This window comes from Chitinophagaceae bacterium (genome assembly GCA_016710165.1).
In the GTDB taxonomy this organism is placed as follows: Bacteria; Bacteroidota; Bacteroidia; order Chitinophagales; family Chitinophagaceae; genus Ferruginibacter.
In genome coordinates, this window is record JADJLJ010000002.1 from 172,577 (window position 1) to 287,919 (window position 115,343).

Genomic DNA, 115,343 nt, shown 5'->3' on the forward strand with positions numbered 1-115,343 from the left:
CAGGGCATATTCATCGTAGGCCGTTGTAAAAATTACATGCGGGGCGCTGTCGAGTTCGGTCAGCATATCGAAACCCGTCTTGCCCGGCATCTGGATATCCAGGAAAATAAGATCGGGTGACATGCTTTCAATTTTTTCCAGTCCTTCAGCCGCATTGGCTGCTTCGCCGATCACTTCGATCTCCGGGAATTCCATGAGGAGTTTTTTCAGTTCATTTCTTGCCAGTCTTTCATCGTCAATGATCAATGCCTTTTGCATACTATCAAAGTTTTAGTTGAGTGAATCTATACCATCACAGGGAGGGAGACTTTTGATTCCACCATGCCGCCATCAATGTTCTTTATCTCAAAAACAGCCTTGCCCTGGTACATCAAATTTAACCGATCCTGCGTACTTTTTATACCAAAGCCCTGTCTGTCCGGCATCGCCGTTTATTTTTCCGTTCAGGTACCCGGTATTCTGCACCAACAGTTCCAGGTGATGATCGGTGAAGCCGGCCACGATACGAACCAACCCCCCGTTTATCAATTTGCTTATTCCGTGTTTGATGGAATTTTCCACCAGTGTCTGCAGCATCATGGGCGGCACGGCTGCTCCAGGGTGTCTTTATCAATATCCAGTTCCACTTTCAGCCTTTCTTCAAAACGCATCTGCTCAAGCGCCAGGTAATCTTTTACAATATCCAGTTCACTTTGCAGTGTCACGGTCTCGGCTTTCTCTGCCTGCATGCTGCTGCGGAGGATATTGCTCAGTTCGGTGATGGCACGGCGGGCCCGGGTAGGATTCTCATCCACCAGGGCACGGATGCTGTTGAGGGAATTGAATATGAAATGCGGATTGATATGCGACTTGATGGTCTTTAGTTCCAGTTCCTTGACCGTGGATTCCAGCTTCAGCCGGTCGAGCTGGTCTTTCCGGTTCTTTTCCACGTAGTGGTAAACAATGTAGATGAGCATCCAGATGGCAACCAGCAACAGGTTATAATAAATGCTTACGAGGTCAGACTTGTTCTGGAATGTCCATTCGCCCCTTTTGTTGCGGTACCACCCGGTGTTCTTTTTGATTTCCGAGATGCCTCTTTTTATTGAACTGTCTGTTATTAAAGCAGGGTCTTTGTAATAGGTGAGTGAAGTAAGTCCGTACTGCTCCTCCATTTTTTTGGCTTTTTCCAGCCGTTTGTTGATCACGTATTTGTCGTACGAATACCCCGAACGGGTCTCAATGAAATTATCAGCATAAAATAGTGCAACACCGGTAGCGCCAACCACCACGATGAACAACGGGACAATGCGGTTGATGGAAAGTTTAAGCCAATGGGTCCTTTTTAAAATAAGGCGGGCCACATGAGTAACAAAGATGCCCACGACCAGGAAAATGCCCAGGCTGATAAGGTTTTCTTTTTCGCCGCCCTGTTCTTTCAGGCGGTCGCCAAAAACCACAAAGTTGAAGTATAGAATGATGAGCCCCCACAAGCCCCAGCCGGTTACCTGGCATAGCCAATATCTTACATTTGTCTTACTCATGCCTCAAAATTACCCACCAATATAGTGAAAATACTATTGGATATGATTAATGGCGAAATGGGGGGCTGAGAGGTTGAAAATGTCAACTGTTTATGACAATTATTCTTTACCTGTCTGTTTTTTCAACAACCGGAAAGCATGGGTCCACTGGCCGCGGATAAACCCCGGGATGCACCAGAGGATGCAGAGTGACTCGATCGGCCTGGCGGCTTCCGCCTTGCCCATATCCTCCGTTTCCCAGCCAAAGGAATCTAAAATGGCTGTAACGGTCTTCTTGGCATCCTCGTCATTGCCGCAGATGAACATGGTTGGTTTTTCACCCCCAAAGTCGGGTTTATACATAAAGGCATTTCCCACGCTGTTGAACGCTTTTACCAGTTTGGCCCCTGGCAGCATCTTTTGCAGCCTTTCCATCAGTGATTCATCCGCACTGGTGAAATAAGGCAATACACCATTCACCGGCGGGCGGGTATGATCAATGGGATTGGTTGCATCGATCACGACCTTTCCGTTAAAATGCTCAGGACCGCTGCTACTGATCACCTGGGCGGTAATATCCCCGGCAGTGGCAAGCAGGATTATTTCACCAAATTTTGAAGTATCTGCAAATGAGCCGGCTCTTCCACCCGGGTTTTGCAAAAGCCATTTTACCACCTCTTCCTTGTTCAGGTCTCTTGTACCCAGCATTACCTGGTGACCTTCTTTTAAGAATGCGTTTCCTAAAACACGTCCAACGATGCCGCTGCCGAGTATTCCTATGTTCATAAAAAACTGATTTTACTGATTAATGATTAGTTTTACAAAGTTGATAAAAAATTGTTCATGGCCAACCCCAATTTAAATAGTGAATCCGCCTTTTTGAAGCCTGCCGACAGGGAGTTTGAGAACAGCATACGGCCCTCGGTCATAGACGATTTTTCGGGCCAGTCGCAGATCATCGGGAACATCAGCATCTTTATTAAAGCTGCCAAAATAAGGGGCGAAGCACTGGATCATATCCTGTTTCATGGACCGCCGGGATTGGGAAAGACGACCCTATCCAGAATTGTTGCAAATGAGTTAGGGGTAAACATCAGAGAAACAAGCGGACCGGTGATCGAGAAGCCTGGTGACCTGGCTGGGTTGCTTACTAATTTAGAAACCAATGATGTTTTATTCATTGACGAGATCCACCGCCTGAGTACGGTGGTGGAAGAATACCTGTATGCGGCGATGGAAGATTACCGCATCGACATCATGATCGACAGCGGGCCCAATGCAAGAAGTGTTCAGCTCAACCTGAATCCATTCACCCTGATCGGGGCCACCACACGAAGTGGTTTACTTACGGCTCCGTTGCTTTCCCGGTTCGGCATCAAATCAAGACTGGAATATTATGATACGGTTACGCTGAAGAATATCATCCAGCGTTCGGCAAGAATATTGAGCACAAAGATCACCAGCGATGCGGCAGATGAAATTTCACGCCGCAGCCGGGGCACACCCCGTATTGCAAACGGCCTGTTGCGCCGGGTGAGGGATTTTGCACAGGTGATCGGGAACGGGGTGATCGACCTGGGCATCACCGAACATTCTTTGAAAGCACTGAATGTTGATAAGCATGGGCTGGATGAAATGGACAACCGTATTCTTTCAACCATCATCGAAAAATTCAAAGGCGGCCCGGTAGGGATCACCACCATTGCCACCGCAGTTGGCGAAGAAGTGGGCACACTGGAAGAAGTGTATGAGCCCTTCCTGATCCAGGAAGGCTTTCTACAACGTACGTCAAGGGGAAGGGAAGCCACGGCAAAAGCCTATGAACACCTGGGAAGGAGATCATCCGGCGGTAGCGGCAATTTACTTTTCCACGATACTAAATAATGCAGGCAGCCGTTAAACTTCTGTGCCAGGTCCCTGTCTGAGATACTCAACCTTTTCTATGCGAACATTAATAGCTGCAGCCACCATTTGCATATTATTTTCATCCTGCAAGAAAGATGAAGCAGCACCTGCCCCGGTAACTCCACCCGCCAGCATGTATTTTCCGCCCATTGGAAGCGATGCCTGGGAGACGGTATCTACTCAATCCCTGGGCTGGGATGTGACAAAACTGAACGAAGCCATTGATTATGCCGGAACAAAGAACACCTATGGGCTGATCATTTTATACAAAGGACGTATCGTGGCAGAAAGATACTGGAACGGCTGGAACATGAACACGGTATATTATATTGCTTCTGCGGGGAAAAGTGTTACCGCATTTTTAGCAGGCATAGCACAGCAGGAAGGCCAGCTGAACATCAATAATAAAACCAGCACGTACCTGGGAACCGGATGGACATCGGCCCCATTGGCAAAAGAGGACCTGATCACAGTAAGGCACCAGCTGACGATGACAACGGGTTTGGAATATAACGTGCCCGATGATGATTGCATTACGCCTGCCTGTCTTACCTATAAAGCAGACGCCGGTACTTTCTGGTATTATTACAATGCACCGTACCGGCTGCTGCAGAATGTGATCGCCAATGCAACAGCTACCAATTATAATACCTACACCAAAACAAAACTGGCGGATAAGATCGGCATGAAGAATTATACCTGGTATAATTATGTGCTGTGGCTCAACAGCAGGGATATGGCCCGGTTTGGTTTACTGACCCTGAATAAAGGAATATGGAATGGCAATACGCTCATGACCGACCCCGCTTATTTCAATGCCATGACGAATACATCTCAGAATTATAACCAGTCGTACGGATACCTCTGGTGGTTGAATGGAAAGCCTTCCTTCATGGTACCAACGCTGACGGCCGTCTTCCCGGGAGCTTTGAATCCTGCTGCACCCGCCGATATGATATCCGCATTGGGAAAGGGAGATAAGAAGATCTATGTGATCCCATCCAAAGACCTGGTGGTGATACGGCATGGCGATGATACCGGCGATGCAGTGCTGGGGCCCTCTTCCTTCGACAATACTTTCTGGGCAAAACTGATGCTGGCTGTAAAATAAGATGGCGATTCACTTTTTTAATGAGTAATATGGAACCACGAAGGCACTAAGTCACAAAGAATAGACGAAGACGGCGTTGTATTTGTTCATGCCTGGTGGTTAAGATCCCAAAGCAGGTATGGGATAAAATAAAAGCCCCGCAATATTGCAGGGCTCCTTTATAAAAAAAACTTTTTCTATTCAGTTACCACCAGCCTGAATCCGTTGCCGTGAATGTTCACGATCTCGATGGCTGAATCTTCTTTTAAATATTTGCGAAGCTTGGCAATATATACATCCATGCTGCGGCCATTGAAATACGTGTCGCTTCCCCATATTTTTTTCAGGGCGATCTCACGGCTCAGCAGGTCGTTCTTATATTCACTCAGCATTTTCAGCAATTCATTTTCCTTCGGGGAGAGTGTCTGCACTTTTCCGCCAACGGATAATTCCCGCAGGCGTGGGTTGAAATGGTATTTGCCCAGGTCGTATTCGGCATTCACTTCCTCCCGGTGCATTTCTTCGTTGCGCTTGAGAATGGCCTTTATCTTATGCAGCAGTACTTCGCTGTCGAATGGCTTGGTGATGTAATCATCCGCTCCCAGTTTATAGCCCTGTATGATATCATCCTTCATGGTCTTTGCACTCAGGAAGAACAGGGGCACATCGGGGTTCACATCCCGGATCTCTTCTGCCAGGGTAAAGCCGTCCATATTGGGCATCATCACATCCAGCAGGCAGATGTCGAATTTTTCACGCTGAAAAGCAGCGAGGCCGAGTTTGCCATCCCTTTCCAGGGTCACATCATAATCATTCAGCTCCAGGTAGTTCTTGAGCACCATGCCAAGATTCGTATCGTCTTCGCAAAGTAATATTTTGGGTTTAGTGTTTTCCATTGTTGTTGGTTTATGAGCAAATAAAATTAAATCAATTTTGTTAAAGCGAATATAGTGCCTAATTTTTTGTTAAAGGTAAAATTAAGTCATTAGTCATTAGTCATTAAGTCATTAGGTCATTGAGTCATGGTCGTGCGCGTTCAATTTGCCCGGGCCCCTGTTTGGGGAAAAGGCATGCCACGGGGGGGGGAGGGGGGTGAAGTTTATTAGAAGGTCATTAAGTCATTGGGTCATTATTTGCCTCGGGGATTTCCAATGCTTTTGATGTAGAGATTGAGAAGCAGGTGGCATTCTTTCAGCCTGTTTTGTACCATATCGAACTTCTCCTGTGTCAGCAGTTTCCGGTTGTATGCTTTTTGGTTGGCTGTTTTTGTTTCAAACAACGAACCTCTTGCATACCAGCAGAAGTTTTTGTTTTCCTTGTAATGATACCTGCCGTAACCTTCAGCTATATTTAGTGCAATCGAATCAGCAGCCCTCGAAAATTGATTGCCAAGACTCTTTCTGCAAAATACGTCCCACCCAACAGTGATCCCATGAACTAATTCACCAATTTCCATGGTAAGAGTATAGACACGCAGATCTTCAAGCAGGATCATTGATTTCAATTTGAACAAAAATAGATATGCCTCTGCCAGATTCCGGAGAAAAACCTCAAATTCTTTGGTTTTTTTAATGACCCAATGACTTAATGACCATTGACTATTGTCTTTTCACATACTTCTTATCCGTCAGCGTTCTCAAAAACGCAATGATGTCTTTCTTTTCCTGTGCCGTTAAGCGGAGGGGTGTTTTAAGTGCATCATCCCTGTTGATGGAATTATCTACAAACCAGTCGGGGCTGTTGTAATAATTGAGTACTTCTTCCAGGGTCCTGAACATTCCATTGTGCATGTATGGGGCTGTCACGGCAACATTACGTAAGCCAGGCGTTTTGAATCTGCCTTTATCACTTTCTTTTTTTGTGATGTTGTACAAGCCGGCATCATTCAGTTTTCTTTCATCATACAACCCGATATTTTTAAATTCATCTGTGGTGAAGTCTTCCATGCGGTGGCAGTCGAAGCATTTTGCCTTATCGCCCACAAATAACTGTCTTCCCCTTTCTTCCGGGGCGGTCAGTTTCCCCATATTATTGCTCCAGTCATCAAATTTGCTGTCAACGGTTTCCAGCGTTTCTTCAAAAGCGGCAAAGGCAGCCGCCAGGTTCTTTGCATCCGGTTTTTGTTTAAATACCCGTTGAAAAAGCAATTTGTATTCTGCGGATTCATTCAGCCGCATTACCGCTTCTTCAACAGGCAATCCCATCTCATCCGGGTTCTGGATGGGCATCAGCGCCTGTTCTTCCAGTGAAGCGGCCCTGCCATCCCAGAAAAAATAAGGACGGTTCTTCATGTTCAATACAGAAGGGGTATTCCGTTTGGTGAGTTTTCCGCCAATCCCAATGCTGAATGCGGAGGTATCGGCAAAAGCAAATGTTGGTTTATGGCAGCTGGCACAGCTGATGGTGGAATCTTTGGAAAGTATTTTTTCGGAGAATAGTTTTTTACCGAGGGCGGCTTTGGTGGTTATTGCAATGCTCTCTTTTTCAAGAAAAGAACTGATAATGGCGATTGCAATAATTGCAGCAGGTATAGAAATAAATAGCCTTTTCATTGATGCAAATTTACAGGAAGTAGCGGTAAAAATCTTCATGTACAATTAAGCAACAGGTTGTACCTTTCCTTTAAAATAAAGTACAATGGCAAATAAGGAAGCATTCATACAGGCCATAAAAAACGGGTATACATTCAAGGGAGAATCCGTAAAGATCGGCGCAGCAGTACTGGACGGGGAACTGGTACCCGAAGCAGAGATCTTTTTGCCGTTGAAGACAATGAACCGGCACGGATTGATCGCAGGGGCCACCGGTACCGGCAAGACAAAGACCCTGCAGGTGATCAGTGAGTTTTTAAGTGATGCCAGTGTGCCGGTACTGGTAATGGATATTAAAGGCGACCTGAGTGGTATTGCTGCCATGGGCGCAGACAACGACAAGATCAAAGACCGGTACCAGAAACTGAAGATGGAATACAAACCTGCTTTGTTCCCGGCCGAGCTGATGAACCTTACCGGGCAGAAGGGAGTACACCTGCGTGCGACCGTAAGTGAGTTTGGCCCGGTATTGCTGAGCAAGATACTGGAGCTGAACGATACACAGGGTGGCGTAGTGGCGCTGATATTTAAGTATTGTGACGATAACCAGTTGCCCTTGCTTGACCTGAAAGATTTTATAAAACTGCTTCAATACATTGGTGACGAAGGCAAGGCAGAAATAGAGAAGACCTATGGTAAGATCTCCACATCATCCACCGGTACCATTTTGCGTAAAGTGATAGAACTGCAGCAGCAGGGCGCCGATATCTTCTTCGGTGAAAAGAGTTTTGAAGTGGATGACCTGATGCGCATTGCGGATGACGGAAGGGGAATGATCAGTGTGTTAAGAGTGACCGACCTGCAGGATAAGCCAAAACTGTTCTCCACCTTCATGCTGCAGATGCTGGCCGAATTGTATGCCACCTGCCCGGAAGAGGGAGATATGGATAAACCCAAACTGGTGATGTTCATCGATGAGGCTCACCTGATCTTCAATGAAGCCAGTTCAGCACTTTTACAGCAGATAGAGACCATCGTAAAACTCATCCGTTCAAAAGGGATCGGTGTTTTCTTCTGTACACAAAACCCGATGGATGTACCGGCCAGTGTATTGGCGCAATTGGGTTTAAAAATACAACATGCCTTACGTGCTTTTACCGCAGCCGACAGGAAGGTGATCAAACAAACGGCAGAGAACTATCCCGAAACGGAATACTACAAAACCGAGGACCTGATCACCCAGTTGGGGATTGGTGAAGCGCTGGTGACCATGTTGAATGAAAAAGGTATTCCCACACCGCTGGCACATACCATGCTTTGTGCCCCACGCAGCCGGATGGATGTATTGACCGAAGCAGAGATCGGCAGCATTGCTTCCCGGTCAAAACTGGTGGCCAAATACAATAAGGTCATAGACAGTGAAAGCGCTTATGAAATATTAACGGCCAAATTGCAGGAGGCGGCAGAGAAGTCAGCACAGGAGGGAACCACCACCACAAAGAGATCAGCAAAGGAAGAACCTTCGACCCTGGAAAAAGTTACCAATAACACTATTGTAAAAAGCATGGCCCGCACAGCAGGCAATACCATCGTGCGGTCATTGCTCGGCGCCCTGGGATTAGGAGGCCGCAGCAGGAGCAGGAAAAGCAGTAGTTGGTTTTAGTCGAAACATGCCCTGGCACCGAGTGTGACCTCGATTTATGATTATGTTAAAATGCCGGTTCACAGGAGTATACTTTGTATTTTTGCCGTATGAAAAAAATGCAGAACTGGTTTACCCACCGGTTTGGCCCATTACTTATCTTAGCCATCATTCTTTGTTCACTTAGTTTCATTACAAGGGTGATCCTTTTGATCAGGAGCTGGCCCAACCTTGATTTTAACCTGCTTCATTTGGTTAATCTGTTCCTCATTGGCCTGTTCTACGACCTGGTTGTATGGGGGTTCTTTGCCATTCCGGTGGCACTGTATTGCTGGCTGATGAAGGATTCCTGGTACCAGAAGAAATGGCAGCGTATTCCCCTTTTCATTCTGTTCTTTTTGATCACGCTTATCCTTGTACTTAATGCCGGCGCTGAAATCGTTTTCTGGGATGAGTTCAATGTACGTTTTAACTTTATTGCAGTTGATTACCTGATCTATACCACCGAAGTAATTGGTAATATCCGGGAGTCCTATAATGTACCTTTGATCATGGCCGCTGTTTTACTTGCTGTATTTTTTATCCTGTTCCTGGTAAGAAAAAGAATTGTTGTCACCCAGCTGAGCAGCATGCGTTTCCGGAACCGGACCGTCTTTTTCCTGGTCTTCCTGTTATTTCCTTTGGCAGGTTATTTCCTGGTCAATAACCGGTTAAAGAACATCAGTAATAACAATTACATAAATGAACTCGGCGGGAATGGTATCTATGAATTTGGAACGGCCTTCTGGAACAATGAGATTGACTACAACAAATTTTACCTTACCCGGAACGATACAGCGAATTTTGCCATCCTGAGAAACTTGCTGAAGGCGCCCGGTACAACATTCACCAATGACCCATTGAGTATCGAACGCCGGATAAAAAGCGATGGTCCTGAACATAAATGGAACATTGTGCTGATAAGTGTTGAAAGCCTGAGCAGTGATTACCTGAAACGGTTTGGCAATAAAGAGAATATCACGCCGTACCTGGATTCTCTCATTCCGTACAGTTTGTGGTTTGATAAATTCTACGCATCCGGTACGCGGACAGTGAGGGGCCTGGAAGCTTTATCCCTGGCCATTCCTCCCACACCCGGGCAATCCATCGTTCGCCGGCCCGGGAATGACGATATGTTTACCATGGGCAGCGTTCTGAAGAGTAAAGGGTATGAATGCAATTACATTTATGGCGGGAATTCCTTCTTTGATAACATGGGTAAATTTTTCAGCAACAGCAGTTATACTGTTTTGGATGAAAGGGACATCCCTGAGAACCTGGTTCATCACACTACCGCATGGGGGGTGGATGATGAAGCAGCATTTGATTTTACCCTGCAGCAGTGCGACCGGAGTTATGCAAAAGGCAAACCGTTCTTTAACCATATTATGACGGTGAGCAATCACAGACCTTATACGTACCCTGATGGAAGAATAGACATACCGTCCGCTTCCCAGTCCATTGCCGGTGCCGTAAAATATACGGACTGTGCCATCAATGGATTCATCAAAAATGCACAGCAAAAACCCTGGTTCAATAATACCCTGTTTGTGATCGTGGCAGATCATTGTTCTAAAAGTGCCGGTAAAACCGACCTGCCTGTGAACCGGTATCACATTCCCTGCCTGGTATATGCCCCGCAATTGATCAAACCTGCTGTGGAAGAAAGATTGGTAAGCCAGATCGACCTGGCACCTACGCTACTTGGACTGATGAACCTGGATTATACCAGCCGCTTTTTTGGATACGACATCTACCGGTTATCCCCGGGTAAGGAACGGGCATTCATCAGTACTTACCAGGATATGGGCTATATAAAGGGGGACAACCTTGTTATATTATCTCCCCGGCGCAGGGTTCATTCTTTTAACGCCGATTTTAAAACGGGGAAAAACACCCAAAGCACTGATTCGGATAGCCTTATCAATGAAGCAATAGCCTGGTACCAGGGGGCAAGTTACCTGTACGGGACCGGATGGTATAAAAGGGTGAAATAAACCGCCATATTCATATATATAATTGATATTCAATCATATATAATTAAACAGATGCCCTAAATACAGTAATTCTCCTGCCCGGTTTCAGGATGATTCTGAAAATACCTGCTAAAAATCTTGCATAATCCTAAAAACCCCTTTATCTTCGTCTCGGTTTTTCATAGGATATTGGATTTTAAAGCGGGACTAGATTTCTATCTTGGTCCCTTTTTTTATTTTAAGCCCTGCCGGTTTTTACCGGTTTACTGAAATGTTACCTTCCTTATCCACTTCTATTTTTTTTTCGGCCTGTAAATAGTCCATAACCTTCCAGACCTTTTGTTTATTGAAGCCTGTTAGCGCAGCAAGTACTTCTTTGAAAGGCAGGGGGGATGATCCAGCCTGTTGAAGAATATACCCGGAGATGTGGTTGAACTCTTCCGTGGATACATGAATGAGCTTTTCGTTTATGCAGTTATCGCAAATGCCACAGGGCTTTACCTTTTTGTCATTGAAATAGGCTGCGATCTGCCTGCTCCTGCAGCCATTGGTATCCCGGATGTAGCCGGTCATGGCAATTACCCGCTCTTCAAAACTTTTTCTCCGTTTCAGGTAATTGGCATTATTGATCCTGTAGTGTTCTGTATACATCCTGTTTTGAAGAAGGAATAGCTGCGGGGTATCTTTCTGCGGGGTATAATGGATGATGCCGGATTCATTTAATTTTCTCAGTTTCATTTTCACCTCTTCCAGGTCTGACTGTAGAAATTTTGCCAGTTTGCTTTCGTATACAACTGCCGGAAAATCAAAGATGCCTTCATATGAACGCAGCAAACCTTTTACCAATGGTTCCAGTTCGGGGTGATGGATCTCAAAATCAGCAAGTTCTTCTTTGCTGGCAGTAAACACAACCGTCGATGGGTTGAAAAAAACTTCGTTGTAACTGAAAATACCTTCCTGCTCCAGCGCTTTGATGGCATAGGTGACGGTGAGTATATTCAATTTAAAGGCAGATGCAAATATTGCCATGTCAAAATCATAAGCAACCCCTTCCCCGGCGCCTGCAGGAACCTGCAGGTGATTCATTATAGCGATGTAAACCTGCCTGATCTCTTCTTCCTTCGGGAAACGGGTATCAACCTGTTCATGAAGGCTCTCCAGTTCTTTGTGGTTGTATAACAATACAGCATAAGCCCTTTTCCCATCCCTGCCGGCCCTTCCTGCTTCCTGGTAATAATTCTCCAGGCAATCCGGTACATCATAATGTACCACCACCCGTACATCCGGTTTGTCAATGCCCATGCCGAAAGCGCTGGTACAAACGATCACCCTTGTTTTATTGTTTATCCAGTTTTCCTGCCGGGTATTCCGTTCTTCGTTATTCAGGCCTGCATGATAAAAACCGGCACCGATATTATTCATCCGGAGCAGCCCGGCGACCCCGGTAGTATGCTTCCTGCTTTTGCAGTAAACAATGGCGGTGCCTTTTACATTTCTTAATATCTCCAGTAATTTATTCTGCTTGGAAGGTACATTGAAAACGCTGTAAGAAAGATTGGGCCGTTCAAATGACTGCTGGAAACGCTGCTGTGTTTTTGTAAAAAGCAGCTTATCACAGATATCATCCTGGACAGGTTTGGTGGCAGAAGCCGTAAGTGCCAGCACCGGTACGCCGGGTAATTGTTCTCTCAGGGCTGCAATACGTGTATAGGGCGGCCTGAAATCATACCCCCATTGCGAAATGCAATGGGCTTCATCCACGGCAACCAGGTTAATGTTCAGTGCCGGCAGGTATTCTAAAAACAAATTCGTTTCCAGGCGTTCGGGAGAAACATACAGGAATTTATAATTACCATACGCCGCATTCTGCAGTGTCTTTTTGATTTCCAGGAAATTCATGCCGGAATAAATGGCAAGGGAAGGGATCCCTTTTCGTTTTAAATTCTCCACCTGGTCTTTCATCAATGCGATGAGCGGACTTACCACCAGGCACAACCCTTCTTTAGCCAGGGCCGGAACCTGGAAGCAGATCGATTTACCTCCACCCGTGGGCAAGAGGGCCAATGTGTCCTTCCCATCCAATACAGAATAGATGATGTCTTCCTGTAAAGGCCGGAAGCCATCAAAACCCCAATGCGCTTTTAAAATTTCATGAATGTTCAACCCGGTAAATTGTGGGTTGAAATTAAACCACTTTCCGGTAATTAAGCCGGATGGAGTTTATGGCCAGCACCACATCGCTGAAACCCATTGCCAGGGCAGCCAGTCCGGGTTGCAGCAAGCCCATGGCTGCGATGGGGATGGCAACAATATTATAGATGAATGCCCAGAAAAGGTTTCCCTTGATGGTACGGAACGTATGTTTACCCAGGCCCAATGCCAATGGCAGATGTTGTATGCCTTTATTCATCAAAACAACCTGGGCGGTTTGTACAGCCAATTGTGTTGCTTCGCTCATGGAAATGCCGATGCTGGCTTTTGCGAGGGCCGGTGCATCATTGATGCCGTCACCCACCATGGCAACCGGCGCTTCCTTGTTCAGCTGCTCAATGATCAGCAGTTTTTCTTCGGGCGTTTTTTCTGCATATACTTTATCAATACCCAGGGCCGTGGCCGTTTTCTGTGTTCTGTCCAGCGAGTCACCGCTTAATAAAATGGTCTGTATGTTTTTTGAATGCAGGTAACTGATCACCTCTTTTGCTTCCGCCCTTATCTCGTCTTCCATGTCAAACCAGCCCGCCAGCTTTTCATTCCGGAGTAAGTAAGCGGTATGTGATCCGTCACTTGTCTGACTTGCAGCAATTTTATGTGAACCTAATTGCCAGGTATTTCCAACAACGTCTTCGGCTTTGATGCCGAGGCCCTTCATTTCTTCGACCTTTTTCCACTGGATCGTATCGGTCACCTTCCATTCTGCAGTAATTGTTTTTGCAATGGGGTGATTGGAATATTTTTCCAGTGAAAAAACAACCCGTTTGAACTCGTCTTCAGCTAAAGCCAATGAACTCATGCCGGTAACCTGGAAATTCCCCTTAGTCAATGTTCCGGTCTTATCAAATACAACCGTCCTTATATCTTTAAACAACTCAAGGCTTTTTGCATTACGGAAAAGGATGCCGTTTTTAGCAGCACGGCCCAACCCAACCGCAATAGCAGCCGGAGTTGCCAGTCCCATGGCACAGGGACAACTGATCACCAGCACAGCAATACTCCTCATCAATGAACCGGTGGCGCTTACATCAAAGGCAAAATGATTGACCAGGAAAGTAACCGCCGAGATCCCGATCACCACCGGAACAAAAACAGCGCTGATCTTATCTGCCAGTTGCTGAACAGGCGGTTTTTCACCCTGGGCCTGTTTAACGAGACTAAGTATATTGCTGAGTACCGTATCTTTTCCGATGGCAGTCACCTGCGCCTTCACGGTCCCATCGGTTACCAGGCTTCCGCCGATCAACGCATCTTTTTTCGTTTTGTGAACAGGTTTGCTTTCACCGGTCAACAGAGATTCATTCACATGCACATCTCCCCATAATATCTTACAGTCCATCGGCACCTGTTCACCCTGCTTTATGAGGATGAGATCCCCCACGTGCAGCTTTGTATTTTCAACCGGGAAGATCAATTCTTTGTGTTGATCATCAAAAGCGATCATATTGGCCATTATTTTCTGCTGTTTGGCCAGTTTTTTTAATTCTCTCTGGGTAGTCTCCACCGATTTGTGTTCTATCCATTCGCCTAAAAAAACAAGGGTGATGATGGTAGCCGTTGTTTCATAAAAGATATAATCCATACCCAGGTTACCAATGGTTCCGATCAGGCTGTATGCAAAAGCAGCCAGGGCACCCATGGCGATCAGTACATTCATATTGGGAATGCCCCGGCGCAGGCTTTTTACGGCGCTGACACCGAAATAACCCATGCCTACCAGGAAGACAGGAACACATATCGCCAGCTGGATCCATGGGTTCATCAAAAAGTGGATATGCCAGGGCAGCATGTGGAGCATTAAGACCAGGGTAAACGGAAGGCAGAAAAGGAAACGCTGGAGATGGTTGGAGAAAAGAGTTTTGGGTTTGTGGTTTGTAGTTTGTTGTTCGTTCACAACTGTATACCCTAAATCTGCTATTCCTTTGGCAAGCTGGTCCCTGGATTTTTTTCCATTCATCTCAAAACTAACTTCCCCACCGATAAAGTTCACTTTCACATCCTTTAATCCCTCTTTTTCCAGGTACCTGTTAATGGTGAGCGCACAGTTGGTGCAGGTCATTCCTTCTACTTTCCAGTCAACTTTTTCCATAATGCAAAATTATTGCCTGAAATTGTAGCCCGATTACCAATGCCGGAAAATATCTTTGCAACATGGAGGTAAATTTTAAACTGGAGGAAATTCAACAGGCAGCTGAAAAGCTTATTGCTGCTGCAGCCGGGCATAAGGTATTTGCATTTCATGGAGAAATGGGTGCCGGTAAAACCACTTTTATCCATGCATTGTGTGAGCGGATGGGCGTAATGGATGTCGTCTCAAGTCCTACCTTCTCCATCATCAACCAATACAGGACCGCCGATGGGCAAACGATCTACCACATGGACCTGTACCGGATGAAAGATGAAAGCGAGGCCATTCATGCCGGGGTGGAAGATTGCCTCTATTCAGGCCATATATGCCTGGTGGAATGGCCTGAAAAAGCCCCGGGTATCTTCCCGGGCGATACGCTGCACATTTCCATAAGCTATGTGGATGATAACACAAGAAAGCTGCAAATAAATTTGTAATTTGTAAGCTTACAATTCTACTGTTATGGCTTCGTCAAGACCTTTTGTATCTTCTTCGTTCACGTATGAGACCCTGGAAGAGACCCTGGATGTAAAACCCAAGGGCTCAGAACTGCTGATAGGCATCCCCAAAGAGAATTCATTTAATGAGAACCGGATCGCCCTTACACCGGAAGCCGTGGGCGTAATGATCGCCAATGGTCACCAGGTGGTGGTGGAAACCAAGGCAGGTGACGGCGCCAGTTATACCGACAAGGATTACAGCGATGCAGGGGCCAGGATCGCGTATGACAAGAAACAGGTCTTTGATTGCAGTATCCTGGTAAAGAGCGCCCCTGTAAGCGAAGCAGAATGTGAGTTGCTTAAACCAAACCAGTATATCATTTCACCCATACACCTGGCGGTAATGAAGCGGGAGATATTGCAGAAGATGATGGATAAAAAGATCACGGCGCTTAGTTTTGAGAACCTCAAAGACGACAGCGGGCATAATCCCATCGTTCGCAGCATGAGTGAGATTGCCGGCAGTGCGGTTATGCTGATCGCCGGGCAGTATTTGAGCAAGACAAATAACGGCAAGGGGGTGTTGGTAGGAGGTATCAGCGGCATACCGCCCACAAAGGTCATCATCATTGGCGCGGGTATTGTGGGTGAATACGCAGCAAGGACCGCCCTGGCCATGGGAGCCAGTGTAAAGGTCTTTGACAACAGCATTTACCGCCTGAAACGTTTGCAGAATAATATCGGTGTACGGTTATGGACATCGGTGATCGAACCCAAGATCCTTGCCAAGCAGTTAAAAACATGTGATGTGGCAGTAGGCGCATTGAGTGGCGCCGGCGGAAGAACTCCTGTGGTGGTAACCGAAGAGACGGTGAGTACGATGCGGCCCGGCAGTGTGATCGTGGATGTTAGTATTGACCACGGCGGCTGTTTTGAGACCAGCAAAGTGACCACGCATGAAAAACCCGTATTCACCAAGTATGATGTGATCCATTACTGCGTGCCCAATATCCCCAGTGGTTTTGCCCGTACGGCTTCGCAGGCCATCAGCAATGTACTGATGCCGCTGATGCTGGAGACGGGCGAGGATGGCGGTATTGACAATATCATCTGGCATAAGATAAATATCCGAAGCGGCATTTACCTCTTTAAGGGAAGCCTTACCAATTTTTACCTGAGCGAACGGTTTGACCTGAAGTTTACGGATCTGAATCTGTTGATTGCGAGCAGGAGGTGAAAGCTATTTATATTTCCCGATCTCGATCACTTCCTCACAAAAATCATATTCCTGCTTTACATTGCTGCTTACAATGACCAGCCTGTCGTTGGTGTAATGGCTGATGAGCGACAGGTATAAGGCGATCCCATCCGCATCCAGGTTGGTAGTTGGTTCATCCAGTAAAAGCACCGGCGTATTGCTGAAAAAGGCCTGTGCCAGTTTCAGCCGTTGTTTCATGCCGCTGCTGAAATAGCGTATCTGTTTGTTGGCCGCTTTCTCCAGTCCAACGATTTTCAATATGTCTGCAATGGTTAAAGAAGGCACCAGTGCTTTGAATTGTAAATGGAATTCCAGCATTTCGGTTGCCGTCATCTCTTCTATAAGTTCCAGGTAAGGTGCGGCGATGGAAAGGTTGGTATAGTGTTGCCCATTGTCTATTGCTGATTGCCCCTTCCTGTATTCAATGGTCCCTTCATTGTGAAGAGTTGCGCCGGCGATCACCTGCAGCAGGGTTGATTTGCCGGAACCATTTGGCCCGGTGATGGCGTATTTTTTACCCTGGGTGAATTCGTAACTGCAGTGACGGAATATCCACTCCCGGTTGAAGCGTTTGCCTGTATTGGTTAAGGAGATGGTCATTGGGTTATTGGTCATTGGGTCATTCTGGAAATATTCAATAAACAATTTTCAATGCTCAATTTTCAAGTCGGGGGTCCTCTGGCCTGCAAACTTCAACATTGAATATTGATCATTTACTCATTCATGATCAGTTCACCTATCCTGAGCATAGTCGAAGGAAGGGGATAGGGACGGCGGGGCGCTATTTATTCATCCTCCACACTTCCCTTGGTAAAGCGTTTGATGATGCCCCGGCCGCTTTCGCGGATGAAGGTGACAATATCATCCCGTTCGTCGGTTGCCGGCAATTCTTCTTCAATATAATTAAGCGCCTGGGAGGTATTCATTCCCTTGTTGTAAATAATGCGGTAGATGTCGAGAATCTTGTTGATGCGGTCCAGGCTGAATCCTTTGCGTTTCAACCCAACCGAATTCACGCCGGCATAGCTAAGCGGTGTACGGCCTGCCTTGATATAGGGTGGCACATCTTTACTTACCAGCGAACCCCCGGAAACAAATGCATACTGCCCTATCTGTACAAACTGGTGAATGGCACACATGCCAGCAAGGATGGCATGATCGCCCATGACCACGTGGCCGGCCATCTGGGTATTGTTGCTCATGATGCAGTTATTGCCAATGATGCAGTCGTGGGCAATATGGCTGTAGGCCATGATGAGGCAGTTGTTGCCTACTTTAGTGGTCCATTTATCTTTGCTGCCCCGGTTCACGGTCACGAACTCACGGATGGTGGTATTGTCACCGATCTCCACGGTGGTCTGCTCTCCCTCGTATTTAAGGTCCTGGGGAATGGCCGCAATAACAGCCCCGGGAAATATGCGGCAGTTCTTGCCGATGCGGGCGCCTTCCATGATGGTCACATTGCTTCCGATCCAGGTACCTTCGCCAATTTCTACGTTTTGATGAATAACACTGAATGGGTCAACCTTAACATTGGTGGCCAGCTTTGCGTTCGGGTGTATGTACGTGTGTGGATGGATCATTTAGTATAATTGGCAATGAGCAAATGACAAGTAATCAACGAATATATCTATTTAATTTCTTTTTACGAGTTGTGCGGTAAGGTCGGCTTCGGTACAAAGCTTATTACCCACATAAACACTTCCCTTCATCACACATATTCCGCGGCGGATGGGTTCTGTCAATTCCATTTTCAGGATCAGGGTATCGCCGGGCACCACTTTCTGTTTGAATTTACAGTTATCAATTTTCAAAAAGTAGGTATCGTACTGTCCGTCGGGCATGGCATTGATACAAAGCAACCCGCCTGTTTGTGCCAGCGCTTCCACCTGCAATACCCCCGGCATCACCGGGTTACCGGGAAAATGCCCCTGGAAAAAATATTCATTGAACGTAACATTCTTAATGCCTACGATCTGCGTATCGGTCAGGTCAATGATCTTGTCAACCAATATGAAAGGAAAACGGTGCGGCAGTGTTTTTTCGATCTGCTGCTGTGTGTATACCGGCTCCCGGTTGGGATCGTAAATGGGAATATCCCGGGTGTGTTTATTCTTTTTTATGTACTGCTTTATCTTTTTTGCAAATTCCACGTTGCTGCTGTGGCCCGGCCTGTTGGCGATGATGTGTGCTTTAATGGGATAGCCGATCAGCGCCAGGTCGCCTACAACATCCAGCAACTTATGACGGGCGGGTTCATTGGCGAACCGTAACTCCAGGTTGTTCAGGTATCCTTCACTCTTTACTTCCACTTTTGTTCTTCCGAAGGCTTTTGCCAGGCGTCCCATCTCTTCATCGGTTACCGGTTTGTCAACCACCACAATGGCATTGTTAATGTCACCGCCTTTGATCAGGTTATTATCCAGCAGCATCTCCAGTTCATGTAAAAAACAAAAAGTGCGGCAGGGGGCGATCTCTGCCTGGAATTCTTTCATTGATTTAAGGCTGGCATGCTGGGTGCCCAGTACGGGGCTGTTAAAATCTATCAGGGTGGTCACCTGGTAATTTACCGATGGCAGCGCCGTCATCTCCACTTTCTTAACATCATCAAAGTAAGAGATATTGGTGTCGATGGTGTACCAGGCTTTTGCTGCATCCTGTTCCAATACACCGGCTTCACCGATGATCTCCACAAACGGTTCGCTGCTGCCATCTATGATCGGTATCTCCGGGCCGTTAACTTCGATCAGGCAGTTGTCGACGCCCATACCAACCAGGGCCGCAAGGATGTGTTCAACGGTACTTACTTTGGCATCGCCTTTAACCAGGGTGGTTCCTCTTGACGTATCGGTAACCAGGTCACAATCAGCCTTTATAACAGGCATTCCGGGCAGGTCAATGCGTTGAAACTGGTAACCAAAACCCGGGTTGGCAGGCCTCAGTGTCATATCCACATTAATACCCGAATGAAGGCCTGTACCGGATATACTTACAGCACCTGCCAATGTATGTTGTTTATCTGGATTAAAGTTTTTATCCATAAGTGCCGAAAATTTTGTTGGCAAAGATATTTAAAATAAAATGCCCGTACTATTTATGGCAGAATGGGTATAAATTGGCTAAAACTGGAACTGGAAGCTTCCAAAAACACCAAACTGGTTTTTCTTGCCGGCGTACATGGGCGTGGGGGATACCCGCCATACAAAATCTAGGCGAAGTATCTTAAAAATGTTATCAATGCCGGTACCTATTTCAATATAGGTTCTTCCGTTCAGATTTTTAAATCCAGGGATCTTATTGCCGGATGTGTCTGCCAGGTAATTGGCGGTAATGTTCTCATTGCTTAATGAACCCCAGAGCGTCTTCACATTCCAGAACTGCCTCCATTTCAATTTCCGGGTAAGGGGGATGAACCTGAAAAGCCCCGATCCCAGGTTGTGCTCCACGTTCACCCCGGCATATTTATCACTCAGGTATTCAAAACGGTTCATCAGGTTGAAGGAAGCAGGGCTGTAATAGTACAGGTCATTGCCGGGATGATTCTCGAGGTTTGTGAAAGGCAATGTGCTGTTCACGAACCCGCCATATACTTTATACCGCAGCGTCCCGTATGGCGATATCTTCATAAAGTCCTTAACAGCCAAGGAAATCTTGGTATAGCTATAAGCGCTGTTGAATACTCCCTTGATCCCTTTGGCGATCATCAGTTCTGCAATGGGATATTTGGTGCCAATGGAAGTACGGAAATAATCCGTTTCAATAAAACGTTCCAGGTAAGCAAAGCGTAATTTGACCGCTACTTCAAAATTGGTAAGTGGCGTGCCGCTGCTGACGGTATAGTATGACTTTAAAGGTAAATTCTGCAAAGGATCATATTGCCGGTGAACAATAAACCATTCGGTTGAAAATCCCTTGCCCCATTCATTGAATACCTCGAACCGTATGTCTTTGGTCTGTATGAATTTCCGCGTCACATTCGGTTTGCGTATGGCGAGGGAGAAAATATTATCCTGGCTTACTTCGCCAACCTGGTTGATCCCATTATCCACGTCATTCAAAAAGGAGGCATGCAGTCTTAACCGTTTGGGGTTTCTTTTTATGATCCAGTAAGCCTCTGCCAGGCCCTTTAACTTTTTATCCCTCGTGCCGTATGCCAGGTAGCCATGCACATAAATGTCCTTCATTAATTTCTTATTGTTACCCAGGTCAAACCGGAAACGGGTGCCTTCCCACTGGTTGCCACTTATCCAGTTAAACCAGGGGCCTATTTCAAATTTGCCAACATCCCTGTAACCACCTGCCAGGAATTTGATATTTTGCTCAAACCGCTGAAATTTGGGCATTTTTGTCAGTTTGTCGATCGTTTCATAGATCCCTTTTTCATTCTTTGACAGGGTATCGTGCCGTAGTTCGTTCCAGGCAGAATCAGACTTTTCGATAACCCCCTTTTCTGTTGTTACCACTTCTTCAATGTGTTGGCCTTTAAAAGCTTCCTTTAACGAATCGCTGTTGATCACAATGTCCTTATAGGATGTTGTTTTTCGCCCGATGAATGTCAATGATTTTTTCCCGAGCATCCGGAAGTCGGCAAAGAATTTATCCCGGTTCAAAAAGATCACGGAATCGTTGAGAGGAATATATTCCTGGAAAACACTGATGCGGTCAATGTAATTGATGTTGGCATCTTTTCCCAGGTATAAAGAGATCTTGCGGATCTGGTAGGTTTTTTCTGTTACCCAGGCATCTCCCTGGAATGTATTCTGGCCGGGGCGTTTTGGCCTGAAAACAAAATGATAAAGTTTATTCCCGTTAACGATCTGTGTATCGGGCACGGTAAATATGTAAAAAGCATCTGCATTATCATTAAAAGGACTGACAAAATCCTTGTCCATCACATTTACAAAATTACTGTAGATGCTGACATTCTGGTTCATGACACCCAGTACCTTGCTGACGCTTTCAATATTGATACCTAAATTATCGGCGCCTACGATCTTGCTGGCCTTCACATTTTCATTGAATTTTTTGGCTTTGCTCTGGTAGGCATAATCACTGAGGGTTTCTGTCAGGTATATCGGTAAAAGGGCACAGCTTCCGAGGTGCTGTCCATGTTATCAAAAATGAAAGAAAAATTCTTCAATAAAAAATTCTTCCTGGCCTTGTCGGCATTAAAATTCTTAATGTCAATTTCCAGTTTATTATAGGCTTCATAACTGAAGTTGGCAAGATCGTAGCGGTTATACTGTTTCTTCTTGCTCATTATTTTTTTCCATAAATAAAGGCCCCGGTTCCATTTCGATTTAATGACCACTTCATTTTTAGCGCCGCCTCTTTCCAGCTGAATGGTGACAGGCTTGCCGTTTTGCAATTGCGAAACGGGCATTTTGTATAATTCAAAACCAATGAAGCTTACCACCAGCGTGTCGGGGGTGAAGTTGTTGAAGAAAAAGGAAAAGTTACCGGCGCTGTCAGAGGTCTTTCCAACGCCCGATTTGGCAAAATAAACGGATGCATAACTTATGGGTTCCTTGGTATGGCCGTCAATGATCCTGCCCGAAACAGAGAGCGACTGGCTGAAGGCCTGTGCGGATAAAAAAACAATAAGTACAAAGGATGGTATAAAATTCCGGGCGGTCAAACAATTAATTTTATGCGTTGGGTAAGGCATTGGTCAGGCCAAAGATATTTTATTTTTCAGCCAATCGTCCTATTAAAATGTTAAGCTGTTGATCTGGTGCGGGGCAGCCGACAAATCTGTAAGAATTGAATAGGGGGTCAGGAATTATTACGGGCCATCATTTCCTTCAATTTCTTTTCCAGTTCAATCACCCTTTTTTCCAGTTCAGGTAAATTGCGGCTGGCAGCCTGGCTGCGCAGGGCTGCGGTATAATCAAACGCAGGGGAGCCGGTGACGGCAGAGTTCGGTTTTTTTATGGATTTACTCACACCGCTCTGTGCATTGATCCTGGTTCCGTCGGCAATTTTTATATGGCCCACAATTCCTACCTGGCCCCCGATCATTACATTATTCCCGATCTTGGTACTGCCGCTGATGCCGCTTTGTGCAGCGATCACGGAATTATTCCCTACTTCCACATTGTGGGCGATCTGGAGCAGGTTGTCTAATTTGGCCCCGGCCCTTATAAGGGTACTTCCAATGGTTGCCCGGTCAATGGTGGCATTGGCGCCGATCTCCACACCATCTTCAATGATCACGTTGCCGATCTGCGGAACTTTTTTCAATGTACCATCTGCCTGGGGAGCAAAACCAAATCCATCACTGCCAATTATGGTCCCGGCATGTATGGTCACATTTTTCCCGATCACACAGTCATGGTAAATTTTCACCCCGGGATGAATGATTGTATTTTCCCCGATCACAACATTATCGCCCAGGAAGGCATTGGGGTAAATTTTTACGCCATTGGCTACGATCACTTTTTCTCCCAGGTAGGCAAAGGCGCCGATGAAGACATTTTCACCGGTTTTGGCCGAAGCGGCAATATATACCGGCTGCTGAATGCCGGACAGCTGCTGTCTTTGTATCTGCTGGTATTTATCTAAAAGGGTGGCAAAGGCTGAATAGGCATCCGGAACTTTAATGAGGGTAGCCCCGATCTTTTGTTTCAGTTCCTGTGTTTCATTGATGATGATGATGCTTGCCGCGGTGCTGTACAAAAATTCCTCGTATTTGGGATTGGCAAGAAAAGAAAGCTGACCGGCACGGGCTTCTTCAATTTTGCCGAAAGAACCCACCGATGATTCCGGGTTTCCTTCCACCCGGCCGTTGATCATTATGGCTATTTGCGCTGCGGTGAATTGCATAGTTGATATTAAGTCATTTGTCATTAGGACATTTGTCATTGGGTCATTTGTTATTGGGCCATTTGTTATTTGCTCATCCTTCAATTATTGAGATCTACCGAATGACTTAATGACCAATGACTATATTCTTGGATAACAAATGTAATATTTTTTAACCGTGCCCATCAGGTTTTGATTGATGAGGGCATTGTCCACTTCCGAAATATCCTTTACCTCCCCGTTCTTGAACAGGATATGGATATGTTCTTTACCGGGGTTGTACGTGCTGCTGGTTACCTCACCTGTAAATACAAGCCAGCCGGCCTCTTCAGGGGAGAGGCTTAACCGGGTACATGTTTCCCTGGTCTTTTCTTCAAGTATCCTGCTGTCAAACGGTTCTGCCGAGTATTGCACTTTAAGTAACCGGCGGTGGATGATCCCCTGGCAAAGGCTTGACAAAACCTGGTCCGGATGCCGGCACCATCCTTTTATTGCTGCCAGCAGATCATAGTCATCCAAATCGCAAAACTCTTCCAGCGTAACTGCCTGGATGGGTTTGTTTATAAAATTATCCAGGGGCAACTGGGTGCTGGCTTTTACATGTTTTGCCCTTTTAATGATACGCTTCAGCATCTGCTCTGCACACAACACTGTTTTATGCAGGTAAACCTGCCAGTACATAAGACGGCGGGCTACCAGGAATTTCTCGATGGAGTAAATCCCTTTTTCTTCCACCATGAGCTCCCCATTATGTACGATCAGCATTTTTAATATCCGGTCGTAGCCGATCACACCTTCATTTACCCCGGTGAAAAAACTGTCCCGGGTCAGGTAATCCATCCGGTCCACATCCAACTGGCCACTGATGAGCTGGTAGAGGAATTTTTTAGGATACCGGTCGGTAAAGATCTCCAGGGCAAGCTGTAATTGCCCGTTGAACTGTTTGTTCAGTTCCTCCATGATCAGCAGGGAGATCTTTTCATGCTGCATGCCTTCAATCAGCACGTGTTCCAGCGCATGGCTGAAGGGCCCATGGCCGGTGTCATGAAGCAGGATGGCGATCTTTGCGGCCTGTTCTTCAGCAACGCTTATCCCGGTTCCTTTATTTTTTAATTCGCTGAGGGCATTGCACATTAAATGATAGGCTCCCAACGCATGGTGTAAGCGGCTGTGTACTGCCCCGGGATAAACCAGGCTGGCCATCGCCATCTGGTTAATGCGGCGCAGGCGCTGAAAGTATGGATGGGCGATCACTTGGTTCACCAGTTCATCATCAATGGTAATAAAACCATAAACCGGGTCGTTTATTATTTTTCTGAAAGGCATGGATGAATTGTATGTTTGACGTTTGATGTTTGTGGTCATGCCTTTGACAATACCGGCATTTGTTAAAAGATGCACAAAGCTAAATAAAGCTTATCAGCATTGATATAAAAAATTAAATTTGTAGCTATCCGGCAATTCAGCAGAACCAGCAATTCAATCAGGTCAGTAAACAGCAACGGGTGCTGAACCTCAAACAACAAACTCCTATTATGAATGTAGCAAAAATACTTTGGGTAGATGATGAGATCGACAGCCTTACTTCGCAGATCATGTTCCTGGAAAGCAAGGGCTATGAAGTACAGACCAAGACCAACGGATTTGATGCGGTGGAATATGTAAAAGATAATATCGTGGATGTGGTATTGCTGGATGAGACCATGCCCGGCATCACGGGCCTGCAAACGCTTCAGCAGATAAAAGAAATGAACAGCAACCTGCCGGTTGTGCTGATAACAAAAAATGAAGCAGAGAACCTGATGGATGAAGCCATTGGCTCGCAGATAAGCGATTATCTTATTAAGCCGGTTAACCCAAACCAGGTTTTACTGAGCCTGAAAAAGATCATCGATAACAAAAGGCTGGTGGCCGAAAAGACCACTTCGGCATACCAGCAGGAATTCCGCAGCCTGTTCATGGCGTTAAACAGTAACCCGGATTATAATGAGTGGATGGAACTATACCGCAAACTTGTTTACTGGGAACTGGAAATGAAAAAGAGTGACAGTCCCGAAATGCAGGAGGTTTTCCAGGCCCAGAAGGCAGAAGCAAATACAGAGTTCTTTAAATTCATTTCAAGGAATTATGCATCCTGGGTAAGTCCTAAAAGCAGTGAAGGGCCTATCATGAGCCATACCCTGATGAAGTTCAAAGTGTTTCCTCACCTGGAAAAAGGGGTACCGCTTTTCTTTGTGCTGATCGATAACCTGCGATTTGATCAATGGAAGACCATCCAGCCCATATTTGCCGAAAGTTTCCGCATACATGAGGAAGAAACCTTTTATGCCATACTGCCTACGGCCACCCAATATGCCCGTAACGCCATATTTGCGGGCATGATGCCGGTGGATATTGAAAAGAAGTTCCCGGTGCAATGGAAGAACGATGATGAGGAAGGAGGAAAGAATATGTTTGAAGAGGAATTCTTCAAGGCACAGCTGAAGAGCCTGGGCAAGAGTGATCTTAAATATTCTTACACCAAGATCACCAACAACAACGACGGACAGAAACTGGTGGATAATATTCACAATATGCTGGAGAACGACATCAACATCATTGTGTACAATTTTGTGGACATGCTCAGTCATGCCCGTACCGAAATGGAAGTGCTGAAGGAACTGGCCGGCGACGAAACCAGTTACCGCAGCATTACCGAAAGCTGGTTCACCCATTCGCCCCTGCACCAGGCACTTAAAAGGATTGCCGATAAAAAATTGACCATGGTGATGGCTACTGACCACGGAAGTGTACGGGTAAATACGCCGGTGAAAGTGATCGGCGATAAACAGACCACGGCTAACCTGCGCTACAAGCATGGCCGCAACCTGAACTATGACGCAAAGGACGTACTGGCATTCCGTGACCCGAGAGAAGCCGGGTTGCCGGTTCCGAACGTTAATTCGTCGTTCATCTTTGCTAAAGGCGACCTGTACCTGTGTTATCCCAATAACTATAATCATTTTGCCAATTATTACCGAAATACCTTCCAGCACGGCGGTATAAGCCTGGAGGAAATGATCGTTCCGGTAATACGGATGACGAATAAATGAGGCACTGCCCCAAATCCCTGAAGGGGATTATGAAGAGACTTTAAGTATAAAAATCTGTATTGTATCAAACAGCAGATTTATGGTGGTGTCCTTTGAAATTTGTGAGCTGTCATGCTGAGGACACTCTCAGGCACGCGGTCCTTCGTTCCTCAGGATGACAACCATTCAAAATAGGACACTACCAGATTTATTTATCAACGATTGTTGAAAAAGATTTTTTTTATTACTCTTGATTTGTGGGAGGTTGCATTTAAATAATAAACTTCAAAAGTCCCTTTAGGGATTTAGGGCATGAAATACACACAACATACATTGGATAAAATTGAACGGATCGCTGAAGAGAACGGCTATGTTATCCGTTATGAACGGGGAACATTTCAAAGCGGCTATTGCATATTGCAGGATAAAAAAGTGATCGTGATCAATAAATTCTTTCAAACCGAAGGAAGGATAAATACACTTATTGACCTGATGCCCCAGCTGGATATTAATTTTGATGCCCTCACAAAGGAAAGCCAGCATATGTATGAAGAGGTGATGAGTGTGGAAAATAAGCAATAAGCAACCGGCAACGAACAATATCCATTTGCCATTGACGCTTACACTTAATTTATTGACCTACTAATTGCCAGTTACTTATTGTCAATTGCCTATTTTTGTCAAGTGCAATGCCCTCCCTTAAAAATAACATTTCTTGGTACCGGCACCAGCAGCGGTGTGCCCATGATCGGTTGCGATTGCCCCGTATGCACATCCCCGGATACGAAGGATAAACGGTTACGTTCCAGCATCCTGGTGGAGAGTGAAACAACCTCCCTTGTAATAGATACCACGCCCGATTTCCGCTACCAGATGCTGCGGGCCAGGGTAAAAAAACTGGATGCGGTTCTATTCACCCATCCGCATAAAGACCATATTGCCGGGCTGGATGACGTGCGGGCCTATAACTTCTTCCAGCAAAAACCGATGGAAGTGTATGCCAACTCGTTAACAGAGGAATCCATCAAAAGGGAATTTGCCTATGTCTTCTCAGATAAAAAATACCCGGGTATTCCCAACATTAACCTGAATACCATTGATGAGAACCCGTTCCGGATCGGGGATATCCCGGTAGTACCCATTTTGGTATGGCACCTGAAAATGCCGGTGCTGGGTTTCCGGTTCGGGCGGTTCACCTATATAACCGATGCAAACCGTATTGATGAAGAAGAAAAGGAAAAAATAAGAGGGAGCGATGGCATGGTGCTGAATGCCCTTCGAACAGAACCACATATCTCCCACTACACATTGGATGAAGCCGTAGCCCTGGTGCAGGAACTGGGAGTGCCCAATGCCTGGTTTACCCACATGAGCCACCAGATCGGAAAGCACGAGGAGGTAAATATGGGCCTGCCCGACGGCATTCAATTGGCATGGGACGGATTGGAAATTGAGGAGACAGGGCTATAGCCGGCTTGTAAAGTGACCGGGTTGCAAATATTTTTCCGCCATGACAAAAATAAAGTAGGCCATAACCACAATGGCCAGTACAAAATATAAAAGCATCTCGGTCTTACCCGGCACTCTTATTTTATACACCGATGTCCGCTGCCTGAAAGAAGGGAAATACAACCAGATGATCCGCAGCAGTTGTATGAAGATGGCATAAACACATGACAGGCAAATAAGCAATTCGATTATCATTTTCATTGTATAAATTTTATCAGCATTGGGGCAACTGAAGAAATATCCGGTCATCCGCAAAGCAACTGAAGCTGTATTACTGTACAGCGGGTATTTTCTCATTTTTTTCTGATCTTTTACTCTCAAATTCCGGGAAGGCTGGCCTTACCTTGAACCAATGCCCGGCTCCCGGAAATATTTAGCTGAATATTTTTCCTTTACCCGAAAGGAACGGACAGGGATCATTGCTGTAATGGCACTGATCCTCCTGCTTATCTTTCTCCCGTTCTTCTTTCCGTATCTCATGACTGAAAAGAAATACGATCACAGCCAGTTTGAGAAGGAGATCGCTGCATTGAAAACAGAACAGCCTGATAGTACCACAGACCGCTCTAGTACTTCTGACGAAAATAATTACCAGGATCTCCGCCAGCCAGCGGACAAGAATTATTACAGAAGGGGATCAGCAGGAGAATTGTTTTATTTCGACCCCAATACATTACCTGTTGAAGGCTGGAAGAAACTCGGCATACGGGAGAAGACCGCAAACACGATCCGGAATTACATTTCAAAAGGCGGCCGGTTCAACAAACCGGAAGACATTGGTAAGATATGGGGCCTGCCCCCCGATGAAGTGAACAGGCTGCTTCCTTATGTAAGAATAGAGCAAAAGAATACAGACAGGTTCATCCCTGCTGAAAACAAGATTTATGCCCGGCTGCCGGAAAAAACCAGTTATACAAGAAACGCTGTTGACATAAACACGGCCGATACGTCCGAGTTTATTGCGCTGCCGGGCATTGGCAGCAAACTGGCTGGCCGCATCGTTGCATTCCGGGACAAATTGGGTGGGTTTTACAAAGTGGAGCAGGTAGCAGAGACCTATGCATTACCCGATTCCGCTTTTCAGAAAATTAAGGGGAAACTGGTCATCAGCAATTCAACAGTTAAACAATTAAATATCAATACGGCAACACTGGAAGAACTGAAACTGCATCCTTATATCCGGTATAATATTGCCAACGCCATCGTACAATACCGCAACCAGCATGGCAGTTTTACTGCTGTAAGCGATCTGAAAAACATCCTGATCATTACTGCAGGGGTCTATGATAAAATGGAACCTTACCTTACCATCCGGTAGACTGTCGCCCGGTATTTTAAAATTCTGTATTTTGCAGCCCTTAATGATTGCGTTTATATGAATTTTGAAATTACTGAACTGACCGGGCAGGTGGCACATACTGCACGTGATTTTGCCAACCAACATATCAAACCCCATTTAATGGACTGGGATGAAAGCCAGGAATTTCCTGTACAGGTATTTAAGGAAATGGGTAAACTGGGGATGATGGGTGTGCTTGTCCCGGAAAAATATGGCGGCAGCGGAATGGGTTATTTTGAGTACAATGCCATCATCCAGGAAGTGGCAAAGGTATGCGGCTCGGTTGGCTTATCGCTGGCGGCACATAATTCTTTGTGTACAGGCCATATACTCAGTTTTGGAAATGAGGAACAGAAGAAGAAATATTTGCCCAAACTGGCAACTGCGGAGCACATAGGAGCGTGGGGATTGACCGAAGCAAACACAGGCAGTGATGCCGGTAATATGAAGACAACTGCTGTGAAGGAAGGGAATGACTGGGTGATAAACGGAACCAAGAACTGGATCACGCATGGTAAAAGCGGGGATGTGGCGGTTGTGATCTGCCGGACAGGTGAACCAAGGGCGAAAGACAATGCAACGGCATTTATAGTGGAGAAAGGAACACCCGGTTTCAGCGGTGGTAAAAAGGAAAATAAACTGGGTATGCGTGCAAGTGAAACAGCGGAAATGATTTTTGATAACTGCCGTATCCCGGATGCTAACAGGATCGGGGAAATAGGGCAGGGGTTTAAGCAAAGCATGAAAGTGCTGGACGGGGGAAGGATCTCCATTGCTGCGTTGGGATTGGGAATTGCAAAAGGGGCTTACGAGGCATCGCTGCAATATTCAAAAGAACGTTACCAGTTTGATCAGCCCATAGCCAGTTTCCAGGGCATCAGTTTTAAACTGGCCGATATGGCAACTGAAATTGAAGCGGCGGACCTTTTGATCAAGCAGGCCTGTGACCTGAAGATGCGGGGCCTGCCCATGACCAAGGAAGCCGCCATGGCAAAATATTATGCAAGCGAAGTGGCGGTACGGGTAAGTACCGAAGCGGTGCAGATTTTTGGAGGATATGGGTATACAAAAGATTTCCCGGTAGAGAAATTTTACCGGGACAGTAAACTCTGCACCATCGGGGAAGGAACAAGCGAGATACAGAAACTGGTGATCAGCCGGGAGGTTTTGAGATAATCACAGCAGTTCAACACAATTTTAATCTTCATTAAGCGTTTTGGGGGTACTATGAAAAAAATGAGAATACTGTGCGGCCTGGTGATCCTTGTTGCAATAATAAGCTGCAACAACAGCGAGGGTTCCGGGAAAAAGATAAATCCGGACATTAATGCGGCCGGGTTGTTCATGACCCATTGTGCTTCCTGCCACAAGTGTGATGTTGATTTTACCGGTCCTGCTTTAAAAGGGGCAGCTTCCCGCTGGAAAGACAAGGCGCTGATGTATGAATTCATGCGTAACCCGATGGGGGTAATTCAAAAAGACAGTTATGCAACCGGGCTTTTCAATAAATATAAAGCGGTGATGACACCTTCCACGCTGACCAATGAAGAGATCGATGCCGTGCTGGAACATTGCAATCAGTAATACCGCCAACCGGCAGCATTAAAATGCATCATCATCCGAAGAAGCTGAAGAAGCAAACATATTATCTACCGCTCCACCCAGCATCGGGAATTTTTCTTTCACAAAATCCTTGATCGTTTCCAGCGCTTTTGTTGCCTGTTCTTCTGTAATGCCGGCGTTTACCATCAACTTGTTTATTAATTCCTGCATGTTGTTATTATTTTGAATGATGATGTTGATTGTTAAATGAAGTGTTGTTTTAATTCAACATTCATCATTTAGCATTCAACATAAATTAATTTATTCCGTATCATACCTGTCCACCCGTTCAATGCCCGGCAGCGCTGTTAGTCTTTCCACCAGTTCATCAAGCTCTTCCTTATCGTGAACAAATATCTTCACATTGCCTTCAAAGATCCCTTCTTTGGCTTCAATGGTCATGGCCGAGATATTGAATTTTAATTCACCGCTGATCAGGTTGGTGATCTTATGGATCACCCCAACATCATCCAGCCCGATGATCCGCAGGCCGGTGAGGAAGGATATTTCCTTGTTCTTGGCCCATTTGGTCTTTACCACCCGGTGTCCGTAATTGGCCAGCAGCCGGGCTGCATTGGGGCAATTGGTGCGGTGTATCTTTAATCCTTCGCCGGCGGTTACAAAACCAAACACATCATCGCCGGGGATCGGTTTGCAGCAGTTGGCAAGTGTGTATTGTATCTTATCGCTGCTTTCACCAAAGATGATCAGTTCTGCGTCTTTTTTGTCAAAGGTTTTTTCCGGGATGACCTTTTCATGCTTTTCTTCCACGTGTGGTTTTACCGGTTTGGGTGCAACCAGTTTATCGCCCAGCACGGTAAATTCCTTTAACTCCCGCAGGTCAATCTTCTTAATGGCAATATCATACAGCAGGTCAAGCGAAGACCCCGTTTTATAGAAATTCGATAATTCCTCCAGGTTGCTCTGATTCATGGAAACACCCAAACCTTCCAGCTTCCTTTGCAACGTATACTTTCCTTCTTCGGCAGTGGCTCTTTTTTCTTCTTTCAGGGTGTCTTTGATCTTTGCCTTTGCCTTGCTGGTCACAACAAAGTTCAGCCACTCAATATTTGGCTTTTGCTTGGCGCTGGTAATGATCTCCACCTGGTCGCCACTGCGTAATTTATGACTGATGGGAACCAGTTTGTGGTTTACCTTGGCGCCGATGCATTTGCTGCCAACCGCCGTATGTACGCCAAATGCGAAGTCCAGGGCCGATGCACCAACCGGCAGCATTTTTACTTCGCCTTTGGGGGTATACACATAGATCTCTTCTGCCAGGAAAGATGTTTTAAAGTCCTGCAGGAAGTCGATCGAACTTCCATCCTGGCTGTTCAGCGCTTCCCTGATCTGCTGGAACCATTTATCAAAACGGCTTTCGTCATCTTTGCCTTCTTTGTATTTCCAGTGTGCCGCAAGCCCTTTTTCGGCGATCTCATTCATCCGCTTGGTACGGATCTGCACTTCCACCCATTTACCATGCGGGCCCATCACGCTAGTATGCAGCGCTTCGTATCCGTTGCTTTTGGGGTTGCTCAACCAGTCCCTTAAGCGTTCGGGAGAAGGGGTGTATTCGTCCGTAATCATGCTATACACTTTCCAGCAATCTTCTTTTTCTTTTTCCAAAGGGGAATTTACCAGTATGCGTATGGCAAACAGGTCATACACTTCTTCAAAACTCACTCCTTTCTTTTTCATCTTGTTCCAGATAGAGTGAATGCTTTTTGGCCTGCCATAGATCTCAAAATCAAATTCAGCCTTTTCCAGTTTTTCCTTCAGCGGGCGGATAAAGTCGTTGATGTATTTGCTTCTTTCTCTTTTGGTATCGGTTAACTTTTGGGCAATGTAACGGTAGGTATCCGGCTCCATGTATTTCATGGCCAGGTCTTCCATCTCGGTCTTGATATTGTAGAGGCCCATGCGGTGGGCAAGGGGGGCGTATACATAAACCGTTTCGCTGGATATCTTTAATTGTTTTTCTCTTTTCATGCTTCCCAGGGTACGCATGTTATGGAGGCGGTCGGAAAGTTTTATCAGGATCACCCTCGGGTCATCGGTAAGTGTAAGTAATATCTTCTTGAAATTCTCGGCCTGCTGGGTACTGTTTGTATCCATCACCGTACTTATCTTGGTGAGGCCATCAACGATCTTGGTCACTTCCGAACCAAATTCCCGTTGAACATCCTCCAGTGTGATATCGGTGTCTTCCACCGTATCATGCATCAGGGCACAAATGGTACTGCGTACCCCCAGGCCGATCTCTTCCACGCATATACGGGCAACGGCAATGGGGTGAAGGATATAGGGCTCCCCGCTTTTGCGCCGCATCGTTTTATGTGCTTCGGCAGCCATTCCAAAGGCGGTACGGAGCAGTTCCTTGTCACCGGGTTTTAATTTGGATTTTAAAACCCTCAGGAGTCCTCGGTACTGCCGCAGGATCTCCTTTTTCTCCTCTGCCTCATTGAGGTTGTATTTCGGTATGGTTGCTGCTGTTTCTTCCATCGGATGAAACGAATTTACGTAAAACAAATCTGTTTTCCGTTTTGCCGAAATGCCTTACTTTTGCAGCCCTTTTGCGGATGTGTCCCGCCAAAGGCGGGAGCAGACACAGCACAAGCGGATGTGGCGAAATTGGCAGACGCACCAGACTTAGGATCTGGCGCCGTAAGGCATGTAGGTTCGACCCCTATCATCCGCACCAAACGAATACCGAACCTGCCTTTGCCGGCAGGCAGGCAAGGAACAAGGAATCATGAACTTCAGAATTCGATATTCCCTGTTCCTTGTTCAATATTTAAAAGTTAAATAATAAGAAATGGCAACAATTACAAGAGAGCCTATCGGCCAGCTGCATGATAAACTGACAGTAAAACTGAACAGGGAAGATTACCTGCCCTCTTTTGAGAAAAAACTGAAAGATTACAGCAAAACGGCAAACATCCCCGGGTTCCGGAAAGGAATGGTACCAGCCGGTATGATCAAAAAAATGTACGGCAGTTCCATATTTACCGATGAGATCCTGAAATCCGTGGAAAAGGAACTGTATACCTGGCTGAATAAGGAAAGGCCCGAGATCTTTGGCCAGCCATTGCCATTGGCCAGCGATATGCAGAACATGGATATCAATAACCCGGCCGATTATGAATTTGGTTTTGAGATAGGGCTGAAGCCGGAATATACCCTGGCCGACCTGGCAAAAGCAAAACTGACCCTGCATAAAGTAGACGTAACAGATACAATGGTGGATGAAGAGATCAGCCGTATGCAGATCAAGGGTGGTAAAATGACCGAACCCGGAACGGTTACCAATGATGAGAATGTACTCAACCTGCTCTTTACGGAAAGCGATAAGGATGCTAATGCAGTTGAAGGGGGCGTATCAAAAGAAAACTCTGTGATACTGAAATATTTTACTGCTGCGGTACAGAAGAAATTCATGGACAAGAAGGTTGGCGATGTGGTTACGGTGCAGTTAAGCAAGGCTTTTGATGAAGACAAGCTGGCGATGTTCTTGCAGGACCTGGGATTTGATAAGGAAGATAAAGAAGCCGGTAAAAAATACTTCAAGCTTGAAATCGTTAAGATAGGCCTCGTTGAAAAGCGTGAACTGAATGAGGATTTTTTCAGGGAGATCTACCCTGCGAAGGAAATTAAAACACTGGAAGAACTGAAAGCTGCCATCCAAGAAGAGATCGAAGCATATTGGAAGGCGCAAAGCCGCAACCAGTTGCAGGACCAGATATACCATTACCTGGTTGACGAGACCAAAATGGATTTCCCGGCAGAATTCTTAAAGCGCTGGCTGCAGACAAGCGGCGAAAAGGAAAAGACCGCAGATGAGGCGGAGGCTGAGTTTCCGGGCTTCAGCAGCCAGTTAAAATGGACATTGATCAGCGATAAACTGGTCAGGGAACAAAAGCTGGAAGTAAGCAATGAAGAGCTGCGGGAATATATGAAAGCAGAGATCATGCGTTATTTTGGTACCATGAACCTGGGAGAAGATACCAGCTGGATCGAAAGTTATATCGACCGGATGATGAAGGACGAGAAGCAGGTGGATGCCAGTTACCGCCGTTTGATAACGGATAAACTATTCAACTGGCTGGAAGAACAGGTAAAGTCTAAAGAGAAGACAGTGACCCCGGAGGAGCTGAATGCCATGCAGCATCATCACCATCATTGATAAGAAATGATTTCAATAAAAACCCGGGTTATCTGCCCGGGTTTTTTTATAGCTTTATCTCTTCATCACTATCATCAAAGAAATGAAACTCTGTTAAATGATAGTTGGAGTTTACTTTCAGTTTGATCCGTTGCTTGTATTTGCGCCGCCATTTAGAAAGTCGGGAGAATAAGAATCCCTTTGTAAGATAAGCGTGCAGGATGGGATGTACCTCGATCGTCAGCCCCGTATGTTTTTGCATGATGAGGTAACTGAGGTTCTTTTCTATTTCATCTTCCAGTATAAGGGTGGATGATATTTTACCGGTACCGTTACAACTTGGGCAAACTTCGCTGGTGTTGATATTCATTTCCGGCTTCATGCGTTGCCGGGTCACCTGCATCAGGCCAAATTTGCTGATGGCCAGGATGGCGTGTTTGGCCCTGTCTGGCCGCATGAATTTGTCCATGGCATCGGCCAGTTTCTTCTTGTTCTCGGCCAGTTTCATATCAATAAAGTCCACCACAATGATACCACCCAGGTCCCGCAGCCTCAACTGGCGTGCAATTTCTTCTGCAGCTTCCAGGTTTGTTTCCAGGGCATTCTGTTCCTGGTTATTGCTTACGCTTTTATAACCGCTGTTCACATCAATAACATGTAATGCTTCGGTGTGTTCAATGATCAGGTAGGCTCCGCTTGGCAGGTTAACCGTTTTACCAAAAGCTGCCTTAACCTGCTTGGTGATCCCAAAGCTGTCAAAAACCGGTGAACCGTTGTTGTAATACGTAACGATATCGGCCTTATCCGGTGCAATGCGCTGGATGTATGATTTGGTATCGGCAAAAATGTTTTTGTCATTGACCACGATCCTGTTAAAGTCCTCATTCAGCAGGTCCCGGAGGATGCTGGTGGTCTTTCCCTGCTCACTCAATATCCTGGCTGGAGGAGTTGCTCCTTTTAAATTGGTTTGAATTGTTTTCCATGTGGCCACCAGGCTCAACAGGTCTTCATGCAGTTCGGCCGTGTGTTTCCCTTCTGCGGCTGTTCGTACAATTACGCCCAGGTTCTTAGGTTTGATCGCCTCAATGATCTTGTGCAGTCTTTTTCTTTCGTCGGAAGAATGGATCTTCCGGGAAATGGCAATGATGTCATTGAAAGGGGTAACAACCACAAACCGGCCTGGCAGGGAAAGCTCACAACTGAGCCTTGGCCCCTTTGCGGCAATGGGTTCTTTTAATATCTGGACCAGGATATTCGGGCGGCCGTTGAGTACTTCCGCTATTTTGCCCGTTTTAACAATTTCAGGCTCTACCCTGAACTTTGAAAAATCAGCACCATTTGGGGATTTATCATTGATCGCTTCGGTGGTGAATTTCAGGATGGAACGAACATAGGGGCTAAGGTCGGTGTAATGCAGAAAAGCATCTTTTTCAAAACCAACGTCTATGAATGCAGCGTTGAGGCCGGGTATGAGCTTTTTGACCTTGCCGAGGTAAAGATCTCCCACGCCGAAACTGGAATCAGCTTTTTCGCTGTGCAGTTCCACCAGCTTCTTATCTTCCAGCAGGGCAATTTCAACTCCCTGTGGGGCAGCATTTATAATCAGCTCCTTGGTCAAGCGTAAATTTTTTTTTCAGACCATTACATCATGGAAGGAAACCATAAGCAGCAACCATCAGCAACTAAGTATAAGTTGTAATGAATGCAGGTAAACAGGTGCCGGTATGGGGATTGCCGGCACGGGTAAGAAAAAGCTTACTTCTTCTTATGACGGTTCTTTCTTAAACGTTTTTTACGCTTGTGTGTTGCAATTTTATGACGTTTTCTCTTTTTACCACAAGGCATAACTAGTCTTTTTTTGTTTAAAATAATTTTTAAAATATGTAAACCGGCTTTTACCCGGTATGTTACCTCAATGATTTGATCCGCTCATCCACTTCTTTGCTGTAATGCGGATCGTTTGCCAGCCGTTTACTTATCTGATACCACTTTATCGCCTCGTCCCTGTTTCCTTTTGCAGCATATGCATCGGCTAAGAAAGCAATGGCTTCCAGGTTGTCTGGCTGGGCTTTTACCACTTTCAGTAAACGCTCAACCGCTTTATCATATTGCCCTGAAATATAACCTCCTACGCCCAGCATTAATTGTGCTTTCATGTTGTTGGAGTCTTTCCTGGCAACCGATAAAAGTTGCTGGATGCCCTTCATTGTTTCTTCGGTGCCACCCACCCTGCCTTTTCCCAGGATATAGCAACTGCCTAAACCTACTTTAAGGTCGTCATTACCCGGGTTAAGTTCAATCGCCTTTTCAAACAGAGCAATAGCCTGCTCTGCTTTCCAATTCAGCTTTGCCTCGTCTTGTTCCGAACGAAGGTTGTCTAAAAATAATTGGGCAGCAAAGGTGAGGTTTTTTTCTGACTTATCCAATTTAGCCGCTTCGGCCATATAATATGCATAGGGCTCAAATAAACGAACACTGTCCTTCCAGAATTCGGCCAGTTGCCCATTGGCTTTCACCTGTTGCTCCGAAACATCACCACGTATTACACTGTTTTCTAATTTTGCCACTGCCAGGACCTGCGAGGGGGTAAGGCGTTTTTTCTCGGCTTCGATAAAGCCGGAGATATTAAATGCCTGTTTGCCGGCGCTGTTCACTGCCGGGGTACTTGATTTGCTTTTTGGGGCAACGGTTCTTCCGAAATAAAAAAGGAGGGTTACTAAAATGAGGCCGCTGATGACCAGTATTAATTGCTTCTTCACTAGTTAAATTTGCCCCGCCGGGTTTAGGCGGGGCAGCAAAGTTAAGCTACTCTTCGCTGTCGTCCACTTTTTCGGTGTTCTCTTTAATGTTTTTTGAAGATTTTATTTCCTGCATAAACTCTTTAGCTGGTTTGAAAGCAGGAATAAAGTGTTCGGGAATTTCCACAGCTATATTTTTCTTAATATTTCGGCCAATCTTGGCAGCTCTTTTTTTTGTGATAAAACTGCCGAATCCACGTATGTAGATGTTTTCCCCATTGGCCAGTGAACTCTTGACTTCTTTGAACATCGTTTCAAGTGTGACCAAAACATCCACTTTGGGGATACCCGTTTTGTCTGATATTTGATTAATAAGGTCGGCTTTTCTCATGTTTATTATTTTTATATGAGAGTAACAATCAGAAAAATACAACATTTTTTTCGAATTTTCCAAACAAGATGGTGATTATCAATTACTTTGTACTCAAATCATTACTTGAATAGTTTGCATCCAATATTATATAGTATTGATTATTAATAATTTATAAAGTAAAATAAATGGCAGACCAATTATTATTGAAGATGAATAAAACTGGTATTCAGGCATGAAAACGAAAGAGAAGAGAATTTTTTTTACCAAAAATCTGCTTCACTGGGATAAGAACAAAAACAGCAGGATGATGCCCTGGAAGGGAGAAAAGGACCCGTATAAGATCTGGCTCAGCGAAATAATCCTGCAGCAAACAAGGGTGGAGCAGGGCTGGGACTATTACAACCGTTTTTTGAAAATCTTTCCAACGATCATAAGACTGGCTAATGCTTCTGAGGTAAGGGTATTTAAATTGTGGGAGGGATTAGGCTATTACAGCCGCTGCAAAAACCTGATCGCTACGGCCCGTTTTATTGCTAAAGAAAAAAAGGGAAAGTTTCCGGACAGCTATGAAGAGATACGCTCTTTAAAAGGAGTTGGGCCCTACACGGCAGCAGCGATCGCTTCTTTTGCCTTCAATTTGCCTTATGCCGTGGTAGATGGAAATGTATTCCGGGTCCTTTCCCGGTATTTTGGAATAAGCAAAGATGTTAACAGCAGCGAAGGAAAGAGAATATTTACCGCTCTTGCCAATGAATTATTGCACCAGGGGCAGCCGGGTATTTATAACCAGGCAATAATGGATTTTGGCGCTGTAGTGTGCAAGCCGCAAAAGCCATTGTGTGCTGCCTGTCCGCTGAAAAAAGAATGTGTTGCCTGTTTACAAAACAAGGTTGAAAAATTACCCCGGAAGACAAAACCACCGGCTAAAAGAAAAAGGTGGTTCAGTTATTTGATCGTTGAGCACAACGGAAAGGTATATGTACGCAAACGGGGCAAGAAAGACATCTGGGAAAACCTGTACGAATTTGTTTTAGTAGAAGGGACCAGGAAGGTCACCATTGAAGCGATTAAAGCTTCTTCGATTTTTAAGGAACTTGGTCACAACAATACGGTGCAGATCCGTTCTGTTTCAAAAACATACCAGCAGCAATTATCTCACCAGGCGATCCAGGGGTATTTCATTCATCTCCTGACAAAAAAAGCACCTTCGCTTGAAAAATATGAAGCGGTTTCACCTGAAAAACTGGCCAAACTGCCCTTTCCCCGGTATATAACCAGGTATTTGGATGAAAGCGGGGTAAAGGCATTTGAAAGATAAAAATGTATCTTTAAATTTGTTGTAACACATTACAAGCCGATGGGTCCGGCATAAATCAACTATTATGAGAGGAGTAAACAGGGTAATGCTGATAGGCAATCTTGGTAAAGACCCGGATATGCAGTTCCTGGAAGGGAATATTGCCGTTGCAAAGTTCTCACTCGCTACAACAGAGACATACAAGGACAGGAGCGGAAAACTGATCTCTCAAACGGAGTGGCATACGGTTGTTCTTTGGAGGGGACTGGCAGAACTTGCCCAGAAATACCTGCACAAGGGAAGCCTGGTCTATATTGAGGGCCGCCTGAAAACACGTAGCTGGGAGGACAAGGAGGGGAATAAAAAATTTGCAACAGAAGTAGTGGGAGATAATCTTATTATGCTCGATAAAAGAACGGATGGCAGCCATCCGGGCCAGGGTTTTGATGGGTTGGAAAACCCCGATGCCGATACTGGTATGCCACCCCACCCGGATGAGGGTGCCGAGCGCCTGCCTTTTTAGGAATATAATTTTTTACATAAACTTTTTGTTTTGGATCATCATTCGGTTCATGAATTTATCGGTTTAACCAGGTTCTTCTTTTTGGCAATAACCCCTGCTGCTACCACCGTACTCATTATCCTGGTCATTCTTCTTTTCATGTTGTCTTTTTTGATGGCGGGTTCTGAGATCGCTTTTTTTTCTCTCACGTTCAAGGATATCAATGTACTTAAAACAAAAAAGCAACCGGCCTATCGCCGGATCGTGAGTTTACTTGATCAGCCTAAAACGCTGCTGGCGTCCATGCTGATAAGCAACAGTTTCATAAACATCGGGATCATCCTCATCTCAAATATTTTAATTGACAGCTGGATCGCCGGACTGCAATTGACCTTTTGGCCGGTTTTTCTGCTTAAGGTAGGCTCGGTTACTTTTTTATTGCTGCTTTTTGGTGAAGTGCTGCCAAAAGTATGGGCAACACATCATAAGATCTGGTTTGCTGCCACCGCATCCCTGGTCATTGAAATATTCGGCAGCATCTTTTACCGGTTCAGTAAACGGATGGTCAGGCTGAGTGACCGGGTTGAAAGAAGATTTTCTTCTGAATCTTCTTCCACCATGGATTCAAGCAATCTGGATTATGCCATAGACCTTTTACCGGAACATGAAGCAACCTCCGAAGAAAAATCAATACTCAAGGGCATCAGGAAATTCGGAGATACCACGGTAAAACAGGTAATGCGCACCCGGCTGGATGTTTGCGGCATCGACCACAGCTACCCTTTCCGGGATGTTATTAAGAAGATCGAAGAACTGCATTATTCCAGGTTACCGGTGTACCGCCATAACCTGGATGAAGTGGTTGGCATGCTGCATACGAAAGACATTCTGCCGTTCATAAATGAGCCGGCGGAATTTGACTGGCATACGCTCATGCGCCAGCCCTATTTTGTACATGAACAAAAACTGATCGAAGACCTTTTGCAGGAATTCCGCAACAGGCGCATACACTTTGCGGTTGTGGTGGATGAGTTTGGCGGTACTTCCGGAATTGTAACCCTGGAAGACGTGATGGAGGAGATCATCGGGGAAATAAAAGATGAATTTGACGAGGAAGAAAGCAATAATAAAAAGATCGACGATCATAATTACATCTTCGAAGGGAAGACAATGATCAATGATGCTTGTAAAGCAATGAAATTGCCGGCGGATACATTTGATGCCCTCCGGGGCGACAGTGATTCACTGGCGGGCCTGGTACTGGAGATCGCCGGTGAATTCCCGCAGGTGAATGAAGAAGTGGCAAGCGGTGATTATATCTTTGTTCCGCTGGAAATACATAAGAACCGCCTGGATAAAATAAAGATCACGATCAAACCCGCCAATCCCGAATAACTATGAAAAAAACGGTTTCAAGACCTCCTGGTTTTTCCCCTCTTTGCCTGTTACCTTTTGCCTGTTGCCTGTTCCTGATTGCTTCCTGCAACGCTCCCTATGTTTCCAAAAAAAGAGGATACTACAAAATTGATTTTCCAGAGAGGAAATATATTTCTTTGGAAGAAAAGGGATTCCCATACACATTCGAATACCCGGTCTATGCGAAGATCGTAAAGGACAGCACATACTTCGACCAGGATACACTTAACCCGTATTGGATCAATATTGATTTTCCACAGTTTGGCGGAAGGATATTTTTGAGTTACAAGGCCATTGGCGGCAGGTCAACCTATAAAGTGAAGCAGGCCGATGGCACTTATAAGGACTCCGTTGGTTTAAATGTATTTGATTACATGGTGAATGATGCCTTTAAACTGACCAGCAAAAATGAGGCGGTTGCGTCCTCCATCAACGACAGCCTGTTCCAGACAAAGAACGGTATCACCGGGGTCTTCTTCCGGGTGGGGGGCAATGCAGCTACCGCCAAACAGTTTTTTATGAGTGATACAACAAGGAATTTTTTCAGGGGGGCCCTCTATTTTGATGTAACCCCCAATGCCGATTCACTCAAACCTGTTCAGGATTTTTTACAAAAAGACATCGACCACCTGATCAATACCTTCCGGTGGACAAATAAATAACTCTCTTTTTCTATAGTTTGGCATCCATTTCAGCCGTTTAACCCTGCGCTTTCGTTATTTTTGCAGCCTTATGATTGCAATAGATAATATCCTGGTCAGTGATGAGGTATTAAGGGAACAGTTCGTTTGCGACCTTTCAAAATGCAAAGGTGCATGCTGTGTGGACGGTGATGCCGGCGCCCCGCTGGCAAAAGAGGAACTGGATAAGATAAACGAGGTGTATGATACCGTTTTGCCCTACCTGAACAATGAAAGTAAAAAAGAACTGGAACGGCAGGGCAGGTATGTGTATGATAAGGAATTTGGCTGGGTTACTCCAACTATTGAAAGCAAGGTCTGTGTGTATGGCATCAAAGATGGATCCGGTATTGTCAAGTGTGGCATTGAACAGGCTTATCTCGAGGGAAAGATAAAATGGAAAAAGCCAATCAGTTGCCACCTCTTCCCCGTAATTACCAAAAGCAGCAAACACAGCGATAATGTGTATGTGAATTATGAACCCCGGGAAGATAACTGCAAAGCAGCCTGTGCTCTGGGAAAAAAACTGAAAGTGCCCGTATATGTCTTCCTGAAAGAAGCACTGGTACGGAAATTCGGGCAAAAATTCTACAATGCACTGGAAGCCACCGCTGCGCATTTAAATAAAAAATAATTTACTGCTACCATGAAAAGAATTCATACGTCCTTATTCCTTCTTTCCTGTTCTTTACTCTTTTTTGCCTGTACCGTTAACAAAGCCACGAACGACGACAGCCTGAAAAAATATTTTGATGAGAACAACGTAGACGGTTGCTTTACCATGCTCGACAATGCCAGCGGGGAGATAACGGTTTATAATATGAAGCTGGATACCATGCGCTTTTCCCCTGCATCAACATTTAAGATCGTGAACTCTTTGATCGGTTTGCAGACAGGGATCATCGTGGATGAGAATATGCTGATAAAATGGGACGGGCAGATCCGCTTTTACCCCAATGGAGATACCGCCCGGAACTGGAATAAGGATATGGGCATGACCGAAGCGTTTAAAGCAAGCAATGTGCCTTATTACCAGGAAGTGGCCCGGCGGATCGGAGCTGATACCATGAAACAATGGATCGACAGCATCGGTTACGGCAACAAGGATATCAGCGGCCCCATTGATTCATTCTGGCTGAACAATAAACTGAAGATATCCCCCGATGAGCAGCTGGGCCTCCTGAAAAAACTGTACTTCGACCAGTTGCCCTTCCGCAAAACTGTTCAGCAGCAGGTAAAGGATGCAATGCTGCAGGACAATAATACGGCATACAAATTGAGCTATAAAACCGGCTGGGGTTTTGGTGTTGATGGCAATGCCCAGGGCTGGATGACCGGTTGGATCGAGGAGAATAATCATGTTTATTTCTTTGTGACTTTCGTAAAAGCCCCGGACCGGGATACTGATATTGCCACCGCAAGAATGAATATTACCAGGGGCATTCTAAAACAGTATGGTTTTTTTGAGGGGAAGAAATAGCCGGGTTGCTTATGAACAGGCCCTCAATTTAACACTTTACTTACCCGGCAGTTCCTTAATTTGCCAGCCCATGTTACGCTTTCAGCATATCTCATATCTTCTGCTCCTGGCTGCCATCCCGGTGCTTGCTGTGCTGTACTATCTTGTCATCAGCTGGAAGAAAAAAACAATAAAGAGGATCGGCGATGAAAACCTGGTAAAGCAGCTCATAAAGAATCATTCATCCCGACGTTTTGCCATAAAATTTTTACTCATTGTATCCGCTTTTGCGCTGGGAGTTTTTGCGCTGGCCAATCTCCGTAAACCGGGTGGGGTAGAAAAAGTGAACCGCAGCGGCATCGATATCATGATCGCCCTGGATGTGAGCAAGAGCATGCTGGCCGAAGACATCAAACCAAACAGGCTGGAACGGGCGAAGCAATCCCTTACCCGGCTGGTCGACAGACTGAGCAACGACCGTATCGGCATCGTGCTGTTTGCAGGCAGGGCATACCTGCAAATGCCGTTGACCGGCGATCATGGCGCTGCAAAAATGTATCTTTCTTCCGCCAGTACCGATGTGGTACCCACACAGGGAACTGTAATTGCCGATGCGCTGAAGATGTGCTACGCTTCATTCAACCCAAAAGAAAAAAAATACAAGGCCGTTGTTTTGATCAGTGATGGGGAAGACCATGACGAAGGGGCAGTAGAAACCGCGGGGCAAATGGCGGAGAACGGGATCATCATCAACACCGTGGGGATTGGCTCACCGATGGGGGCCACCTTTACCGATGAACTGACAAACCAGCCCAAGAAGGATAATAGCGGGAACATAGTGATCAGCAAACTGAATGAAGAAGAATTGAAAAAGATCGCCGCAGAAGGCAAAGGCACCTACCAGTTATTTACCAGCACCGATGATCTGGTAAGCAGGCTGGAAGCACAACTGGAGAACATGGACCAGCGAACGATCACCGAAGATTCCCAGGTGAATTACATGAACTACTTTCCTTATTTTCTTGCAGCGGCATTCATCTTATTGATCCTTGAATTCTTTGTTTCTGAAACAAGAGGTCAACGCCGGCAGAGATCAACGCCGGCAGAAAGAACTGCGGTACCCGCTTTTCTGTTCTTCCTCTCCTGTTCCTTATTCTCATCCGTTTCCTTCGCTCAGAATAATGAAAAGACCCTGATCAAAAAAGGGAATGAGGCCTATGAGAAAAAGGATTATGCGAATGCAGTTACCAACTACCGGCAGGCAGCAGAAAAAGGCCCGGGCAATCCCGTAGCCAGTTATAATTTAGGGAATGCCCTGTATAAGACTGACAAGCCCGATGAGGCCATCGGGGCGTATGAAAATGCACTTGGCAAGGCCGGATCAAAGGCAGACAGGGCAAAGGCATTTTATAATAAGGGGGTAGTGCTTCAGAACAGCAAAAAAATACCTGAATGCATTGAAGCCTATAAAAATGCATTGAAACTGGACCCGGCAGATGAAGATGCCCGTCAAAACCTTCAAAAAGCATTGCAGCAGCAAAAGCAGGAGGAACAGAAAAAAGATAATAAAGAAAACAAAGAAAAAAAGAAGCCGAAAGAAGACCAGAAAAAGAAGGAGCAGGAAAAGCAAAAGCAGCAGGAGCAGAATGAACTACCCAAACCACAGCCATCCAAACTAACCAAGCAGGATGCGGAAGAAAAATTAAAAGCCCTGCTGCAACAGGAAAAAAACCTGCAGGATAAATTAAGGCGGGTAAATACAGGCACGGTTGCCAAACCGGAGAAGGACTGGTAAAGAAGATCCCCATCAACGCTGGTCCATAAACAATCCCGTCATTTTATTGTTACTTTTGCATTATGCAGTTTTATTGTGAATCCCTTACATCATACAGGCGCCTCAAAACAAGAGAGGTTAAGGTTGGTAACCTGTTATTGGGCAACGGGCACCCTATCCGGGTGCAAACCATGACCACCACCGACAGCATGGATACCATGGCCACGGTGGAACAATCCATCCGCTGCATTGAGGCAGGTGCAGAACTAATCCGTATCACAGCCCCCTCCAAAAAAGAGGCAGAGAACTTGCAGAACATCAAGGATGAATTGCGCAGGCGGGGATACGATACACCCCTGGTGGCAGATATACATTTTACTCCCAATGCGGCAGAGATCGCTGCACGGATCGTAGAGAAAGTGCGGGTGAACCCCGGCAATTATGTTGATAAGAAGAAATTTGAGCAGATAGAATATACGGATGCGGAATATGCAGAAGAGATCGAACGCATACGGGAACGATTTACACCGTTGGTAAGGATCTGCAGGGAACACGGTACTGCCATGCGCATCGGTACCAATCACGGCAGCTTAAGCGACCGGATCATGAGCCGCTATGGCGATACGGCCATTGGTATGGTGGAAAGTGCCATGGAATTCTTACGCATTGCCCGTTCTGAGGATTACCACAATATCATATTGAGCATGAAGAGCAGCAACCCGCTGGTGATGGTACAGGCTTACCGGCTTCTTATTAAGCACATGCTGGATGAATTCGGAGAATGTTATCCATTGCATCTTGGCGTTACCGAAGCAGGGGATGGGGAAGACGGAAGAATAAAATCAGCGATCGGCATCGGTACGTTGCTGGAAGACGGTATCGGGGATACGGTCCGGGTTTCACTTACCGAAGACTCGGAGTTTGAAATTCCTGTCTGCAAAGACCTGGTGAAGCGTTATCCGGCCAATGATCAACGGTCAACGGCCGGCGGCAAAATGCCTTCCATCGGAAAACTTCCTTATTCTCCGTTTGAATACAGGCGCAGGGAAACATTCGAAGTGGGTAATATCGGGGCCAGGCATGTGCCTGTTGTAATTGCCGACCTGGGCAAGATCGAAAACATTGCACATGAGCATCTGCAAAGCATTGGATACAGCTATGATGAAGTCACCGACAAGTGGAACATCAGCGACAGCGCCGCTGATTATGTATTCACCGGACACCAACTGCTCCCCTTTGAGCTGCCGGGCACTTTAAAAGTGATCGTTTACCCGGCAACATGGGAAGGAGCAACGGATAAACAAAAATACCTGCCTATCTTTTCAGACAAAGGATATATTGAAGCAGGGTCCAAAAGCGACCTGCTGAATTTTGTGATGATCGATTGTTTCAACGATGATACAGCGATCAATGATTTCACTTTCCTGGATGAACTTGCGAATGACAAAAAAGCGGTGCTTTGTTTAAGCAGTACCAACCAAAATGCCCTGCAAAGTGTTCGCCGCATGTTCATGGAGCTGCAAACGCGGAATATTAAAAACCCGGTGGTGCTGATCACAGACAGCGGTGGACAGACACCCGATGAACACCTGATCCATTTTGCCACAGAAACCGGTGGACTTTTCCTGGACGGATTTGGCGATGGTATTTGCCTTGGATACAGCAACAAGGCACAGATGGGAACTGTAAAGGCCAGTGGCCGTACTTATCTGGAAGTGAAAGATATTTACCAGTTCACCAACAATACGGCATTCTCCATCCTGCAGGCAGCACGTACAAGGATCTCCAAAACAGAATACATCAGCTGCCCAAGTTGCGGCAGAACATTGTTTGACCTGCAGGAAACCACGGCGAAGATCCGTGCTGTTACCAATCACCTGAAAGGGGTGAAGATCGCCATTATGGGCTGTATCGTAAACGGCCCCGGCGAAATGGCCGATGCAGACTTTGGTTATGTGGGTAGCGGGCCAGGAAAGATCACGTTGTACCGTGGAAAGGAAGTGGTAAAAAGAAATGTGAGCAGTGAAGTAGCGGTTGATGAACTGATAAACCTGATAAAGGAGAACGGGGCATGGGTGGAACCTCAGTAAGTAAAAATTAAAAAGTTAAAAGTCAAAATTACTGTATGATCTTTTTACTGCTGACTTTTTGATTTTCGCCTTTTAACTTTTGATTTAAGAACTATGCAAACAGATTTTCTCGTAATTGGCAGCGGCATTGCAGGGCTGACCTATGCATTAAAAGTGGCGGAAGCGTGCCCGGACAAATCTGTTACCATCCTTACCAAAACGCAAAGTGACGAAACCAATACCAAATATGCACAGGGAGGTATTGCCGGTGTCATGGATTTTGATCATGACAGTTTTGAAAAGCATATCGAAGACACGCTGATCGCCGGCGACGGGCTTTGTAATAAGGAGGTTGTTGAAATTGTTGTAAAAGAAGGCGTACAACGTATTGAGGAGATCATTCACTGGGGCGCACGGTTCGATAAAGAAAGCGGGGGCGATTATAAACTAGGAAAGGAAGGGGGCCATAGTGAATACCGGATCCTGCATCATAAGGATGTGACCGGTAAGGAAATGGAACGGGCTTTGCTTGCCGCGATCGCAAAACAAAAGAACATCCATCTCATCAGCCATTGTTTTGTACTGGATATCATTACACAACACCACCTCGGCTACCTTGTTACAAAAGCAACCCCCGATATTGAATGTTATGGCGTGTATGTTTTAAATCTTGCCAGCAATAAGATCGAAAAGATACTTTCCGGAATAACCATGCTGGCTACTGGTGGCAACGGGCAGGTTTACCGTTCTACTACAAATCCTGCCATTGCAACAGGGGATGGGGTGGCCATGGTTTACCGGGCCAAAGGAAGGATCGAGAATATGGAGTTCATCCAGTTTCACCCCACCTCCCTGTATGAGCCCGGTATCCGGGGACAGAATTTTCTGATCACCGAGGCTGTGCGGGGAGACGGTGGCATACTGCGTAATCATGCCGGCGAAGCCTTTATGGAACGATACGACAGCCGGAAAGACCTGGCGCCCAGGGATATTGTAGCCAGGGCGATAGATAATGAGATGAAGGTGGCGGGTACGGAAAATGTTTTTTTAGACTGCAGGCATTTCAGCAGGGAAAAGTTCATTGAACACTTTCCCAATATTTATGAAAAATGTTTGGGTATAGGAATTGACATAACAAAAAACATGATACCCGTTGCCCCCGCAGCCCATTACAGTTGCGGTGGAATTAAAACAGATGAGCACGGACAGACATCCATCAACAACCTGTATGCCGCGGGAGAATGCGCCTGCACGGGCCTTCATGGCGCCAACCGGCTGGCCAGCAACAGCCTGCTGGAGGCAATGGTATTTGCACACCGTGCATATAAAGATTCAATTACAAAAATTGATCTTCCCATAGTTCTCCCGCCAGTTGGCGGGGGCGGAGGGGGCAGTATCCCCGACTGGAAGGCCGATGGTACCAATATGCCAAAGGAAATGATCCTGATAACCCAAAGTGTAAAGGAACTGAAATTACTGATGAGTGATTATGTAGGGATCGTTCGCAACAATGAAAGGTTGAGCAGGGCCATGAAAAGGCTTGATCTCCTGTATGAAGAAACGGAATCCCTTTATCAAAAGACAATTGTATCCCCGCCGCTTTGTGAACTGCGGAATATGATAACCGTGGCTTACCTGATCGTGAAGTGTGCCGGGTTCAGGCAGGAGAGCAGGGGCCTTCACTTCAATACCGACTATCCCGGCAGATCAGAACGGGTGCAAAACATCGTTTTGTAATAAGGAATGCCGGTATTTTTCTTCCCGTTTGTGAGTTTAGTCAGGCTGGTACCCGCTTTAAGAACGTACCTTTCATATTCAGGATGTAATCAATCTTCCTTAAACCCAGTATCATGTATTATCTCATTTATGGATTTCTTTTCCTTCTTTCCTTATTGCCATTTGCAGTTATCTACCTGATCAGTGACGGGATCTTTTTTTTCCTGTATCATGTTTTTGGTTACAGAAAGAAGATAGTGATGGGTAACCTTAAAATAGCATTTCCTGAAAAACCGGATACTGAACTTAAAAAAATAGCCAGGCGCACTTACCGTAATCTTACCGACACGTTTGTGGAAATAATAAAACTGATCTCCATGAGTGACCGGACATTTGAAAAAAGATGCCAGGGCGATTTTACGGTCATCAGCGAACTGGTGAAAAAAGGGAAGAATATACAGCTTCATGCCGGTCACCAGTTTAACTGGGAGTATGGCAGTTTGTTCATGTCAAAGGTAATCCATACCATTCCGTCCTTTGCGATCTATATGCCGATAAAAAATAAGGCAATGGAAAAACTGTTCCTTAAAATAAGGGAACGTTACGGTACTAAATTTATTAAGGCCACCGAATTCAGGGAGAAAAGAGAAGAGATATTCAGTAAAAGATTTGTGTTCTTCCTGGCGGCTGATCAGAATCCGGGGAATCCGGGTTCTGCCTATTGGCAGAATTATTTTAGTAAACCGGCCCCGTTTATAACCGGCCCCGAAGTGGGTGGCATTAAAAATGATGCGGCCATCGTTTTTGTGCGCAGCAGGATAATCAGCAGGGGCCACTACGTTCTGGAATGCATGTGTTATACAGAAAATGCTGCATCCACCGGTGTGGGTGAAATAACCGGGGCCTTTCGGGATTATTTAGAAAAAATAATAAGGGAGGAACCACATAATTATCTATGGACACACCGCCGCTGGAAATGGGATTATAAAGAGGAATATAAAGAACACTGGATCAACAAGGTAGCAAGGGTATAAGTAAATATACAGACAGTGATCCTGTTGTGCCGGTGATCGTTCCTCCTGACCCGGTTTTCTATATTTCTCTTCCTTTGTATCTTTGAACCTGAATAATTCTTATAAGCAGGCACATGTACTATCTTATTTACGGGTTCCTTTTTCTCCTTTCTTTACTTCCGTTGAAGATTCTCTATTTACTAAGTGATCTGATCAGTTACTTTCTTTTCCGGGTCTTTGGCTACCGCAGGAAGATAATAGAGGGAAATCTTGCTATCGCATTTCCTGAAAAAACGATCACGGAAAGAAAGAAGATAGCCAGGAAATTTCACCGGAATTTCACCGATTCATTCATGGAGACCATTAAGTGCCTTTCTGTTTCAAGATCTTTCTATGATAAACATTGTAAAACAGACTTTTCAATATTCGATGGGTTGGCAGCAGAGAATATCAGCTGCCAGATGCATGCATGTCACCAGTTCAACTGGGAGTGGATCAGTCTTCACTGGTCCATTCATATCAGGCAACCATTGGCAGTAGTGTATATGCCCATAAGCAGTAAACCGCTTGACAGATTATTTTATAAACTCCGGACAAGATACGGAGCTGTATTCCTGCCGGCAACAGACATCAAAAGAGCGTTCATTGCCTGGGCCAAAAAAACGCATTGCCTGGCGCTGGTAGCAGATCAGAAACCGGGAGGCCCGGGATCAAGTTACTGGTTGAATTTTTTTAATAAGCCCACTCCCTTTGTTACCGGTCCTGAAAAGAATGCCATACTCAAAAAATGCCCGGTGGTTTTTGGAAGGGCATTTAAGACCGGCAGGGGTAAATATGAAACCAGCCTTACACTTGTCTGCAAAGACGCATCTTTGTTAAAACCCGGTGAACTTACCTTGATGTACCGCGACTATATTGAAGATGCCATCCGGCAACAACCTGAAATGTACCTATGGAGCCACAAACGTTTTAAATTTGAATGGAACGAGGAATACAGGCCCCTGTGGATAGATACAAAACCGATCTGACTGTTATTGTTTTAGTAGTTGAATTACTTTATTTATTTGACCGGCACTCCATTCTACTGAAAGATTATATGCTCCTGCCGGCAAGTGTCCTGTGTGAACAGTGAGCTGGGTGTTGCCAGCCAGGACCGTTGCATCCTGTTTCTTTACAAGTGCCCCCTTACTGTCAAATATTTTTATAACAGCACCGGATGGCCTGTCTGCAGTTACCGAAATAAATATCCTGTTGGCAAAGGGGTTGGGCCAAACGCTAAAGTCATTCCCGGGAATGCAGGATGACCGGAGGATGTTTGTACGGGCAACCCGGCCGTCAATATCAAACTGGGCAATACGGTAATAGCTGTTTTGTGCCGGGTTGTTATCGGTAAACAGGTAACTTCTTTCTGTGTTGCTGTTGCCGGCAGCAGGTACTGTACCCATTGCTTTCCAGCTAACACCATCCGTACTTTTTTCAATAGTGTAATGGCTGCTGTTTTGTTCCTGTGCTGTTTTCCAGGTTAACAGGATCCTTTTTTCATCACACTTCAGGTTGAACAGAATAAATATTACCGGTAACCCATTATTGTTGCTGGATAAGGTCCATCGTCCAAAGGAGCTTATGCCGGTTTTTTCCATGTAATTGAGGTTCGTGTTTCCCAAAGTAAAATGCTCGTTGGTCCAGTGAAGGTTATCTGAACTGTTCCAGAAAACCAATCCGTTTTCAGTCAACCCATTGAGTTCTCCATCAAAATAGTTGATGCGCAATGTGGCAGAGAATGGAACCGTATTCACAGGCACTATATCATAATACCGTAGGATGGAATTCCCGTTCCCATAATTGTTTACCTGTGATCTGTGTCCCCGTCTTATCAGCACGGTGCCCAGGTTTTGCCCGGATGTGATAACAGCGCCGAGGTTTGCCGGGTTTGCACCGGAGGGATTGTTAAGCACTGTGCTGAAAAGCACCTGTCCGCCATTGCTGCCGGTGATGCGGCTGTTCTCATTTTCGCCAAGCAATATTCCCGTTATACCCAGGTCTAAGATATTTCCGTTCAGGTCAAGATTGCCGGAAGTGAAACGGGCATTGCGTACAATATCGATCAGTTGCTGCAGCATCACTACACTGCCATTTGTTTTATTTATCTCAAAATCATTAAATACCGTTGTTTGTGTACCACTGATCGTTGAGTTATTGTTGCCGGTGAATAAAACAGAACCCAGACCGGGAAAAAAATTTCCGTGGTTGATGATGTCGGTATTATGAAGGGTAAGTTGTACATTTCCCCACTGGCGAAAGGTTTCACCGGTGCCTATGTATAACTGGGCCGTTACGGTTTTAAAAAACAGCATAAGGCCGATGGAAAGAGAAACTGGTTTAACGGTTTTATATAATTGCATAAATATTTTTTTAAAAGTTATTGCACAAGCGTTAGGGGATCAGGAATCCTTTCTTCGTGCAGTTGCCTTCCGGTCTGCGAAACAACAGCGGCCAGCACTTCAATATCTTCCTGGGTCGTACGGAAGTTTACGATACAGGCCCTTAAACAATATTTGTTTTCAATAACCGCATTCGAAACAAACACTTCACCACCTGCCTGTAACCGGTTAAGAATGGCTTCATTTAATTTATTCAGGTAAGCATCGGCTCCGGGCCGGTCTTTCAATCCGGCCGGTACATACCGGAAACTTACAATGCTCAGGTGATGGGCAACAGCCTCCAGTTCATCTTCTTCCTTTGCCAGGTCATAAAGTTTTTTTGCCAGGTTCATGTCATCAGCGATTATCTGTACATACCCGTTTTTGCCAACCTGCTGCAGCTGAACCCAGACCTTTAATGCCCGGAAACCCCTGGTATTCTGAAACCCGTATTCAAGGAAATTTGTAGGAGGGTCATCATGGGCCCCGTTAAAATTATAATAGGGCGGTAGGAAGCTGAATGCATCCTGCAGGTGACGGGCATTCCGCACAAGGATACAACCGGCTTCAATGGGACAATACAGCCACTTATGCGGGTCCAGGGCAATGGAATCAGCCTTTTCCATTCCTTTAAATAATTGGGACGTTGCCGGCACTGCAGCTGCCGGTGCACCATAGGCACCGTCTACATGAAACCACAGGTCATATCGCCTGCATATTTCGGCGATCTTATCAAGCGGATCAACTACCCCGTTACCTACCGCACCGGCAGTGCCGATGACTATAAAGGGAAAATACCCTTGCTGCCGGTCCATCAGGATCTGTTTTTCCAGGCTATGTACATTCATTTGTTGCTCCCCGGTCAATTCTATCCACCGGATATTGCTTAACCCAAAACCAAAAAGGTCTGCTGCTTTTTGAACCCAGGTATGAGTGGCTTTTGAGCAATAAATGATCATCTGCTTGTCGTTAAACCCGTTTTGACGTATGTCCTAGCCTGCCTTGGCTTTTCGGGCAGCAAGCAAACCCGTGAAATTTGCCATGTTGCCCCCGCTGACAAATAGCCCGCCGCAATTGCTGGCATAGCCAATGAACGTGGCAAGCCATTGGATGGTTTGCTTTTCAATTTCAGTTGCCACCGGGGAAAGAATATTGGCCCCTACATTGGCATTAACCGATGCAGCCAGCAGGTCGGCCAGTATGCCCCCCGGGGCTGCCGGGGAAGTGATGTATCCCCAAAACCGGGGCGATCCGTTATGCAGGGAATATTCAAAAAGTAATTCTTTCGCCGTGTACAAAATGTTTTCGAGGGGAGTTCCCTCCAGGGGCAAGGGGCTTTTACCAAGCCGCTTTCTTATCTCCATGGGTTGTTCCCCTTTGGTTACCCGGCTTTCCGGAAGTAGTTCCAGGAAAGCGGCGATCTCATCAATAAGCATGTGCCCGTTCTCACGAAATGAATCAGCATCAATATGAAGCGGGGCTACCCGGCGTTTTTTTTCATGTACCATTACAGCATTGGTCATATATAAGTTCAATTTTTGATTTCCTGTTTATTCTGTTTATGTACCGGTACCCATTCAGTTTTTTTACTTTTCTTCATGGCAAATCTTCAGAAAATACTTATGGATTCTTTTTAGAGAACCGGTAAATGGCTGTATATTTCACTTCGGCGGTTTCATGGATACCCTGCGGTAAAACGGCCGGGGCTTTCCCTCCAACGGTTGCTATGCGCTGTATATAGGAAACACCGGCAAATAACCCGGTAGGGGTCTTCCCGGTTTTGGGCATCAGCAGCAACCAGTCAATACAATTGCCATCAGGACTTGTTGCTGTTTTTGCCGGAACAAAGTGCTGGGCGAAAATGGAATCATTGGGAGATAATTGCCAGAAAGGGCCTGCACCATGTGTCCCGGCTTTTTTATTCGTTGCATCATACAGGTCTGCCTGTGGCGCCACAAATACCCACTCATAAGTGACGGGATTGCTTCCCGTTTTCACCTGGGCCTTATATTTCTGAACACCTTCCGCAAAATAAGTTGCTACCCGGGTATTGCCATTGGGAAGGTTGGCCGGCAGATCGACCACTGCAGGAATAAGCAGTCCCTCACTCTGGTTGATCTGGTATGCGGGGGAAGTGGTATCCGGCTCTGTGTCTTTTTTGCAGCTGATGAATGCCACAATGAATAAAGATGCCGTTAATATGGATTTCCGGTAAAATTTCATTTGTTTGTACATGTTATTATTGATTTATGATTAGATTATTTTTCTCCGTAGATCACCAAAGAACTCCCCCCGATCCACACCTTTTGTTCGGGGTATTTCTGACCTACCACCCGGAATACTTCCGTTCTTATTTTTTCCCGTAATGCTTCATCCGCGTTGCTGAGTGCTGCTGAAACAGGGGCAGCCAGTTCCGTCATTACATCCCAGTAAACATCTGTGGTGCGGCAATTCAGCGTTCCATTCACTTCTGTTACAGAGATATTTTTCAGACCGGCCTGTTTAAAAATGCCGGCCAGCAATCCTTCTTCGGCACAGCGGAACATACCCGGTGCTCCTGGTGGGGGAGCCGGCAGGGGTATATTCTTATTGATGGCACCCAGGATGGCGGTGACCCAGAAATTCTTTTCAGCGATATTCCAGACCGAAGTGGAGATCCTTCCGCCGGGTTTCAGCACCCGTGCCATTTCTTTGGCAGCCAACAGCATGTCGGGGAAGAACATAAAGCCAAAACGGCAACTGATGGCATCAAATGTGTTATCGGCAAAAGGCATTTCAGTAACATCACACACCAGCGGTTCGATATTTTTAATGCCACGACTGGCTGCATTTTCTTTTGTTATCTGAACCATGTCTTCGGAGAGGTCTGTTATCACCACTTTTCCGTTGTTTAAAAGAGAGGCTATTGTAAGGCCCGGTTCGCCGGTCCCGCACGCCACATCCAGTATCGTATCATCGCTTTCCGGGTTGATCTGCCGGATGATCTCGTCCCCCATGGGGCGTAGGAAATCCATAAAAAGGTCGTCCCATTTTTTCCAGCCGGGAGAGAATTTATTCCAGGATAACCGCTGTTGGTCCCGGATCTGTTCCAGTAATTGTTCCATAATGTATCTTGTTCTGATTAAAGGGATTTGGTTGCGTTATTTGCAGGCCATGCGATTCATAATATCATTTCATCCAAACATCAATCTGCATCTGCGGCCGGTGAAACAATGCTTGTTTTCTTTTGCGAATAATTTATGTATTCCATATCAATTCCTTCGGCCGGGGTTATCTTTAATGTTCCTGCAAAGTTTACCGAAACGGAAGCATTGCCGCCCAGCAGGATCTCAAGGTCTTTGGTTCTGACCATTCCTTCCGAAAGCACTTTGGTATCGCCATTTATCACGATTGATCTTATATCCCCGACCCCTAAATACACGGTAAGCCTGGAGAAACGATGATACCTGCCTGCATCAATGATCAGTTTCCCATCCCTGCATATTGTTTTTACACAAGCTGTATTTTTATTTTTTCCATCCAGTACCAGGTTGTTGGCCGGGGTATTTGTCAGTATTAACTTTATGTCTCCATACACTTCCACTTCCCGGAAATTTTCAGGTATGTTTATTTGCCTGCGCTCATATTGGCGGGAGGCCTTTTCCTGTGAATGGGCCGTCATTGAGATCAATAAGACCGATAACGGGAATAAGACGTTTGCGAATACTTTTTTGTATATCATCCGGTATTGCTTTTTGCTTTTCGTTTTCATTTTTTATAAGTAATGGTTATTAAATTGGTTCCTGGCTGGCGTGAGCCGTTATTTATTGCTGGTACTTTTGATGATATCATTCAGTATTGTTTTGATTTCTGCGATCTCTTTCTGCTGGGACAGAATAACCTGTTGCTGCTCCTGAACGGCTTTCACCAGCGGCACAACAAACTCTGCATAGCGGAGGCCGTAAAGATCAGAGGAGTTCTTTGGTTTATCCACTCCGCTGAAGTCATAACCTGTTTCTTTAGCGGCCTGTTCCACTTCCTGGGCCACAAAACCTGACTGGATCATTCTTTCCTTTTCTGCCAGCCCCTTCTGCATATCACTATTCCATGACGGCCCATTCTGTTCATCCAGTTTTTTACTGAGGGCTGCTGCGTCCAGCAAATACGTGACAGGCCGTAGCTTCAGGATGAATCCGAGTCCCTTCACATTTTCCTGTATATTCTTTTTGAAACGACCATCACTGATATTGGTCCAGTTGACAAATCCACCGATCGATACCGTAGAGCTGTTACCAATTCTTGCCTGGTTGCTTGCTGTAGCACGTGCTGAACTGCCAAGGGCAATACTGTTAAAAGTCCCATCCGCATCCGCCCTGGTATCACTTCCGATCATGGTATTATTCCAACCGAGGTTGGCAACTGCTCCGGCAGCATATCCCATGGCCACATTGTAGGATGCCGAAGTGGTATGCCGGAGTGCAGCATTACCTATTCCTACATTATTCCAGCCTGCTGTATTAAACCCAAGTGCATTGATCCCAACGGCAGTATTTTCCTCTCCGGTTGTATTGGAGTATAATGTTCCTGAACCTAGTGCAGAATTGTTTTCCCCGGTAGTATTGTTTTTGAGCGACTCATTCCCTATTGCTGTATTATTAGTTGCAAACGAAGTGGTGTAAAGTAAAGCATCATACCCAACGGCTGTATTTCTCCAGCCAGTCGTATTGGAATACAAAGCATGAACACCATAAGCCGTATTCTGCCCTCCGGTTGTATTGTTTCGCATGGCATCTACACCAAATGCCGAGTTAGAATGGCCGGTTGTATTATTAAGCAAGGCAAACGCACCTACAGCGGTATTGGCATCTGCAGTAGTATTCTGGTAAAGTGCACCGTGACCTATTCCGGTATTATATGAACCGGTGCTGTTGTATTCCAATGCTTCACCCAATGCCGAGTTGGCCGTTCCAAGTGTATTGGTACGCAGTGCATGCCAGCCCATACCTGTATTATAAGTACCGGTTGTGTTGGAAAACAGTGCGTCCACGCCGGTGGCGGTATTAAAATTGCCTGCTGTGTTGTTGTAAAGAGAATTAAATCCCAGTGCGGTATTGGAATTTCCGGTGGTATTGGATAAGCCGCTGTTAACACCTGCAAACGTATTGGACGTTCCTTTTACCGACAGCACAGCATTGCCGCCAATGCGGTAAAGCGAATCGGTATTGATACTGCCGCCCGATACATCCAGCTTAAAGGCGGGAACGGTTGTGCCAATGCCTATATGCTGCGAAAACAGTACGGAGGCCGAAAAAATACCTGTTGCGAAAAGAATAATTTTTTTTCATTTTTTTACGATTAGGGTACAAACCTAATATCCGGTGCAACCATTCCGGGTTGCCTTTTTCCAAACGGCCATCTTTTTTTCCCTTTCGGATGGCCCATAAAAAATATTTTTTGATGCCCGGTTCTTTCCAATTGCGGTATCAGGTATTTTAAAGGAGGCATTGGCTTTCCCATCGGCGGCAGACCCATGCCGGGGCCTTATGTAGGGGTGATTTTGCAGAGTAAGTTGTTAACTTTAACCAGTGAAATAACAGCTTTGCCAATGATGCGCCTCTCTGTTTATCTTATTGCTTTTTTTTTGATTTCGGGTAACCCGTTGGCAGCACAGTATTTTGCCGAAAATAAATTTACGAACTACACAACTGCTGACGGCCTTTCCGATAACACCATAACCGGTATTGCGCAGGACGGGGCCGGTTATATCTGGCTGCCTACCGCATCCGGGTTGAACCGCTACGATGGTACACGTTTTGTGCAGTATCATAGTACCGGCGACAGCCTTTCACCGGCTTCAGAAGAATTTTTCGGGTTAAAATGGCTCGATAAGGAACGGCTGGCATTCTATACCGCGGGGATACATATCATCAATACAAGGACTGGCCATACCAATAACCTCTTCATACCATATCCCGACAGAAAGTACCAGTCTAAATTCAATTTGCTCCCTGAAATGCTTGGTGACGAACAGGGAAATATATTCATTCTTAACCGCTCGGGATTTTACCATTTTGATAAACAGCAAAAACTGGCATACCGGTTCGATTACTATACAGCCGACCAGGTTCCTTTGGCTTATTTTGCATTCGGAAGGGAATTGGTGGAACTGGATGACCAGCATTTGCTTATAACTGCTATTGACGGACTTTATATTTATGCCAGGCGGGAAAAAAAATTGACGAAGTTAAAGGCAGGAGATTATCCCCTGCTGGATGGATTTTTAGACTATCCCACCACATTTTACCGCTTCTTTCAGGCGAAACGGGGAAGCATGGTAGTCACAAAAATGAACAGTGACAGCATTTTCCATATTAACATCCCCGGCAATAGGAAGACCATTTCAAAGGTGCCATTCGTTTTTACCAAGGATGAGGTTCATTGGCGTTCCCGGCTGGCTGCAGCAAATGATAGTGTCTTCTATATTACGGGGCATATTTCGGGTTTTTATAAAATGCAGCTGAATCAGCAAACAGGGGCGATCAGGATATTTCCCGAAAAATATTTTAAAACATCGCTTTGCTATGGCTTGCTTACAGACCGCGATAATAATTTATGGGTGGCCACCAATAAGGGCCTGTTTAAGCAGGATGATATCCGTTCAAAAGTGCAGGTTGCTCATTTGCCCGAAGGGCTTGAAAGCTCATTTCCAAACATACGTATAAGTGCAATATATGCCAGTGAACAAAAAGTATATGCCGGCAACAACTCCAAGGCAGGACTGCTGGTATTTGATAAAAGAACATTTCAGTTTGAAGAACAGGTACTCTTTAAAAATTATGAAAGGTCACACGGGGTTAACAGTGTTTTCAGGATATCCTCCGTCAGTCCGTCTGTATTGTTTTTAGGGACGAACGGGGCTCTGTTTCTCTACCATGAAAAGAACGGAACGCTGACAGCGTTGAAACCGGAGGGATGGAGTGATGGAGATTGGGTAAATGATCTGTACAGGGACAGCCAGAATAATCTATGGATAAGTTCCATAAACCTGTACCAGTATGATCTCCTGAAACAAAAATTTACCCTGGTCCCGCAGACCAAGCCCATCCCGGCAATACCGGTGGCTATCCGGGAAGATAATGCCGGGAATATCTGGGTGGCAGGACATGGCATAACCCGGTATAACATCTCACAGAACAGGTTTGATCTTAAGATCGATTCCTTTCCATTCATAAAAATGCCCGACAGGCAGGTCACGGCAATGGAGATTGATAAGGGGAATACCATATGGTTTGGTAGTGCCAACAACGGCCTGGTCAGCTATAATATTGAAAAAAAATCTTTCCGGCATTTTACCCGCAGCAATGGATTGCCGGATGACAATATTGGCTCCATGCTGATCATCGGCAATAAACTATGGATGTCCTGTTATTCCGGTCTGGCCAGTATGGATCTTGAAACATTACAGATAAAAAGTTTTGGAAAGGAGGAAGGGTTCCCGGATATGCCGGTCATGAAGGGCTCCAACCTGTTTTACGACAGTACAGAGCGGCAATTGTATGTTGGTTTTTTCAATGCAGCCGTGCGCTTTGATCCTTCCGGAATATTGATGCCCGGAAAGCAACCCGCTGTATTCATAGAAAACCTGAAGATCGGCGGAAACAAGAATGTTTTTCTTCCGGGTGATAAGATCACAACTTCCTGGAAGCAGAATGATCTGATGATCACCATCGGCAGCATCAATTTCACCGATGGCCGCAACCAGCATTATGCTTACCGGGTTGTGAAGAACAGCGATTCACCATGGCAGTTATTGGGAAGCCAGCAATCATTCAGCATTTCCAATCTTTCTCCGGGCATTCACCGCATACAGGTGAAGATATTTTCTGTTCATAACCGCTGGCATGAACAGGTAAATGAGATCACCGTGGAAGTATTCCCTCCGTACTGGCAGAAAGCCTGGTTCAGGGCATTGGCCCTGTTACTGGCCATGAAATTTGTATTCCTGGTCATACAGTGGAGAACACAGCTGGCCCGGAAAAAGGAAATGCAAAAAACCCAAATGGAAAAACTGAAGGCAGAGGATTATAAAAACCGGTATGAACTGGAACAGATCACGCACTATTTTTCTTCCTCGCTCGCTGGTAAAAAAACGGCGGAGGAAGTGCTTTGGGATGTGGCAGGTAACCTCATCGGCCAGATGAACTATGAAGATTGCATGATCTACCTGTGGAATGAGGACAAAACAAAAATGGTGCAGAAAGCAGCGTATGGGCCAAAGGGCGATCCGGAAATCATTTCCTCACAGTTGTTTGATGTGATTCCCGGGCAGGGTGTGGTAGGGCATGTGATGCAAACCTTGCAGCCCGTGCTGATACAGGATACAAGAGAAGACGGTCGTTACCGGGTGGATGAAGCCTTCCGGTTAAGCGAGGTCTGTGTTCCGGTCATTCATAATGGTGAATTGCTTGGTATCATTGATTCCGAACATCACAAAGCGGGTTATTTCACGGAACGGGATATCAAGGTACTTACCACGATTGCCACATTGATCGGCAATAAACTGAAACAGCTGGAATCCGAACAGATACTGGAAGTAAAACAGCGGGAACTGGCAAACATCAATGCACAGCTGGCAGAGGCAAAATTATCTGCTTTGCAGGCCCAGATGAATCCTCATTTTATTTTCAATGCGCTCAACAGCATTAAGCGTATGATCCTCGATGGTGATAATGAAAAGGCATCCCGTTACCTGAGCAGGTTTGCGCTGATGATCCGGATGACGTTGAACCATTCCAAGGAAGCTTTTGTAACACTGGCTGAAAATATTGAATACTTAAAGGCTTACCTCGGCATGGAGCAGCTGCGGTTCGACGGTTCATTCAACTGGACCATTTCAGTTGCTGCAGATATTGATCCGGAAGAAACGGGTATTCCATCCCTCATGATCCAGCCCTTGGTGGAAAATGCCATATGGCATGGACTCCTGCAATCGGAGAACGATAAGAAACTCGCTGTTTCATTTACACGCAGTGAAAACAAGATCACCTGTATCATTGAGGATAACGGGATTGGTATCCGGCAGTCGCAACGGATCAAAGAACAGAACAAAGGCAATCACCGTTCCGTGGGGCTCGACAACCTGCGTAACCGGATAAAGATCCTGAATGAGAAATACAAAGTGGCATGCAGACTTGTTATTACCGACCTGGGTGACGTACCCGGCAATGAACAGGGTACACGGGCCACACTTGAATTTGAAATCAGTAACGGGTAAATACTTTTTTATGAAAGCAATTTTGGTTGATGATGAACAGGATGGTATAAAAGCCATGCAAAAAATGCTGGAACGGCATTGTCCGGAAGTAAATATCATTGCATCCTGTACCAACGCTGTGCAGGCAAGGCAGCAAATAGAAATGCTCAAACCGGATGTTGTTTTCCTGGATATACAAATGCCGGGTAAAAGCGGCATTGAAATGGTTGCTGAGTTGCAGGAGAAATTCTTTGAGATCATTTTTGTAACAGCCCACAATGAGTACATGCTGCAGGCTTTGCAATACAGCGCAGCAGATTACCTGCTGAAACCCGTGGATGAAGACCGATTGATCGAAGCAGTGCACCGGGTTGAAAAACGATTACAGGAAGGGAATAAGGCTGAACTGACAGAGACCTTATTGTACAATATCAGCAAAGCAGGGCAGCCTTCCGAAATGCGGTTATGTCTTCCAACGATAAAGGGTTTCATCATCCTGAAACTGGACGAAGTACTTTATTGTGAAGCAGAAAGAAGTTATACCGTTTTTCACCTGGAGGATAAAAAGACAGTTACCGTTTCAAAACCGTTGCTTGAATATGAGAACATACTCGGGGATACCAGTTTTTTCCGAATTCATAAATCATTTCTCATTAACCTGCGGCATATTAAGGAGTACCAGCGGGGAGAAGGGGGCACGGTAATCATGAGCAATAATGCTGAAATTGAAGTAAGCAGGCGGAAGAAAGAACAGTTCCTGCTGAAGGTAAAAGAGATATACAAATACTGACCGGATCAAATTTAAAACCAGCCGGACCGGTCACCTGAACAGACCCCCCGCCGGGGGCCGGCAAGGGAATTCACGGGTTAGTTTTTGCAGGGGCAGGAATGATCAGTTAAGTACACTGGTTTCTTTCTCTGTTTTAATATTTTCCTGTTCCCTGATCTTTCCCCATCCACCCAATACGTTTCGCAGGTTGTGTACGCCTTCACGTTTTAACAGTGAAGAGGCAATCACGCTTCTGTAACCATCTGTACAGTGCACATATAGGTTTTGAGTATCCTCAAAATGCGCCAGGTTCACCACATCATTCATTTCATTTAAGGGCAGGTTCCGGGCATTTTTGATGTGCTCATCCGCAAATTCAGTTTCCCTTCTTACGTCCACCACCAGCAGGTTGGGATCGTGGGGTATGTCCATGGCCAGTTCATCGGCTTCCACATCAATGATCATGTCAACCGTCTCTCCTGCGGCCTGCCATGCTTCAAATCCGCCTTCAAGGCAGCCCTGCATTTTATCAAAACCAACCCTTGACAGGCGCACAACAGATTCTTCTTCTTTTCCCGGTTCAGCAACCAGTATCATTGGCTTATCAAAAGACAACAGGCTTCCGGCCCATTCTGCAAAGCGGCCTTCCAGCCCGATGAAAATACTGCCGGGTACAAATCCTTTTGTAAATACAGCTGCATTTCTTGTATCCAGGATGAGTACATTTTCGTTCATGAGTTTTTTGAAATCCGTTATTGAAAGAGCCGTCAATCCTTTTTGTTTTACAGCATCCAGGCTTTCGTATCCCTGCATATTTATCCGGGCATTGATGGCAAAGTATTTTGGCGCAATGCCCAGCCCTTTTGTAACAGCAGCAATAAAATCTTCTTTTGACTGCGGCTGCAGGGCATAATTTGTTTTCTTTTGTTCGCCGATGGTACTGAAGGTTTCCGGGCCCATATTTTTTCCGCAACTGCTGCCGGCCCCATGTGCAGGGTAAACCAATACATTGTCTGCCAGCGGAAGAATCTTATTCTGAATGGTATCGTACATGATGCCCGCCAGTTCCGTACTGCTCATGTTTCCGCTGCTCAGGTCAGGGCGGCCAACATCTCCCACAAACAAGGTGTCGCCGGTAAAGATCGCATGGGGTATATCCTGCTCATCCCGCAGCAAATAACAACTGCTTTCCAGCGTATGCCCGGGAGTGTGCAGTACCTGGATACTTAGTTTACCGAGTTTAAAGATCTCGTTTTCTTTGCTGTTGTAAACCTCATAATTGGTCTTTGCACCGGGCCCGTAAATGATGGGCGCACCTGTTTTTTTACCCAGGTCTATATGGCCGCTTACAAAGTCTGCATGAAAATGTGTTTCAAAAATATATTTTATGCCGGCGTTCCTTTCTTTGGCCAGCCCGATGTATTCATCCGTATCACGTAACGGATCTATGATGGCTGCTTCGCCTTCGCTTTCTATGTAGTAAGCGGCCTCACTGAGGCAACCCGTATACAGTTGTTTTATGAACATGACAGTAGTTTTAAAAATCTGGCCCGTAAAGGTAAAATAAAAAAAGCGGATGTTTTTAACACCCGCTTTGAATTAAACTTTTCAAAGAATTTTAGCCAACCAGGTTTTTTACAAACTGGCTGATCTCATCTATACGCTTGTAGTTGACCATGTAGAAGATGAATTTTCCGTCACGTTCCGTTGTAACGATACCTGCTTTACGCAGAATGGCCAGGTGCTGGGATGCAACGGATTGCTCCAGCCGCAGGCGAACGTAAATTTCCGTAACAGTGATCTTTTTTTCCTCTTCGATCAATTTAAGTAGTTGCTGGCGAAGCTTGTGGTTTAAGGCACGTAACACCAATGCTGCTTTTTTCAGCGCATGATAATCTACATTAATGGAAGAATTTGTTGATGCGTCGGCAGGAGCGGTCGTAGTCTCCTGCTCATTTGATTGAGACGAAACCATCATAAGATTTAAATTTTAAATATGCTTGAACAATGTTGAACGCACAAATATACTAATAATTGTTTATGCAACTAGTATATTAACATGAAATATATCATGTTTTTGCAGGATGGCCCTGCTATTTACTGCTAAGTGTTTGAAATTCTTTCAGATAGAACGGCTCGCTATAAGCCAGGTCTGTAAATTGTTTTTTTAAAAAGAACAGATCGGAGAGCCTGCTCATGCCTTCTGGCATAATCAAGACCTTCTGGAAAAATGCATTCGGATGGTTACAAACGGATTCCCACTTGGCAGAACCGCTTCCAAAGAACAGGATCTTATTGACAGATAATTCCTTTTCAAATGACATTTCATTCAGTATAAGTGGCCGGGGGCTGAGGTATGGATCCAGGTCTTTATCATAGATCGCCGTAAACACTTCCATTCTTCTTGCATCGATCATGGGGCAAAAAAGAATCGGCTCATCGCCAGGTCTGTGAACAAGGGTTGCAGAAGCGGTTAAAACCTCAAGGGTATTTAAAGCGATCAGTGGTTTTTTTAAAGCATAGCATAAACCCTTGGCGCTTGCCATTCCCACCCGCAGCCCGGTGTATGAACCCGGGCCTGCAGTAACTGCTACAGCATCAATAGTGCTTAGTTTAATTCCCGTGATCTTTTGAAGCTCCAAAATGGCAGACTGTAAAAAAGAAGCATGGTCTTTTTGAGATTCATTTAAAAGATACTGCAGTACACAGCCGTCTTCCGCAAAACTGGTATGCGCCTGTTCAGTGGATGTATCAATATTCAGGATGAGGCTCATCTATTTTTTAGTTGCTTCTTTTATCAGCAGGTCAGCGGGTTGGTATCGTTTATCTGCCAGGTATAATTTTTCAAGTAAGGCTAAAATATTTCCTTTGCCGATGGAAGCAGCCCACTCAAATGGTCCATGCGGATAATTGGTGCCAAGTTTCATGGCGGTGTCGATCTCCTCTCTTGTGCTTACTTCATCTGAAACGGCCAGGTATGCCTCATTCACGATCATGGCAATGATCCTTGCCGAGATGAATCCGGGCTCATCCGCTACAACATGTAAACGTATATTCAGGGTTTCAAAAACAGCTTTTATGTGCCCGTCAACTTTACCGGAAATTTCCCAGGCAGGCCTTTGTAAAAAACCAGGCCAGCCATTTATCCGTAAAACATTTTCCGGGGCATTGGATTCGCCCAGTGTTTCAACAACCGAATTGACGATGACGGGTTTTCCCGGTATGCTGTGACCGGCCGGGAGACGGTTGCCTGTTAAATTAAAAAAAGCATCCGCAGATGGATGGTTAACGAATTCACTGCTGTCATTTACCCGCCGCCACTCAACCTGGGGTCTTGTCCGAACCAACTCTTCCCATTGTCCATCCGGGGCAGCAACAACGATTTGCATGATATTTTTTTACAAAAATAGGTGGTTGAGAAAAGATATATTTGCAATTCTGAAAATAAACCTGAATATGAAAAAAATAATCAATACCCCCGATGCACCTGCTCCCATTGGCCCCTATAACCAGGCTGTTCAAACAGGCGATATGCTGTTCATCTCCGGGCAAATTGCATTGATACCGGGAACCGGCGAAATGGCAAATGCCGATATATCGGCAGAAACACAGCAGGTGATGAAGAACCTTCAGGCCATTCTTACTGCTGCCGGCATGCATTTTGGGAATGTGGTTAAAACAACCATTTTTCTGAGTGATATGGGTTTGTTTGCTTCAGTAAATGAGATTTACGGCAGCTATTTTGAATCAGACTTTCCGGCAAGGGAAACGGTTGCCGTAAAAGGCTTACCCAAAAATGTGAATGTAGAAATCAGTATGATCGCCTCCCAATGAGTACGGAAAAAATAATAATCATCACAGCAAGGGTTCACCAGTCTCTTATTGATACTTTCCAGCAGAAGGGCTATACCGTTCTTTATCTCCCGCTTATCCGTTATGATGAATTGCTGCAAATGGCCCCGCAGGCAGAGGGCCTGATTGTAACAACAAGGATCGGTATTGACAGGAAGATACTGGATGCAGCAATCCGTCTTAAATGGATCGGGCGAACGGGCAGCGGGATGGAATTGATCGATGTAGCCTATGCCGAAAGCAAGGGGATCCGCTGCATAAGCAGCCCGGAGGGGAACCGGAATGCAGTGGCTGAACATGCATTGGGCATGTTGCTGAGCCTGCTGCACCGGATATGCAGCAGCTACGGGGAGATCAAACAGGGTAAATGGATCCGGGATGAGAACAGGGGCACCGAGTTAACCGGTAAAACAGTAGGAATAATCGGGTATGGTAATACCGGAAGTTCTTTTGCTGCACTCCTGTCCTCTTTTAATGTAACGGTGCTGGCATACGATAAATACAAATTTGATTTCGGGACCGGCTATATAAAGGAAGCCAATATGGAACAGATCTGCCGTTATGCGGATGTGATCAGTTTTCACCTTCCGCTGACGGATGAAACAACGTACATGGCCGATGAAGGTTTTTTCAATGCCCTGCAGCAAAAACCATATATCCTTAATACGTCCAGGGGACATGTTATAAAAACCCCTGCTTTGATCGGAGCACTTCGCCGATCGGATATTGCCGGTGCTGCATTGGATGTGCTGGAAAATGAGAAACTGGATACACTTAGTTCCCAACAGCAGGAGGAGATGAATTTCCTTACCAGTCAGCCCAATGTACTGCTTACGCCGCATATTGCCGGTTATTCAGCAGAGGCTTTCTATAAGATGGGCCAGGTTCTTATAGAAAAGCTTGGAATATAAAAATTTTACTACTTTTGTAATACACGTGCAACGCCTTAGTATACCTGGGGCGTTGTATTTTTTTTGTTTATCTAAATTGAATGTTATGAGTGGCACCAATTATGTAACGGCAGAAACGTTTGAAAGGTTAAAAACAGAACTGCAGCATTTGAAAGCGGTTGACAGGCCTGCTGCCAGCCATGCCATAGCGGAGGCCAGGGAAAAGGGTGATCTGAAAGAGAACGCGGAATACGATGCGGCCAAAGAAGCACAGGGAATGCTGGAAGCTAAAATCAAGCACCTGGAAGGCGTTATTGCCAATGCCCGGATACTGGATGAAAAAAATATTGATACCAGCAAGGTTTCCATACTCACCAACGTAACCCTCACCAACCTTAATACAAAAAAGAAGGTCACGTATAAGATCGTATCCGAAAATGAGGCCGATCTTAAACAGGGAAAAATATCTGTGACATCTCCTATCGGAAAGGCCCTGCTTGGAAAAGTGGTGGGGGAGACCGTAGATGTGCAGGTGCCAGCCGGCGTCCTTAAATTCCAGGTAGAGCGCATTGACCTGTGATTTTTAAAATACTTTTTCAGCCCATCTGCTAACCGGCCGATGGGTTTTTTTGTGCCGTATCTTTATCAAAACATTTTTTATGACTGTTTTTTCAAAGATCATTGCCGGGCAGATACCTTCTTTCAAAATCGCCGAAAGTGAAAAGTTCATTGCTTTCCTGGACATTGAGCCACTGGTTACAGGCCATGTGCTGGTGGTACCTAAAACAGAAGTAGATAAAATATTTGATGTGCCGGATGATTACCTGGCCGAGATGCTGGTTTTTGCAAAACCTGTTGCGCATGCCATTGAAAAGGCTTTTCATTGCAGGCGTTGCGGCATCAGTGTCATCGGGCTGGAAGTGCCGCATGCACACATGCACCTGGTGCCCATCAATTCATCGAACGACCTGAATTTTACAAGGCCTAAACTTACCTGTTCAGCAGATGATCTGAAAGCGGCGCAGGAGAAGATACTGGCTGTGCTTTAACTTACCGTAAGCCGGAACCCGACACCGTGTATCGTTTCCAGTACGATACGGGGGTCGGCCTTAAAATGTTTACGAAGCTTTGTAATGAACACATCCATGCTCCTGCCTAAGAAATAATCGTCCTTTCCCCACACATTCAGTAAAACTTCTTCCCGTTTTAAGACCTTGTTCTCATGCCGGGCAAAAAAACGGAGCAGGTCCGATTCTTTCTGCGTGAGGGTGAGCACATCCGTTGGGGTATAGATCTTCAGTTCATTAAAAACAAATTTCAGGTTGCCGAGCTGGTATATCTCCACGGTATCGGCCTGCAGCTTTTTGGTACGGCGTAAAAAAACCTCCATCCGCATAATGAGTTCTTCAATGCTGAATGGCTTTGTTATGTAATCATCGGCGCCGGATTGAAAACCTTTCAGTTTATCTTCCTGCAGGCTTTTGGCCGTTAAGAAAATGATGGGGATCACATCGCTTTGCTGCCGGATCTTCTTTGCCAGCGAAAAACCATCCCGTACCGGCATGTTGATATCCAGCAGGCAGATGTCGAACTCCTTTTTCTGAAACTGCTGCCAGGCTGCTTCCCCATCCGGGCAATGCGTTACCTCAAAACCGATGTCCTGGAGAGAATCCTTTATCACAAATCCCAGTGAAAGGTCATCTTCGGCCAATAATACTTTAGCTTTTGCCATAATGCCTGGTTTAGGTACATGGAATAATAATGGTGAACGTGCTTCCTTTTCCCGGTTCACTTTCCAGTTCGATCTTCCCGTTATGGGTATCGATCACTTTCTTAACAAAATTCAGGCCGAGCCCGAAACCTTTGCTGGTATGCAGTTCCCCTTCCGTGATCCGGTAAAAGCGGTCGAATATCTTTTTCTGGTGTTCCTGTGCTATGCCAATGCCGTTATCTGCCACCGATACAACAAGATCCGTTCCCTTCAGCCCGGTGCTTACCTGTATGACGGGGGCGGAAGCATACTTGATCGCATTTTCTATCAGGTTAATGAAGCAGAGCCTTAAATAGGATCTGTCTGCCTTGACCAGTATCTCGGGGATCGAAAAACTGGTCTTAATGACCGCATTCTTTTGTTCTACCAGCGGCTGCAGGTCGTTGATGGCTTCCCGGATCAATGTGTTCACTTCAAAATTCTCTTTCTCAAGCGGTAATGAACTCCGGTCGGTGTACGCAATTTCCAGCAGGCGCTGAACCTGTGCCTGCAGGTGGGATGTTTGCTCGCTGATGATGCCGGCATAGTTGCTGAGGCGTTCGGGTTTTTCAACGATGTTTTTTTGCTGCAGCACATCCGATGCGATCTTAATTACAGCCAGCGGGGTCTTGAATTCATGGGTGAAATTATTTACAAAATCCCTTTGTGTTTCGTTATAGAATTTCTGCCGGTAGAAATAAAAGACACTGAATCCGAAACCAACCAATACCAGCAGCAGCAATCCCCCGGAAGCGATCCAGAACAGCATCTGTTTGATGATATATTGTCCCCGGTGAGGAAAAAAAAGGATGATATACGAATAATCTTTTTTGATCAGGGGCAGATCGCTTTCCTTTAAAGCCTCGTGGTATGCATCCGGCAGGTCAATGTATTTTCCTACTATGTACCTGTTCTGTTCGTGGCTGTAAATAGCAGCCCGGCAATCGGAATACACATCAAAGTCCGTGAGTTCCCCCTTTAAGTTCACCCAGAGCTTGTCCAGGTCGGGGCTGCAGTCGATCTTCAGTAAATAAACATCGGGGTTGATATTCTCAACCACTTTCTGCACATTGTCCGACACATCATTCACCAGTTCCATGTCGGCATAAAGGGCACGTATGCTTTTCGATACATTGATGTTGAACTGCTTCTCTTCATACAGATAAACCTTCTGCAGCCAGATGAGCTGGATGGCAATGATGATGGTAATCAGGACCGTACTGATCAGAATTACCAGCCGCAATGTTCTTGAACGGATGACCATTGGTTTATACTTACTGCAAAGGTTTTATGAAATGGAGGATAATTTTGTTAAGAACGGGTTAAGCCAGCACCTCACTTTTTTATTTTCCCCGGATTCTTTGCTATAAAATCTTTCCATCCGCTTACTTTGATCCCTTTACCAGGTACCACGGTCTTTTGCTGAAAATGATGACAAACTGCTACTGCCAGTGCGTCTGTGGCATCGTAATATTTGGGGTCTTCTTTAAAAGCCAGTATCTGCTGCAGCATTTTCATTACCTGTTCCTTTGCTGCATTGCCGTTACCGGTTATGGATTGCTTTACTTTTTTGGGAGAATATTCCGTTACCTCCAGTCCATGACGCATGGCTGCGGCAATGGCTACACCCTGTGCCCTTCCCAATTTCAGCATGCTTTGTACATTCTTGCCAAAGAAGGGAGCTTCAATGGCAAAGGTATCAGGTTGGTATTTTGTGATCAGTCCGCTTACGGTATTAAAGATCAGTTGCAGTTTTTTATAACTGTCTTTTATTTTGCCGGGCTGTAATACACCCATCTCCAGCAGCGTTATATGGTTGCCCTGTACTTTCACCAGGCCATAGCCCATGATGATGGTGCCGGGGTCGATACCCAAAATAATGTTTGTTTTCTTTTCCAATTACCTGATGAAATAATTAAAGTAACATTGTGTATTGAACAAAAGTATCAAAATATTGCTCAAATGGATTATTGCCCCTTTGCTGGCATCCTGGTTGTTTTATTCGCTTTACCAGCAGGTGAAGGGCCAGCCCGATATTGACGCATCCATTGCCCTCATCAAAACCATGCCCTTTGGCCCGCTGGCCTGGAAATTCTGGTTGGTGATCACCTTTGTGTTTGTAAACTGGGGACTGGAAGCCCGTAAATGGCAATTGCTGATGCATGCCGTTCAGCCCATGGGCTTTTTTACGGCGTTCAAATCCGTTTTGTGCGGGGTTACGCTTTCGCTGAATACCCCCAACCGGGTAGGCGAATACGGGGGCCGCATACTTTTTGTGAATGAAGGCAACCGGATAAAAGCAGTCACCCTATCCATTGCAGGCAGTATTGCACAACTCATCATCACCATGCTGATGGGTTGTCTTGGTTTGACCTGGCTATTATTCACCATGGATGAATCTGCCACACTGATGGGGATCTCATTTTTCTGGCTGCGTATCTTTTTGTACGGCAGTATCTTTGCAACGGCCGGTTTCATGATATTTTTTTTCCGGCTTAACTGGCTGGTGCGTTTGCTGGAAAAACTGCCATATGCAGACCGGTTTTCCAAATACATTAACGTTTTGGAAACGTTTGAAGCAAAAGTTTTGTTAAGGTTGCTTTCCATTTCTCTGTTCCGCTATATTATTTTCGTTTTGCAATACATCTTTATGCTTCAGTTGCTGCATGTGGAGGAAAATGTGTGGACAGGATTCTGGCTGATCACCGTTATGTTCTGGATATTGGCCATCATCCCATCCTTTGCAGTGGCCGACCTGGGGATACGTGGTACGGTGGCAAAAACATTGTTCTTTTACAGCAACAACCTGCTGGGTATATTGACGGTAACATTTGGTATATGGTTTGTAAACCTGTTCATACCTGCGGTGATCGGCAGTTTATTAATTTTGGGAATCAAAATAAGGAAAGAAAAATGATGCAATACGCCAAATTGAGTTTACTGGTTACCTGTTTATGTTGCCTGGGTTTTACACAGGGAGATGAAAAGTTCTGCAATATCCGCAACACCGCCTTTAAAGCCGATGAAGAAGTACGGATGAAGGTCTTTTACAGCACCCTGGGAATGTACGTGGGTGCCGGGGAAGCGGTCTTCACTGCCTCATTGGAACGGTTCAATGGAAAACCGGTATACCATTTCACCGGCGATGGCAAGACTTATTCTTTCTTTGATAATTTCTTTAAAGTAAGGGATAAGTATGAAAGTTATGTGGATACGGCTACCATGCTCCCGTATAAATTTGTACGAAATGTGGATGAGGGAGGATACAAGAAATACAATAATGTAACATTTAATCAAAGCACAAAGACCGCTGTGAGCACCAATGGTGTTTTTAATGTTACCGATTGCATCCAGGATGTGGTAAGTTCAGTTTATTATGCCCGTAATATTGATTTCAGTAAATACAAGGCCGAGGACAAGATCCCTTTTGATATGTTCCTTGATGATGAGGTGTTTCATCTCTATATCCGCTACATGGGAAAAGAAAAGATCAAGACCAGGTTTGGTAAATTCAATGCCATCAAGATAAAACCCCTGCTGATCAAAGGGACCATTTTTGAGGGGGGCGAAAAAATGACCGCCTGGTTAAGTGACGATCCCAACCATTTGTTGTTGCGGGTGGAAAGCCCCATAGCCGTGGGCAGCATTAAAGTGGATATGATGTCGTATAAGAACCTGCGGCACCCGCTCACCTCCCTGATAAGCGTGCGGTAGTTTTACAGGTCGCTGAGTTTAAAAACATCTTTTTGCCTGATCCCCTTTTCGGTCATCTGCAGGTTGCAGCATTCATGCTTAGGGTCGTGCTCAAAGAACAGCACATAATCATTTTCTACAGCTTCCGTAAGGAAAGCTTGCTTTTCATTCAGCGTGGTGAGGGGGAACATATCGTAACTCATCACATAGGGCAGTGGTATGTGTGCTGCCGAAGGCAACAGGTCGGCCATGTACACCACCGTTCTCCCGTTGTAATTTATTTTGGGCAGCATCATGGCATCGGTGTGGCCGTTTACAGTATAGAAGGAAAGGCCTTTGATCAGTAGTGAGTCGTGAGTTGTGAGGCGTGGGACAGGGCCATCACTCACGGCAGACGATTCACTGCCCAGGTCAAAAAACCGTAACTGCCCGCTTTCCTGTATAGGTAGAATATTTTCCTTTAAAAAACTGGCCTTTTCCCTGGCATTGGGAGCGGTGGCCCATTTCCAGTGACGTTCGTTACTCCAGTACGTGGCATTCCTGAATGCCGGGACCAATTTATCTCCTTCCCGTACGATACTTCCCGCAGTGGTCAAAATGCAGGTGGGTCAAAAAAACATCGGTAATATCCTCTTTGCTGAATCCATGAGCAGCAAGCGATTTATCCAGGGAGTCATCGCCATGCAGGTAATAATGCCCGAAGAATCTGGCATCCTGTTTATCACCCATGCCGTTATCGACCAGGATAAGTTTTCCTTCCTCTTCGATCAATAAACAGCGCAATGCCCAGCTGCACATGTTGTTCTCATCGGCCGGGTTCAGTTTGTTCCACATGCTCTTGGGCACCACGCCAAACATGGCGCCGCCGTCTAATTTGAAATAACCGGTGTTGATGGTATGAAGTCTCATTTCTTAAAAGGTTATTTCTTGTTTTTTCTGTGCCCGGTATGTAAATATCAAAAATAAAAGACCCAGTGCAAAAAATACGATCAGCGCTAAAATGGAATTCCGCATGTTATTCGTCATTCCTTCAATAAAACCAAAACTGAACAGGCCGATTACAATGGCCAGTTTTTCGGTCACATCGTAAAAGCTGAAGAAGGAAGCCGTGTCTTTTGTTTCAGGCATCAGCTTGCTGTAGGTTGAGCGGCTGAGCGACTGGATACCACCCATCACCAGTCCTACCAATGAGGCAATGATGTAAAAGTGCATTTCTGTCTGCATGAAATAACCGGCTATGCATACGCCGATCCATAGCAGGACAGTCAGGGAAAGTATTCGGATATTTCCATACCGTTCAGAAAGGCGACTCATGCCAACAGCGCCTGCAATGGCAACCAGCTGGATGATGACTGCGGTAATGATCAGCTTGGTATTTTCCAGTTTCAGTTCCTTGATGCCAAAATCAATGGCAACCAGCATCACTGTTTGCACACCCATGCTGTAAAAAAAGAAGGCGGTTAAGAACCGCTTCAGCCTGGGCATGTGTTTTACCTGGTTCCATACTTTCTGCAGTTCATGAAACCCGTTCACCAGTGCATGCTTTTTACTTTTTCGCTCTGTTTTGGGGCTCATGGGCAGCCGGTTGAATGTGATCTGTGCAAAGCAGACCCACCAGATGCCTACCAGCAGGAAGGTTATCTTTAACGGTAATTCTCCTTCGGGCATAAACACCACCAGCGCAAAGCCCACCATCTGCATCAATACACTGCCGATGTATCCAAAGCTGTATCCCCGGGCACTGATACGGTCCCTGTCTTCTTCTGCTGCGATCTCGGGCAGGTAAGAATTGTAAAATACCTGGCTGCCATAAAATCCAATGCCGGCAAACATCAGGCACATGAGGCCGAGTGTTACATGGTGTTCATCAAAAAAAAACATCAGCGAGCAGCTGGCGGCACCCATGTAACAAAAGAACCGCATGAAATTCTTCTTGTTGCCCTTGTAATCTGCGATGGATGAAAGTACGGGCGACAGAACCGCAATGACCAGGAAACCAAATGCAAGCACATAATCCTTCAACTCGGTATTCACAAAACGGCGGCCTAAGAATGAAATGCCATCCGGGAAATTTTTAACCCCGGTCATCGCGGCATAGTAAGCAGGGAAAAAAGTGGTGGTGATGACCAGGTTATAAACGGAGTTGGCCCAGTCGTACATGGCCCATCCATTGATAATTTTTTTGGAAGCAGTCTGCATGGTTCTTTATTAAGATGCCCTCAAAATAGCAAATATCATTGTATTCGCTGCAAAAAATAACCCCCGCCAGGGCGGGGGTACGGGCATGCAATAGCAGTTAGCAATGGCTCATTTATCAAGATCGGAGATGGGTTTGGCGTACCCGAGATTTTTAAAAGGCTCCAGCCGGTTGTTGGTGAGCTGAATGGTTACCGGGGCCTTGTTAAAAACCTTTTCCGAAATAAAACCGCCAAACAACAGGAATTTATTTTCGTAGCCGCTGGTTATTTTGGAGGCATCCACTACAAAGTTCAGGTTGAATGTGTCTTTCAGTTTCACCAGCTGAACGGTGGATTCAATGCTGTCCTGGAAATATTCCTGCTCTTTAAGATATTCCGCTAATTTTTTGGCAAGGGCTTCATCTACGCCCTGGCCTTTATAATACACGTTGTGGAGGTTGTCTAATTTATATTCTTTGCCATATTGCCGGCAGCTTACCAGACCTGTTGCAAGGATGGAAACCAGCATTAAAATCCAGGTTGATCTCATAATGGTTCGTTTGAACCACATAGGTAGGTACAAACGGCTTTTATTTTAATACCCAACGTTGGGTATTTTACCGGCTGATGTATCCGGTAAGTATCAGTACCAGTAAGAGGATGCCTACGATGATGCGGTAATAGCCCCAAACGCGGAACCCGTGCTTTTTCAGGAACCCGATAAAGAATTTGATGGCAAGCAGGGCGACAATGAAAGCAACCACGTTGCCAATGGCCAATTGTTTTACCTCGTTGGCAGAAAAACCCCCGTTTTCATTGTAGTATTTGTATAGCTTATAGCCCGTGGCCGCCAGCATGGTGGGTACGGCAAGAAAAAAAGAGAATTCTGCCGCTGCATTGCGGGTGAGTTTCTGCTGCATGCCGCCAATGATGGATGCAGCGCTGCGGCTGATGCCTGGTATCATGGCCAGGCATTGCCATGCCCCGATGAGGAAGGCCCTTGGGAAAGAAACATCTTTTTCGTCATCAATGGTATGTACTTTAAAAACATTATCAATGAAGATGAGGATGATGCCCCCGGCCAGCATCGTTATGGCAACGGTAAGGGAACTGTCCAGCAACGCATCGATCTTTTTTGAGAACAATAAACCCAGCAGGATGGCGGGCATTACCGCCGCAGCAAGCTTGGCATAGAACTGCCAGTTCTTAAAGTCAAGGAATTTTTTCCAGTACAGGACCACCACAGCCAGTATGGCGCCTAATTGAATGGCCACGGTAAAAACCTTGCTGAAATCATTTTCGGAAAGGTTCAGCAGTTTTTCAGTAATGATCATGTGGCCGGTGGAAGAGATGGGCAGGAATTCGGTCAATCCTTCCACTATGGCGATGATGATGCTTTGAATGGTATCCATTTGAATCGGGGTAAAATAAAAAAGCGAAGTGATTATCTCCGCTATTCATTCTTAATTAATAATTCTTAATTCTTAATTACTTTTCGATTTCTTCATGATGGCAAATATCTCAATCACGAAACCGGCAATGATCAGAATGGGAGCGATGGTGATACGGGTGGTACTGTACACTTCGTCGGTATTAAAAACCTTCGGGTCGCTGCTTTTGCCACCGGCCATTAAAAAAAAGCCCAGGGCCAGTACGGCCAGCCCGATCAGCATCCACATATAATTTTCTTTTCCAAACAGCGGATTCGGGTTGCTGCCTGCCTGTGCCTGTTTTTTTTCTTTGCTCATTTGTTTTTGGTTGAGGACGCAAATTAATATAAATCGTCCAATTTCATGCGCAGGTATTTAATTACCGATCGGTGAGTGCTTACCAGGGTAATGCTGATGCCAAGTACAATGATGATCAGGAACAGCAATAGCATGCTGGTATTATCGTGCAGCACTTTAAAGCCCGGCGCCAGTGATTCGATGAGGGTAATGGTTGCCCACACCGCCGCAATGGCAATACCCGATGCGATCAGCCCATTGATGATGGCCCTAATATTCAGGGGTTTGGCAATGAACCAGCGGGTAGCCCCGACCATTTGCATGGTCTTGATCAGGAACCGGTTGCTGTACATGGCCAGCCGGATGGTGTTGTCAATGGAAAAGACCACCAGTATCGTCAATACGATGGCGGCCACCAGGAAGATATAAGCAGCTGTTTTTACAAATTTGCTTACCTGAGCCAGGGTTTCGGTCGGGAACTGGAATTCCTTCACGATGCCGGGATAACGGCCCAGCAGGTCAGCCGAAAGGGCATCCAGGCTGTCTTTCTCCACGTGATCGGCCTTTACATAAAAATCAATACTCTCGGGCAGGGGGTTCTCATCCAGGAATTTTCTCCAGGTGGTATCATTATCCGCATTCCATTTTGCAATGGCCATCTCCCGGGTCACATATTCCACGTCTTTGGCATAGGGCAGGGCCGCTACATAATTCTTCAGGCTGTCGATGCTTTTTTTAGGTGCATTGGGATTAAGCCAGGCATGCACCTGTATGTTCTCCTTCACATAGTCGCCGGTTTTGCGCAGGTTTAAAAAGAACCAGCCGACAATGCCGAACAGGAACAGCACCAGCGATACACCAATGATGGCATACGCATAGGTTGGTTTGCCCCGTTTACTGCTTGCTTTTCCGAATTGAGCCATTTTAATTCATTTGGGAGTTAGTACGATCAAGGTTTTTCATGAGCCGCAAAAATAAAGGTTTTTAGCTGCTTTGCCGTATTTTTGCTGACTTCGAAACGATTGCCTGCCTGATTTATTTTTATGAACGGATGTATGGGTGTTTGAATGAAGGATAAATAACTTTTCATTCACATTTTGCCGGGAGGTTTTGTACATAGTGAGCAACAGCGCAGCGGCAAATATTCAATAGTAAACAGACAATATTCAATAAGTAATGGAATACGATTTTAAAGAGATTGAAAGGAAATGGCAAAGCGAATGGAAAGAGAAGAAGCGGTATAAAGTAGTTAACGACTCCCCCAGGCCAAAGTACTATGTGCTGGATATGTTCCCCTATCCAAGCGGTGCCGGTCTGCACGTTGGGCACCCGCTGGGCTATATCGCCAGCGATATTTACAGCCGGTATAAAAGACTGAAAGGCTTCAATGTACTCCACCCTATGGGCTTCGACAGTTTTGGTTTGCCGGCCGAGCAGTATGCACTGGAAACAGGCCAGCACCCGGCAGAGACCACCCGGAAGAATATAGCCACGTTTAAAAGCCAGCTGGATAAGATCGGTTTCTGCTACGACTGGGACAGGGAAGTACAGACCAGCGATCCGGGTTATTATAAATGGACACAGTGGATATTCCTGCAACTGTTCAACAGTTATTTCTGCAATACCCAAAAGAAAGCAAGGCCCATCAGCGACCTTATAAAAAAATACGAAACGAAAGGATCAAAGAATTTCACGGCAGCGCAATGGAATGCCTATTCCAAAAAAGAGCAGGACGAGGTACTGATGAAACGCCGCCTTGCCTTCAGCGCTTATGGCGAAGTGAACTGGTGCGAAGCCCTGGGAACGGTGCTTGCAAACGATGAAGTGGTGAACGGGGTGAGTGAACGGGGAGGTTTCCCGGTAGAGAAAAGAAAGATGCGCCAGTGGTTCTTGCGGATAACAGCTTATGCCGACCGCCTGCTGGAAGGGCTGGAGAAAGTTGAGTTCAGTGAAAGCATGAAAGAGATGCAGCGCAACTGGATCGGGAAAAGTGAAGGGGCGGAAGTAGAGTTTGGAGTTAGGGGTTATGAGTTCGGAGTTAAGGTGTACACCACCAGGCCCGATACAATATTTGGAGTTGATTTTATGGTGCTTGCACCAGAGCATGAATTGGTTGCTTCAATAACAACCGAAGGTCAGAAAGAAGAAATAGAAAAATACTTAGCCTACGTAAAGAGCCGCAGTGAAAGAGAACGTCTGGCCGAAGCAAAAACGATCACCGGTTGCTTTACGGGTGCTTATGCCATCAATCCTTTTGATGGACGAGAGATCCCTATCTGGACGGCCGAATACGTACTGGCCGGTTATGGTACCGGCGCCATCATGGCGGTGCCCTGCGGCGACCAGCGTGATTTTACTTTTGCAAAACATTTTAATATTCCCATCACCAACATCATCGGTAGCCATTACAATGGCGGGGAAGCAAATCCTACAAAAGAGGCTGTGCTGGAGAACTCGGGTTTTTTGAATGGTATGCTGATGAAGGATGCGATCGGCGTTGCAGTGAACAAAGTGGAAGAACTTGGCATCGGCAAACGCAAAGTGAATTACCGCATGCGGGATGCCGGCTTCAGCCGCCAGCGCTACTGGGGCGAACCATTCCCTATTGTATGGGAGGATGGCGTTGCTGTTCCGTTGGATGAAAAAGAACTGCCGCTGGAATTGCCGCATGTAGATAAATATGGACCGGGCCCGAGCGGGGAAGGGCCGTTGGCAAATTTGACTGATTGGGTTAACCTCACCCCTGCTTCTCCGAAAGAGAGGGTAGCAAACCTCACCCCTAACCCCTCTCCTAAGGAGAGGGGGACGAAAGACCCTGCTGGGTATGGCTATATCAATAGTACAACAGAGGAATGGAAAAATACTTTGCAGTTTGCAAGGCAAAACAGGAAAGATGCAACAGTGGAAGAAGATATTATCTGGCAGGAACTCAGGAACAGGAATATCGCCGGGTTTAAATTCCGCCGGCAGCATCCCATTGCCGGTTATATTCCCGACTTTGTCTGCTTGGAAAAAAAACTGATCATCGAAATAGATGGCGGCTATCATAATGAAGCCGGCCAGGCCGCATTTGATAAAGCAAGGGAGCAATGGCTGGCCGAGCAGGGTTTTACCATGGTACGGTTTACCAATGAAGCAGTAAACAATTCACTCAATACTGTTTTAAAAGATATTGAGCAGGCACTGTTGAGTAAAGAAACAGTTTCCGGAACCGGGAGTTCTCACACCCCTCTCCCTTGGAGAGGGGCCGGGGGTGAGGTCAAACGTGAAACATCCACCATGCCCGGCTATGCAGGCAGCAGCTGGTATTTTTTGCGTTACATGGACCCGCACAATAACCAAACATTCTGCGACCGCAAAGCCAGCGACTACTGGAACCAGGTTGACCTGTACATCGGCGGCACCGAACACGCCGTTGGGCACTTGTTATACAGCCGTATGTGGACGAAGGTTCTTTTTGATTTAGATTTAATTGGGTTTGATGAACCGTATAGGAAATTGCTGAACCAGGGGATGATACAGGGGAGTAGCAGGTTTGTGTATAGAATTAACTCAGTGGATTCACATTCTGGGAATGCGATTGATCTAAAGACAACTTCTCAAGCACCTCCGGTTTTCATGTCATTCAACAAGTTTCAGGATTTTAAAAATTGGGGATTTACTAAACAAAAGGAATATTTAAAAGAGCAATTGCCAAATTGGAAAGGAATTGAAGAATTAGAAAGACTATCAATGCTAGGAACTTCTTTTTGGCATGTCGATGTCAATATCGTTGACGGATTTGAACTTGATATAAATAAATTCAAAACTGAATGGAAAAATGGAGAATATGCCAATGCTGAATTTATTTTCGAAGATGACGGAAAATTTATTTGCCACTCCGAGACAGAAAAAATGTCCAAATCAAAGTACAACACCGTTAATCCCGATGAGTTGTGTGAAAAATACGGCGCCGACACCTTCCGCATGTATGAAATGTTCCTCGGCCCGGTGGAAGCCAGCAAACCCTGGGACACCAAGGGCATTGAGGGCGTTCATCGTTTTTTAAGAAAATTATGGAGGTTGTTCAATGATGAAATGAAGGGTAAAGTATGGAATGAAGAGAAGGCCACCGATGCGGAATTGAAAATCCTTCACCGCACCATTAAAAAGATCGAAGAAGATACCGAACGCTTCAGCTTTAATACCGCCGTAAGTACGTTTATGATCTGCGTGAATGAGCTGGCCGATGTCAAATGCCATAAAAAAGAGGTTTTAGAGAAACTGCTGGTACTCCTCACGCCCTATGCGCCCCATATTGCCGAAGAACTCTGGCACCAGTTGGGCAATAAAGGTTCTGTGCTGGATGCCTCTTACCCGGTATTCAACCCGGCCCTGCTTGTGGAAAGCAGCAAAGAATATCCCGTTTCAGTGAATGGTAAATTAAGAACCAATATCACCCTGGCCCTTGACCTGGATCAAAAGCAGGTGGAGGAAGCGGTGCTGCAGAATGAGATCGTACAGAAATGGCTGGATGGGAAGCCGCCGAAGAAGATCATTTTTGTAAAGAATAAGATGATCAACGTGGTAATATAAACCGGTTTGCAAAAACCTCAACCTTTATGAAATAATGATCGCACTGGAAAAAATACTGGAATCCCACCGGTCAACCTTTCATAAAGTGGTGGATCTTTCTGAGAAGGATATCATAAGCTTGCTCGATCTGACAAAACACAACACAGAACTAACTGAATTCATTTACAGTGATACCACTGCCTTCTCTGCATATATCAATAAGGAACTGAAAAAAAATAATGCGCTTTACCTGGTTGGCGGCTATAATGAACTGCGGGAAATGTACAAGCGCAGCATTCTTTTCGATCTTGTAAAATACGACCTTTCCGAAATCAGCCTGCAATACGATACACCCGTTCCGGAACCACGCCGCCTGCACCTGGGTGTAGATATATGGGGTGCTGCAGGCACAAAAATATATGCACCCCTTGGGGGTATGGTACACAGCTTTGCCAATAATGACAGCTTCGGAGACTACGGCGCCACCATCATCCTGCAGCACCAGATCGACATGGTTCCGTTTCATACTTTATACGGGCATCTTAGTTTGAACGATATCAGTGAGCTGAGAGAGGGACATTTCATTACCCGTGGACAGTGCTTTGCACATTTCGGCAGCCCTTCTGAAAACGGCAACTGGCCACCGCATCTGCATTTCCAGGTCATTGAGGACCTTGAATTGAAAGAGGGTGATTACCCGGGTGTATGTAAAGAATCGGAAAAAGAAAAATACCTGCACAATTGCCCGGACCCCGACCTGATCTTAAACATGGTGCACCGGGCTGCGCAATAATTTGTAAACTTGTTGCATGCAATTTCCGGCGGTAATAAGAACAACCCTTTTTTTGGGGTTAACAGTCACCCTGTTGCCGTTTTCAACAGCACAATCACTCACGGGAATATGGAGCGGTAAGATCAGCCGCAAAGGACCAGGCCGGCAGGGAGTGGAAAGTATCGAAATGCAGGTCTATCAATCCGGCAAACGTTTATCCGGCTATTCATTTACTTTTAAAGACACCAGCCGGTTTGTATTGTATGATATGAACGGCACCCGGGATAAAAAACACAGGCCATCCGTATCCGGGAAAAGGGGTATGCTTATTTCATATTACCCCCCGGCTTTCTTCCCTGCGAAAAAGAATTCAGCATGCGCTATTACAAGATCGGTAATACGCAGTACCTGTCGGGTGTATGGAGCGGACGGGGATATGATACCACCTGCTTTCCCGGTGAGGAATTACTGGTAGTACTTCAGAAGATCAGGAGACCGGAATATCCCATTGATCATTTTGTTCAGAAAAAAATGACCGATTATTTTCTCCGGCGGATACCAAAACAGGATACGCTGGGGCTGCCCGGGCCTGAAATAACCGAAACTGCACCAACGGTAGATCCCACAACAGGCAATTCACCGGCAGAACGAAAACTGGAAATACAACAGATCATTAAACTGGCTGATACAGCCGTGACCATTTCATTATACGATAATGCAGTCATAGATGATGATACCGTTTCCATATTTGCAGATAAAAAACCGGTATTGCTCAGGCAACGCATCAGCGAACAACCGGTAACCTTCCGGATTTCCATGCAGGAACCGGGCAGGCCGTTAGAGATCATCATGCAGGCAGAGAACCTGGGAAGTATACCCCCCAATACGGCGATCATGATCATACAGGCGGGTACTAAGCGGTATGAAGTGAGACTGAGTTCCAGCCTTGAAAAACATGCCGTTGTGATCATCAGCTTTGATCCCTGATCCCGGGCGATACTATACATGAACTTTTACCGTTTTAAATTGTTGTAAAACCCCTGTAAGGCAAATAAAAATGTACCTTTACCCCGCAAAAGATCAACATGGAAATTAAAACCGGTCAACTTTTAAGTAAGATCAACAGCCCCGCTGACCTGAAGAAACTGAACAGGGAACAACTGCACCAGGTATGTGACGAACTGCGCCAGTATATCATTGATGTGGTGAGTGTGCATGGGGGCCATTTTGGCGCCAGCCTGGGTGTGGTGGAACTGAGTGTTGCCTTACATTATGTTTTCAATACGCCTTACGACCAGTTGGTTTGGGATGTTGGCCACCAGGCATACGGGCATAAGATCCTTACCGGCCGCCGCGACAATTTCCCTACGAACAGAAAGTACAAGGGGCTGAGCGGTTTCCCAAAACGCAGCGAAAGTGAGTATGATACGTTTGGTGTTGGCCATTCATCAACCTCAATTTCTGCAGCCCTGGGTATGGCAATGGCTTCTCATTACAAGGGTGAAAACGACCGGCAGCACGTGGCGGTGATCGGGGACGGCGCCATGACAGCCGGCCTGGCATTTGAAGCAATGAACCATGCCGGTATCGAAAAGAGCAATGTGCTCATCATCCTGAATGATAACTGCATGAGCATCGACCCCAATGTGGGGGCGTTGAAAGAATACCTTACTGACATAACCACTTCGCATACATACAACGACCTGCGTGACAACGTATGGAAAGCATTGGGCAAATTACCCGTTGGAAAGAATTTCAGCCGGGAGATGGCCAGCAAACTGGAAGCCAGCCTGAAGGGAATGGTGAGCAAGAGCAGCAATTTGTTTGAAGCACTCAAGCTGCGTTATTTCGGCCCCATCGATGGGCATAACATCACCAAGCTGGTAGATACTTTAAAAGACCTGAAAGACATACCCGGACCCAAGATCCTCCACATTAAAACGGTGAAAGGGAAGGGCTATGAACTGGCGGAGAAAGACCAGACCAAGTGGCATGCCCCGGGGCTGTTTGATAAACTGACCGGTGAGATACAGAAGAAGACATTTGATATTCCGCAGCCACCCAGGTACCAGGATGTGTTTGGACTTACCATCATTGAACTGGCTGAAAAAAACAAAAAGATATTTGGCATCACACCAGCCATGCCAAGCGGCTCTTCCTTAAAATACATGATGGAAAAAATGCCTGACCGGGCATTTGATGTGGGCATTGCCGAGCAGCATGCAGTAACACTCAGTGCCGGTATGGCCACGCAGGGAATGAAGGTTTTCTGCAATATCTATTCTTCCTTCATGCAAAGGGCATACGACCAGGTGGTGCATGATGTGGCAATACAAAAACTGCCGGTGATATTCTGCCTTGACCGTGCCGGCCTCGTAGGCGATGACGGGCCAACCCATCATGGATGTTATGATATTGCCTATTTCCGCTGCATTCCCAATATGGTGGTCAGTTCCCCGATGAATGAGAGTGAATTGCGTAACCTGATGTTCACGGCACAACTCGATTCAACCGATCTGCCTTTTGTTATCCGTTACCCGAGGGGAGAAGGCGTGATGCCTGAATGGAAAACGGAGATGAAGGAGATACAGATAGGCAAGGGCCGGAAGCTAAAAGACGGCAAGGATATCGCGATATTGACTTTTGGACACCCCGGCAATTTTGCTGCAGCTGCCATCCGGGATGTGAAGGCAGAAGGTATTAACCCGGCACATTACGATATGCGTTTTGTAAAACCATTGGATGAAGAAATGCTGCATGAGGTATTCGGTAAATACAGCAAACTGATCACCGTGGAAGATGGAACGGTTTTGGGTGGTTTTGGAAGCGCCATACTGGAGTTCATGAATGCCCACGGGTATAAAGCGGAGGTCAGGATACTCGGTATACCGGACCGGTTGGTTGAGCACGGTACACCCAGGCAGCTGTATGATGAGATCGGTATTGATGCCAATGGTATTGTTAATGCGATCCGGGAAATGGCAGAAGTGAAGGTCACCGTTCAATGATTATTTCCTTACATATTTTTGAAACCCGGTTTTCTGAACCGGGTTTTTATTTTCTTTAACAGGCCACAAAAAATTTTATGGAAACCGGTTCGTTAGGCATCTATGTCTCCAAAAACTTTAATGAACCTCGGCCGGCGGATCTTCATCATCTGTTTTGTATTGCTGGCGGCCATATCTTCCTTTGGTTATTTTTTCTGGTATAAACCCAGGTTCAGCAAATACCCGCCGGCCAAGGCTTTTGCTTACAGTGAGAACACTTCATCCGCAAGACGAGAGGTCCTGTCCAGGTTGAAATTAAGAGCGGCGGAGGCAAAGAATTATGTGGCGGAACATGGTTTCAGCCGTACACATTGTTTCCTGCTCGACATGCGGTTGCCGGGAGGGCTGAAACGTTTCTTTGTTTATAATATGAAGAAAGATTCTGTTGAACTGGCCGGCCTGGTCACCCATGGAAGCGGTTCACAGGGCGATTCGGAGGACCTGGTATTTTCCAACAAACCAAACAGCTATTGTACTTCATTGGGCCGTTATAAGATCGGCAGATCATATAACGGAAGTTTTGGACTTGCCTATAAATTGTACGGCCTGGATGAGTCGAATAATAATGCTTTTGGACGCTGCGTGGTGCTTCATGGGCATGATTGTGTTCCGAACGACGAAGTATATCCGTCTTCCATCTGTTTGAGCCTGGGTTGTCCCACCGTTTCATTTCCGTTCTTGTCCAGGCTTCAGGAATATATTGATAAAAACAGGAATCCAGTCCTGCTCTGGATATATTACTGAATTTAGTTCATGGGGATTTCAATGGCCAGCAACTCGGCATTTTCGGTAGCCCGGATGCTGAAATCATCGGCGCCGGAAATCCCAATGGCATCCCTTCTGTTCAGCGTTTGTCCATCCACTTCTGCAGAACCGGTTATCACTACCAGGAAAACACCATTTCCTTTGAAGGCAGTGGAGTAACTGATCTCTTTCCCTGCATCCAGGTTGGTCAATGCAAACCGGGCATCCTGGTTGATCCATAAAGCATTGTCTGCTTCCTGCGGAGAAACAACCACCTGCCACTTGTTTATTCGTTCGGCAATGTCATAGGTCTTTTGGTCATACCTGGGTTTGATATTCCTTTCTTTGGGGAATACCCATACCTGGAAAAGGGTAACGGGTTCTGTGGCCGAAGAATTGAACTCAGAATGCCGGACACCCGTTCCGGCGCTCATGATCTGTATGTCACCGGCCTTTATCACACCGTTTCCACCCGTACTGTCTTTGTGCTGCAATGCACCGGTAAAGGGAATGGTTACGATTTCCATATTGTCGTGCGGGTGGGTAGGGAACCCGCCGCCCCCGTCAACAAAGTCATCATTCAATACCCTTAGTAGTCCAAAGTGAACTTTTGCCGGGTCGTGGTACTGGGCAAAACTGAAATAGTAATTGGGCTTTAACCAGCCATAGTCTGCTGTGCCCCTGTCGGCTGCTTTGTATAATGTTGTTTTCATTGTGTTGTTTTAAAATTTAATGTTTAAACATCAAATAGTGTACCAATTCTGTTCCTGACAAAATGGTGAAAAAATGACTGGTTATTTGACAGGGTCCGACGCCTCGCCGGGCCAATAAAAAAATCCCCCGTTTTGCGGGGGAGGATCTAGTTGAGTGTGGCAGGGTCTTCACCGGGCAAGAAGCCGGCCCCGGGAACTTCTTCCTCCCGGTTCTCGTTCCATTCCACGATGAAATTGTTTTTGCCTTCTCCGGTCAGTAAACTCATGAACCGTTGCTGCACCAGTTCCAGCAGGGATAAAAAGAGGAAGATGGCATGAATGCGGTTCTCACATACATCAAATACCTTTTCAAACGACATGGTCTTTTCTGCACGGCAGGTGCTGAGCATATACTCCCTGCTTTCTTCCATGGTATAGTTATAGCGTACTACGGTATGCACCGGTCTGTTATTGCGTTCCTGCAGTTTATGAATGACCTTTTCAAAAGCCTTCATCAGTTTGAAAAGGGTTACGGTCTGTATCTCGGTACCTTCCCCGGCTTCTTCACCGATCTGTGAAATTTCCTTCTGCAGGTTACCACGCTTAACCATCAGCTGGCGAAGGGCTTCCATCTCAGCCATTTTTGCGGCCGCTTCTTTAAATCGTTTGTATTCGAGGATCTTGTTGATGAGTTCCTGCCTGGGATCGATTTCATTGCCATCGGCATCCAGTTCCTTACGTGGCAACAGCATTTTTGCCTTTATCCGCATCAGGGTACTGATGAACAGGATGAATTCGCTGCTCAGTTCAATGTTCAACTTTTCGCTGTTGTGTATGAAGTCTAAAAAATCGTTGGTGATCTTTGTGATGGGGATATTGTAAATATCCAGTTCATCTCTTTCAATAAAGAACAGGAGCAGGTCAAATGGCCCCTCAAATTGCTCCAGTTTTATCTGGTAAGTTGTGTTATTCACTTTAAAATAGCTTAATTACTATAACAAAATCATCCCCGGGCAGGGGAGGACAAATGTATTGATTTGTTGACAGAATAAGGCTTCCGGGGAATGATTCATCACCTGATGTGGATAAAACCGGCTAAAGTTTTACGGTAAGCCCGATCCCCAGCACTTCCTTCAATTGGGTCCTTTTTAAGATATCATCGTCGTATACAATATCGGCGCTGATATTGGTGGCCAGCCATTTGTTGAACTTCAGGCTCAGCAGGTTTGTAAAGAAAACATCCACATTTTCGGGGTTTCTCTTGTAGTTACTGAAAAGGTCAAGCCTTCCGGTGTAAAGCGCCCATTTGGTAAAGCTTTTTGTAAACTTTGCGGTGGCAAAAGCACCCAGTTCCGTGTAAGATTTCTTATCGGGGGGTACGCCGAATTTGTCAACGCTGTAAAAGTCCGGGTCATTTTTTAAGATGAGCCGGGTGGTTATTGGTGAAACAAACAGGGTGAAGGTCTTATCGGGTCTGAAGTCAATTCCCGCAGAAATAATGATCTTCCCCGGCGTAAGGAAACTGGAGATCTTATTATTTGCTGTATCTGTGTAATTATAACCTGTCAATGCCTGGGTATTGAAGTTTACCAGCAGGGCTGTGTACCATTTGGGCGAGAACTGGTAACCATATTTGGTGGTGATGTCGATCCGGTCGTCGGTCTTCCGGAAGCGGCCAAAACTGGTGGCATTTTGAAATCCCAGGGCAATGTCGAAATAATTATTCCAGGAATTCTTTCCTTCTTTAAAGTTGAGGTTATAGTTGAACAGCATGGCAACACCAAGCGTATTTTGTTCACCCCCGCTCACCCAGTTTCTGAGAGCACCTTGCTGGACGTTGAGGATAAAAGTACCTGCTTTTTGCCATCCGTCTTTTTCGGGCAGTTTCAGTTCTTTAAAAGCCACTTTCTGAAATTCCTTAAGCGAGGGGTCCTGTGCCCGGGCAGAAAATAAAAAGGTTACTGCTGTGAGGACAGTAACGAAAGGTTTTATCATGCCGCAAAAATAAATAAAAAAGCATGTGTAATATGTTAACACATTTTAAAGACGGGAAGCTGTCTTTACTTGTACAGCACAAAACAATTGTTAAATATCCGGGAATACGCCTTAGTTATTATTTTTTTGAAAAAGTATAAGCAAAGCCGATCCCCATCAGTTGCAGCCACTGCGGGGCAGGCCCCTTGGCAGGGTTCACGTTCTGGGTATTGTCGTCGTAGATCATATCCAGGTTAAAGGAGAAGTTGATATACTTCGTTATCCTGGCTGTTATAACATTCGACCAGAAAATATCAATGTTCTGGGGTTTTTGTTTATAGTTGGAAAAGAGATCAAGTTTTGTTTTATAAGTGAAACTGCCACCCAGTTTTTTGGAATAATTGACAGAAGCAAATGCGCCTAATTCATTTTTTGACTTTTTGCCCGGAACGATCCCGAACAGGGGTGCTATTGTATTATCCGTAACCACCACCCACCTTTCTGTCAGGGGTGAAATGAAAACGGACAGGTCATTATTCGGTTTGTAATCAAAACCAAGCGACAATAAAATATAGGCCGGTGCAAAGGAGTTGGAAGTTACAGTCGATGTATCCACACCGGCGGCTGTTTTTGAATAGGCATATCCTTTTGCAAACTGGGTACGTAAATTGAACAGTGCCGATGCATTCCACTTTGGCGATAAAGCATAGCCATACTTCGACAGGAGATCTATCCGGTCGCTGGCCTTACGGGAACCCAGGCTGGTAGTATTTGTAATGCCATAGGCAAGGTCCAGGTTGTTGTCCCAGGAACTTTTGTTCTTTTTATAGAACGCAAAGAGGTTCAGGTAGGAATTGAGCGAGAATGAAAATTTATCGCCGCCGGATGACCAGTTGCTTAATGAACCCTGGTTGATGTTCAAATTGACCAATCCTCCCAGTTTCCATTTTTTCTGAACGGTATCTTTCGGGTCTTTGGCAACTGATTTTGATGCTTCGTTTTTCAGGTCCTTAATGCTTGGGTCCTGTGCAAACCCGGCAATGGCTGAAAGCGTAAGGAAGGTGGTTAAGAGTATGTTTTTCATGATCGTATATTATATAAAAGAAGCAACGGTACCGGTCGGCACTGCTGCTTCTTTTGTGCTGAAATCATTTTTTCAAAGCATCGCGGATCTCCATCAGCAAGGCATCGGTGGAAGAGGGGCCTGCAGGCGCTTCTTCCTGTTTCTTCTTCATACTGTTGATGGCTTTTATTACGAGGAACATCACGAAGGCAACGATGATAAAATTGATGATGGCTGTTACAAAATCGCCCCATTTCAGTGCAACTTCCGCTGCACCTGCTGTTATCACTGTACCCGTTGCGTCTTTCACTTCTGCAACCGCTTTCTTAAGTACAAATACATTTTTACTCAGGTCGGCCCCGCCGATCATTCCAATCAGGGGAGCAACAATTCCTTCTGTAAAGGAAGTGACCACCTTTCCAAAGGCGCCGCCCATCACAAAGGCAACAGCAATGTCAACCAGGTTGCCCTTCATGGCAAAGTCCTTGAATTCTTTGATAAATCCCATAGTTGTTGATTTTGAAGGTTAAAAATAATTACCGGGTAAGCATATATTAAATTTAGCACAATAATCATTCCGGTGCAAACCCATTTTTCGGGATACGGAATTTGTCAAAGGGCGGACACTGAATTCAACGTAAATACTTCAACTTTGCGGCATTCAAATTTTATCCATTGAACAAAGGATTTTTAAACTGGTTCATCTTCATTGCACTGTCCATCATATGGGGCAGCAGTTTCATTTTGATGAAAGAAGGGTTAAAAAGCCTTTCTGCCTACCAGGTGGCTTCGCTGCGGATCGTTTTTTCCGGTATTGTACTTTTGCCCACGGCAATAAAGTTCTTTCGGCGTATCCCCAAAGACAAGATCACGGTCATATTTCTTTCCGGTTTATTCGGCAGCCTGCTGCCCGCCTACTTGTTCTGTATTGCTGAAGAAGGAATAGACAGCGCCCTGGCCGGAACCCTGAATTCACTCACGCCTATTTTTGTGATCATCATGGGGGCCTTGTTCTTCCAGAGCCGCACAACCAGCAATAAAGTGCTGGGTATTGTTATTTCGTTCACCGGCAGTATCCTGTTGCTTTTCAGTAAAGGGCATATGCAGGACAATCAAAACCTGCTGTATATAAGTTATGTGGTGCTGGCCACCATTTTTTATGGAATAAATGTAAATATGGTGCACCGGCACCTGCATGACATTGGTTCATTGCAGATCGCTGCTGTAGCCCTTACACTCAATGCCATACCAGCCCTGGTCGTATTGGGTGCCACCGGTTACTTTAACCTGCCGCTTACTGAAAGCGGTGTATTGTATTCTACCGCTGCTTCTGCCGTATTGGGGATACTGGGCACCGCGGTGGCCTCCATTATATTTTATATGCTGGTAAAACGTGCGGGTGCTGTATTTGCTTCCATGGTCACATACGGCATACCGGTTGTGGCAAATTTCTGGGGATTGATCTACGGGGAGGAAGTAGGCTGGAAACAATTTGCCTGCCTTGCCATCATCCTTTCGGGCGTTTATATTGCCAACAGGAAAACAGCAGGATAAGGATCACTCAGCTTCACTGAAGGAAATATTCTTCTCTCTTAAAAAGGCTTTTATTTTATCGGCATGCACACAAATGCCCACGTGCAAGAACGGGCTGTTGGTAACTTTGCTTCTTTTTCCATTGCTTATGATCTCGTGGTCTTTCAGGTCAAAACCAAGGTGCAGGTGGTTGGTGGCAAACTGCATTCCGTAAACGGTTCCATTGGTATCGAAAAGCGGCCCGCCGCTCTGTCCTCTTAAACCGGGCGTACTCATTTCAATACCTGTGATGCCTTCTGTTATGTTGCTGGCAACAAACCGGGTAACAATGCCATCAATGGGAAAAGAAGGGGAGTTGGGATTGCCGGTATTGGTCCATTCAATATCATCGGTATCCGGGTTATGCCTGAAGTTATTGAACTCCGGGAAGGGGAAACCGATCCTGCATAGGGACATGCCCTGCTTTATTTTACTGCTGTCTTTAATAAAGCTTGCATGGGAGGTATAAAAAATTTTATTGAATCCCTTGAATTCAAGTATGGCAAGGTCGAGCGTAGGGTGGGTGTGGCAGGTTATCTCCCGGATGGAATCAAAACAATTGAGAAAATTATTTTTCAGCTGTATGGTTGTCTCAGGAAGATATTTATACTTCAGTTCCAGCCCCTGTACATTCCTTTTGAATTTATTGTCTTTGGGAACAGCATTCAATTCTGCCCTGAACTTCAAATAATGCTGGTTTATGTTCTCCGCCGCCGGGATCATCTCGGCCACATGCCTGCAGGTAATGGCAACCCCGTTGTCGTTCACAAAAAAGAAAGTGGAGCTCCCGGGCAATAACAATCCTCCATAGGTCCTGGAAATACTGTGCAGTGGCCGGGTAAACTGCAATACCTTTTCTATCGCTTGCTGAAACATGTTATTTTTTGACTGAAGGGAGTGGTGACTAACGTACTTTTTAAACAGCCATGATCTCCTTCTCCTTGACCCCCAGGTGTTTTTCGATCAGGGTGATGAACTTGTTGGTTGTATCCTGTATATCGGCTTCGGCGTCTTTGGCAACGTCTTCACTTAACCCGTCTTTCTGCAATTTTTTTATGTGTTCAATACTGTCCCTGCGGATGTTGCGCATGGCCACTTTGGCATGTTCGCCTTCTGCATTGCATTTTTTCACCAGTTCTTTCCTGCGTTCTTCTGTTAAAGGGGGAAGGAAGAGCCGGATGATATTCCCGTCGTTTTGGGGATTGATGCCGATATTGGCCATGGTAATGGCCCTTTCAATGGCCTGCAGCATATTTTTTTCCCAGGGCTGAACAGAAATGGTACGGGCATCCAGCACCGAAATATTTGCTATCTGGTTTATGGGAGTAGGGTTTCCATAATAATCAGCCATGATCCCGTCTACCATGGATGGATTTGCTTTACCAGCACGGATCTTTCCCAATTCAGCTTCCAGGTGCCCCAGGGCCCTGGTCATTGCTTTTTCTGTATCGCCGGTGATCTTTGAAATTTCTTCTGACATAACTTATTTCATTAGTTGCAGGCAAAGCTATAAAAAACTAATGTGATTACAGAAGTTGGTTATAATGCACCGGTCTGTCCGGCAGGGAAGCCGGGAAATTCAAAATAAAGAGGGGGTGGAACTACTCCGCTTCTACCGTTTCGGAGGCCAGTTTAAGTATCTTATGCGATTTGATAACATCTGCATTGGAGATATTCTGATCAACGATGCTCTTGCTTCGGGGCCGGCTGTAATAAATAACGCCGATAAAAATAAATGCAGATACGAGCAGTATGCCTATCACGGTTGTGGTACCCAGGTTACGAAGGAAATAAGCCATGGCAATGAAAATAATGTTAACTGCCACGCAGGTAATGGTTACCATGCGGTGGTTTAAGCCAAGGTCAAGTAAGAAATGGTGCACATGTGTCCGGTCGGGGCTGAACGGAGAGCGCCTGTCCAATATGCGCAGGCCAAACACCCGAAGTGTATCGAACAACGGGATCATTAATATGGAGAACCCGATAGCCGGCGCTGCTGCGATGGGCAGGTTGGAGACCGGGTTGCCGGCTACATTGATGAATTTAATGACCAGGATCGAGTTGATCAGGCCCAGTAAAAGGGAGCCGGTATCCCCCATGAATATTTTTGCAGGAGAAAAATTATACAATAAGAATCCGATCGTACTGCCAGCCAGTGCAAAGGCCATTACTGCGTAGGTCAGCTGTCCGGCATAGAAAAAGTATGCTCCGAACACCAGGGTGGTAAGTAAGCCAAGGCTTCCTGCCAGGCCATCTACCCCGTCGATCAGGTTGAAGGAGTTTGTAATTACGATGATGGTGAAGATGGATAAAACAATACTGGCAATATGCGGGATCTCATAAATGCCTAAAAAACCATGCATGTTGGTTATTTGTATGCCACCGAATTTAATGATAATGCCCGCTGCGATCAGCTGCCCGATGAATTTCTTGCTGGCTGATAGAACAAGTATATCATCTTTGATACCAAGAAAAAATATTACAGTGGCTGCTGCGGCAAAATACTGGAGTTCGGAAGTGATGGAGGAAGGAACACCCATTAATGTGGCAATGATAAAACCGGCAAAAATGCCCAGGCCCCCAAGCGTGGGGATAACGGTCTTATGGACTTTCCTTTCATCCGGCTCATCAAACAGCTTTTTGTCTTTGGCAACCTGGATAATGACAGGGATAGCGAAAAAAGTGATCAGGAAAGCCAGTGCCGCACTAAGTAAGATGTTGTCCATTCTGTAAGTTTAATTCAGCCCTTTGTTTATATGATGCAAAAGTATCAAATATGTTCTGAGGATAAAACTAAAAACATATTTAATTAGATACAACTTTTTACAAAAGGGTTGCCTGAAAAAATGTACCGGGAGGTCGACTTTTTTTTGAAAATGGTTTCCCGATATTGGTATGCAAATAACGAAGAAATTGTAAACTTATTATCAACTATTTAATACCACCCTGTTATTAAAGTTTGTGCACAGTCAATTTTAAAGTAGGTTTGCAACCCTGAAATACCCCGTATCAGGTTGTTTTATTCCCTATCTTGATATGTGAATTTTATATAATAAAGAACCGCTAATTTAGCTACACAAATGAGTGAATTAAAAGACATTGCCACCCAGATCCGCAGGGATATAGTACGCATGGTTCATGCCGTGCAAAGCGGCCATCCGGGGGGATCCCTCGGGTGTACCGAGTATTTTACAGCGCTTTATTTCCGGGTGATGAAGCATGATCCTGACTTTAAAATGGATGGGATTGGAGAAGACCTCTTTTTCCTGAGTAACGGCCACATCTCTCCGGTTTATTACAGCACACTGGCCCGCAGCGGATATTTTCCCGTTCAGGAACTAAGTACTTTCCGGAAAATAAACAGCCGGCTGCAGGGCCATCCCGCCACCCATGAACATTTACCCGGCGTGCGGATCGCCAGCGGATCACTGGGGCAGGGTATGAGTGTGGCAGTAGGGGCAGCACTGGCAAAAAAACTCAATAACGATGGCCATATCGTTTATTCATTGCATGGCGACGGGGAGCTGGACGAGGGACAAAACTGGGAAGCCATCATGTTTGCAGCACATAAAAAAGTAGATAATCTTATTGCCACCATCGACTGGAACGGCCAGCAGATCGACGGGCCTACAAAATCGGTCATGGCACTCGACAGCCTCCGGGCAAAATTTGAAGCCTTCAACTGGCAGGTGCTGGAAATGGATGGCAACGATGTGGATGCTGTTGTGGCCGGGCTGAATAACGCAAAAACATTCGTGGGTAAAGGAAAGCCGATCGTTATCCTGATGAAGACCGAAATGGGAAAGGGCATCGACTTCATGGAAGGCAGCCACGAATGGCATGGCATTGCCCCGAATGACGACCAGTTGCAAAAAGCACTCGCCCAGTTACCTGAAACATTGGGAGATTATTAGGATCACCGCAACCCAAAATCCTGGTTTGAAGCTTTCCGGGCCGGCAACCAGGCGGCAATGAACGCAATGCCGATGGCAGTGAATGCCACCAGAAGAAAATCAGTGGCCAGTAGTTTTACGGGAAAATAATCCAGCAAAAAGGAGCCCCCCTGCAGTTTTATCAGTTTGAATTTTATCTGCAACAGGCAGATCACGGTTGCCATTGCAATGCCGGTTACCGTACCGATACCACCAAGCAACAGCCCCTCACTTAAAAATATCTTAAGAATGCCGGGCTTATTTACCCCCAGGCTTTGCAGCACGCTGATGTCTTTCTTTTTTTCAAGTACCAGCATGGTGAGGGCGCTTACCATATTAAAAGCAACAATGACCAGGATGAGGGTGAATACGCTGTATATGGCCCACTTCTCCAGTTGCATGGTATGGTACAGGCTGGTATTCTGTTCATACTTGGTTTGCACCCTGTAGTTGTTGCCCAGCAGCAAAGCGATCTTGTTTTTTTCTTCTTGGGCATCTGCTTTACCTCTTAATTTGATTTCTACGGCACTGTACTCATCGGCAGCAAAACCCATTTGTTGTTTTACAAAACCAATATTGGTAAGGGCATACCGGTCGTCAAATTCCTGCTGGATGGTGAATATGCCCGAAGCGTTCACATGGCCTTCACTTAAGGATTGCAGGGGATCATTGCTGAGGCTGTTCTTTTTTGGCAGGATGACGGTGAGGGGGTCGGAAGGCAGGGCAGGGTTAACATTGATGGCAACAGCATTCTGAATTCCTGAACCGGCCACTAATTGCGGGTCATCTGCGGTACCGGTAAAATACCTGCCCCGGTTTGTCCTGGCAGCCACACCGCATACTTTATCATAATTATCATCCACCCCCTTCAGGTAAATGACCGTTTGGGCATCGTAATTTTTAAGCAGGGCCTTTTCTTCGGCCACCAGGGAAAGGTTTTCAACCGATGGGGTTTCTTTGAGGGTGGCGATCTGGCCGGCAGTAAGAAAGAATGTTTTTCCCGAAGCAGGCGTGATCTTTATATCGGTATAAAAGGAAGAATAAAGGGACTTCACCAGGTCTTCAAACCCGTTAAAAACACTGAGTACCAGTACCTGGCAGCAGGTGGCAAAGGCAATAACGCCGGCAGTGACCCATGCAATGATGTTGATGGCATTTGCACTTTTTTTTGCTTTAAAATATCTCCAGGCAAAGGTTAAGTACATCCGGTTTGAAGTTTGTGGTTTGTGGTTTGTAGTTGATAAAGGGTCTGCCCGTCAGCAAAACCACAAACTAAAAACCATAAATGCTAGCTGTCTGTTTTCTTTATTTCCTTGAACAACTGTTCCATCTTATCCACGTAATCCAGCGTATCATCTATATAAAAACTAAGTTTGGGCATGCTGCGTAACTGGTGACGCACCCTTTCGGTCAGTTCTTTTTTAATTTCCCAGCTTCTTTCCTCAATTTTTTTAAGCGCAGCAAAACTGTCTGCCACTTTAAAAAAACTGAGATAGATCCGGGCATCAAAAAGGTCGGGGGTAATTTTAACGGATGATATGGAGACCATTCCCCCGTCCATCATGGATAATCCCAGCCGCTGGAAAATATCGCTCAGTTCTTTATGAAGCAATCCTGCCACCTGTTTCTGCCTTTTGCCTTCTACCATTATGTTTATGCTTTAATCGTTGTAAAATTAGTTACTTTGCTGCGTTTTATCAGCTTTAATATTTACCAGGGACATGAAGAGTTTACGGAGCATTTTCAGGTACATCAAAAAATACCCGCGGCTTGTTATCAGCTATTTCGGGTTTAATATCCTGTCGGCTGTTTTCGGGGTATTGTCATTAGGGTTGCTCAGTCCCTTTTTAATGCTCATTTTCAACCAGGGCGATGCATTCAAGGCTGTAAGCGACAATGGTTTTTTTGCCCGGATCAACCCGATCAATTATTTTAAGGAATGGTTGTATGAACTGATCAATGAACCCGGGGGAAAGGTGCAGGCCCTGATGCTGATATGCGGCGTGGTTTTTTGTGCCGTTATCTTAAAAAACATTTTCGCTTATTTCAGCATGTATCTCCTGAACCCCATACGCAACCGGATACTGAACGACATGCGCAGCAGCATGTATTCAAAAATACTGCAACTGCCCATCGGCTATTTCAGTGAACAGCGCAAGGGGGATATCATGAGTAAACTTTCCAATGACCTGGGCGATGTGGAAGGTTCTACCGTAAGTGTTTTGGAAAGTTTGTTCAGGGAGCCCATCACCATCATCCTGTTTTTTGTGTACATGGTCATACTGAGCCCGCAGCTTACGTTGTTCCTTGTTATCTTTTTACCGGTGGCCGGGTTTATCCTGGGCAGGATCGGCCGCTCGCTTAAAAAAGAAAACAAAAAGGTATTGCAGCAGTTCGGGGTGGTTTTTTCCACCATTGAGGAAACACTGGGAGGCATACGCATCATCAAGGCATTTAATGCAGAAAAGAAAATACAGCGGAAATTTGAAGAACAGAATGAAACCATGTTTCACCTGAAGAATGCGGCCAACAGGCGCAGGGACCTGGCATCGCCCGTTTCGGAAGCGTTGGGGGTAACAGCCGTATTGTGCATCCTCTGGTATGGCGGCAGGCTGGTATTAAGCGGCGATCCCTCCTTTACTTTAAACGCCGGCGATTTCCTGGCTTATATAGCCATCTTTACCCAGCTTATACAACCGCTTAAAGCATTGTCCAGCGCATCGTATAACATACAAAAGGGAGCTGCCAGTATTGAACGGATCGAAAACCTTGTCAATGAAAAGGTAAGCATCCAGGAATTACCTGACGCAAAGGAATTGCGATCCTTCACACATTCCATTGAATTGAAAAACGTAAGCTTTGGTTACGACGATACATCGATCCTAAAAAATATCAACCTTACAATAGAGAAAGGGAAGACCATTGCCCTGGTTGGCAGCAGCGGCGCCGGAAAAAGTACCCTGGCAGACCTTATCCCCCGGTTCATAGATCCCACCGCCGGCGAAGTGCTGATCGACGGGATCAATATCAAAAATTATACACTGCATTCCATCCGTAGCCAGATGGGTATTGTAACACAGGAAGCGATACTTTTCAATGATACCATTGCCAGTAATATTTCGTTGGGGATGAATGATGCACAGCCTGCCGAAATAGAAGCTGCAGCCCGGATCGCCAATGCACATGATTTTATTGTTCAGAAAGAAGAAGGCTACAATACCAATATCGGCGACCGGGGCAGCAAACTCAGCGGTGGTGAACGCCAACGCATGACGATCGCCAGGGCCGTACTAAAAAACCCGCCCATATTGATCCTGGATGAAGCCACTTCCTCCCTGGATACCGAAAGCGAGCGGCTTGTTCAGGATGCCATCAACAACCTGATGAGCAACCGCACCAGTATCGTGATCGCCCACCGCCTGAGTACCATCCGCCATGCAGACGAGATCATTGTTTTGCAGAAGGGAGAGATCGTGGAAAGAGGTACCCACGACTCCCTGATCGCACAGAATGGATTTTATAAGCGATTGGTGGATATGCAGGAAGTGAAGTAAAGCCGATACAGGATGCAAGATACGGGATACAGGATACGGGATACAGGATACAGGATGCGGGATGCAGGATACGGGATGCAGGATTGAGTATTTCGCCCAGATATCTTGAATCTGGTATCCTGCATCGGGCATTCTCAGGCTCCTTCGATCAATCCCACGGCATTGCCCCATGGATCGATCACGGTGGCCACTTTAATTCCCCCACCCACATCGGAGGTATTGTATAAGATAGCGGCTCCGTGCTCGACCATTCTTTTCACGCATTCTTCTATTTCATCCACCGCCCAATGACTTACGGTTTGGTTGCCAATAGTGACCGTTTCATCCCGCGGATGCAGGCCCAGCTCACAACCATTAAAATCAAAGCCGATGTAAAAGGGTTCATCAAAATAAGGTTGCACGCCGGTAAGGGTGCTGTACCACTCTTTTGCCTTCTGCAGATCGGGTACATAATAAATAACGGTTCTTATTTTTTTAAACATACCCCAAACCCCTAAAGGGGCTTTTAAGATTATAATGATTCATAAATCTATTAAATAAAAAAGAGAATGATTTTATTCATTCTCCTTAAATATTTATTCTCCAGTTCCCCCTTTAGGGGGCGGAGGGGGTAATTACTTCACTGCTCCCATCTTAGCCTCAATGCTCAATGTGGCATGCGGCACGGCACGTAAACGGGCTTTATCGATCAGTTTACCTGTAACCCGGCAGATACCATAGGTTTTGTTTTCAATACGCATCAGGGCTTTTTCCAGGTGATCAATGAACGTGATCTGGCGGCTGGCCATCTGGCTCAGTTGCTCCCTTTCCATGCTGATGCTTCCGTCTTCCATGGTCATGTAGCGGGAGTCATCCATATCGCCACCGGTTTCGTCCTTACGGGTAATTAATCCCTGCAGATATGCCAGTTCTTTTTTTGCAGATTCCAGTTTGCGCTGTATAAGCTCCCTGAATTCGGTCAGGTCGGCATCGCTGTATCTTACGATGGGTGCCCCCGGGTCATTCACCGGCTGGTCCAATACCGAACGGGTGAAATCGGGTTGGTATTTACGGGAGGTTTTTGTATTGATCTTTGGTAATACCACCGGTTTTGCCGGTGTGATCTTTATGTCCTTTGCCTTCAAAGGCGTTGAAACTTTTTCAGGGGCTTTTTTTACCGCCGCCGCCGCTTTGGGGGCTGGTTTTTTTACCTCGATCTTCTTTTTCATAGGTTTAACGGGCGCTTTCGCAATGGGTTTAACGGGTTTTTTTACGGCAACCGGCTTCTTAGGGGCGGCTTTTCCAGGTTTTTTGGCTGCAGGTTTTTTAGCAACAGGCTTTTTGGCAACCGGCTTTTTGGCAACTGCTTTTTTTGGAGCGGTCTTCTTAGCCGGGGCAGATTTTTTAACGGGCTTTGCTGGTTTTTTAGCAGCAGGTTTAGCTGTTGCTTTCCCCGCCTTAGCCGGGGCATGCTTTTTTGTTGCCATACTATTATCCTTTTTTAAGTACGTTCACTTTTAATGATATGTCGTTCACTTCAATTTCAATACCGGTATCCAGGGCCGGTAAAAATGCCAGTGAATCAGCCAGAATTTCGGCGCAAATATAGTCTTTATATTGAATTAATGAGGGTTGCAGCCCCCCATTTTCCAACACAGAAACGTCTATCCGGTCGGTGAGGTTAAAACCATTGTCTTTGCGTATGTTTTGGATGCGGTTCACAAATTCCCGGGCTTCACCTTCTTTTCTCAGATCACCGGTAATTGTTATATCTAAAGCTACTGTCAACTGTCCTTTTACGGCTACTTCATAACCCGGAATGTCATCGGTGGATACCTCCATATCTTCTGCGGTAATGATGATGGGCTCCTCGCCGCCTGCTTCATACCCGGGGTTAAGCATATACTCACCCTCCAGGGCTTTATCAATGGTACTATTATCGAATCCGGAGATCTGTTCTGCCGCCCATTTCATTTTTGGTCCCAGTTTTTTACCCAGGGTCTTGAAATTGGCTTTGGCTTTTTTCTTTATAAAATCATTTTCGGCACCCAGTATATCCACTTCCTTGACATTGGTTTCGGCCTTGATGATGTCTTCCACCTTTTTTATCCGGTCGGCCATGGTTGAATCCAGCGCCGGGATAAAAACCTTTTGCAGGGGCTGCCGTACCTTGATATTAACTTTCTTGCGCAGGGATAATATCAGCGAAGAGATATCCTGTGCCAGTTGCATTCTTTTTTCCAGGTCGGTATCAATTACCGCATCATTGGCTTTGGGAAAATCCGTATGATGCACAGACTCATTGGTGAACCGATTAGACACCGCATTCAGGTTGTTGAATAACCAGTCGGCAAAGAACGGTGCAACGGGGGCCATCAGTTTGCTCAGTGTTTCCAGGCATTCATATAAGGTCTGGTATGCACAGATCTTGTCGTGTTCGTATTCACCTTTCCAGAACCTGCGGCGGCAAAGCCGTACATACCAGTTGCTCAAATGGGCGTCTACGAAATCTTCGATGGCACGCCCGGCCTGGGTGGGCTCGTACTCATCAAAATTCTGTTGTACATCTTTGATCAGCGAATTCAGGGATGATAATATCCACTGGTCAATTTCGGGCCTGTCTTTTACCGGGATGTAATTTTCTTTAAATGAAAAACCATCCACGTTCGCATACAAAGCAAAGAACTGGTAAGTATTATAGAGGGTTCCAAAGAACTTGCGTTGCACTTCTTTGATGCCTTCTGCATCAAATTTCAGACTGTCCCAGGGCGATGCATTGGTGATGAGGTACCAGCGGGTGGCATCGGCGCCGAAACTATTGATGGTTGCAAACGGATCTACTACGTTGCCAAGGCGTTTGCTCATTTTGTTGCCGTTCTTATCCAGCACCAGGCCATTGCTCACCACCGTTTTATAAGCCACGCTGTCAAACAACAACACACCCAACGCATGCAAGGTATAGAACCAACCCCTTGTCTGGTCAACCCCTTCAGCGATAAAATCTGCCGGAAAAGCCCCATCCCAACCTTTCCCAAAGGGGAAGGGGTTGCCTGCATTTACTTTGGCCATATCCAATCCCCATTGTGCGTAGGGCATAGCGCCGCTGTCGAACCAAACATCGATCAGGTCGGGAACCCTTTTCATTGGTTTGCCCGAATCGCTTACTAAAGTGATATCATCTACATAGGGTTTGTGCAGATCAAGGATCCCTTCATGCAGGTAATGTTTATTGGTTTCACCACCCAATACGCCGGCGGCTTTTTTTATTTCATTATTCAGTTCTTCAATACTTCCGATGCATTTTTCTTCTTCCCCGTCCTCTGTTTTCCAGATGGGCAGTGGGGTACCCCAAAAACGGCTGCGGCTCAGGTTCCAGTCCACCATGTTCTCCAGCCAGTTGCCAAAGCGGCCGGTGCCGGTACTTGCTGGTTTCCAGTTGATGGTATTGTTCAGTTCCACCATCCGGTCTTTGGCTGCCGTGGTCTTAATGAACCAGGCATCCAGCGGGTAATAAATGATGGGCTTATCGGTACGCCAGCAATGAGGGTAATTGTGTTCGTATTTTTCTACTTTAAAGGCCCGGTTCTCTTTTTTCAGTTTTACGGCGATGTCCACATTCACATCCACATAATCCTTTTCATCTTTATAGTTCTTTACGTAGCGGCCGCTGAATTCACCAACACCATCCACAAACTTTCCTTGTTTGTCAACCAGGGTTAAAATACCCAGGTTATTTTTCTTTCCAACCCGGAAGTCATCTGCGCCAAAGGCCGGGGCCGTATGAACGATGCCGGTGCCATCTTCGGTGGTAACAAAATCACCAGGTACAACCCGGAAAGGCGCTGCACCGGGGGTTATCTCCTGTATCTTCTCTAACGTATTTGCATCGGAAGGGAGGAGTTGTTCGTATACTGCCCCTTCTATGTCTTTTCCCTTGAATTCAGTCAATATCTTCCAGGGGATCAGTTTTATTTCAGCGTTATAATTTTCAAAATCACCATTCTCAGCTTCCGCTTTAAAATATTTCCCAATCAGCGCTTTGGCAAGAATAACATTGATAGGTAAATGAGTATAGGGATTAAATGTTTGAACTAAAACATAATCAATATTTGGCCCAACAGTTAAACCAAGGTTTGAAGGTAATGTCCACGGAGTAGTGGTCCAGGCCAGGAAGAAGACCTCATCCCCAACCCGTTCTCCAGGGGGAGAAGGGGCTTTAGACTCTGCAATTGCAGAAAACATTTTAGAAATAGCCGGGTGCTCATTAGCCCCTCCTTTGGAGGGGTTTGGGAGGCGGAACATCGCCACCGCACTGGTATCCTTCACATCTTTATATGTTCCAGGCTGATTCAGTTCATGGCTGCTTAAACCTGTACCAGCAGCTGGTGAGTAAGGCTGAATGCTTACACTTTCGTAGAGGTATCCTTTCTTATATAATTCACTTAAACACCACCAAAGTGTTTCAATATAATTATTCTCAAAGGTCACATAGGGGTTATTCAGGTCAACCCAGTAGCCCATCTTTTGGGTGATATCATCCCACTTGTCTTTAAACCGCATCACCACTTCCCGGCATTTTTTATTGTAATCTTCTACAGAAATTTTAACGCCTATATCTTCTTTGGTAATTCCAAGTTCCTTCTCAACACCCAGTTCAATAGGCAGCCCATGGGTGTCCCAGCCGCCTTTTCGTTTCACCTGGAAACCCTGCATGGTCTTATACCGGCAAACCAGGTCCTTCAATGTTCTGGAAATGACGTGGTGAATACCGGGCATGCCATTGGCGCTCGGGGGGCCCTCATAAAAAACAAAAGGCGTTTTTCCCTCCCGGAACTCCACACTCTTCTCAAAGGTTTTTTCCTTTTTCCACTTTTCCAGGATCTCTTCGCCGATGGAAGGGAGGTTAAGTTGCTGGTATTCTGTGTATTTAACACTCATATAATTCTTTCTTCAATCTGTAAGTATAATAGGTGTGCAAAGGTAGGAAAATAGAGGGGTTCATTCGCACCGGGTTTGCATTATTGATTCTATTAAAATATGCCGGGAATTGTAGTATTTATACTAGGGGATTCGTAGTGAAAGCCGCAGCAGGACTAAATTCCAGCCCTAGTTATCCACAGTCTGGGGTTTTGGCATAGTATTGGCTTTTTACCAAACCGAGAATATCCTTAAAAATATCTGAAAAAATATGATAAAGAGTTTTGCTGGTTTAGGGTTTTATTAGGGTAAAAGACGGGAATAGTCTTATTCCCGTCTTACTTTAAGATAATACTCAGCCAGTTAAGTGTCCCGTTTTAAATATTCAGTCCTGTGTTGCGTGGTTGTTGCAGAAATGATATCCTTTAAAAAACCAACAATATCTGATCACAAGCAGATGAACTGAAATTGCAACGAACAGGTAACCCCCAAAAAAACGGCATCCTCTATTAAAGGATGCCGTTTTTAGTTGATGCTATTTCTTCTTATGGTTTAGCGGCCGCTTCCCTGGTTTTTCCGGCATTTAAGAACATATCAATATATGCTTTGATCTTGTTATCGAGTTCAGCAGTTGGAATTTTTCTTTCAGCATATTCCTGCGCCTGAGCCATCAGGTATTCGTGTAAAACTTTATTGTTCACTTTTGTTTCTAATTTGATGCTGGAGATACCGGCGATCTTCTCTTCCCAGATGCTTCGTACTTTTTCCCAGTACAACTTATTCTTTTCCCACCATGCTTTTGCGGCGGCGCATGCGGCAACATTTTTTCTTACATAATTGTTTATTCCTTTTTCCTCTACCAGTAATTTATCAAACCCATGCTCCCGGATGATCTTTTTGTTATCCTGTATATGGGTATAGCCATTGCCGGTTACCACAATGCGGTTGGTTCTGTTCAGGATATTGTAATCACTTCTTACCGAGTATTCACGCCGTGGCAGGGGGGCATCTGTTGTGTTCAGCCAGAAAGTTTCCCCGTTGGCATTGATCCATTCACTGCTGCCCTGGTAGCGGGGTTCATCACTCACCTCCCAGATGGATTGTGTCCACCTTCCTTTAACTGCTTCCGGCTTTTGATTTTCTTTTGTCCATGTCTTATTGCCATTGTATTTCCAGATCACGGGGTTCTCGTAGGTCCAGTCTTCCCGCCAGTGTTTGATGATCATCGAATCGGTGATGACCAGTAAATGCTGCAGAACAATTCTTTTATCACTGGCCTCCACCGGGAATACATATTCCAGTCCGCCATTTATTATTTCCTTTTCATGAAATTTATAGTTTGCATCCGGAGAGAAGGTTTCAGCATATTTGAATTCCACTTCAAAGCATCCGCACAGTTTATTGATGTTTTTGTCGGGGGTTTGGGCAACCGTAGTTTGTACAACGGCAGCTAAAAATGCCAGGCAGGTTATCTTTTTTATCATGTTTTATAATTTGACGCAAAAGAAACCATTATAGGAAGGCGGCGTTTACACAATCGGTAATGATGCTTACGCAAAAAGAAAAAGCTGCCCGTTTTATTCAGGCAGCTTCAAACTCGTTAGATTTCTGATCAATTTACCAGGCTGTACCTGAACCGGGGCTTACCCCTTGTTCCGCCGTCATTTACGCCCATGTCAATGCATTTTAACTTATAGTGATTCCCGCGGGGATCCCTGATAATGTAAAACCGGTCCTGCCGTGCACCGATGGCAGGCTGTGTACTCCTCCAGTTGCTGCCGATCGCCCAACGGTTGGCTGAAAATGTTGCATTGGCAACACTGTCTTTATTGAAAGCTGCATAGGCGGCTGAAGCCGTAGTTGCATCTGCATATATTTTGGTGGCTACTGTAACGCCCGCCAGGTGATTGATGGCGATCAGGTCAGAAAAATTATAGGGTACCTGGCCCGCACCAAAATTGGTTTCAAAGACCGAATAGCTCCATACCAGGTCCCAGTTTTCCTTTTCCGGCTGTGCATCCACGATCCCGTTCTCAAAAGAGATGAATTTAAAATGCCGGTTGGCATCTTTGGCAACGATCAATGTTTTAAAACTGGTCTCCTGTATGCCGGCATACTGAAGTGTGTATCCGCCCGAGACATTGCGCAATACCCTCAGTTTTACCCAGGGCCTTGCGGCAATGCCGCCCCCGGTACCCCGGTTCAAAATGATCACTTTGTTCTCTGCATCTGTTTCAGATACTTCCGGAATGACCGTTTTGGTAATATCTCCGGCAATGTTGTCGAAATAGGCCAGATGTTCCGGCAGCGGGTTGGTTTGACTGGTGCTAAGTGTAAGACCGATCGTGTCGGCAGCGCCAACAGCCGCCAGGTCGTTACTGGTTAAAACCCTGGCGCCTGCAGCCGTGTTGTGGTTCAAAACAACCCTGAAATTGTTTCCGCAATAAAAACCAAGGTCCCATCCTGAACGTAATACGGGTGTTTGTTTTTCGGCCGACAGGTCAACATAAACCGAGTTGCCTGCAGCACTGCCCGGCTCTGCGGCAGCAATGCCATTTAATTGAACCGTTGCCCCGGAAGATGTAGGAACTGCAATGATGGGGTCGTTGTCTTTTTTACAGGCTGAAAAGAATCCGGTTAGCGTTGCGGCTAGTACTATTTTTTTAAACTGGTTCATAAAATGTTTTTTTGTCCTCGTTAATTATTTCTGTTTCCTGTTCCATTGCAGGTTCAATCCGATAAAGTAAGACCGGCCATAGCTGATCGCCACGGCGCCGGCTGAATTATGGATGCTGCCGGAAGAGGCTGCCGTATTATTCACATTGTTTACGTCGAAAATATTTTTTACACCTGCCGTAACCGTGATGTATTTGTTGACGGTGGTGTTCGCGGTAAGATCTGCCAGGTGGTATGCTGCTGTTTTGGCTATGTACAGTGCATCCTGGCCCGTAGTGGTTGTGCCGGTAATGTATTGGGGCCTGCTGCCGGTATACTTATAGAAAAGACTGAATTTGGTTTTGATCTTATCGGCTGCATAGCTTACAGAAGCAGTCAGTTCGGGGCTCCATAAATATTCTTTGCTGTCGATCTTTATATAATCCTTGTCATCGTACAGTTTGCGGTAAAAGCCGATGTAAGAGAATCCTGCAGCGGCATCCAGTTTCTTCCAGGACAGTTTGCTCTCCAGAGTCAGGCCGGTTGTTTTGGCCTTGTTTACATTGAAATAGCTGTACTGGTTGTTGCCGGAAGCTGATAATGCAAAATCGATCTGGTTGTTGAAATCGTTGAAGAATCCGCCCAATGTAGCGCTGTATGCAATATTATTTACCGGAACTCCTGTCCAGCTGACCGAACCATTGAAGCTGTTTGAATATTCGGCCCTGAGGTTGGGGTTGCCAACGATGTTGTGGTTTACATCCACAAAATCAAAATACAATTCCCTCAGTGCCGGTGAACGGAATCCGTATGCATAGGCCAGCCTGAGGTCGAGGTTTTTGGTAAGAATGATCTTGCTGTTGATGGAAGGAATAACAGGCGGGGCATCATACACCGAATTTTTTATGAAGCGTAATCCAGGCCGGATGTTTAGCCGGCTGGTTGGCTTCAGCTCCGCAGAAATGAATGCAGCATAATCGGTGATCATCGGGCTGCCGGATATCCGTTCGCCGCTGGCTCCTTCCCGGTTGATATCAATACCCGTCTGCAGGGTCAGTACCGGGGATACCTGGTAAAGTACGCTGGTTCTGAAAACAAAGCTGTTGAACTTGGCAACATCCTGTTCCCCGGGCCCGGCGGTTAATTCGTCCGTACCTTTTTCAAAATCATGAAGGGTTGTTTTGGTTCTTCTTTTATAATCGGTATAGCTTAAAATTCCTGCCAACTGCAGTTTCTTATTAAAGTTATAACTACCCTGCAGCTGGTGCGAAAAACGACCGGTGATGTATTGCTGGTCAATTGCCTTGTAATTGTTGTAGTTGATGGCGCCACGGCTCCTGATGTCCTCATTCAGAATGTCTGTTCTGTAATAAATACTGAACGGCCCTTTGCCGTACCCGATCCTTGCATTGCCCATCCACTGTTCTTTTGGTTTCCATGTTTTGCCCCTTCCAAATGCATCGCCGCCATATCCGTCAAGATCGTTGTGGGTGCCACACAGGGATACGGTCCAGTCATTTTTCTTATAACCCACATTCAGGTTCTGCAGGTGAACGCCTTTGTAACTGAAGGGATGATATTCACCGCCGGCAGTTTCTTCCTGCACTTTTGCAGAAACCGAAAGATCATCTTTTATACTTTTTTTGGTGATGATATTGATAACACCGGCCAATGCATCTGAACCGAATATTACCGACATAGGTCCTTCCACGATCTCGATCCGTTCAATGCTGTTGATGTCTACCTGATTCAGGCTCTCCCGGGTATCGCCCCGGTCGATCATAGGCACACCATCCAGTAAGATCTTTACATTACGGCCGCTCATGCCCATCAGCTGAACATCGGTAGTGCCCAGGGTATTGTCGTTTGAAAAGCGGAATCCCACCTGGTTGTTCAACACCTGCTGTACATTGGTTGCACCGCTCAGCCTGATGCGTTCATTAGTGATCACCCGGACCTGGTAAACAGATTTTTTTACGGATTGCGGCTTGTATTGACCGGTAATGATCACTTCTGAAAGGTCTTTTGAATACCAACCCGTGTCTGCAGTTGGTTTGTTCTGTGCACTGATCGTTGCCGTAGTAACCAGGGCGGCAGTGATCATGGTTAGTTTCTTCATTGCAAATAATTTTATACCGCAAAACTATTTTCACCGCAGTAGAGCATTATCACAGAATTGTCATCATGTGAAAATGAGAAGGAAACAGGCAATGTTTTACCCTGCGATGACACAGCCAGTGATGATGATCAAAGCCCGGCATGACGGGCGTCATGCGTTATTAAATAAAAAAGAGTTCCTTAGTGCAGCAATAGTTCACAAGGCTTGATACCTGTGTGTTTCTTAAAAGCGGTGGAAAAATGCGAGATGGAAGAATAGCCCAGCAGCATAGAAACTTCTGTTACGCTCAGGCCTTTGTCGTAAAGCAGGTATTTGGCATGCTCCATGCGCTGTCCCTGGTAAAAATCAAAGATGGTTGTACCGAAGATCTCTTTGAAGCCTTTCTTTAAATAACATTCGTTGATGGCAACCTTGCGGCTGAGTGCCTTGATGGTGATGGGCTCGCCGATATGTTGCAATAAAACTTCCCGTGCCTTGATGATCTTTTCCCTGTCTTCGGCATTCTGCAGGAATTTACAGGTGAATCCGGTTTCTTTATCCTCACCCAGCATGCAATCCATGCTGTACAGCAGCAGGATCTGGGTTTGGGCATTGATGAAGATATTCTCTCTTGTGTCGGTATACGTATGATTCAGCAATGCTTCAATGGCGGTTCTTGTTTTGCCACACAGGGGCAGTTGTTTGGAGAAGGATGTTTTATGCCGGAAGGAAAGGACCTCTTCTGTTAACCCCGTTTGTGAACTGTTGTTGGTGAACTGGGTCAGGTAGGCCGGTTTAAAACTGAAACTGACCACATCCACACTGTCTGCCTTTTCCACACAGCTTTTGCTGCTGTTGAATTTACAGAAATCGCATTCGGTTTGCTTTTGCCGGCAGTACACATTGCCGCTTACACAGAAATTCAGTTCCAGGTAATTGGCGGCGGGGTTGTTCTTTTCAACATGATAAACCAGGATGCCGGTATCATCAATATTCCATTGCGGCAGTTTCCGGTAGCGCTTAATGGAGTAGTGCACCGAACCGGGTACCATGCGGTCAACATGCAGCAATACATCCAGGTCCTCATGCAAAAGAGGTTCCCGGTGTGCAATGCTCAATATGTCTGTTTGGTGGCTCATTGAAGATTTCAGCACAAAGGTACGGAAGAATGTTTAAACAGTGAATCCGTGAGTTGTTAAGGATTTCCGGTTTTTTGGCGATCCTGCAGGGTATTTTTTAGCTGGCAAAACAGCGGGGGTGCCTGTTTAAAAAACCGGTATAATCTGTGTAAAAAAACGGGTAAAATAAACCACCGGTTATTGCCTGAAACCCCTGCTTTTTCGTACATTTGCACGAATGTGAATTTTACATCTAAAAAGAGATCGAGAACGATTTTATGAGCACAGAAACAGCAGCAATCCCGACCCCCGCTACCAGTGGTTATGGGGCCGACAGTATCCAGGTTCTGGAAGGCCTGGAAGCAGTCCGCAAACGTCCTGCCATGTACATTGGCGATATTGGCAACAAGGGTCTGCATCACTTGGTTTACGAGGTGGTGGACAACTCCATCGATGAGGCCCTGGCCGGTCATTGTAAGAACATCATTGTAACCATTCATGAAGATAATTCCATCTCTGTTCAGGACGATGGCCGTGGTATACCTACTGCCATGCATACCAAAGAAAAACGCAGTGCCCTGGAAGTGGTCATGACGGTGCTTCATGCCGGTGGTAAATTTGATAAGGATTCCTATAAGGTCTCGGGCGGTTTGCATGGTGTGGGTGTAAGTTGTGTGAACGCACTCAGCTCTAAACTGCATGTAACCGTAAGAAGAGATGGCAAAATGTATGAACAGGAATATGCGATCGGTGTTCCTCAATACCCGGTGCGGGAGATCGGTACAGCCGATACCCGGGGTACAACCGTACACTTCTGGCCGGATGCTTCTATATTCTCTGTTACGGTTTACAACAAAGATATCCTGGAAGGAAGGTTGCGGGAACTTGCTTTCCTGAACCGGAAAATAAATATCATCCTGAACGATCTGCGGGAGAAAGATGAAGAAGGGAAGCATTACAGCAAGACGTTCTACAGCGAGGGAGGGATCGTGGAGTTTGTACAATCGATAGATAAAAATGCCAACCGGTTGCCGTTGATCCCCCAGGCGATCTATTGCGAAGGGCTTGACGCGTCAAGCAATGTAATGGTAGAGGTTGCCATGATGTATAATGCCGGGTACCAGGAGCATATTTTCAGCTATGTAAATAATATCAACACCATTGAAGGCGGTACGCATGTGGCCGGTTTCCGCCGCAGCATCACCCGGGTATTTAAAAGCTATGGCGAAAAGCAGGACATGTTTGCAAAGGCCAAAGTGGAAATTGAAGGCGATGATTTCCGCGAAGGATTATCTGCCATCATCTCCGTAAAGGTACCGGAGCCGCAGTTTGAAGGGCAGACAAAAACAAAACTGGGAAATAATGAAGTAATGGGTGTGGTGGATTCCACCTTAAGCCGTGTACTGGAAGCATACCTGGAAGAGAATCCCAAAGAAGCAAAGACCATTATTCAAAAAGTGATACTGGCCGCACAAGCGCGTGCAGCAGCCCGTAAGGCAAGGGAAATGGTACAGCGTAAAAGTGTATTGACCGGCGGCGGCTTACCGGGTAAACTGGCAGACTGCAGTGATAAAGACCCCGGCAAATGCGAATTGTTCCTGGTGGAAGGAGATTCGGCAGGAGGAACAGCCAAACAGGGCCGGGACAGGAGTTTCCAGGCCATTTTACCCCTTCGTGGTAAAATACTGAACGTGGAAAAAGCAATGGAACATAAGATATATGACAATGAAGAGATACGGAACATGTTCACCGCACTGGGTGTGAAGATCGGAACACCGGAAGATCCCAAAGCGCTGGATACATCCAAACTGCGCTATCACAAACTGATCATCATGACCGATGCCGATGTGGACGGAAGCCATATTGCCACATTGATATTGACCTTTATCTTCCGGTATATGAAAGAACTGGTGGAGCAGGGGTTCGTATACATCGCACAACCACCTCTTTACCTTGTTAAAAAAGGTAAAGAACAGGAGTATGCATGGAATGACGAAGAAAGAAAAGCACTGGTAACCCAGATCGGCCAGGGAAAAGACGAGAGTGTGACCATCCAACGCTATAAAGGTTTGGGAGAGATGAACGCCGAGCAGCTTTGGGAAACAACCATGAACCCTGCTACCCGCACATTGAAACAGGTAGCATTGGAAAGTGCCGCAGAAGCCGACCGTGTTTTCAGCATGCTGATGGGTGATGAGGTTCCGCCCCGCAGGGAGTTTATTGAGACCCATGCCCGCTATGCCAGGATCGATGTGTAAAAGTCCGTTCCCTGCCCGTAGAGGGGTCATTTTTGCAAAAACCAATATTTTCAGTAGCTTGTAACCTGAAGTTTACTGCTTCAACCCATTTTACTAACCATAAATTCAAGAAAATGTCAAAAATGTTAACCGCTTATTGCATGAAGACAAAGGAAAAGAATGTTCCGATGCAGGATGCAGTAATAACCAAAACAGCCCGTGGGGGGTATATGGCCCAGGGGCACGACGGCAAAGGCAATAAAATGACCACTATGCTGAACGAAGCAACTGCTTTGGAAGCCGTTAAGAACGGGGTGGCAAAGAAAGCCTGGTAGATCCTGGTGTTAAAATTATTATAGGTCATCCGCCGGAAGGCGGATGACCTTTTTTATCGGGTAAAACCTGCCGCTTGCTTAAATTAGAAGTACTTTTATGCTGCAATGAAAACGGTAAATAAAATAGGTGTATCCCTGTTATTGCTGGTAATCTTCAGCCAGTATAGTACAGCCCAGTACACCGTTAACGGGAATGCCCAGCAGGTTTCCTGCAATCAATACCGCCTTACACAGGAGGCAACCTTCCTTACCGGTTCGGTATGGAACAATAACAAAATAAACCTTTCCAATTCCTTCGATTTTAAGTTCGACGTCTTCCTGGGAAATAATAACAGTCCCGGCGCCGATGGAATTGCCTTTGTATTACAGCCCATCAGCACCAGTGTGGGAACAGCGGGCAGCGGACTTGGCTACGAAGGGATAACCCCGGCCGTGGGCATCACCCTCGATACGTACCAGAATGGTGGTGATAATGATCCGGCCTACGACCATATTGCCATTCAACTCAACGGGGTGCTCAATCATACGAGTGTGAATAATATTGCCGGCCCCATCCAGGCCATCAATGGCAACGATAATATGGAGGACGGCCAGTGGCATGCCCTTCGTATCGTTTGGGATGCACCCACCAAAACCATTACGGCCTACGTGGATGGGGTGCAGCGGGTAACTGCGGTAAAGGATTTTGTGACCGATATCCTCTCCGGCGACCCGATGGTATTCTGGGGTTTTACCGGAAGCACCGGTGGGGAGTTCAACCTGCAGCAGTTCAAAACGGCATTGAATCCATACTTTCATTTTTCCCCTGGCCAGCGGAGATGTGTGAATGAACCCATTACCTTTTACGATTCAACCATTTCTTTTACAGTCATAGCAAAATTTTACTGGGATTTTGGTGACGGCAGCCCGATCGATTCGGTTAACCTGAACCCCGTGCATACTTATACAGTGGCAGGGGTTTACACAGTTATACAAAGAGTAATAGGAGCTGATGGTTGCGAAGCAACAAATACGCAACAGGTTACCATTGGCAGTAAACCGGTGGCAAAATTTGGTAATTCCTACCACTGTATCCCCATGCCGCCTTTTCCATCCACACAATTCAGTGATTCATCCTATGCAGCGGTTGGTACGGTAAATAACTGGTATTGGGATTTTGATAATGGACAAACTTCAACTGTTCAAAACCCCAGTACAAATTATCTTACCGCCGGGAATAAGATCGTTAAACTGGTGGTTAAATCACTGGAAGGTTGTGAGTCGGATACTTTAGTCAAGATAGTACCTATGTATTCACAACCTGTAATTGATTTTACGTTTACCGATTCTGTATGTTTGGGATCACCGATGCAGTTTTTTGGAACAGTAACTTCAAGCAGTCATCCTATTACTCACTGGTTTTGGCGTTTCCCTCCCGATACTACTACCATCCGCACTCAAAACGCAACATATACGTTCACTACTGCAGGTAATCATGGCGTGGTATTCATGGCAACATCAAGTGGGAATGTTGATTGTCTGGGATCAAAAATTAAAAATGTCTTCGTTGCCGATAAACCCCACGCCGCCATCAAAGACCAGTTCATCTGTTCGGATATCCCGACTGTTTTGCAGGATTCATCCTACACCACCGATGGTATTGCCCTTACCAACTGGTGGTGGGACCTTGGCAACGGGCAATTCTCTACCCAGCAAAATCCAACGGTTACTTACACAGCCAGCGGGCCTGTTACCATAAAACTGGTGGTGACCAATTCACGTGGTTGTATTTCAGATACCTTGATACAGACGATCAACGTATCGCAGAATGCCATCGCTAATTTTGGATACAGCAGCCCGCTCTGCGATAATGTGGCCGTTCAGTTCAGCGATTCCTCCAGCATCGGCGGCGGAACGGTCACGGAGTGGAACTGGATACATAATGGAACGGTCTTCAGCAACCAGCAAAATCCATTGCAACTATTTCCTGCCGGCATACAAACCGTTGGATTGGTGGCAAGCAATATAACCGGTTGCAAAAGCGATACGGTATTCAAAACATTTACAATAAACCCCAGGCCGGTCGTAAGTATGAACTTCAGCAATGCCTGCAAAGGGGCCCCGGTTGATTTCACCGGAACTGATCTGAATGGAACCGGTATCACAGAATGGAGATGGAATTATGGCGATGGAGGTACCGGTATTGGCGCTGTTTCACAACATACATACAGTACAGCGGGTGTTTTTTCCGTAAGCCTTGCAGCCGTATCCTCCAATGGATGTTTATCCGGTACCATCAGCAAGAATATTATCATCTACAGTACAAATGTATTTGCCGGAAACGATACCATAGCCGCAGCGGGGCAACCCATTCAGTTACAGGCAACGGGCGGCGTCAATTATACCTGGACCCCCGCTACCGGTTTAAACAACCCAAATGTTGCCAACCCGGTTGCTGTTCTCAATGGTACACAAACCTATACCGTAAAAGGATTCACGCCGCAGGGCTGCGAATCATATGATGACATCACCGTAAAAATTTACAAGGGCCCGGATATTTACCTGCCCAATGCCTTTACGCCAAATGGGGACGGCCTGAATGATGTTTTCAGGGGAATACCGGTAGGACTGCAACAGTTTCACCACCTGGCAATTTTCAACCGTTATGGTGAACAGGTATTTTATACAACCGATCACCGGAAGGGATGGGATGGGTCCTGGAAAGGTAAAAAACAGGAAACCGGTGTGTTTGTGGTCATCGCCGGCGGGACAGATTTTCGCGGTAATAAAATAAATAAAAAGCAAAGTTTTGTATTGATCCGTTAAAGAATCTCCTGAAAAATATTATTTTTCCGTAATTACATTTCAGTAATTCTTCCCATCATGAAAAAATCTGCACTTTTTTTATTCCTGCTGATCATTTTTTCAGTCCTGCATGGCCAGGATAAACTTCCTTCTTTTGGCAAAGTGGATAAGGCCGACCTGGAAATGAAGGACTGCGACTTTGACCCCGGGGCCGAAGCGGTTGTATTGTTTGATGTGGGCGAAATTGAGATCAGGTATGCAGGGTTTTCAGGATGGTTATCCGAGAGTATTTACCGGGTTCGTATCAAAGTGCTGAAGTCATCCGGTACCGAAAGGGCGCAGGTGAAACTGCGGTATTATTCCAAAAACCGGTCGGAAGAGGTCTCCGGTGTAAGAGGTATATCGTTTAACATGGACGAAGGCGGCAATATCGTTGAAACAGAGATGGAGAATAAGGCCGTGTTTGATAAACCCATTGATAAAGAAATGTCTGAGATATCTTTCGCCATACCCAATGTAAAGGTTGGAACCGTGTTCGAATACAAATACCGCCATATACG

Annotated in this window: 100 protein-coding genes, 1 tRNA gene and 7 pseudogenes (2 of these 108 running past the window's edge); 50 read left to right on the forward strand and 58 right to left on the reverse strand. The window is 45.8% G+C overall.

Going from position 1 to position 115,343, the window contains the following annotated elements; genetic code table 11:
• The 4 genes from IPJ02_11130 to IPJ02_11145 all read right to left on the reverse strand — a co-directional run.
• Positions 1-258 carry the start of a response regulator gene (locus IPJ02_11130; GenBank protein ID MBK7376086.1) on the reverse strand. The gene continues 474 nt to the left of window position 1, outside the view, so only the first 258 of its 732 coding nucleotides appear in the window; it begins with the start codon at positions 256-258; the stop codon falls past the left edge of the window.
• A gap of 87 nt (positions 259-345) precedes the next feature.
• Positions 346-579, reverse strand: coding sequence for a hypothetical protein (locus IPJ02_11135; protein ID MBK7376087.1), 234 nt, complete (start codon positions 577-579; stop codon positions 346-348).
• A complete protein-coding gene (locus IPJ02_11140) occupies positions 576-1,523 on the reverse strand; it encodes a histidine kinase (protein MBK7376088.1) in 948 nt (315 codons plus the stop codon). Before IPJ02_11140 ends, IPJ02_11135 begins: the two co-directional genes overlap by 4 nt.
• 99 nt (positions 1,524-1,622) lie before the next feature.
• On the reverse strand, positions 1,623-2,288 hold the full coding sequence (locus tag IPJ02_11145; protein ID MBK7376089.1) for an NAD(P)-binding domain-containing protein: 666 nt from the start codon (positions 2,286-2,288) through the stop codon (positions 1,623-1,625).
• A 57-nt stretch (positions 2,289-2,345) separates the two neighbouring features.
• Here IPJ02_11145 and ruvB point away from each other — a divergent pair, with 57 nt between their 5' ends.
• Both ruvB and IPJ02_11155 read left to right on the forward strand, forming a co-directional pair.
• Positions 2,346-3,386, forward strand: a complete 1,041-nt coding sequence (gene ruvB / locus IPJ02_11150; GenBank protein MBK7376090.1) for a Holliday junction branch migration DNA helicase RuvB — start codon at positions 2,346-2,348, stop codon at positions 3,384-3,386.
• 58 nt (positions 3,387-3,444) lie between these two features.
• A complete protein-coding gene (locus IPJ02_11155) occupies positions 3,445-4,518 on the forward strand; it encodes a serine hydrolase (protein ID MBK7376091.1) in 1,074 nt (357 codons plus the stop codon).
• Positions 4,519-4,694: 176 nt separating this feature from the next.
• On the opposite strand, the gene IPJ02_11160 is transcribed toward IPJ02_11155, so the two are convergent.
• The 3 genes from IPJ02_11160 to IPJ02_11170 all read right to left on the reverse strand — a co-directional run bounded on the left by IPJ02_11160 (position 4,695) and on the right by IPJ02_11170 (position 7,049).
• Positions 4,695-5,393 (reverse strand): response regulator transcription factor, encoded by a 699-nt coding sequence (locus tag IPJ02_11160; GenBank protein ID MBK7376092.1) that lies wholly within the window; start codon positions 5,391-5,393, stop codon positions 4,695-4,697.
• Positions 5,394-5,626: 233 nt separating this feature from the next.
• Positions 5,627-6,001, reverse strand: coding sequence for a four helix bundle protein (locus tag IPJ02_11165; GenBank protein ID MBK7376093.1), 375 nt, complete (start codon positions 5,999-6,001; stop codon positions 5,627-5,629).
• A 94-nt stretch (positions 6,002-6,095) separates the two neighbouring features.
• On the reverse strand, positions 6,096-7,049 hold the full coding sequence (locus IPJ02_11170; GenBank protein ID MBK7376094.1) for a c-type cytochrome: 954 nt from the start codon (positions 7,047-7,049) through the stop codon (positions 6,096-6,098).
• A gap of 85 nt (positions 7,050-7,134) precedes the next feature.
• Between IPJ02_11170 and IPJ02_11175 the strand changes: the two genes are divergently transcribed.
• The gene (locus tag IPJ02_11175; GenBank protein ID MBK7376095.1) at positions 7,135-8,691 is read left to right on the forward strand and encodes a DUF853 family protein; all 1,557 of its coding nucleotides are present in this window, start codon (positions 7,135-7,137) and stop codon (positions 8,689-8,691) included.
• Between the two features lie 89 nt (positions 8,692-8,780).
• Positions 8,781-10,706 carry a sulfatase-like hydrolase/transferase gene (locus IPJ02_11180; protein MBK7376096.1) on the forward strand — a complete coding sequence of 642 codons (1,926 nt, stop codon included), beginning with the start codon at positions 8,781-8,783 and terminating at the stop codon, positions 10,704-10,706.
• A 234-nt stretch (positions 10,707-10,940) separates the two neighbouring features.
• On the opposite strand, the gene IPJ02_11185 is transcribed toward IPJ02_11180, so the two are convergent.
• The gene (locus IPJ02_11185; protein ID MBK7376097.1) at positions 10,941-12,848 is read right to left on the reverse strand and encodes a RecQ family ATP-dependent DNA helicase; all 1,908 of its coding nucleotides are present in this window, start codon (positions 12,846-12,848) and stop codon (positions 10,941-10,943) included.
• A 22-nt stretch (positions 12,849-12,870) separates the two neighbouring features.
• Positions 12,871-14,985: a cadmium-translocating P-type ATPase gene (gene cadA / locus IPJ02_11190; protein ID MBK7376098.1), complete on the reverse strand. Its 2,115-nt coding sequence runs from the start codon at positions 14,983-14,985 to the stop codon at positions 12,871-12,873.
• Between the two features lie 62 nt (positions 14,986-15,047).
• Here cadA and tsaE point away from each other — a divergent pair, with 62 nt between their 5' ends.
• Positions 15,048-15,461, forward strand: a complete 414-nt coding sequence (gene tsaE, locus IPJ02_11195; GenBank protein MBK7376099.1) for a tRNA (adenosine(37)-N6)-threonylcarbamoyltransferase complex ATPase subunit type 1 TsaE — start codon at positions 15,048-15,050, stop codon at positions 15,459-15,461.
• Between the two features lie 25 nt (positions 15,462-15,486).
• Positions 15,487-16,701 carry an alanine dehydrogenase gene (locus IPJ02_11200; protein MBK7376100.1) on the forward strand — a complete coding sequence of 405 codons (1,215 nt, stop codon included), beginning with the start codon at positions 15,487-15,489 and terminating at the stop codon, positions 16,699-16,701.
• 3 nt (positions 16,702-16,704) lie between these two features.
• On the opposite strand, the gene IPJ02_11205 is transcribed toward IPJ02_11200, so the two are convergent.
• The 7 genes from IPJ02_11205 to IPJ02_11235 all read right to left on the reverse strand — a co-directional run bounded on the left by IPJ02_11205 (position 16,705) and on the right by IPJ02_11235 (position 24,852).
• A complete protein-coding gene (locus IPJ02_11205; GenBank protein ID MBK7376101.1) occupies positions 16,705-17,322 on the reverse strand; it encodes an ABC transporter ATP-binding protein in 618 nt (205 codons plus the stop codon).
• Between the two features lie 185 nt (positions 17,323-17,507).
• Complete coding sequence (gene lpxA / locus IPJ02_11210; protein MBK7376102.1) at positions 17,508-18,305, reverse strand: acyl-ACP--UDP-N-acetylglucosamine O-acyltransferase; 798 nt, start codon at positions 18,303-18,305, stop codon at positions 17,508-17,510.
• A 51-nt stretch (positions 18,306-18,356) separates the two neighbouring features.
• A complete protein-coding gene (locus IPJ02_11215) occupies positions 18,357-19,763 on the reverse strand; it encodes a bifunctional UDP-3-O-[3-hydroxymyristoyl] N-acetylglucosamine deacetylase/3-hydroxyacyl-ACP dehydratase (protein MBK7376103.1) in 1,407 nt (468 codons plus the stop codon).
• A gap of 78 nt (positions 19,764-19,841) precedes the next feature.
• Complete coding sequence (locus IPJ02_11220; GenBank protein MBK7376104.1) at positions 19,842-21,731, reverse strand: carboxypeptidase-like regulatory domain-containing protein; 1,890 nt, start codon at positions 21,729-21,731, stop codon at positions 19,842-19,844.
• A gap of 56 nt (positions 21,732-21,787) precedes the next feature.
• Positions 21,788-22,360 (reverse strand): carboxypeptidase-like regulatory domain-containing protein, encoded by a 573-nt coding sequence (locus tag IPJ02_11225; GenBank protein MBK7376105.1) that lies wholly within the window; start codon positions 22,358-22,360, stop codon positions 21,788-21,790.
• A gap of 137 nt (positions 22,361-22,497) precedes the next feature.
• Complete coding sequence (gene lpxD / locus IPJ02_11230; GenBank protein MBK7376106.1) at positions 22,498-23,547, reverse strand: UDP-3-O-(3-hydroxymyristoyl)glucosamine N-acyltransferase; 1,050 nt, start codon at positions 23,545-23,547, stop codon at positions 22,498-22,500.
• 120 nt (positions 23,548-23,667) lie between these two features.
• On the reverse strand, positions 23,668-24,852 hold the full coding sequence (locus IPJ02_11235; GenBank protein MBK7376107.1) for an HD domain-containing protein: 1,185 nt from the start codon (positions 24,850-24,852) through the stop codon (positions 23,668-23,670).
• A 209-nt stretch (positions 24,853-25,061) separates the two neighbouring features.
• Between IPJ02_11235 and IPJ02_11240 the strand changes: the two genes are divergently transcribed.
• The 3 genes from IPJ02_11240 (at position 25,062) to IPJ02_11250 (ending at position 28,067) form a co-directional block, all read left to right on the forward strand.
• Positions 25,062-26,618, forward strand: a complete 1,557-nt coding sequence (locus IPJ02_11240; protein MBK7376108.1) for a PglZ domain-containing protein — start codon at positions 25,062-25,064, stop codon at positions 26,616-26,618.
• 291 nt (positions 26,619-26,909) lie between these two features.
• Entirely contained in the window at positions 26,910-27,179 is a 270-nt protein-coding gene (locus IPJ02_11245; GenBank protein MBK7376109.1) for a hypothetical protein, read from the forward strand.
• A gap of 162 nt (positions 27,180-27,341) precedes the next feature.
• The gene (locus IPJ02_11250) at positions 27,342-28,067 is read left to right on the forward strand and encodes an MBL fold metallo-hydrolase (protein ID MBK7376110.1); all 726 of its coding nucleotides are present in this window, start codon (positions 27,342-27,344) and stop codon (positions 28,065-28,067) included.
• Here the strand turns inward: IPJ02_11250 and IPJ02_11255 are convergent.
• Positions 28,062-28,307: a hypothetical protein gene (locus IPJ02_11255; GenBank protein ID MBK7376111.1), complete on the reverse strand. Its 246-nt coding sequence runs from the start codon at positions 28,305-28,307 to the stop codon at positions 28,062-28,064. The two genes, IPJ02_11250 and IPJ02_11255, sit on opposite strands and share 6 nt — an antisense overlap.
• A 151-nt stretch (positions 28,308-28,458) precedes the next feature.
• On the opposite strand from IPJ02_11255, the gene IPJ02_11260 reads away from it, so the two are divergent.
• From IPJ02_11260 to IPJ02_11270, 3 genes are read left to right on the forward strand one after another with little or no spacing between them, the layout of a single operon-like run.
• Complete coding sequence (locus IPJ02_11260) at positions 28,459-29,424, forward strand: helix-hairpin-helix domain-containing protein (protein MBK7376112.1); 966 nt, start codon at positions 28,459-28,461, stop codon at positions 29,422-29,424.
• 57 nt (positions 29,425-29,481) lie between these two features.
• Positions 29,482-30,621: an acyl-CoA dehydrogenase family protein gene (locus IPJ02_11265; GenBank protein ID MBK7376113.1), complete on the forward strand. Its 1,140-nt coding sequence runs from the start codon at positions 29,482-29,484 to the stop codon at positions 30,619-30,621.
• Between the two features lie 60 nt (positions 30,622-30,681).
• Positions 30,682-31,029: a cytochrome c gene (locus IPJ02_11270; GenBank protein MBK7376114.1), complete on the forward strand. Its 348-nt coding sequence runs from the start codon at positions 30,682-30,684 to the stop codon at positions 31,027-31,029.
• An 18-nt stretch (positions 31,030-31,047) separates the two neighbouring features.
• Here IPJ02_11270 and IPJ02_11275 read toward each other — a convergent pair whose 3' ends face one another.
• Together IPJ02_11275 and IPJ02_11280 are read right to left on the reverse strand one after the other, a co-directional pair.
• The gene (locus IPJ02_11275) at positions 31,048-31,218 is read right to left on the reverse strand and encodes a hypothetical protein (GenBank protein MBK7376115.1); all 171 of its coding nucleotides are present in this window, start codon (positions 31,216-31,218) and stop codon (positions 31,048-31,050) included.
• A gap of 90 nt (positions 31,219-31,308) precedes the next feature.
• Positions 31,309-33,549, reverse strand: coding sequence for a bifunctional (p)ppGpp synthetase/guanosine-3',5'-bis(diphosphate) 3'-pyrophosphohydrolase (locus IPJ02_11280; protein ID MBK7376116.1), 2,241 nt, complete (start codon positions 33,547-33,549; stop codon positions 31,309-31,311).
• 114 nt (positions 33,550-33,663) lie between these two features.
• On the opposite strand from IPJ02_11280, the gene IPJ02_11285 reads away from it, so the two are divergent.
• Together IPJ02_11285 and tig are read left to right on the forward strand one after the other, a co-directional pair.
• Positions 33,664-33,748, forward strand: a tRNA-Leu gene (locus tag IPJ02_11285).
• Between the two features lie 114 nt (positions 33,749-33,862).
• Positions 33,863-35,230 carry a trigger factor gene (tig, locus tag IPJ02_11290; protein MBK7376117.1) on the forward strand — a complete coding sequence of 456 codons (1,368 nt, stop codon included), beginning with the start codon at positions 33,863-33,865 and terminating at the stop codon, positions 35,228-35,230.
• A 46-nt stretch (positions 35,231-35,276) separates the two neighbouring features.
• Here the strand turns inward: tig and IPJ02_11295 are convergent, their stop codons facing one another.
• The 3 genes from IPJ02_11295 to IPJ02_11305 form a co-directional block, all read right to left on the reverse strand.
• A complete protein-coding gene (locus tag IPJ02_11295) occupies positions 35,277-36,827 on the reverse strand; it encodes an Rne/Rng family ribonuclease (GenBank protein ID MBK7376118.1) in 1,551 nt (516 codons plus the stop codon).
• Positions 36,828-37,116: 289 nt separating this feature from the next.
• Positions 37,117-37,968: a tetratricopeptide repeat protein gene (locus tag IPJ02_11300; protein ID MBK7376119.1), complete on the reverse strand. Its 852-nt coding sequence runs from the start codon at positions 37,966-37,968 to the stop codon at positions 37,117-37,119.
• A gap of 46 nt (positions 37,969-38,014) precedes the next feature.
• Positions 38,015-38,338, reverse strand: a complete 324-nt coding sequence (locus IPJ02_11305) for an integration host factor subunit beta (protein ID MBK7376120.1) — start codon at positions 38,336-38,338, stop codon at positions 38,015-38,017.
• A gap of 214 nt (positions 38,339-38,552) precedes the next feature.
• Here IPJ02_11305 and mutY point away from each other — a divergent pair, with 214 nt between their 5' ends.
• From mutY to IPJ02_11360, 11 genes are all read left to right on the forward strand, one after another.
• Complete coding sequence (mutY, locus tag IPJ02_11310; protein ID MBK7376121.1) at positions 38,553-39,638, forward strand: A/G-specific adenine glycosylase; 1,086 nt, start codon at positions 38,553-38,555, stop codon at positions 39,636-39,638.
• Positions 39,639-39,702: 64 nt separating this feature from the next.
• Positions 39,703-40,140: a single-stranded DNA-binding protein gene (locus tag IPJ02_11315; protein ID MBK7376122.1), complete on the forward strand. Its 438-nt coding sequence runs from the start codon at positions 39,703-39,705 to the stop codon at positions 40,138-40,140.
• Between the two features lie 30 nt (positions 40,141-40,170).
• On the forward strand, positions 40,171-41,514 hold the full coding sequence (gldE, locus tag IPJ02_11320; GenBank protein MBK7376123.1) for a gliding motility-associated protein GldE: 1,344 nt from the start codon (positions 40,171-40,173) through the stop codon (positions 41,512-41,514).
• A 77-nt stretch (positions 41,515-41,591) separates the two neighbouring features.
• Positions 41,592-42,197, forward strand: coding sequence for a hypothetical protein (locus IPJ02_11325; protein MBK7376124.1), 606 nt, complete (start codon positions 41,592-41,594; stop codon positions 42,195-42,197).
• 70 nt (positions 42,198-42,267) lie between these two features.
• Complete coding sequence (locus tag IPJ02_11330; protein ID MBK7376125.1) at positions 42,268-42,849, forward strand: DUF3109 family protein; 582 nt, start codon at positions 42,268-42,270, stop codon at positions 42,847-42,849.
• Positions 42,850-42,861: 12 nt separating this feature from the next.
• Positions 42,862-43,695, forward strand: a complete 834-nt coding sequence (locus IPJ02_11335) for a class D beta-lactamase (protein ID MBK7376126.1) — start codon at positions 42,862-42,864, stop codon at positions 43,693-43,695.
• A gap of 70 nt (positions 43,696-43,765) precedes the next feature.
• Complete coding sequence (locus tag IPJ02_11340) at positions 43,766-45,469, forward strand: VWA domain-containing protein (protein ID MBK7376127.1); 1,704 nt, start codon at positions 43,766-43,768, stop codon at positions 45,467-45,469.
• A gap of 62 nt (positions 45,470-45,531) precedes the next feature.
• Positions 45,532-47,538, forward strand: a complete 2,007-nt coding sequence (gene ispG, locus IPJ02_11345) for a (E)-4-hydroxy-3-methylbut-2-enyl-diphosphate synthase (GenBank protein ID MBK7376128.1) — start codon at positions 45,532-45,534, stop codon at positions 47,536-47,538.
• A gap of 93 nt (positions 47,539-47,631) precedes the next feature.
• A complete protein-coding gene (nadB, locus tag IPJ02_11350; GenBank protein ID MBK7376129.1) occupies positions 47,632-49,254 on the forward strand; it encodes an L-aspartate oxidase in 1,623 nt (540 codons plus the stop codon).
• Between the two features lie 113 nt (positions 49,255-49,367).
• The gene (locus IPJ02_11355) at positions 49,368-50,267 is read left to right on the forward strand and encodes a lysophospholipid acyltransferase family protein (GenBank protein MBK7376130.1); all 900 of its coding nucleotides are present in this window, start codon (positions 49,368-49,370) and stop codon (positions 50,265-50,267) included.
• A gap of 113 nt (positions 50,268-50,380) precedes the next feature.
• Positions 50,381-51,274, forward strand: a complete 894-nt coding sequence (locus IPJ02_11360; GenBank protein MBK7376131.1) for a lysophospholipid acyltransferase family protein — start codon at positions 50,381-50,383, stop codon at positions 51,272-51,274.
• 3 nt (positions 51,275-51,277) lie between these two features.
• Here IPJ02_11360 and IPJ02_11365 read toward each other — a convergent pair whose 3' ends face one another.
• From IPJ02_11365 to IPJ02_11390, 6 genes and pseudogenes are all read right to left on the reverse strand, one after another.
• Positions 51,278-52,648 (reverse strand): T9SS type A sorting domain-containing protein, encoded by a 1,371-nt coding sequence (locus IPJ02_11365; protein ID MBK7376132.1) that lies wholly within the window; start codon positions 52,646-52,648, stop codon positions 51,278-51,280.
• A gap of 17 nt (positions 52,649-52,665) precedes the next feature.
• Positions 52,666-54,174, reverse strand: a pseudogene (locus tag IPJ02_11370) (aspartate aminotransferase family protein).
• 112 nt (positions 54,175-54,286) lie between these two features.
• Positions 54,287-54,901 carry a DUF3455 domain-containing protein gene (locus IPJ02_11375; protein ID MBK7376133.1) on the reverse strand — a complete coding sequence of 205 codons (615 nt, stop codon included), beginning with the start codon at positions 54,899-54,901 and terminating at the stop codon, positions 54,287-54,289.
• Positions 54,902-54,924: 23 nt separating this feature from the next.
• On the reverse strand, positions 54,925-55,770 hold the full coding sequence (locus IPJ02_11380) for a methyltransferase domain-containing protein (protein MBK7376134.1): 846 nt from the start codon (positions 55,768-55,770) through the stop codon (positions 54,925-54,927).
• An 80-nt stretch (positions 55,771-55,850) separates the two neighbouring features.
• Entirely contained in the window at positions 55,851-56,417 is a 567-nt protein-coding gene (locus IPJ02_11385; protein MBK7376135.1) for a DUF2807 domain-containing protein, read from the reverse strand.
• 48 nt (positions 56,418-56,465) lie between these two features.
• Positions 56,466-57,833: a tail fiber domain-containing protein gene (locus IPJ02_11390; protein MBK7376136.1), complete on the reverse strand. Its 1,368-nt coding sequence runs from the start codon at positions 57,831-57,833 to the stop codon at positions 56,466-56,468.
• Between the two features lie 417 nt (positions 57,834-58,250).
• Here IPJ02_11390 and IPJ02_11395 point away from each other — a divergent pair, with 417 nt between their 5' ends.
• Both IPJ02_11395 and IPJ02_11400 read left to right on the forward strand, forming a co-directional pair.
• Complete coding sequence (locus IPJ02_11395; protein ID MBK7376137.1) at positions 58,251-61,919, forward strand: histidine kinase; 3,669 nt, start codon at positions 58,251-58,253, stop codon at positions 61,917-61,919.
• Positions 61,920-61,929: 10 nt separating this feature from the next.
• Positions 61,930-62,688 carry a response regulator transcription factor gene (locus IPJ02_11400; GenBank protein ID MBK7376138.1) on the forward strand — a complete coding sequence of 253 codons (759 nt, stop codon included), beginning with the start codon at positions 61,930-61,932 and terminating at the stop codon, positions 62,686-62,688.
• Positions 62,689-62,790: 102 nt separating this feature from the next.
• Here the strand turns inward: IPJ02_11400 and IPJ02_11405 are convergent, their stop codons facing one another.
• From IPJ02_11405 to IPJ02_11420, 4 genes are all read right to left on the reverse strand, one after another.
• On the reverse strand, positions 62,791-64,194 hold the full coding sequence (locus IPJ02_11405; protein ID MBK7376139.1) for an MBL fold metallo-hydrolase: 1,404 nt from the start codon (positions 64,192-64,194) through the stop codon (positions 62,791-62,793).
• Positions 64,195-64,285: 91 nt separating this feature from the next.
• Positions 64,286-64,642, reverse strand: a complete 357-nt coding sequence (locus tag IPJ02_11410) for a helix-turn-helix transcriptional regulator (protein ID MBK7376140.1) — start codon at positions 64,640-64,642, stop codon at positions 64,286-64,288.
• 118 nt (positions 64,643-64,760) lie between these two features.
• A complete protein-coding gene (gene tsaB / locus IPJ02_11415; protein ID MBK7376141.1) occupies positions 64,761-65,441 on the reverse strand; it encodes a tRNA (adenosine(37)-N6)-threonylcarbamoyltransferase complex dimerization subunit type 1 TsaB in 681 nt (226 codons plus the stop codon).
• Positions 65,442-66,056: a hypothetical protein gene (locus IPJ02_11420; protein ID MBK7376142.1), complete on the reverse strand. Its 615-nt coding sequence runs from the start codon at positions 66,054-66,056 to the stop codon at positions 65,442-65,444.
• 67 nt (positions 66,057-66,123) lie between these two features.
• On the opposite strand from IPJ02_11420, the gene IPJ02_11425 reads away from it, so the two are divergent.
• From IPJ02_11425 to IPJ02_11440, 4 genes are all read left to right on the forward strand, one after another.
• Positions 66,124-66,501 carry a RidA family protein gene (locus IPJ02_11425; protein MBK7376143.1) on the forward strand — a complete coding sequence of 126 codons (378 nt, stop codon included), beginning with the start codon at positions 66,124-66,126 and terminating at the stop codon, positions 66,499-66,501.
• Entirely contained in the window at positions 66,498-67,430 is a 933-nt protein-coding gene (locus IPJ02_11430; GenBank protein MBK7376144.1) for a hydroxyacid dehydrogenase, read from the forward strand. Before IPJ02_11425 ends, IPJ02_11430 begins: the two co-directional genes overlap by 4 nt.
• An 85-nt stretch (positions 67,431-67,515) precedes the next feature.
• Positions 67,516-67,989 carry a transcription elongation factor GreA gene (gene greA / locus IPJ02_11435; protein ID MBK7376145.1) on the forward strand — a complete coding sequence of 158 codons (474 nt, stop codon included), beginning with the start codon at positions 67,516-67,518 and terminating at the stop codon, positions 67,987-67,989.
• 79 nt (positions 67,990-68,068) lie between these two features.
• Positions 68,069-68,458 (forward strand): HIT family protein, encoded by a 390-nt coding sequence (locus IPJ02_11440; protein ID MBK7376146.1) that lies wholly within the window; start codon positions 68,069-68,071, stop codon positions 68,456-68,458.
• Here the strand turns inward: IPJ02_11440 and IPJ02_11445 are convergent.
• From IPJ02_11445 to ruvC, 3 genes are all read right to left on the reverse strand, one after another.
• Entirely contained in the window at positions 68,455-69,141 is a 687-nt protein-coding gene (locus IPJ02_11445) for a response regulator transcription factor (GenBank protein MBK7376147.1), read from the reverse strand. The two genes, IPJ02_11440 and IPJ02_11445, sit on opposite strands and share 4 nt — an antisense overlap.
• A gap of 10 nt (positions 69,142-69,151) precedes the next feature.
• Positions 69,152-70,423 carry a hypothetical protein gene (locus tag IPJ02_11450; GenBank protein MBK7376148.1) on the reverse strand — a complete coding sequence of 424 codons (1,272 nt, stop codon included), beginning with the start codon at positions 70,421-70,423 and terminating at the stop codon, positions 69,152-69,154.
• Positions 70,424-70,494: 71 nt separating this feature from the next.
• Positions 70,495-71,058: a crossover junction endodeoxyribonuclease RuvC gene (gene ruvC, locus IPJ02_11455; GenBank protein ID MBK7376149.1), complete on the reverse strand. Its 564-nt coding sequence runs from the start codon at positions 71,056-71,058 to the stop codon at positions 70,495-70,497.
• 34 nt (positions 71,059-71,092) lie between these two features.
• Between ruvC and IPJ02_11460 the strand changes: the two genes are divergently transcribed.
• Both IPJ02_11460 and IPJ02_11465 read left to right on the forward strand, forming a co-directional pair.
• The gene (locus tag IPJ02_11460; protein ID MBK7376150.1) at positions 71,093-72,076 is read left to right on the forward strand and encodes a flippase-like domain-containing protein; all 984 of its coding nucleotides are present in this window, start codon (positions 71,093-71,095) and stop codon (positions 72,074-72,076) included.
• On the forward strand, positions 72,076-72,873 hold the full coding sequence (locus tag IPJ02_11465; GenBank protein MBK7376151.1) for a DUF3108 domain-containing protein: 798 nt from the start codon (positions 72,076-72,078) through the stop codon (positions 72,871-72,873). Before IPJ02_11460 ends, IPJ02_11465 begins: the two co-directional genes overlap by 1 nt.
• A 2-nt stretch (positions 72,874-72,875) precedes the next feature.
• Here the strand turns inward: IPJ02_11465 and IPJ02_11470 are convergent.
• The 6 genes and pseudogenes from IPJ02_11470 to IPJ02_11495 form a co-directional block, all read right to left on the reverse strand.
• Positions 72,876-73,761 (reverse strand): annotated as a pseudogene (locus IPJ02_11470) (MBL fold metallo-hydrolase).
• A gap of 3 nt (positions 73,762-73,764) precedes the next feature.
• Positions 73,765-75,051, reverse strand: a complete 1,287-nt coding sequence (locus tag IPJ02_11475; protein ID MBK7376152.1) for an MFS transporter — start codon at positions 75,049-75,051, stop codon at positions 73,765-73,767.
• 108 nt (positions 75,052-75,159) lie between these two features.
• Positions 75,160-75,579 (reverse strand): hypothetical protein, encoded by a 420-nt coding sequence (locus tag IPJ02_11480; protein ID MBK7376153.1) that lies wholly within the window; start codon positions 75,577-75,579, stop codon positions 75,160-75,162.
• Positions 75,580-75,646: 67 nt separating this feature from the next.
• Positions 75,647-76,441 carry an undecaprenyl-diphosphate phosphatase gene (locus IPJ02_11485; GenBank protein MBK7376154.1) on the reverse strand — a complete coding sequence of 265 codons (795 nt, stop codon included), beginning with the start codon at positions 76,439-76,441 and terminating at the stop codon, positions 75,647-75,649.
• A 72-nt stretch (positions 76,442-76,513) separates the two neighbouring features.
• Positions 76,514-76,777 carry a DUF3098 domain-containing protein gene (locus IPJ02_11490; protein MBK7376155.1) on the reverse strand — a complete coding sequence of 88 codons (264 nt, stop codon included), beginning with the start codon at positions 76,775-76,777 and terminating at the stop codon, positions 76,514-76,516.
• Between the two features lie 23 nt (positions 76,778-76,800).
• On the reverse strand, positions 76,801-77,679 hold the full coding sequence (locus tag IPJ02_11495) for a hypothetical protein (GenBank protein MBK7376156.1): 879 nt from the start codon (positions 77,677-77,679) through the stop codon (positions 76,801-76,803).
• 253 nt (positions 77,680-77,932) lie between these two features.
• Here IPJ02_11495 and IPJ02_11500 point away from each other — a divergent pair.
• From IPJ02_11500 to IPJ02_11545, 10 genes and pseudogenes are all read left to right on the forward strand, one after another.
• Positions 77,933-78,361, forward strand: a pseudogene (locus IPJ02_11500) (class I tRNA ligase family protein).
• Positions 78,362-78,499: 138 nt separating this feature from the next.
• A pseudogene (locus IPJ02_11505) lies at positions 78,500-79,285 on the forward strand (class I tRNA ligase family protein).
• 105 nt (positions 79,286-79,390) lie between these two features.
• Positions 79,391-79,942 (forward strand): annotated as a pseudogene (locus IPJ02_11510) (DUF559 domain-containing protein).
• A gap of 81 nt (positions 79,943-80,023) precedes the next feature.
• Positions 80,024-80,308 (forward strand): annotated as a pseudogene (locus tag IPJ02_11515) (leucine--tRNA ligase).
• 201 nt (positions 80,309-80,509) lie between these two features.
• Positions 80,510-81,331 (forward strand): annotated as a pseudogene (locus IPJ02_11520) (class I tRNA ligase family protein).
• 34 nt (positions 81,332-81,365) lie between these two features.
• Positions 81,366-82,103 carry a peptidoglycan DD-metalloendopeptidase family protein gene (locus IPJ02_11525; GenBank protein ID MBK7376157.1) on the forward strand — a complete coding sequence of 246 codons (738 nt, stop codon included), beginning with the start codon at positions 81,366-81,368 and terminating at the stop codon, positions 82,101-82,103.
• Positions 82,104-82,119: 16 nt separating this feature from the next.
• Positions 82,120-82,557, forward strand: a complete 438-nt coding sequence (locus tag IPJ02_11530) for a hypothetical protein (protein MBK7376158.1) — start codon at positions 82,120-82,122, stop codon at positions 82,555-82,557.
• A complete protein-coding gene (locus tag IPJ02_11535; GenBank protein MBK7376159.1) occupies positions 82,458-83,069 on the forward strand; it encodes a hypothetical protein in 612 nt (203 codons plus the stop codon). Before IPJ02_11530 ends, IPJ02_11535 begins: the two co-directional genes overlap by 100 nt.
• A 98-nt stretch (positions 83,070-83,167) precedes the next feature.
• Positions 83,168-85,090: a 1-deoxy-D-xylulose-5-phosphate synthase gene (locus IPJ02_11540; protein MBK7376160.1), complete on the forward strand. Its 1,923-nt coding sequence runs from the start codon at positions 83,168-83,170 to the stop codon at positions 85,088-85,090.
• A 120-nt stretch (positions 85,091-85,210) separates the two neighbouring features.
• On the forward strand, positions 85,211-85,873 hold the full coding sequence (locus tag IPJ02_11545) for a murein L,D-transpeptidase catalytic domain family protein (GenBank protein MBK7376161.1): 663 nt from the start codon (positions 85,211-85,213) through the stop codon (positions 85,871-85,873).
• A 2-nt stretch (positions 85,874-85,875) separates the two neighbouring features.
• Here IPJ02_11545 and IPJ02_11550 read toward each other — a convergent pair whose 3' ends face one another.
• From IPJ02_11550 to mscL, 5 genes are all read right to left on the reverse strand, one after another.
• A complete protein-coding gene (locus tag IPJ02_11550; GenBank protein MBK7376162.1) occupies positions 85,876-86,586 on the reverse strand; it encodes a pirin family protein in 711 nt (236 codons plus the stop codon).
• 146 nt (positions 86,587-86,732) lie between these two features.
• Positions 86,733-87,539, reverse strand: coding sequence for a segregation/condensation protein A (locus IPJ02_11555; protein MBK7376163.1), 807 nt, complete (start codon positions 87,537-87,539; stop codon positions 86,733-86,735).
• A 121-nt stretch (positions 87,540-87,660) separates the two neighbouring features.
• Positions 87,661-88,560, reverse strand: coding sequence for a DUF3078 domain-containing protein (locus IPJ02_11560; protein ID MBK7376164.1), 900 nt, complete (start codon positions 88,558-88,560; stop codon positions 87,661-87,663).
• Between the two features lie 118 nt (positions 88,561-88,678).
• The gene (locus tag IPJ02_11565) at positions 88,679-89,623 is read right to left on the reverse strand and encodes a DUF3078 domain-containing protein (GenBank protein MBK7376165.1); all 945 of its coding nucleotides are present in this window, start codon (positions 89,621-89,623) and stop codon (positions 88,679-88,681) included.
• A gap of 64 nt (positions 89,624-89,687) precedes the next feature.
• On the reverse strand, positions 89,688-90,110 hold the full coding sequence (gene mscL, locus IPJ02_11570) for a large conductance mechanosensitive channel protein MscL (GenBank protein ID MBK7376166.1): 423 nt from the start codon (positions 90,108-90,110) through the stop codon (positions 89,688-89,690).
• A 167-nt stretch (positions 90,111-90,277) separates the two neighbouring features.
• Between mscL and IPJ02_11575 the strand changes: the two genes are divergently transcribed.
• Positions 90,278-91,156: a DMT family transporter gene (locus IPJ02_11575; GenBank protein MBK7376167.1), complete on the forward strand. Its 879-nt coding sequence runs from the start codon at positions 90,278-90,280 to the stop codon at positions 91,154-91,156.
• A 3-nt stretch (positions 91,157-91,159) separates the two neighbouring features.
• Here the strand turns inward: IPJ02_11575 and IPJ02_11580 are convergent, their stop codons facing one another.
• The 3 genes from IPJ02_11580 to IPJ02_11590 all read right to left on the reverse strand — a co-directional run bounded on the left by IPJ02_11580 (position 91,160) and on the right by IPJ02_11590 (position 93,900).
• Positions 91,160-92,050, reverse strand: a complete 891-nt coding sequence (locus tag IPJ02_11580; protein ID MBK7376168.1) for a trypsin-like peptidase domain-containing protein — start codon at positions 92,048-92,050, stop codon at positions 91,160-91,162.
• Between the two features lie 40 nt (positions 92,051-92,090).
• Positions 92,091-92,654 carry a ribosome recycling factor gene (frr, locus tag IPJ02_11585; protein MBK7376169.1) on the reverse strand — a complete coding sequence of 188 codons (564 nt, stop codon included), beginning with the start codon at positions 92,652-92,654 and terminating at the stop codon, positions 92,091-92,093.
• Between the two features lie 121 nt (positions 92,655-92,775).
• Complete coding sequence (locus tag IPJ02_11590) at positions 92,776-93,900, reverse strand: undecaprenyl/decaprenyl-phosphate alpha-N-acetylglucosaminyl 1-phosphate transferase (GenBank protein MBK7376170.1); 1,125 nt, start codon at positions 93,898-93,900, stop codon at positions 92,776-92,778.
• Between the two features lie 354 nt (positions 93,901-94,254).
• Here IPJ02_11590 and IPJ02_11595 point away from each other — a divergent pair, with 354 nt between their 5' ends.
• A complete protein-coding gene (locus tag IPJ02_11595; GenBank protein ID MBK7376171.1) occupies positions 94,255-95,088 on the forward strand; it encodes a transketolase in 834 nt (277 codons plus the stop codon).
• 2 nt (positions 95,089-95,090) lie between these two features.
• On the opposite strand, the gene IPJ02_11600 is transcribed toward IPJ02_11595, so the two are convergent.
• Both IPJ02_11600 and rbfA read right to left on the reverse strand, forming a co-directional pair.
• On the reverse strand, positions 95,091-96,311 hold the full coding sequence (locus IPJ02_11600; GenBank protein ID MBK7376172.1) for an ABC transporter permease: 1,221 nt from the start codon (positions 96,309-96,311) through the stop codon (positions 95,091-95,093).
• An 83-nt stretch (positions 96,312-96,394) separates the two neighbouring features.
• Complete coding sequence (gene rbfA / locus IPJ02_11605) at positions 96,395-96,754, reverse strand: 30S ribosome-binding factor RbfA (protein MBK7376173.1); 360 nt, start codon at positions 96,752-96,754, stop codon at positions 96,395-96,397.
• Positions 96,755-96,827: 73 nt separating this feature from the next.
• Here rbfA and IPJ02_11610 point away from each other — a divergent pair, with 73 nt between their 5' ends.
• Complete coding sequence (locus IPJ02_11610) at positions 96,828-98,660, forward strand: ABC transporter ATP-binding protein (protein ID MBK7376174.1); 1,833 nt, start codon at positions 96,828-96,830, stop codon at positions 98,658-98,660.
• 134 nt (positions 98,661-98,794) lie between these two features.
• Here the strand turns inward: IPJ02_11610 and IPJ02_11615 are convergent, their stop codons facing one another.
• The 7 genes from IPJ02_11615 to IPJ02_11645 all read right to left on the reverse strand — a co-directional run bounded on the left by IPJ02_11615 (position 98,795) and on the right by IPJ02_11645 (position 109,448).
• Positions 98,795-99,142 (reverse strand): VOC family protein, encoded by a 348-nt coding sequence (locus IPJ02_11615; GenBank protein MBK7376175.1) that lies wholly within the window; start codon positions 99,140-99,142, stop codon positions 98,795-98,797.
• A gap of 132 nt (positions 99,143-99,274) precedes the next feature.
• Positions 99,275-100,126: a TraR/DksA family transcriptional regulator gene (locus tag IPJ02_11620; GenBank protein ID MBK7376176.1), complete on the reverse strand. Its 852-nt coding sequence runs from the start codon at positions 100,124-100,126 to the stop codon at positions 99,275-99,277.
• A 4-nt stretch (positions 100,127-100,130) separates the two neighbouring features.
• Entirely contained in the window at positions 100,131-103,577 is a 3,447-nt protein-coding gene (locus IPJ02_11625; GenBank protein MBK7376177.1) for an isoleucine--tRNA ligase, read from the reverse strand.
• A gap of 524 nt (positions 103,578-104,101) precedes the next feature.
• The gene (locus IPJ02_11630) at positions 104,102-105,040 is read right to left on the reverse strand and encodes a hypothetical protein (GenBank protein MBK7376178.1); all 939 of its coding nucleotides are present in this window, start codon (positions 105,038-105,040) and stop codon (positions 104,102-104,104) included.
• 128 nt (positions 105,041-105,168) lie between these two features.
• Positions 105,169-106,233 carry an HmuY family protein gene (locus tag IPJ02_11635; protein MBK7376179.1) on the reverse strand — a complete coding sequence of 355 codons (1,065 nt, stop codon included), beginning with the start codon at positions 106,231-106,233 and terminating at the stop codon, positions 105,169-105,171.
• A gap of 24 nt (positions 106,234-106,257) precedes the next feature.
• Complete coding sequence (locus IPJ02_11640) at positions 106,258-108,330, reverse strand: TonB-dependent receptor (GenBank protein MBK7376180.1); 2,073 nt, start codon at positions 108,328-108,330, stop codon at positions 106,258-106,260.
• Between the two features lie 179 nt (positions 108,331-108,509).
• Complete coding sequence (locus IPJ02_11645; GenBank protein MBK7376181.1) at positions 108,510-109,448, reverse strand: helix-turn-helix transcriptional regulator; 939 nt, start codon at positions 109,446-109,448, stop codon at positions 108,510-108,512.
• A 257-nt stretch (positions 109,449-109,705) separates the two neighbouring features.
• Here IPJ02_11645 and gyrB point away from each other — a divergent pair, with 257 nt between their 5' ends.
• The 4 genes from gyrB to IPJ02_11665 form a co-directional block, all read left to right on the forward strand.
• Complete coding sequence (gyrB, locus tag IPJ02_11650) at positions 109,706-111,685, forward strand: DNA topoisomerase (ATP-hydrolyzing) subunit B (protein ID MBK7376182.1); 1,980 nt, start codon at positions 109,706-109,708, stop codon at positions 111,683-111,685.
• A 113-nt stretch (positions 111,686-111,798) separates the two neighbouring features.
• Complete coding sequence (locus IPJ02_11655; protein ID MBK7376183.1) at positions 111,799-111,999, forward strand: hypothetical protein; 201 nt, start codon at positions 111,799-111,801, stop codon at positions 111,997-111,999.
• Positions 112,000-112,104: 105 nt separating this feature from the next.
• Complete coding sequence (locus IPJ02_11660; protein ID MBK7376184.1) at positions 112,105-114,804, forward strand: PKD domain-containing protein; 2,700 nt, start codon at positions 112,105-112,107, stop codon at positions 114,802-114,804.
• 57 nt (positions 114,805-114,861) lie between these two features.
• On the forward strand, positions 114,862-115,343 hold the 5' end (the start) of the coding sequence (locus IPJ02_11665; GenBank protein ID MBK7376185.1) for a DUF3857 domain-containing protein. It continues 1,147 nt past the right edge of the window; only the first 482 of its 1,629 coding nucleotides appear in the window; the start codon lies at positions 114,862-114,864; the stop codon falls past the right edge of the window.

Bases quoted from the DNA above. Each gene is read 5' to 3' on its own strand.
- IPJ02_11525 (MBK7376157.1), top strand. From the start codon at position 81,366: ATGATCGCACTGGAAAAAATACTGGAATCCCACCGGTCAACCTTTCAT.
- IPJ02_11580 (MBK7376168.1), bottom strand. From the start codon at position 92,050: ATGTTTCAGCAAGCGATAGAAAAGGTATTGCAGTTTACCCGGCCACTG.
- IPJ02_11145 (MBK7376089.1), bottom strand. From the start codon at position 2,288: ATGAACATAGGAATACTCGGCAGCGGCATCGTTGGACGTGTTTTAGGA.
- IPJ02_11630 (MBK7376178.1), bottom strand. From the start codon at position 105,040: ATGATAAAAAAGATAACCTGCCTGGCATTTTTAGCTGCCGTTGTACAA.
- IPJ02_11595 (MBK7376171.1), top strand. From the start codon at position 94,255: ATGAGTGAATTAAAAGACATTGCCACCCAGATCCGCAGGGATATAGTA.
- IPJ02_11485 (MBK7376154.1), bottom strand. From the start codon at position 76,441: ATGGATACCATTCAAAGCATCATCATCGCCATAGTGGAAGGATTGACC.
- rbfA (MBK7376173.1), bottom strand. From the start codon at position 96,754: ATGGTAGAAGGCAAAAGGCAGAAACAGGTGGCAGGATTGCTTCATAAA.
- greA (MBK7376145.1), top strand. From the start codon at position 67,516: ATGAGTGGCACCAATTATGTAACGGCAGAAACGTTTGAAAGGTTAAAA.
- IPJ02_11140 (MBK7376088.1), bottom strand. From the start codon at position 1,523: ATGAGTAAGACAAATGTAAGATATTGGCTATGCCAGGTAACCGGCTGG.
- IPJ02_11620 (MBK7376176.1), bottom strand. From the start codon at position 100,126: ATGGCAACAAAAAAGCATGCCCCGGCTAAGGCGGGGAAAGCAACAGCT.
- IPJ02_11205 (MBK7376101.1), bottom strand. From the start codon at position 17,322: ATGACCATCTCCTTAACCAATACAGGCAAACGCTTCAACCGGGAGTGG.
- IPJ02_11420 (MBK7376142.1), bottom strand. From the start codon at position 66,056: ATGCAAATCGTTGTTGCTGCCCCGGATGGACAATGGGAAGAGTTGGTT.
- mutY (MBK7376121.1), top strand. From the start codon at position 38,553: ATGAAAACGAAAGAGAAGAGAATTTTTTTTACCAAAAATCTGCTTCAC.
- IPJ02_11330 (MBK7376125.1), top strand. From the start codon at position 42,268: ATGATTGCAATAGATAATATCCTGGTCAGTGATGAGGTATTAAGGGAA.
- IPJ02_11590 (MBK7376170.1), bottom strand. From the start codon at position 93,900: ATGGACAACATCTTACTTAGTGCGGCACTGGCTTTCCTGATCACTTTT.
- IPJ02_11535 (MBK7376159.1), top strand. From the start codon at position 82,458: ATGCGCTATTACAAGATCGGTAATACGCAGTACCTGTCGGGTGTATGG.
- nadB (MBK7376129.1), top strand. From the start codon at position 47,632: ATGCAAACAGATTTTCTCGTAATTGGCAGCGGCATTGCAGGGCTGACC.
- IPJ02_11240 (MBK7376108.1), top strand. From the start codon at position 25,062: ATGAATGTAGCAAAAATACTTTGGGTAGATGATGAGATCGACAGCCTT.
- ispG (MBK7376128.1), top strand. From the start codon at position 45,532: ATGCAGTTTTATTGTGAATCCCTTACATCATACAGGCGCCTCAAAACA.
- IPJ02_11175 (MBK7376095.1), top strand. From the start codon at position 7,135: ATGGCAAATAAGGAAGCATTCATACAGGCCATAAAAAACGGGTATACA.
- lpxD (MBK7376106.1), bottom strand. From the start codon at position 23,547: ATGCAATTCACCGCAGCGCAAATAGCCATAATGATCAACGGCCGGGTG.
- tsaE (MBK7376099.1), top strand. From the start codon at position 15,048: ATGGAGGTAAATTTTAAACTGGAGGAAATTCAACAGGCAGCTGAAAAG.
- IPJ02_11660 (MBK7376184.1), top strand. From the start codon at position 112,105: ATGAAAACGGTAAATAAAATAGGTGTATCCCTGTTATTGCTGGTAATC.
- lpxA (MBK7376102.1), bottom strand. From the start codon at position 18,305: ATGATCCATCCACACACGTACATACACCCGAACGCAAAGCTGGCCACC.
- IPJ02_11315 (MBK7376122.1), top strand. From the start codon at position 39,703: ATGAGAGGAGTAAACAGGGTAATGCTGATAGGCAATCTTGGTAAAGAC.
- IPJ02_11625 (MBK7376177.1), bottom strand. From the start codon at position 103,577: ATGAGTGTTAAATACACAGAATACCAGCAACTTAACCTCCCTTCCATC.
- IPJ02_11365 (MBK7376132.1), bottom strand. From the start codon at position 52,648: ATGCAATTATATAAAACCGTTAAACCAGTTTCTCTTTCCATCGGCCTT.
- IPJ02_11335 (MBK7376126.1), top strand. From the start codon at position 42,862: ATGAAAAGAATTCATACGTCCTTATTCCTTCTTTCCTGTTCTTTACTC.
- IPJ02_11490 (MBK7376155.1), bottom strand. From the start codon at position 76,777: ATGAGCAAAGAAAAAAAACAGGCACAGGCAGGCAGCAACCCGAATCCG.
- IPJ02_11560 (MBK7376164.1), bottom strand. From the start codon at position 88,560: ATGATAAAACCTTTCGTTACTGTCCTCACAGCAGTAACCTTTTTATTT.
- IPJ02_11250 (MBK7376110.1), top strand. From the start codon at position 27,342: ATGATCGGTTGCGATTGCCCCGTATGCACATCCCCGGATACGAAGGAT.
- IPJ02_11340 (MBK7376127.1), top strand. From the start codon at position 43,766: ATGTTACGCTTTCAGCATATCTCATATCTTCTGCTCCTGGCTGCCATC.
- IPJ02_11375 (MBK7376133.1), bottom strand. From the start codon at position 54,901: ATGTACAAACAAATGAAATTTTACCGGAAATCCATATTAACGGCATCT.
- IPJ02_11200 (MBK7376100.1), top strand. From the start codon at position 15,487: ATGGCTTCGTCAAGACCTTTTGTATCTTCTTCGTTCACGTATGAGACC.
- IPJ02_11480 (MBK7376153.1), bottom strand. From the start codon at position 75,579: ATGAGATCAACCTGGATTTTAATGCTGGTTTCCATCCTTGCAACAGGT.
- IPJ02_11640 (MBK7376180.1), bottom strand. From the start codon at position 108,330: ATGAAGAAACTAACCATGATCACTGCCGCCCTGGTTACTACGGCAACG.
- IPJ02_11545 (MBK7376161.1), top strand. From the start codon at position 85,211: ATGAACCTCGGCCGGCGGATCTTCATCATCTGTTTTGTATTGCTGGCG.
- frr (MBK7376169.1), bottom strand. From the start codon at position 92,654: ATGTCAGAAGAAATTTCAAAGATCACCGGCGATACAGAAAAAGCAATG.
- IPJ02_11155 (MBK7376091.1), top strand. From the start codon at position 3,445: ATGCGAACATTAATAGCTGCAGCCACCATTTGCATATTATTTTCATCC.
- IPJ02_11380 (MBK7376134.1), bottom strand. From the start codon at position 55,770: ATGGAACAATTACTGGAACAGATCCGGGACCAACAGCGGTTATCCTGG.
- gyrB (MBK7376182.1), top strand. From the start codon at position 109,706: ATGAGCACAGAAACAGCAGCAATCCCGACCCCCGCTACCAGTGGTTAT.
- IPJ02_11530 (MBK7376158.1), top strand. From the start codon at position 82,120: ATGCAATTTCCGGCGGTAATAAGAACAACCCTTTTTTTGGGGTTAACA.
- IPJ02_11550 (MBK7376162.1), bottom strand. From the start codon at position 86,586: ATGAAAACAACATTATACAAAGCAGCCGACAGGGGCACAGCAGACTAT.
- IPJ02_11180 (MBK7376096.1), top strand. From the start codon at position 8,781: ATGAAAAAAATGCAGAACTGGTTTACCCACCGGTTTGGCCCATTACTT.
- IPJ02_11465 (MBK7376151.1), top strand. From the start codon at position 72,076: ATGCAATACGCCAAATTGAGTTTACTGGTTACCTGTTTATGTTGCCTG.
- IPJ02_11135 (MBK7376087.1), bottom strand. From the start codon at position 579: ATGATGCTGCAGACACTGGTGGAAAATTCCATCAAACACGGAATAAGC.
- IPJ02_11385 (MBK7376135.1), bottom strand. From the start codon at position 56,417: ATGAAAACGAAAAGCAAAAAGCAATACCGGATGATATACAAAAAAGTA.
- IPJ02_11355 (MBK7376130.1), top strand. From the start codon at position 49,368: ATGTATTATCTCATTTATGGATTTCTTTTCCTTCTTTCCTTATTGCCA.
- IPJ02_11255 (MBK7376111.1), bottom strand. From the start codon at position 28,307: ATGAAAATGATAATCGAATTGCTTATTTGCCTGTCATGTGTTTATGCC.
- IPJ02_11265 (MBK7376113.1), top strand. From the start codon at position 29,482: ATGAATTTTGAAATTACTGAACTGACCGGGCAGGTGGCACATACTGCA.
- tig (MBK7376117.1), top strand. From the start codon at position 33,863: ATGGCAACAATTACAAGAGAGCCTATCGGCCAGCTGCATGATAAACTG.
- IPJ02_11425 (MBK7376143.1), top strand. From the start codon at position 66,124: ATGAAAAAAATAATCAATACCCCCGATGCACCTGCTCCCATTGGCCCC.
- IPJ02_11280 (MBK7376116.1), bottom strand. From the start codon at position 33,549: ATGGAAGAAACAGCAGCAACCATACCGAAATACAACCTCAATGAGGCA.
- IPJ02_11610 (MBK7376174.1), top strand. From the start codon at position 96,828: ATGAAGAGTTTACGGAGCATTTTCAGGTACATCAAAAAATACCCGCGG.
- IPJ02_11635 (MBK7376179.1), bottom strand. From the start codon at position 106,233: ATGAACCAGTTTAAAAAAATAGTACTAGCCGCAACGCTAACCGGATTC.
- IPJ02_11260 (MBK7376112.1), top strand. From the start codon at position 28,459: ATGCCCGGCTCCCGGAAATATTTAGCTGAATATTTTTCCTTTACCCGA.
- IPJ02_11430 (MBK7376144.1), top strand. From the start codon at position 66,498: ATGAGTACGGAAAAAATAATAATCATCACAGCAAGGGTTCACCAGTCT.
- IPJ02_11360 (MBK7376131.1), top strand. From the start codon at position 50,381: ATGTACTATCTTATTTACGGGTTCCTTTTTCTCCTTTCTTTACTTCCG.
- IPJ02_11405 (MBK7376139.1), bottom strand. From the start codon at position 64,194: ATGTTCATAAAACAACTGTATACGGGTTGCCTCAGTGAGGCCGCTTAC.
- IPJ02_11160 (MBK7376092.1), bottom strand. From the start codon at position 5,393: ATGGAAAACACTAAACCCAAAATATTACTTTGCGAAGACGATACGAAT.
- IPJ02_11170 (MBK7376094.1), bottom strand. From the start codon at position 7,049: ATGAAAAGGCTATTTATTTCTATACCTGCTGCAATTATTGCAATCGCC.
- IPJ02_11655 (MBK7376183.1), top strand. From the start codon at position 111,799: ATGTCAAAAATGTTAACCGCTTATTGCATGAAGACAAAGGAAAAGAAT.
- IPJ02_11645 (MBK7376181.1), bottom strand. From the start codon at position 109,448: ATGAGCCACCAAACAGACATATTGAGCATTGCACACCGGGAACCTCTT.
- IPJ02_11245 (MBK7376109.1), top strand. From the start codon at position 26,910: ATGAAATACACACAACATACATTGGATAAAATTGAACGGATCGCTGAA.
- IPJ02_11445 (MBK7376147.1), bottom strand. From the start codon at position 69,141: ATGGCAAAAGCTAAAGTATTATTGGCCGAAGATGACCTTTCACTGGGA.
- IPJ02_11235 (MBK7376107.1), bottom strand. From the start codon at position 24,852: ATGCCTTTCAGAAAAATAATAAACGACCCGGTTTATGGTTTTATTACC.
- IPJ02_11215 (MBK7376103.1), bottom strand. From the start codon at position 19,763: ATGGATAAAAACTTTAATCCAGATAAACAACATACATTGGCAGGTGCT.
- IPJ02_11395 (MBK7376137.1), top strand. From the start codon at position 58,251: ATGATGCGCCTCTCTGTTTATCTTATTGCTTTTTTTTTGATTTCGGGT.
- ruvB (MBK7376090.1), top strand. From the start codon at position 2,346: ATGGCCAACCCCAATTTAAATAGTGAATCCGCCTTTTTGAAGCCTGCC.
- IPJ02_11450 (MBK7376148.1), bottom strand. From the start codon at position 70,423: ATGGTCATCCGTTCAAGAACATTGCGGCTGGTAATTCTGATCAGTACG.
- IPJ02_11600 (MBK7376172.1), bottom strand. From the start codon at position 96,311: ATGTACTTAACCTTTGCCTGGAGATATTTTAAAGCAAAAAAAAGTGCA.
- IPJ02_11540 (MBK7376160.1), top strand. From the start codon at position 83,168: ATGGAAATTAAAACCGGTCAACTTTTAAGTAAGATCAACAGCCCCGCT.
- tsaB (MBK7376141.1), bottom strand. From the start codon at position 65,441: ATGAGCCTCATCCTGAATATTGATACATCCACTGAACAGGCGCATACC.
- IPJ02_11565 (MBK7376165.1), bottom strand. From the start codon at position 89,623: ATGAAAAACATACTCTTAACCACCTTCCTTACGCTTTCAGCCATTGCC.
- cadA (MBK7376098.1), bottom strand. From the start codon at position 14,985: ATGGAAAAAGTTGACTGGAAAGTAGAAGGAATGACCTGCACCAACTGT.
- IPJ02_11270 (MBK7376114.1), top strand. From the start codon at position 30,682: ATGAGAATACTGTGCGGCCTGGTGATCCTTGTTGCAATAATAAGCTGC.
- IPJ02_11495 (MBK7376156.1), bottom strand. From the start codon at position 77,679: ATGGCTCAATTCGGAAAAGCAAGCAGTAAACGGGGCAAACCAACCTAT.
- IPJ02_11615 (MBK7376175.1), bottom strand. From the start codon at position 99,142: ATGTTTAAAAAAATAAGAACCGTTATTTATTATGTACCCGATCTGCAG.
- IPJ02_11275 (MBK7376115.1), bottom strand. From the start codon at position 31,218: ATGCAGGAATTAATAAACAAGTTGATGGTAAACGCCGGCATTACAGAA.
- IPJ02_11400 (MBK7376138.1), top strand. From the start codon at position 61,930: ATGAAAGCAATTTTGGTTGATGATGAACAGGATGGTATAAAAGCCATG.
- mscL (MBK7376166.1), bottom strand. From the start codon at position 90,110: ATGGGATTTATCAAAGAATTCAAGGACTTTGCCATGAAGGGCAACCTG.
- IPJ02_11475 (MBK7376152.1), bottom strand. From the start codon at position 75,051: ATGCAGACTGCTTCCAAAAAAATTATCAATGGATGGGCCATGTACGAC.
- IPJ02_11440 (MBK7376146.1), top strand. From the start codon at position 68,069: ATGACTGTTTTTTCAAAGATCATTGCCGGGCAGATACCTTCTTTCAAA.
- IPJ02_11410 (MBK7376140.1), bottom strand. From the start codon at position 64,642: ATGGTTTCGTCTCAATCAAATGAGCAGGAGACTACGACCGCTCCTGCC.
- IPJ02_11305 (MBK7376120.1), bottom strand. From the start codon at position 38,338: ATGAGAAAAGCCGACCTTATTAATCAAATATCAGACAAAACGGGTATC.